Raw genomic sequence first — 115,343 nt, forward strand, 5'->3', positions numbered from 1 at the left:
GTGCACTATTGATGTTGCCTGCGGTAAATTCAGGCTCGTTCTTGTTTATCCTGGGAGCTTTCTTTGTTATAGCGCTAGGATTTTCGTTACAGCAAACAGCTGCCAATCCTTTTGTAATTGCGTTGGGAAGTCCGGAAACCGGTTCTAACCGATTGAACTTAGCCGGTGGCGTTAACAATTTCGGTACACTGTTAGGCCCTGCAGCCATAAGTATCATCCTTTTTGGTAGCGCGAGCAAACAATTACCTGCCGACCAGGTAAAAATAACTTCAATAAATGATGCTTATTTAATACTGGCGGCTTTGTTTATAGCTGTTGCGGTATTCTTTTGGTTCTCAAAACTTCCAAAGGTTACTTCTGATGAAAAGTTTGAATCGAGTAAGAAGACAATTCTGCCGTTATTTGTAATATTTATCGGTTTTTGCCTGGTGTTTATAGCCAAACCATCGGCCGCTGCCACCGGCATCCCGGAGGCGTATTTTGTTTATGCATCGTTAGTGATCATTTTAGTGACGCTGTTTGTTGCCCTTGCGGCAGCAGGCCGCAGCAATGAGGGCTGGGGCGCTATGCACTACCCGCAATTAATTTTTGGTATGATTGCCATATTTACCTATGTAGGTGTTGAAGTAACCATACAAAGCAACCTTGGTTCGCTATTAAAAACTCCGGAATTTGGCGGATACAGTACAGCGCAAATTGCACCTTACATATCATTATACTGGGGAAGCCTGATGATAGGCCGCTGGACCGGTGCTATTGGCGCATTCAACCTTTCGAGACTCATGAAAAATGTACTGACTATCGTCGTGCCATTTATTGCTTTCGGCGTAGTGCTGTTGGTTAATAACAAACTTAGCGGTCAGGACGTATCGGGGCTGTATATTTACGGTATATGTGTTGCTGTTGTAATTGTAGGCTTTTTAGTAGGCCAGCAAAAACCAGTGCGCACTTTAACCATATTTGGTTTGTTAGGCGTTGGTACAATGATATTTGGCCTGCTAACCACCGGCAAAATAGGTTTATTTGCTTTAATAAGCGGCGGACTTTGCTGCTCCATTATGTGGCCGTCAATCTTCGCTTTAGCAATTGCTGGTCTGGGTAAATATACAAGCCAGGGTTCTTCGTTATTAATTATGATGATTTTGGGTGGTTCAATTATCCCGCCAATACAAGGGGTGCTTGCCGACAGTTCGCAAAATGCCGTTGCAGGCATGAGTGGTATCCATTTCTCATACATTGTTCCTGTAATCGGGTTTGCGTACCTGGCGTTTTTCGCCTGGAAAGCGGGATCTGTACTTAAAAAACAAGGTATCGACATTGACCACATGGAAGCAGCAGCTTCTCATTAATATTTTTCATTAGTCATTATGTCATTGGTCATTAGTGTAAAAGCTGGTGACCAATGACATTTTAGGCTAATCCATTTACAAATGATCAATCACTATTGACCAATGACTAAATTATCCTTCGATCGTATATATATGAACCTGGCAACAGATTTGGCTAGTCGCTCGCACTGCGTAAAAGCCCAGGTAGGTGCTGTTTTAGTGAAGGATACACGCATCATCTCAATTGGTTACAACGGACCTCCGGCGGGCACACACAATTGCGATGAAGAATGGCCTGATACCGGCTGCGCCCGCGACTCGAAAGGCAGCTGTTCACTTGCATTACACGCAGAGCAAAACGCCATACTTTATGCAGTTAAAAACGGGGCCAATCTTGAAGGTGCTACGCTGTATACAACGCTATCCCCTTGCCTACCCTGTGCAAGACTGATCTTTTCGGCTGGTGTAAAAAGGGTTTTCTTTGATAAATCGTATGCGGCTTATAAGGGTATAGGCAGCGATGAAGGAGTTGATTTTTTAAACAGATTTGGGGTGAAGGCCAGCAGATTTGAACACGATTCAGCGATTTAAAAGATTTACAGGATTCGTTTGCAGCCAACGATTAACAGATACTGTAAGTACCAATAAAGCTTACCTTACAGGAAGCTAAATCATGTAAATCCTACTAATCCTTAAATCGTGTCAAGCAACGGCTCCACTTTACTTAACGCAAACAGTAACTGTTCATCAGGCGTCAAATCGGTATTGTCCAATATAATTGCATCCTCGGCCCGCACCAAAGGGCTTTCGGCGCGGGTGGTGTCCTGGTAGTCACGGTGGGCCAGGTTTTCAAAAACGTCTTCCAGGGTTATATCGGGGTTGTTCGGGTGCAGTTCTTTATAACGCCGCTCGGCCCGTATTTTGGGGTCGGCGGTCATGAAAATTTTAACAGGGGCATCAGGGAAAACGGCGGTACCTATATCGCGGCCATCCATCACAATGTTTTTTGATTTGCCCATGCGTTGCTGCTGCTTCACCATCTCGTGCCTAACCTCTCGTATAGCTGATACAGAGCTTACCAATTCGGAAACCGGCATCTGCCTTATCTCATCTGATACCTCTTCGTCGTTCAGGGTAATATGTGTGTGGTAATCGCGCGAATGGAAATTAAGGTGGATGTTTTTAAGCGCTTCGGCGATTTGTTGATGGTTTGTTAAATCGATATTATTCCTTAAAAAATATAAGGCAACCGCCCGGTACATTGCCCCGCTGTCAACATAAATAAAATGGAGTTTTTTGGCCAAAGCTTTTGCCAAAGTGCTTTTTCCGCATGATGAATAGCCATCAATTGCAACTACTATATTGTTACCCATGTGAGGCGAAGGTAGTGAAAAAGTTGATTAGGTTGATTAAGTGAGTGGTTGATTAAGTTATCATTTGATGACAATAACCGCTCAACTTAATCAACTCAGTCAACTTAATTAACAATTCCCTAAATTCGCCCCATGAATTTTAATAAGGCCGAACTGCAAAAAGAAACCAGCAATAAGGCATCGCGCAGCGGCGGTAAGGGCGGGCAAAACGTTAATAAAGTATCCAGCAAGGTTGAATTGCTGTTCTCTGTAGATAACTCCGCACTATTTACCGATGACGAAAAAGCCGTACTAAACGATAAACTGCAAAACCGCCTAAATAAAGATGGCCTGGTGCAAATAATTTGCGATGAAGAGCGCAGCCAATATTTAAACAAAGAAAAAGCAATTGAAAGGCTGATAGTTTTATTGACCAAGGCGCTGCACAAACCCAAAGCACGCAAGCCAACCAAAGTAAGCAAAGCCGCCAAAGCTGCCCGGCTGGAGTCGAAAAAAATAAATTCAGCTAAAAAAGAAAGCCGCAGCAAACGGTTTGAAGAATAGAGTTATTTTTTGGTCGGGATAGCGCTTAAAATTGTAATGCTGCAATATGAACTGTTGGCTACGTAATATCCGAGGTCTTCACCTTTTTGGTTCCGCACCATCCACACATGCGAAATATGAGTAGGTTGTGGAATACGGTTGTAAGGCTGCAACTCGCCGTAAAGCGATGGTTTTCGCTCAAAATCAATCCAAAACAGTTCTAATTTTTCACCTGTAGTATTGATAAACGTTAGCTGGGAATCTTCGGTCCCGTAACCTGATTTGCTATTTTTATCAACTTGCTTCGCGGGTAAACTGTGGATAGTTACCGGGCGCAGTTTGCCTGTATAAATCGAATCCATCAGCATATAGCCTTCATTGTCATAATTGCGCAGGCTCTCTGCTCCCGGTACAGGCAACTTTGTTTTCTTCAAAAACTCACCGTGTTTACCAAAATACCACATCGAAAGTTCAGCCCAATATTCATGCTGATTTTGGGTTGCGTAAGCATCCTTCCATAAACCCTTTACCAGCGCGTGTTTGTAAGCGTTTATTATTTTCCGTTGCAGCATAGTATCAAGGCCGTAGTCCATAATATTATGGGCAAACTCATGGATGCAGATGTCAGAACCTCCGGCATACCTGTCGCCGGGGAGGTTCAGCAGGTTTTCTTCACCGCATGATGTCCATATGCCACCGAGACCTCTTGTGCGTCTGTCAATATCAGTGGTGTCGCCATTGTCTACATATTTTACCCCTTTCATATTCCGGAATTCGGGCAGGTCGGATGTTTGCTGGTTTTTACCAATGATGTGCAGCTCGGCGCCGTTTGCTACGAGGTTCGTACGAGCTTCGGGTATATGCTTCAGCATATTTTTCATTTTGGCGGCTGCAATCAGCAGCGCCCTATCGTCAACCACATCAGAAGAGCGGATGTTAATACCATCGCAATCAACAAGTTTGGTATAGAAACCAAGGTAAGGCTTACTGTGTTTTACAGAATCGTGCAACACCAAATATGTCGCTTTTACGTTCTGGGCAATTATAAACGGAAATATAAAAAACGCTACCGCACAATATTTAGACATACCTTTTTCATCCCGATCTCTAATAAAACAATCTTATCGACTAACCCTACTTAAACCTATACAGGGCAGTTATGCTTCCCCATTGTTCTGATCGCACCATTTCTTTGGTTTCCTGCGTATGGAAAATAGCAGCTGCGTCAATAACAAATCGACCGGTTGTAAACGCTACACCAAACTGGTTGCTAAAAATAAACGGTTCTTTAGTCCCTCTTATTTCCTGGCTGCCAGGTGCGTTGTGATTATTAAATAAACCACCCTGTATGGTGGCATCATAAAGTACATAATTTAATAGCGGCTTGTAATAAAAAAATATCTCGTGCGCGTGCAGTGGTGTTACTGTTTGTGTTTTGATGGCGCTGCTTTGTGTAGCCACCGAGTTAAATAACTGGTTAAATGAGCCTACGCGCAACATACCGCCGGCACCTGCGCCGCTAAAGCCATTGCCCAGGTTTATATAAGTTGCGTATGAAACATCAATCCAACTGCCCCGTGTTATCAGCCCGTTAAATGCGGCCGATAGATTAAGCTGCGCCTCGTTGTGTATCTGGAACTCCCAGCCATCGGGGTGGTAAAAACCAAAGTGATCATGCACATAATCCTGCACCTCTTTGCCGTAAGCGCCCGGCCCAATAATACCTACCTGGGCGCCAAGTTTTAAGTTACTTTCATTTTTATACAGGAAGTTGAGCGTAGCACCGGCGTAAAGGTAGCCAGCAAAGGGTCTGTCGACCAGGTAAGGCTGGTCAGCACCTTTAAACAGCACGCTGCCACTTTGGGGGTTATATATTTTTTGGCCAAACTCAATACCAAGCACTTTGTTAGCCAGTTTACTGTCTTTATCCACGGTTAATGCGTGTCGGTAATGCAGGTAAATACCATCGGTATAATATCTGTCTGAACCTTGCAACAGGTAGGAATCATTGTCGGTTTGTAAGCCTATTTCGGTACTGTGTGATTGGGCTAAAACGTTTGCAGCACAAAAAAGGCTGAAAAGGAAGGGTAAAAATTTTATTCTCATCCGGTTTTTTTGGATTAACTGCCTAAAATAGCAAAAGCACCGATAATTCAGGGCTTTTGTAAATATTTTTACCTTTTAATACTAGAACGTATAGCCAATGCTGAAACCGCCTTCGGCAATTACGCCATCGTCGTATAAAACGGGTACAAACGCTATCCTGAAATTAATACCACCATTATCCTGCTGAAAGCGATAGCCCAATGTAGCAGTACCGATAAAGCCGGTTATGTTATCAAATTGAAAAAACGTTCCATTAGTGGTGCCATGCGAGCGTACAAAGGTCGTTCCTGCGCCAAATTCAATAAAACTATTGGGCGCTGTGCGGGTTAAGCCTGCCAGGTAATTTATTTGCAGGGGAATCGATGCCACCCAATTTGCGCCGGTATTATAATAACCCGCACCTATACGGTAACCCCATTTATCTCTCCGCTCACCAAAGCGGGTATCATAGTTTAGGGTGAGCGCAAGACCAGGACCGCCTGCTTCTAAAAATACGGTACGGGGTTTTTTAACGTCCTCAACCGTCGTATCCCTTTTAATAGGGTTAGCTTCAAGGTTTTGGGCCTTCAAATAAAATGACGATGTGACAAAGAGCAACAAAAAAACGGCTTTTAGGGTAAAAGTTTTCTTCACTTTTTTAAATTGTTTGGGGTTTATTAACTGTTAGCATAATTACTTTATAATTACGATAACATGTAATACGCTGATGCTGCTAAAAAAGTTTCAGCTTATACCAGCTACGTATTACAACGGCTTCCTGATTTGCCAAGTTACAGGCAATTTCAGGAAGCCGTTAGCTAAAGATATTAACAAACGTGGATTAAGCTGCAGGATTGCTAACAGCTTCTTTTACAGTAAGGTCAATCGGGTCAATTACCTTTTCATTTAACAGTGCCAGGTCAATAACCTCACGCATTTCGGTAACGTAATTAAATTTAAGGTCTTTTATATAATCTTCCTTAATTTCTAATATATCTTTCCGGTTTGATGCGCATAAAATTATCTCTTTTATGTTGGCACGTTTGGCGGCAAGTATTTTTTCTTTGATACCCCCTACCGGCAACACACGGCCGCGCAGGGTTATTTCACCGGTCATGGCCAGGTGTGGTTTTATTTTACGCTGGGTAAAGGCCGATGTTAAAGCAGTAAGCATTGTGATACCTGCCGACGGCCCGTCCTTCGGCGTAGCGCCTGCCGGAACATGCACATGTATATCCCACAAATCAAAAAGCCTCGGGTCGATATCAAAATATGATGCGTGGGCACGCAGGTAAGCAAGTGCTATAGTAACCGATTCTTTCATTACATCGCCAAGACTGCCGGTTAAGGTTAGTTTACCTTTACCAGGGCTTAAGCTGGCTTCAATGAACAGTATGTCGCCACCAACTGATGTCCAGGCCAGGCCGGTTACAACGCCGGCGACATCGTTACCTTCATAAAGGTCTTTGTCGTATATGGGTGCACCCAATATCTTCTCAACTTCCTTTTTGTTTACGGTGGGGTTATAGGGTTCTTCCATGGCAATATTTTTTGCCACGCCGCGCACCAGCGAGCCTATTTTTTTCTCCAACGCACGTACCCCCGACTCACGTGTGTAGTCGACGATCAATTTCTCAATAATCTCTGGCTTAACCACCACGTCCTTCGCTTTCAGCCCATGCGCCTCACGTTGTTTCGGCACAAGGTGTTGTTTGGCTATTTCAATCTTTTCTTCAATAGTATAGCCATTTACTTCTATAATCTCCATACGGTCCAGCAGTGCCGGCTGTATGGTGCTTAAAGAGTTTGCTGTCGCGATGAACATCACATTCGAGAGGTCGAAATCCATCTCCACATAATGATCGTAAAAAGTGCTGTTCTGCTCAGGGTCGAGCACTTCGAGCAACGCAGAAGACGGGTCTCCCCTGAAATCATTACCTACCTTATCAATCTCATCCAAAATAAAAACGGGATTGGCTGCGCCCGCCTTTTTAACAGATTGGATAATACGGCCCGGCATTGCGCCGATGTATGTTTTGCGATGCCCCCTTATCTCGGCTTCATCACGGATGCCACCTAAAGCCATCCGTACATATTTACGACCTAACGCTTTGGCGATAGATTTGCCAAGTGATGTTTTACCAACTCCCGGAGGGCCAACCAAACAGAGGATAGGCGCCTTCATGTTGTGCTTTAACTTTAGGACAGCCAGGTACTCAATAATACGTTGCTTTACTTTATCAAGGCCAAAATGGTCTTTGTCCAAAACCTTCTGGGCCCGTTTCAGGTCGAAGTTATCTTTGGTAAATTCGTTCCACGGTAAATCGAGCAAAAGCTCAAGATAATTTATCTGCACCGAATAATCAGCGGCAGCTGGGTTGGTACGTACCAGTTTTTCAAGTTCTTTATTAAAATGGTCTTTAACATCCTTGCCCCACTTCTTTTTTGAAGCGCGCAGTTTCAGGCTGTCAATCTCGAGGTCAGGCGACGAGCCGCCTAATTCTTCCTGTATAGTTTTTAGCTGCTGGTTTAAAAAGTAATCGCGTTGCTGCTTATCCAAATCAACCCTAACCTTGCTCTGTATCTGGTTTTTAAGTTCCAACATCTGCAGGTCTAAAGTTAAATGCTCAAGTACCAGGTTTGCCCTGTTGCGCAGGTTGGGCTCTTCCAGCAATTGTTGTTTTGCCAGCATGTCGGCATTCATGTTTGATGATATAAAATTTATCAAAAATGAAGTACTTTCAATATTGCGAATGGCGATACCTGCTTCGCTGGGAATATTTGGCGACAGCTGGATAATGCTCATGGCCATATCCTTTATCGACGAAACCATCGCCTTAAACTCTTTATCCTCTTTGTGTTTCGACTCTTTAAAAGGTTCGATCGTAGCCTTTATATAGGGAACGCTCTGTACTTCGTCCTTTAAAACAAAGCGTTTTTTGCCCTGTAGTATAACGGTGGTGTTACCGTCAGGCATTTGCAGCATTTTTACGATGAGTGCAATGGTGCCTGTTTTGTTTAACTGGGAAAAAGAGGGGTCCTCAATCGCCACATCTTGTTGAGCTACTACCCCAATCATCCGGCTGCCTTTATTTGCATCGCGGATAAGTTTGATTGATTTATCGCGACCAACGGTTATCGGGATAACGACACCGGGGAACAATACGGTATTGCGTAGCGGTAGTATGGATAATATGTCCGGCAAAGCCTCATTGTTCATTTCCTCTTCGTCTTCAGTCGACATCAGTGGAAAAAACTCTGAATCTTCATTTATTACCGGTAAAGCACTTTTAAAATCAAATGGATCAAAATTCATCAACTACCTTTTATGTTTTGTATAAAAACGTCATATTGTCAGCCCGCAAAGATACGGGCAATTTTACACAGGTTAAATAACAATTATTCCCGTGGTATTACTATGGTTCAAGAGGTGTGCCAATAAACAGCAATAATCACCAACAATTGTTTTTAGACTATAAAACACTGATAACATGTGCATTACAAACACTGTGGCTTATAACCTAAAAAAATAAAATTATTGATAAAGATGAAAAAAAGTCATATCATCGTGGCCTGTTTGATAAATTATTAGTACTACCAACACAAAAAAAGCTGTAATGGCATAATATTTTCTTGCTATAACAGTTTACATATATACTGTTTTGATAATCACAAATAGTCCTGGATGAAGATTTCGGTAATTATTTCTTTTTTAATTATTTCTTCTGTTGAAAACCTGGTCGCTCAAAATTCCTATATCAAATTGGGCCAGCAGGCTTTAATGGACGGGGATTTTAAAGTTGCTGTGGCACAGCTTGAACGGGCATGCTTAATTGATTCAACCAACTCGACGGCTTTGCTGATGCTGGGCTATTCTTATTACCATAGCGAGAATTATAAAAAATCGATTGCTGCTTATACAAAAGAAATTGCAATAAACCCGACTGATGCAACCGCCTACTACTACAGGGCCAGGGCAAAAGGCTATTTGGGCAAGGACAACCAAACCAGTCCCGCCGACAAAGAAAAATATTTATTAGGGGCGATATTCGATCTTACCAAAGCAATCGCAATCGACCCGGATGACACCCGGAACAAATATTACCAGGTTAGGGGCATTGCTTATCGCGAATATGGTGTGTTTAAAATGCAGTCTACCGGCCACTCCTACGACAAAGCCAGGGCGGTTAATTCGTTAAAAGCGTCGATTGCCGATTTGGAAAAAGTATTGAGCGATAACTCCGGCCGGATGGATATATCTGCTTTGATCGACCTTTCGAAACAAAAACTCGCCGAAGCACAAGCGCATAAATAAGTCCGTAGTCGTTAGTCTGAAGTCTTCAATATATAATTTCGGTTAAATATAAAACACAGGCAATCAGCGTGTTTCACAGCGTTCCGGGTGTTCCGCGTGTAAAAATGGAACGTTTTACGTGACAAATATGCTTTTTTTGAACCCCTTTCCCTCGATACGCCCCCTCTCCTTTGGCGAGGGTAGGATTAGGTGAAGACCAATCGTCCGGGTATCGCCCTCAATCCATTGGAATGTTTTCTTAGTCGAACGCACATTAACTTAAGATTTTCGACTCAAGACTAAGAGCTTTATTTCTGAATCACCCCTTGTATCCTATAGTGATTATTACCCATCAATTTTACATGCTGGTCCTTTTCAATCAAATATAGCGAGTCGGGGTAGTAGCTTAACTTTTCAACGTCTTTGTAAAGCATGTTTTCTGTTTTAATATAAATAACCATCCACTTTACTTTGTCGTTTTCTTTTTTGATAATAATCTCGCGAACCTTAAGTTCAGGCGTTTTGGCTTTGTACAGCAGTAAGCTGTCGCCTGTGGCTATGCTGTAACTATTCTTCCAGGCGGGGCGATTAATGTCGGCGCCTATAAATGTATCCAGTTCCTGGCCCCAGTTTTCAATCTTTACCTTTTTTGTTTCGGTTACACCGTTATGTCTTACAGTTTTTAAAACATAGGGGTTCAGCTTTTTAAGGCGGGAGGTATCGGCAGTAAAATAGCCTTTAATATCAAAGTATTTCGCGGAGCCGCCGGTTTCGGCAGGCTTGCAGGCCAGGCTGCCTGTTAACAGGCAACCGGCCAAAGCAGTAATAGTAAGTAATTTTAACCTACACCAATACATTGCCGCCCATTTGTTCAGGAATTGCTATTCCTAAAATTTTCAATATGGTAGGTGCAATATCGCCCAGTTTACCATCCTTAACCTGTTTTACGTCATCGTCAATGACAATGCAGGGCACCAGGTTAGTGGTATGGGCTGTGTTTGGCGTACCATCGTCGTTTATCATATAATCAGCATTGCCGTGGTCGGCTATTATTATAAATGAGTAACCGTTTGAAATCCCGGTTTCAACGACGTCGCGGGTGCAGGCATCGGCAGTTTCGGCAGCCTTAACCACTGCGCTGAAAACCCCTGTATGGCCCACCATATCGGTATTGGCAAAGTTTAAAACAATAAAGTCAGCCCAGCCGCTTTTTAATTCGGGGATAATGGCATCGCGTATCCCTTCGGCGCTCATTTCTGGTTGTAAGTCATACGTCGCCACTTTTGGCGAAGGCACTAACAGGCGCTTTTCATTTATAAATTCCTTTTCACGTCCCCCTGAAAAAAAGAAGGTAACATGCGGGTATTTCTCAGTTTCGGCAATACGTATCTGGTTCTTTCCGGCGTCTTCCAATACTTCACCAAGGGTTTTTGACAAGTCATCCTTGGTAAATACCACCTTTACATTTTTAAACGTTTCATCATACGTCGTCATTGTGATATACTCGAGGTTCAGCGGATGCATATTATACTCCGGGAACGCCTTTTGTGTTAACGCAAGTGTAATTTCGCGGCCCCTGTCGGTGCGGAAGTTGAAGCAAAGTACCACATCGCCCTCTTTTATCACCGCCAGCGGCTTTCCGTCTGCGCCGGTTTTTACAATCGGCTTAATAAATTCGTCAGTAACACCTTGCAGGTACGATTCTTTGATAGCCTGGATAACATCATTGGTATGCTGGCCTTCGCCGTTCACCATCAGGTCGTACGCCAGTTTTACGCGTTCCCAACGGTTGTCGCGGTCCATGGCGTAATACCTGCCAATTGCCGAGGCAAGCTTTACATTAGTATTTTCAATATAATCCTCAAGCTCTGTAATAAAGCCTTGGCCCGATTTTGGGTCAGTGTCCCTGCCATCTAAAAATGCATGGATAAATACTTTATCCAAATCATAGGCACCAGCGGCGTCGCACAGTCCCTTTACATGTTTTATATGCGAGTGTACACCCCCATCAGATAACAGGCCGATGAAATGTACATCTTTATTATTTTGCTTTGCGTATTCAAAAGCTTCTTTTATTACCGGGTTGGTCGGAAATTCATTATCGTCAACAGCCTTGTGTATGCGGCCAAGCTCCTGGTAAACAACACGGCCGGCGCCGAGGTTCATGTGCCCAACTTCGGAGTTGCCCATTTGCCCGGCAGGTAAACCAACAGCCACACCTGATGCTTCCAGTTTGGAGTTTGGATATTTTTTTAACATTGAATCGAAAAAAGGCGTGTTAGCCGCCACGATAGCATTCGATGCGTCATTACGACCGTAACCCCAGCCGTCGAGAATTATTAGCGCGATTTTTTTTTGTTTTTCCACAATGCAAATATAAAGGCAACGTTGTTAGTTGTATAAATATTTGTTGATTAAGTTGATTAAAGTGGCTGGTTGACCGTGTTAGCAATCAACCCAACCAAACCCCATCAACTCATAAACTTACAAAGCCATGAAACTACTTTATCTGCCGTTTCTTGTTATTTTTTATGTGATACCAACTGCAGCCGGGCCAATTGAAAAGGTCGCGGAATTAATACGCCAGGGAAACGTGAGCGAACTATCGAAAATGTTTGCCGCTAACGTTGAAATAAGTATGCAAAGTGACGACAATGTTTATTCAAAAGTTCAGGCAGGGCTTATACTCGATAAATTTTTCAGCCAAAATAAACCCATATCGGTAAAAATATTTCATAAAGTAAACTCCAACCCTAAATACCAGTTTGCCGTTATTATTCTGAACACTCAAAAAGGACCTTTCCGCATTACCTATACATTGAAAGACACAGACGGCACCCTTGTGCTGATTGAACTGCGCATAGAGCCGGAGAAGGGACGATAGTCCATAGACCATGGACCATGGTTGGGTGGGAAAATTCATTTTTAATTAGCTGTAATTCTATTCTTAAAAATTATGGTCTATCGTCTATGGACTATGGACTCCCCAAAACTATTATTACTTTTGCCCCATAAACAAAGCACACAGGTTTGGACAAACTACTTATTGATAAATTTATTTCCGACTCATTAAATGAGGACGTTGGTGATGGGGACCACACCTCGTTAGCTACTATACCGGCGGGCAAGCAAGGCAAAGCAAAACTTTTAGTAAAAGATGAAGGCATTTTGGCGGGTGTTGAACTTGCGCTTGAGATATTCCACATTGTTGATGCCGGCCTTAAAGTAACCCTATTTTTAAACGACGGGACAAAGATAAAACCAAAAGATGTAGCCTTTGAAGTTGAAGGCGACGCCCGTAATATTTTAACTGCCGAACGCCTGGTGCTTAACTGTATGCAGCGCATGAGCGGCATAGCCACCAAAACCCGCGAAATTGTGGATCTTTTGGAGGGCACCAATACTAAAGTATTAGATACCCGGAAGACAACCCCTGGCATGCGTTATCTCGAAAAATGGGCTGTCAGGATAGGTGGCGGTGTAAACCACCGGTTTGGGTTGTACGACATGATATTGATAAAGGATAATCATGTTGATTATTCGGGCGGGATAAGGCAGGCTATCGAAAATACGCAACAATACCTCATCAATCAAAACAAAAAGCTGGCAATTGAGATTGAAGTAAGAAACATGGAAGAATTACAGCAGGTTTTAGAAACTGGCGGTGTTAACCGCATACTGCTGGATAACTTTAATTTTGATACACTGCGCGAAGCGGTTAAGATTATCAACGGGAGATTTATCACGGAGGCATCGGGCGGCATAACAATCGACAACATACGGGAATATGCCGCTTGCGGGGTTGATTATATTTCCGTAGGCGCTTTAACCCATTCAGTAAAAAGCTTAGATTTGAGCCTGAAGGCAGTTGATTAGTGGTTAGGAATTGGAGATAACGATTTTGTTGAAAAATCCTGCCGGATAGTAACTGACGTACCGAAAAAATGAATGAAGAACCGTGCTACTTTATTTTTGTTTCGGACTTCCGGACTTTCCCGACTTTCGGACTTAATTTATTAATATTGCCGTAAAATGATAACTGGCTACTCTGTTTCAGCACTTATTCTGGCTTATTTTTGCGGCTCCATCCCCACAGCTGTTTGGATTGGTCAGGCTTTTTACGGAGTTGACGTGCGCGAATACGGCAGCGGTAATGCCGGCGCAACCAACACATTCAGGGTGTTAGGCAAAAAAGCAGGTATCCCGGTAATGCTAATCGATATTTTAAAGGGATGGACAGCTACAAGCCTGGCCTATTTTATAGGCGTTTCTACAACGGGTGGGCCGCATTCAAATTATATCAGTTACCAATTGGCTTTAGGTATTGCAGCTGTAATGGGCCATTTGTTCCCGGTATTTGCAGGTTTTAGAGGCGGCAAAGGCATAGCAACATTATTCGGCATGGTATTAGCTGTAAACCTTGATGCTGCCTTATTTTGCGTATCGGTATTTATTGTAATTTTATTAGCTACCAGGTACGTATCGCTCAGTTCAATAACGGCGGGTTTTGCTTACCTTGTAGGTGTTACGTTTATTTTCAATAAATATACAAGCAACCTGGTAGTAATTTTCGGCATGCTAATTTGCCTGTTGATACTGGTTACCCACCAAAAAAATATTGAGCGGCTGTTAAAAGGGAAAGAATCAAGAGTAAATCTATTTAAGAAGAAAACCGCCGTATGAAAAAGAAACTTGTACTTGGAGCCATTTTATTGGCTATTTATTCGTGCGCTACAGTCCCGCTAACCGGGCGTAAGCAACTATCACTGGTTGATGATACCCAAATAAACCAGTCGGCAGCCCAAAGCTATAGCCAACTACTTTCTGACCCAAAAACGGTAGTGGTAAGCAGCGGTACCGATGTCCAACGGATAAAACGTGTGGGCGGGCAGCTTTCTGCAGCTATTGAGGGATATTTAAAAACAAACGGATTTGGTGATCAATACAGTTTTAAGTGGGAATTTAACCTCATAAAAAGTTCTGAAGTAAATGCATGGTGTATGCCAGGCGGAAAAGTTGCGGTTTATAGCGGGCTTATGCCGCTGGCGAAAACCGATGCCGAACTTGCGACCGTTATGGGCCACGAAATTGGCCACGCCATAGCCCGGCACTCCGCCGAGCGCGTTTCACAGCAAATGGCTGTACAGGGTATTGGCGGCGCTGTTAGTGTTGCATCGTCGACAAAAAGCGAGGGCACCCAAAATATCATCAATTCTTTATATGGTGTGGGAGGACAATTGGCATTACTAAAATATTCGCGTGACCAGGAATCGGAAGCCGATCGCTTAGGACTGACATTTATGGCACTTGCCGGGTACGACCCGCATGCTGCCCTTACCTTTTGGCAAAATATGGCCGCACAAAACAAAGGTGGTGCTCCACCTGAGTTGCTAAGCACCCACCCTGCCGATGCAACCAGGATTGCCGATATCCAGAAAAGGATACCAGAAGCCATGAAGTATTACAAACACTAAAATTCATCCCGCTTTTATGCGGGATTTTTTATTTATGGGAAAACGTAAATTTTTAGAAGCCCGCTGGAACAACCTGTTAATGCTGAACTACGAGGTTGCCCCCGAGGTGTTAACACCTTTTTTGCCGCCATACACAGTGCTCGACCTGTGGGAAGGCAAAGTGCTGGTGAGCATGGTTGGCTTTCTGTTTTACGATACCCGCGTTCTTGGCATTAAATGGCCATTCCACGTTAATTTTGAAGAAGTTAACCTGCGCTTTTACGTGAAGCATTTTGATGGTAAGCAATGGAAAAGAGGAGCCGTTTTTATCAGCGAAATTGTTCCAAAAAGCATCATTGTATTAATGGCCAACAATTTATATAAAGAGCACTACCGCGTGTTGCCTATGAGGCATTCCGAACTACCCGCCGGCGATAACGCCACCACATTTTTATATGAATGGAAGTTAAAAGGCAAGTGGAATAAGCTTGGTGCAACCGTAAGTAACCATTTTGAGGATATACAGCCCGGCAGTCCCGAAGAGTTTATTTTTGAGCACTACTGGGGCTACAACAAACTAACAGATGCTAAAACCATGCAATACCAGGTTGAGCATATATCATGGCAAATTGCTGAAGTTACCAACCCTGTTTTTGATGCTGATATTGCTGAATTATATGGCGAACAGTTTGTGCCTTTTTTAAGCGAAAAGCCATTTTCGGCGTTTTTTGCAAATGGTTCGGAGGTTAATGTGCGGATTGGGGAGAAGATTGTGAGTGACCTAACACTTGCAGTATCGCCTGCGCTTTAAGTAAACACTCCTCATACTCTTTTTTCGCATCAGCATGGTAAGTTATGGCGCTGCCTGCGTGAAAAGAAAGGTATTTGTTAGTTTCATTATACAGCAGCGTCCGTATAACCACGTTAAAATCAAAATCGCCGTCAGGATTAAAGTAGCCTATTGCACCGGAGTAAACCCCGCGCCGGCTTTGTTCGTATTGCTCCATCAGCCGCATGGCATTTATCTTGGGTGCGCCAGTCATGCTACCCATCGGGAAAGAGTTTTTGATAGCTTGTACGGCACTAATATCTTCTGCAAGCTCGCACACTACGGTCGATATCATTTGATGCACGTGGGCAAAGCTATAAATACCATACAGTTCTTCAGTTTTAACAGTTCCGGGTTTAGCTGACAGGGTGAGATCATTACGTACAAGATCTACTATCATAACGTTTTCCTGCAGCTCTTTTGTGTGGTTCCTGAGCTCATTGATCAGTGCCTCGTCTTCCTCCACTGTGGCGCCGCGTTTTGCTGTGCCTTTAATAGGTTGCGATATTAATTTGTCGCCCCTTTTGGCAAGAAATCGTTCTGGCGTGGCACATAGTACATATTGATCTCTCAGCTTAAAGAAAGCGGAAAATGGATTTGGCGACACCTCGTTCAACTTAACAAAAACCGACAGTGGATCGATAACAGCGTTGTTCGCAAAAAATTCCTGGCAAAAATTAGTTACGTAAATATCACCCCGGTTTATGTGCCCTTGTATTTTTTCAACGGCTTCTATATAACCCGCTTTGCTTAAACGCGACCGGATATCCACCATTGCTTCGCCCGACTCGCGGGAAAGCACCTGCCCTGCAATACTTTTGAAAATACCGGCGGGGTCATCTGCAATTATCTCAACTTTATTTTTTTGAAAGATCAGCAGGTATTGCGGTACAAAAAAGTACAAACCAGGGAATTCAAGACTATCCTGGTTTTCAGAGTTTAAATCTTCAATTTCGTTTTTAAGGTCGTAGGTAAAAAATCCTGTCATCCAACCCGGGTGTTGATCTCTGAAACTCTGCAATTGCTCAAAAGCCGAACCTGTTTCTGCGGCAACTTCGGCTTTAACGCCAATAGCAACCAAGGTGTCAAACTTACCATAACTGTCATCAAAGTCATTCGAATCCAGGTAGCAGCACACATCAAAACCCGAAGCCCATTGTAAAGCTTTTCTTTTAAATTCCGCCGGACTTGAAAGGTATTGAATCACACCGCAAAAATAGAATCAAAAAATGAAAAGGCCCCATTTAGGGGCCTGTATCTTAATTTTTAAATTATCGTTTATGGATGCAAAACCAACGTTTGCTTCCTGTCTGGCCCTACCGACAAATATTTAATCGGCACTTCCAGTTCCTTTTCCAGGTAGTCGATATATGATTGTAGCTTGGCCGGTATTTCAGATAGTTCGGTTATGCTGGTCAAATCTTCATTCCAGCCGTCAATTTCCTTTAAAACAGGTACGGCTTCAACGCAGCAAATATCGTAAGGCATGTAATCTATCTTCTCGCCTAAATAATTGTAATGCGTACAGGCGTATATTTTATCGAAGCCGCTTAATACGTCAGCTTTCGTCATTACCATTTGGGTAACACCATTAAGCATGATGGCATATTTTAAAGCCGGCAGGTCAATCCAGCCGGTACGGCGTGGCCTGCCGGTAGTGGCACCAAATTCGTGACCAATGCGGCGCAATTCTTCACCAGTTTCGTCATTCAGTTCAGTAGGGAAAGGGCCGCCGCCCACGCGTGTGCAGTAAGCTTTAAAAATGCCTATCACCTCGCCTATTTTATTTGGTGCAATGCCAAGACCGGTACAAGCGCCGGCAGTTGTGGTGTTTGATGAAGTTACAAATGGGTATGAGCCGAAGTCAATATCAAGCATAGTGCCTTGTGCGCCTTCTGCCAAAACTTTTTTTCCTTCTTTCAGGTAGCTGTTCACCAAATGCTCCGAATCAACCAGCTGGAATTTATTGATCAGTTCAACTGCTTCAAAGAAAGCAGCTTCGCGTTCCGAAAAATCGGCTACTTCGCCATAAAGCGAGGTAAGCATAGATACGTGCTTGTCAACCAGTTTTTGGTAACGTTCTTTAAAATCGGGCAGAGTGGTATCGCCAACCCGCAATCCGTTGCGACCGGTTTTGTCCATATAAGTCGGCCCAATACCTTTTAATGTCGAACCTATTTTACCTTCGCCCATTCTTTTTTCAGAAGCAGCGTCGAGCAATTGGTGGGTTGGCAATATCAGGTGTGCCTTTTTGGCTATCATCAGGTTGCCTTTGGCTAATAAATCGTGCCCGGCATCTTTCAATTTGTCAATTTCCCTTTTAAGGGTTATCGGGTCGATCACCACACCATTACCAATCAGGTTCATGGTATTTTCAAAAAATATGCCCGAAGGTATCGTGTTCAATACAAATTTTTTGCCATCAAACTCCAACGTGTGGCCGGCATTCGGCCCACCCTGGAAACGCGCAATAAGGTCGTAACCCGCGCTCAATACATCAACAATTTTTCCTTTTCCTTCATCGCCCCACTGGAGGCCTAATAATACGTCAACAGCCATTAATTTCTTTTTATCGTTTCTATAATAATCGTCAAAATGCTAAGCCAAATAAACAAACCCCGCAAAGGTATCATCATAAGCATGTTATAATGATAAAGCTAAAAAGTTTTTTTACTGGGCTTTTCGGTCGCAAAAACCTGCACGCAGTTTTTCGCAGTTACCATATAGGTTAAGTGAGTGGTGTTTTATCTCAAATTTAAGCAGGGTACCCATCATGCTTTGTATTTGTTGTATGCGCGGGTCGCAAAATTCAACAACCTTGCCGCAATCAATGCAAATAATATGGTCGTGCTGTTTATAGCCGTACGATTTTTCGAACTGGGCCATATTCTTGCCAAACTGGTGTTTGGTCACCAAATCGCATGATACCAACAGTTCAAGGGTATTGTAAACCGTTGCCCGGCTAACACGGTATTTTTTATTTTTCATGTGGATGTATAATGATTCCACATCAAAATGATCCGAGCGTGAGTATATTTCTTCAAGTATTGCAAAACGCTCGGGGGTTTTCCTGAGGTTTTTATTTTCAAGGTAGGCCTCGAAAATCTTTTTAACCATGGCTATGGTTTCCTGTTGAGACATTTTTATCTATTAAAGGACAAAGTTATGAAAAAGAACCAAGATACAAGAGTCAAGAATCAAGAGAAAAGATAAAAACAGATACAGGAAGTCAAGAATCAAGAGCCAAGATAAAAAACAAAAAACAAACTTATGATTAACGGTTAAGATTGTTTCCTACTGGACCCTATGCTGATCTTGATTTCTTGGTTCTTGATTTCTTGATTCTCCCATCACGATGCCTTCTCAATCACCGAATCGAAGCGGTTTACCCCGGTTATCCCCTTAACAGTTTTTAGTTTCCTTATCAGGTTTTCAAGGTGATCTGTATCGTTTACATAAACCATAATCTGGCCTTCAAAAATACCGTTATCACTATCCACGGTAATAGAACGGATATTTACCTTGAAATCGGTAGATATCACAGTAGTTAATTGGTTTATTAATCCTACTTCGTCAATACCGGTAATTCTTAACCCAGTTAAAAATGCCAATTCCTGCTGGTTTGTCCATTTGGCTTTTACAATGCGGTAGCCATAGTTGGCCATTAGTTTGGCAGCATTAGGGCAATTGGTTCGGTGTATTTTTATGCCATCGCTAACGGTAACAAAGCCAAACACATCATCGCCGGGTATGGGGTTACAGCAATTGGCCAGCTTGTAATCAATCTTCTGCATATCCTCACCAATCAGCAACATATCGCTGTCTTTGGCCTTTATGCTGCGCAACAGGCTTGCTACCTGTTCGGTTTCTATCTTATCCTGCGGTTTATTTTCAATTACTTTTTCCGATGCCTGGTACTCTTTCAGGTCCTTCATATCAATAGTGCCTTTGGCAATATTGTAAAACAGGTCCTGCGTTGAGGGCAGTTTAAAAAAGTAGCTTAGCTTATGGATATTTTCGGAGTTGTAAGTAATTTTTAGCGATTTCATCTTACGCTCCAAAATCTCTTTTCCGTCTTCGGCTACCTTGCGTTTTTCCTCTTTTAGAGCCGATTTTATTTTGGCTTTGGCCTTGGCGGTAACAACAATATTAAGCCAATCTTCTTTTGGCGTTTGCTTGCTCGATGTAATTATTTCTACCTGGTCGCCGTTTTGTAACTTATGGCTTAAAGGCACCAACTTATGGTTCACCTTGGCACCGATACAACTGGCGCCGACATCGGTATGTATTTCAAAAGCAAAATCGAGCGCTGTAGCACTTAGCGGTAGTTGTATCAATGCACCCTTGGGTGTAAAAATGAAAATCTCATCGCTAAACAGGTTCATTTTAAAATCATCCAGAAAGTCGAGCGCATTTGAGTCAGGGTTTTTCAGCATATCCCTAACCTTTTGCACCCACAAATCAAGGCCGCTATCTGTTGATGATTCTTTGTATTTCCAATGCGCGGCGAAGCCCTTCTCGGCAATTTCGTTCATCCGTTTGGTGCGTATCTGCACTTCAACCCATTGCCCGCGCGGACCCATTACGGTTGTGTGTAATGATTCATAGCCATTTGCCTTTGGCGATGATATCCAGTCGCGCAGCCTGTCGGGATTAGGCCTATACAGGTCAGTAACTATTGAGTATGCTTTCCAGCAATCAGCTTTTTCACTTTCAGGTGTGCTGTCTAAAATTATCCTGATGGCAAAAAGGTCATACACTTCCTCGAAAGGAATTGCCTTCTTTTTCATTTTATTCCAGATGGAATGAATTGATTTTGGCCTGCCAAACAAATCGGCAGGCAAGTCCTGCCCTTCCAATACTTTTTTTACCGGCTCGATAAAATCCCTGATAAATTTCTCCCGTTCGGCTTTCTTTTCATTCAGCTTGTTTTTAATAAACTGGTAGGTTTCCCGCTCCATATATTTCATGGAAAGGTCTTCCAACTCCGATTTTATGGCATAAAGCCCCAAACGGTGCGCAAGCGGCGCATATAAATAAACAGTTTCTGACGATAGCTTCAGTTGCTTGTCGCGCGGCATAAACTCCATGGTGCGCATGTTGTGCAGGCGGTCGGCAAGCTTTATCAAAATCACCCTCACATCATCGGCAAGGGTTAGCAGCATTTTACGGAAGTTCTCCGCCTGCAACGAGCTGTTGGTATCAAACACGCCCGATATCTTGGTAAGGCCGTCAATTATCATGGCCACCTTTTTGCCAAATTCCCTTTCGATATCATCCAGGGTCATATCGGTATCTTCAACAACATCATGCAGCAAAGCGCAAACAATGGAGGTGGTCCCGAGGCCAATTTCTTCTGCGGCTATTTGGGCTACAGCTATCGGGTGATAGATATAAGGCTCGCCCGATTTGCGGCGCATGTCCTTGTGGCTCTCCAGCGCCATTTCAAACGCTTTGCGTATCATGCGCTTATCGCCCTTTTGCAGGGTCGATTTTGAGGCACGCAGCAAAGCACGGTATCTTTTTAGTATCTCGGTCTTCTCGGTTTCCAGGTCTATCACTAAGTCTTTCATTATCGTGCTTTGTTCTTTATCGCTCTAAATATCATAAACTTGCAATAAAAATTATAATTGCATGTTATAATAATTACCCAAAAAAATTGCGTTATTTTTGTACTACGTAAAATTATGAAATTTATTGGCTTCTTGTTGCTGTTTTGTTGCGTAATGGGTATATCCAATGCCCAAACGAAAACTCCTGCGCCATTAATTTTAGGCAAAAATGATACCATCCGCACTTACCTGACTGTCGATAGTGGCAAAATGATGCCATGGATTGTATTGAACGAAATTAAAATTAGCGATACCCGCATTTTTAAAAGCCAGGCCGACCTTGACAACTACAGGCGCTTACGTTATAACGTGCTTAAAGTACTGCCTTATGTGAAGTTTGCAGGTGCGAGATATCGCCAGCTGCAGCGCGACCTGGCCTTAACCGGCGACAGGCACAAGCAGAAGGAATTAATAGGCAACTGCGAAACGGAAATAAAAACCTTGTTTAATAAAGAAATCAAAGACCTGACAATTAGTCAGGGCGAGGTACTTATCAAGCTAATTAACCGCGAAACAGGCAATACCAGCTACGCGATGGTGAAAGAATTAAAGGGTGGCTTCAAGGCCTTCCTGTTTCAATCAGCTGCGCGCATTTTTGGGCACGACCTGAAAGAAACTTACGACCCAGAAGAACAAAAAGATATTGAAGCTATCCTGAATCAAGCGGGATACGTTTCATCTAACAATTAATAATGGTTGATAAAAGTATTTACCAGTTTAATGTACAACAGTTAAACGGTGAGGAATTAAGCTTATCTGAATATAAGGATAAAGTTCTGCTAATAGTAAATACCGCCTCGCAATGCGGTTTCACTCCCCAGCTTAAAGAGCTGGCGCAATTACGAAAAGACTTCCCGGGTGATGATTTCCAGATATTGGCTTTCCCGTCAAATGATTTTGGCGGGCAGGAACCACTGGAAGGAAAAGGAATTGCCGATTTTTGCGAAATACAGGAAGTAAATTACCCGGTATTTGAAAAGATAAGGGTGCGGGGCCCGTATGCACATCCGTTGTACAACTTCTTTGCCGATAAAAAACAAAACGGTAAAATCAGCTCAGTTCCACGCTGGAATTTTCATAAATTTTTAATTGATAAATCGGGCCTGGTTACCGATTTCTTCTACCCCTTCACTAAACCAACTTCTTCAAAAATCAGGAAACAGATAGGGCGGTTGCTTGGAAAGGGAAAGTAGCGCGGGTTGAGAGTCAAGAAGTCAAGAACAAAGAATCAAGAGAGAAGAAAATGTGACTGTAGAAGAACCGTCATAAAAGTTTTTTTTAGGCTTTGCGATGATTAATTTTTTGACTTTTGCACTTCGGCTTGATTCTTGACCTCTTGATTCTTGATTCTATATTTTTTACACGATGCTTAAATTAGATATTTTAGTTTTATCCGTTCACCCGGACGATGCCGAACTCGGCTGCGCCGGCACCATACTTAAACATATTGCCTCAGGCAAAAAAGCAGGCATTGTTGACCTTACCCGCGGCGAACTTGGCACCCGTGGCTCGGCGGAAATTAGGGATAAAGAAGCGGCAGAATCAGGCCGTATCCTTGGCTTGGCAGCAAGGGAAAACCTGGGCATCCCCGATGGTTTTTTTGAAAACACCAGGGAATACCAACTAAAGATTATCGCCGCAATACGCAAGTATCAACCCGAAATATTAATTACCAACGCCTATCACGACAGGCATCCCGACCATGGCCGGGCAAATAAATTAGTGGAGGATGCTGCATTTTTAGCCGGACTGAGAAAAGTTGAAACACAGGACTTGGAAGGCAATTTACAAGCTGCATGGCGACCCAAACAGGTGCTGCATTTTATACAGGACAATTATATACAACCAGATATTTTAATTGATGTAACCGATTTTTGGGATAAAAAGGTGGAGAGTATCCGTGCTTTTGGCTCACAGTTTTATAACCCCGAATGGGCTGATGAGCCTCAAACCTACATTTCGTCGCCAGAATTTATACAAGTTGTTGAGGCCCGCGCACGCGAATTCGGCAAAAGCATCCAGGTAAAATACGCGGAAGGCTTCACATCTAGAAAAATTTTAGGAGTTGACAGTTTGTTTGACCTGAGATAGGGTTCAGAGACAAGAGATTAGAGGTTAGGGGAAAAGTTCAACTAATCTCTAACTTCTAATCTCTAGTTGCTGACTTAAACTTTCACGTACTCAAACCTGTTGTTCTCGTTGCTTCTTTCTCTTTTTAACTTGTTTTCATTAGCAAGCTTCAAAAGTATGCCCGATAGCTCCGAAGTCTTGAAGTCTGAATCGAAATTCTCCTTACAATAATCGGCAATCGACGCAATGGAATGGCGCGTGTTAAAGAAATCAGTAGACAGCAACTGGTTTAAAACCTTAGTTGCGCCCGGCTTTTTTGCGCCTCGCATCGGGGTGTAATGTTCGCCGTTCTCTCGGGGCTTGTAGTTCCTTTTGGTAAATATCTCGGTTGGGTCACCCTCTCCTTTTTCCATCTCAATCATCACATCCAACAACCTGTCAACTACCCTTACCTGAACCGCTTCAGACTGGAACGAATTAACAACTTCGGAAATCTCTACCAGTTGCTTTTTTAACTTTTCAATTTGCTTACTCATGTTACTGTTACCCTGTTAAATATTAACTGTGCAATCTAAAATTTCACTACTGCGCAATACCCCGATAATATGCCAGTATTAGTGAAAAAATAGTAAATGTTGACCGATTAATAGCTTATTAACGTCGGTTAATCATTTTATTGCTGAAATCAGTGGAAATATGCTCAATTTCCATCAAAAACAGGTTTCTGTATCAATTGTTTTACATAAATGTTACAATGAGGCACATATTTTTTCAAGTATTTCGAGTCCGTTATCGATATGTTTTTGTTCAATAATAAGCGCTGGCCTAAAGCGGATGCTTTGATCGCCGCAGCCCAAAAACATAACATCTTTTTCCATCCCCCTGGAAATGAACTTATTCCTGATAGTTGTATCAGGAAAATCGAAGGCTGTTAACAACCCCTTGCCGCGTACATTACTTATGATGGGTAATCTTTCAGAAATTTCGGCCAGCCTGCCTTGCAGATAGTCACCCATTTGCGCGGCGTTATCGCAAAGATTGTCTTCGTCAATAATTTCCATAATTTTTGACGACCGTACCATATCAACCAAACTGCCGCCCCATGTTGAGTTTATGCGGCTCGGCACCTGGAACACGTTATTATCTATCTCGTCTACCTTTCGTCCGGCTAATATGCCGCACACCTGCATCTTTTTGCCAAACGCAAGTATATCCGGACGCGCATTTTCACCAAAGTGCTCGTGGCACCAGAACTTGCCGGTAAGGCCAACGCCGGTTTGCACCTCATCGTATACCAGCATAGCTTCGTTTTCATCGGCTAATTCACGTAGCTTTTCTAAAAACTCCTTGCGAACATGGTTGTCGCCGCCCTCCGATTGTATAGGCTCGATAATGATGGCACAAACGTCATCTTTATTCTCCTCAAACGCTTTCTTTATCTGGGCGATTGACAGTTCTTCGCGCCTTAACAAATCCTCATGATTGGCATCTGTGTAAGGGAATTTAATTTTTGGCAGCGATACCCTTGGCCAGTCGAACTTAGCGTACCATTTTGTTTTATTGGGCTGGGTATTGGTAAGGCTTAGCGTATAACCCGAGCGGCCATGAAAAGCGTGCTCAAAATGGATAACTTTAAAACCAAGCTCTTTTGTGTAGCCTTTGGCAAAATTTTTCTGCACCTTCCAGTCCATTGCAACTTTAAGCGCGTTCTCGATAGCCAGCGAGCCGCCTGCGATAAAAAAGGCATGCGGGAGGTATTCCGGGATACCTATACGGGCGAAAGTCTCTACAAACTCCGCATATTGCGTGGTGTATATGTCTGAGTTGGAAGGGTTGGTTAAAGCCGCCAGCATCAGGTTTTTCTTAAACGCTTCGTCGTTCACCATCTTAGGGTGATTGTAGCCTAAAGGCACCGATGCAAAACATGTAAAAAAGTCAAGCAGGGTGCGGTTATACTTAGCATCGTAAATATAAACACCTTTGCTTTTTTCCATATCAAACGTTAAATCGAAGCCATCGGCTAATACATGCTTCTGTAACGAAGCCTGTACATCTTGGGGTGAAACTAGCAGGTTGTACATATAATTGGGTTTGTACAAATTTACTAAAAACCCCTCAGAATGCAAATTTAAGCGGTTTTTGAACCAATGAGCCAAAAAGTAACTTTAAACAATCTAAAGTTACTTTTTGTACCGAAGTGGATTTTGGTTTATAGAATTTTATTGCCGGGCGGCAATAAATATTCGTAATAAAATGCTTATTTCGTCGTGGAAGTTACAAGTTCTTACAATCGTTCCCCATGCTGGCTAATATCCAGCCCTATCTCTTCTTCTTCTGCCGATACCCTTAAAGGCGATATCATATCAGTAATTTTCAACAACAACAGTGAACCGAAAAAGGCAAAAATAGATACCCCTACCAAGGCAATCAATTGCACAAAAAACAGGTGCGTATGGCCAAAAAACAAACCATCGCCGGTGGTATTGCCTGCGTTAACTTTTTGATTGGCAAACACGCCTGTAAGCAGCATGCCTACCATACCGCCAACACCGTGGCAAGGGAACACGTCAAGCGTATCATCAATTTTGGTACGGGTGCGCCACTCAACCACCAGGTTACTCACCACAGCCGATATGATACCTATAGCCAGCGAGTGCGGTACCGACACATAGCCTGCCGCAGGCGTAATAGCAACAAGCCCTACAACCGCGCCAATACAGGTACCCATAGCCGAGGGTTTTTTGCCACGCAGCATATCGAAAAATATCCAGGTTAAGCCTGCAGCTGCCGATGCCGTGGTACTGGTTGCCAAAGCGGTTACCGCCAAATGATTGGCACCAAATGCCGAACCAGCGTTAAAACCAAACCAGCCGAACCATAACAAACCCGTGCCTATCATTACATAAGTAATACGAGCCGGTGCGTGGTTTGCCTCATTTCGCCTTTTCAAATAAAGTGCTGACGCTAATGCCGCCCATCCGGCCGACATGTGCACTACCGTGCCACCGGCAAAATCAAGCACGCCCAATTTAGCCAGTATGCCATCCGGATGCCAGGTTACGTGTGCCAAAGGCGAGAATATGAAAATGGTGAACAGCACCAGGAAAATAATATAGGAGTTAAAACGGATACGCTCTGCAAAAGCCCCGGTAATAAGCGCAGGGGTAATAATGGCAAACTTTAGCTGGTACATAGCAAAAAGCAGCAGCGGTATAGTCGGTGCAAGTTTCCAGGTTGCATTACCAAGCATGCCCTTCATCATAAAAAATGTTGAGGGGTTACCGATAAAGCCACCAATGCTGTCGCCAAAAGCAAGGCTGAAGCCAAATATGCCCCACATTACGGTAATAATAACCATGCACACAATGCTCTGCAGCATGGTTGATATCACATTCTTTTTATTAACCATACCGCCATAAAAAAAGGCAAGACCGGGTGTCATGATCAAAACCAGGGCGGTCGACATCAACATCCAGGCAATATCGCCGGTATTGAAGTGCGGATCGGCGCCATTTTTAAAATCTACCGAAGGAAAAACGAAGGTTAAAACCAAAATAACCAGGATAACCGCGAATGGAAAATATCTTTTCATGCAATTGTTACTATTCAATAAAATAATTAGTCAAAAGGTGGTTTATATGGCAGTAAAAATGATGAAAAAGTTAAATATTTAATAAATTGATGTAAAATTTAACACAGTTTCATATTTATCAATAAAAAATTGCAAATATCATACTTCCCTATTGCAAAATACCCTTACAAATAACAGAATGATAATTTAAAACATATAATTTATGTGTTTCGAGTTTTTCAAAGGCTATGCTTTTATGGTAATGAGCCGCGCAACCGCCAGATATCGTACTTTTAGGAACAAGAAAGCCCGGTTATTGGGAACCGGGCTCGTCATAATATAGGTTTATAAATGGTCTAGTTTCGTTAGTTAAACTACCCTTAGCTTTTCACACCTGCACAATGGCTCAGATGAAAAAGTTGCTGAAATTATGATTTTAATTAATACAAACCAAATAAAAAATACAACTTATGTTAAAAAAGTATTAAAAACAGGGTTTTTAGAACAGTTTGAACAGTAAATCGGGCCAAACACCCAGCAAAACAATCAAAACAGATATAATTATGCTTAAAACGATAATATTTTGAGATTTTATAAGTGTATTTTTAACAAATTCAGTCCGTTTCAGGAACAAATTGAGGGGGATTTTAATGTAGTAAAAAAGCGATACTACGGTGGTTAACGCCCCTGTTATCATCAGTAACAGTAGCCATAAGCTATGGTTTTGCTGGTAAATGCCGTATACCGATGAAAACACCAGTACCTTACCCGTAAAGCCTGCGCTTATCGGTAAGCCGGTTAACGATACCAGTACAATTACAAAGCAAACTGAAGCAGCCGGGTACTTAAGGCCAAGGCCTTTATAGCTGTTCATATCATCGGCATCAAGAGCATTGGCAAAATAGGTGGCCAGCGCCAATGCGCCAATATTCGCCAGGCCGTACACTGCCAGGTAAAATGTTAAGGCAGCTATACCTGTCGAGTTGTAAGTTACTATCGCCATCAAAGCAAAACCAGTATGTCCGATGCTGGAGTAAGCCAGCATACGTTTAACATTGCGCTGCATTATTGCCGCAAAATTCCCGGCAATCATTGTAACAATGCCGACGATGCTTAATGCCAGTTTAAAATCAAAGCCGGCCCACTTTTCGAAGTAAACGAAAGGGCGTAAAAAATTTATCAGCAAGGCAAAGCCGGCTATTTTTGGCAGGGTGGATAGCCATGCCGTTACCGGGGTTGATGCCCCTTCATAAACATCGGGCACCCAAAAGTGAATGGGAACAAATGATAACTTAAACCCGATGCCCACCAATACCAGCACCAGTGCAAACGAAACTGCAACCGGATTCGCCTGTATAAGACCCGGCAGCAAATTACCGCTGAATAAATTAAGCGAGCCCGTAAAGCCGTATAACAGCGATATGCCATACAACATCATGGCCGAGGATGCCGCGCCAAACAGTACATATTTTAAACCAGCCTCGGTACCAAAAGCATTTTCAGAGCGGTAGGCCACCATCAGGTATGACGCAATGGAAACCATTTCGATAGCCAGGTAGATGGATAGCAGGTTAACCGCCATGGCCATTAAATGGAGGCCAAGCACAGAGCCGATGACGATGGTATATAAATCCGACAGTCCTTTAGGGTGGAATTTCAGGCGGTTATCCCATCCAAAATAAAGCAGTAGTACAAATGCTAATGCATCAATAATAAATTTAAAGTTGATGGCCGTGCGGTTAAGCAGCAGCATTTCGTTAAACAAAAACTGCCCGTTAAGCCTGCCGCTCATAAACAGCAACTGAATTTGCTGGTAATCCCGTTGAATTACCAGCAAAATTCCGGCACAGGCAACTATCCTGCATAATTTTTCGGAGTTGCGGCCGAACAGTAAATCGGTTATCAATACCAATATAAACAGTGCGGTTAAATAAATTTCGGGCAAAAAGAAGGGTAAGCTGCCTAAAACATCGTTTACTGAACCCGGTATAAATGGTATTAAATCGTGCATTTACTGTTACTGAACTATTACCTGCTGGCTTTTTGGATATTTAACCATGTATGTTAACTGTACCTTTTTATCTTCCTGCGAATTTAGCAGGAAATTCCATGAAACCTTGCCTGTTAGTGCATCAGGTTTTGCGCCCGATGTTTCCTGCGTCTCCACCTCGATAGATGAATTTTGCGATACAGGCACCTGGTCGTCAACCAGCAGGTTTATTTTTTGGTTCTTGCGATTCTTAACCTCTATTATCCAGCTTTTGGTTTCCTTTTTATTAGAACCGAAAGTTTGATTTTGGGTGAGGTTCCTTTCAAGGGTGCGTTTTACCAAAATACCCTTATCATTCCCAAGCGACAGGTTCAAAGTATCGCTCATGGCCCGCATATCTATGCGCGATTTACCGATATAGGTACCCTCAAAAAACACATTGGCATCGCCCGATAACAGGTTATATTTGTTCAAATCCGTTACTCTGGCGGTTAAAAACACATCTGTACTAATTTTAGGCGCGGTGTAATATTGATAAGTCGCGTTTACATTTACCTGGTTTATTTCAACCTGGCAGGGTTTGCCATCGTTTGTTACCGAATATGGATTATCGATGTTAAATTCAACACTGGTTTGGGCTTCAACCATGTCCACTTTTGGAGCTTCAGCCACAGCCACCTCTTTTAGTGAATAATCTGAAACTGCGGCTGCGTTTTGACTTCTTACTTGTATCCCTGATACACGCCCCTGAAGTGCTTTATTAAGATCATAAATATTAAGATAATATGGGTTCAACTCCGGTTTAACTGCGTTATTGGATGGCAGGCCTGTTGACAAAGTTAGCTTTACACTTTTCCAATCTTCGCCGCTGCGTTGCAGCACATTGGCTTTGTAAACAATGGTCAAAGGGCTGTTTACATTTTTTGCCCTGATATCATAACTTGGGTACCAACTGGCATCGCCGGTTAAGTAACTCACAGCAAATATTGATTGCAATGCAGTTTTTGATGACACTGTTACTATAATATTGCTTGTAGTAGTAGTTTGCCCGTTGTTTATTTCGGCGATTTGATTATCGTATTGTTGCTGCTCAATATAAAGCTCGGATATTTGGTTACCTGCATCCTGTTCCTTTTGCTTTAACGCAGTAAGCCTCTCGGTTTGAAAATCAAGCGCCTGTTTCAATTTTACAACATCAAGCGTAGTGTTTTCGGCCCTCACAAATTGATTTTTGGCAATAACGGTTTCTTCTGCCTGGTAAATAGCAATCATGTTGTTAAGCGTGGTAATTTTATCCTTTACACTTTTTTGTTTTGCATGCAGCTCCAGCAATTGCTGTGTTTTATTACTTACGCTGCTCAAATAGTTCATCTCGTGCTTAACTGATAATATGGTAAACTCGCCGTTAGCATGCACCTGTATACTTTGCGGGTCGATATTTGGCGAAATATTGTTGAAAACCAAATCGGTAGTACCCGGGTTAATATTCACCATTGCTGTGCGTGTTACCTGCGCTCCTTTTAAAAATACAATCACTTTTTCAACTTTCGATGCCACCTTTTGGCCCTCATCAGCTTTTGCTGCTATCGCGATAAATAATACAAATGCAGCCATTATTAATTTCTTACACATCATTTTTTAGGTTAAATAAATAGTTCCTGTTATTTCGAAGCATCCATCCGGAAGCTTTCATTTACAGGATGCGCCTGCCCTTGTTTTTCCACAAGGCAAACGCAATTATTTATTTCGAGCCTAAAAATTGAATAAATGCAACCACCGAGTCGTTTATCTTGCCGAACACCAGCGAAGGCATTAAACCCAAAACCAGCGTAAGTAAAGCTAACGGTAGCAAGGTCAATTTTTCACGGATGTTCAAATCGGCAAGGGCAGTTTTCCATACCGAGCCACCTTTTAAGTTTAACGTACCAAAAAACATTCGCTGCAGCGTCCATAAAAAATAGGCTGCACCCAGCAATATGCCTACCGACCCACATACCGGCATCCAGTACGGCAGCAAACCATTTACTGATGGCGATTTAAAGGCCCCGGTAAGTGAAAATGCCTCACCAATAAATGCCGAGAAGCCGGGCAAACCTAACGAAGCGAAAAACGCGATCACCACAAAGGATGTGTATTTAGGCATGATGGCTGCAAGTCCGCGGAAGTGGTTGATGCCCCTGTCATGTACCCGGTTGTAGATTACACCGGCCAAAAAGAACAGCATGGTTGATAAAAAGCCATGACTAACCATCTGCATAACTGCGCCACTTAGTCCCTCGGTAGTCATTGAGGCTATCCCCAGTAAAACAAAGCCCATGTGCGATACGGACGAGTAGGCTATCATGCGTTTTAAATCCTGCTGGGCAAGGGCGTTCAGTGCGCCATAAATGATAGATATTACCCCAATCATCCCCAGCCAATAAGCATCGGCATGTGCAATTTCCGGGAAAATACCTACGCAAATGCGGATAATGCCATAACCGCCAACTTTCAATAGTACTCCGGCTAAAATAATTGAAACCGGGGTAGGCGCTTCCACGTGCGCATCAGGCAGCCAGGTGTGCAACGGCACCACCGGCACTTTAATAGCGAAGGCAATAAACAGCACCACAAACCCAACCGAACGGGCCGGCATGCCTAAAATAGTGGCGTGGTTTAACACGGAAAATACTGAGCCTGCCTCATAATTAACCGGGTTCATCATTTGTATCATGCTGAAAGTGTGGTTGCCTGTAACAGGGTCTTTAACCGACAGGTAAAGCCCAATCATCACCAGCAGCATAAATACCGAACCGAATAAGGTGTACAGGAAGAATTTTATGGCCGCATATTCGCGCCGTGCGCCGCCCCACATACCTATCAGGAAGTATAATGGCAGCAGCATCAACTCGTAAAAGATATAGAACAGGAAGAAATCCAGCGAGCAGAATACGCCTATCACAGCCATATCCAATATCAAAAACAGCACGAAAAAACCTTTCAGGTTGCTTTTTATTTCCCAGGATGCCAGGGCGGCAATCACCAATACCAGCGAGGTCATCACCAATAAAGCTATCGAAAGGCCATCTATCCCCACGAAATAGTCTATCTGCATTTTTCCCATGGCACCCAAATCGAGGTTTATCCAGGGCAGCTTTTGTATAAACTGGAACTGGCCTTCGTGATTAACGCCGGCAAAGCCAGCACCATTTTTAAAATGAGTGTAAATCCAGATGCTCATGCCCAGTTGCACCAAGGTTGTTGCCAGCGTTATGTATTTAAAGCCCGCACGCCACGATGACGGCAGCACCGCAATAACGAATGCGACCAGGATGGGAGTAAATATGAGTAGGGTTAGGATGTTCATCGGGCGCGAAAATTAAGAGTCAAGAAACAGTAGCTGAGAATCAAGAACCAAAAGTCAAGAATCAAGATAGAAAAATCAGAACTACAATGAGACTTTGACCTTTCACCTTTCGCCTTTAACCTTTCACCTCTCCTCATATCAATGTTGTTAAAATAAATATTACCAAAATAACCACCAGCATACTGTAAATATAATACTGCACCTTACCACCCTGGAAACGGCGTGCAAAGTTACCAATGGATTGTACTACAGCTACTATCAAATTTAAAAAGCCGTCTATGATGTACCTGTCAGTCCACATCGCAGCTTTTGCCAGTGACATGCCCGCATAAGCCACGGAATGAATAAAACCGTCGATCACCCGCCTGTCTAATCTGAAGGTGGCCCGGCCCATAGCCAGCACCGGTATTACGATGTACTTTTTGTATATATCGTCAAAATACCATTCGTTTGCTGATAGCCTGTAAAGCATGCTGGTTTGCGAAAAAGGGTTTAGCTTTTGTTTTGCATAAATACGGTACGCGGCATATATAACCAGCACACTGAAAATATTTACACCAACCGGTACAATAACATGAAACAGGCCCTCAGCAGTGGCAGAGCCTGGTTGCCACATGCCATGATAAAGCCATGACTGCTCATAGCTGAATGGATTAAACGAAAATACGGGGAACAGGCTGCCAGCCGCTAAAAACAACAACGGGACGGCGTAGCGCCAACCGCCATCGCCGATATGCAGTTTAATGCCAGGGAAACGTTCCTGCAGCCTTAAATCGCCGAAAAATACTTTTGTGATAAGCCTTATCACGTAAAACGCCGTTAACCACGTGGTAAGTATTGCAAATGCCGGGATGAGCACAAATATCCAGCCTTTGCCTTGCGACCATTGGAAGGCCTGAATTAAAACTCCATCTTTTGATAAATAGCCTGATGTAAACGGCAGTCCGATGAGCGCCAGTCCGCCAATAAGGGCGGCAATAAATGTGATCGGCATTTTTTTGCGCAGGCCGCCCATGTTCTGGATATTTTGCGGATCAATGTCGAGTTTGTTGTCATCCCGTATATGCGCCATCTCATGGATAACTATACCCGCCACCAAAAATAACAGGCACTTAAAAAATGCATGCGTTACCAGGTGAAACAACGACGACGAATAAGCGCCTATGCCCATAGCCATTACCATATAGCCCAACTGCGATATGGTGGAGTACGCCAATATCCTTTTTAAATCGTTTTGGGTGAGCGCAACGGTTGCCGCCATAAAAGCTGTAAAGCAGCCGACAACCGCCAATATATTTAGCTCGATACCATTAAACATAGGGTAAACCCGGCCCAATAAAAACACGCCGGCGGCAACCATGGTTGCCGCGTGGATTAATGCCGAAACCGATGTTGGCCCTTCCATGGCGTCAGGCAGCCATGTATGCAATGGAAATTGTGCCGACTTTGCCGCAACAGCTAAAAATATCCCTATAAAGGCTACGAACTGCCAAATGTCATCCAAATGGTATGATACACCCGGAATGGTAAATGAGCCCGTCAACGGCGAATACCACTCGCCTTTATTATAAACTGTTATTGCTTTGATAATGGAATGGTCGCCAAAAAGTATGTTGATGTCAAATGTGTGGAACGTGGCGTAGATGATCAAGATGGCGGTTAGCAGGCCAATGTCCCCTATCCGGTTCATGATAAATGCTTTTTTATTTGCCTGGACTGCTTTATGGCGACTGAACCAAAAGCCAATCAGCAGGTATGATGAAAAACCCACAAGTTCCCAGGCGATATAGAATAGCACCAGGTTATCAACCACTACCAGCGCCAGCATGCTGAAACAAAAAAAGCTAAGGAAAGCAAAATAACGGTTATAGCCGGCATCGTCCTTCATGTAGGCCATGGAGTAAATATGCACCGGCAGCGCGATCAGGTTAACCAGCAACAACATCAATACCGAAAGGTTATTCAGCAAAACTCCGGCGTAAACCTGTGTATCGCCAACCGTAAACCACGCGAATTGCTGGTGCACTAAATGCCCGGTGTTCCAAACTTTTGAAAATATGGTTACGGATAATACACAGCTCAACAAAATAGCCAATGTAGATACCCAGCCGGTTATTTTATTGTGTTTACCGGGAATAACCAGGTTAATTAAAAAGGCAAGCAAAGGCAGCAACACTGCTCCGAGTGTAAATTTTATGGTAAGGGTATCTATGGCTTGTAAAAAGTTGTTCAATTCAAATATTTTCCTTTGTAGAGACACAATACTTTTGTCTCTTATTTTACATTCAATACCAATTATCCGGAGACGCAAAATATTGCGTCTCTACTTTTCATTTTTTGTCCTGATAGCTAAAACAGAATTAGGAAGATTTGCAAACTTAATATCATTAAGAAAAGACACCTTCTTTATTTTCTTAACCGGCACTTCATATAATATCTTTATTATTTCCGCCGGTTCTCCAGCTAGCTGCTTACTATCCAGCATGTACAAGATGCCAGTGTCATTATTGCCATGTGCCTGTAAGTAATCTTTATAAGCTTTTGAAAAACCGGCTAATTTAGTTTGATATTTTTTTATGGCATATTTCTTTGTCGTAACCAATACCGTTTCGTACCTGTTGTTACTCTCAAAATACCGGGCAATTTTATCGGGTTTGAGAACCGTAATATCCAAAATTTCATCTGGATTAACTCCGTTTAATTTACTGTTAGAAAGCTCGCCGTCTATCACGAACTGGGCTTTGTCGTCAAATTTTGAAGTGTCTTTATAAATTGTATCCCTGGTTTGCACAACCGGTGGTGGTAGCGGCGCATCAGGGTCCGGCCCGGGCAAACCTGCATTCGTTGATATCAATACCGCACCGTTCTTTCCTTTTTCACCGTATATTTTTATCGCATCTACGGGTTTCAAAACATCTATGCTTAAAACATCTTCGGACCTCAGCCCCTTAAAGCCTTCATTTGATAAGCTATCTTTCAACTCATCTCCATTGATAAAGAATAGTGGATTGCCCTTACTTAAATCCTTTTTTAATTGCTCAAAACTAACTCCTTTGAGTTTTTTTGCTATATCATTTTTTGTCGTGGCGTCACCTTGCGCTAAAGCGCCAAAATACACAAACAATAAAACAATCAAGCAATACAATCTTTTCATCGCTCACTCCCCCAATTTATCAATACTTCCCGGATCAATGGTTTTGTATTGCTTATACACATTTAAAATTATGGCCAGTGCTACGGCTGTTGTTGCTGCTGCAAGGACGATGGCAAACAGCGCAAACATTTGGCCGCCGTTATTAATACGGTCGTATTTGCTGAAGGCTACCAGGTTCAATATAGCGCCGTTCAGCATCAGCTCAATGCCTATCAATACCTGTATGGCGTTTTGTTTGGATACGATCATATACAAACCAACGCAAAACAGCACGGCGCTTACCACCAGGAAATCGGTTAATGATATCATGCGCTACGCCCCTTTCGTGATAAATGTGCCGCGCCAACCAGCGCTACCATCAGTAAAACCGAGATCGCCTCAAAAGGAAGCAGGTATTTGGTCATTAAATTTATGCCGATGTTCTCTGTCATGGATGAATTGGGCAATATCATATTATGCGTTGCCTGCGCTTTTTTAACCCAACCTAAGTTATCAGCATCCAGCTTAAAGATCATGTTCAACAGCACAATTAAAAACAGACCGGCCAGCAACAATGCAGGCAATTTATTTATGCTGATAAATTTGCTGCGCAGCTCGCCTATTGCATTCAGCGTTTCTTTGCCCGATAGCATAAAGGCAAACAATATCAAAACCAGGATTCCGCCGACGTATATTACAATTTGAGTTATCGCCACAAAATCAGCCAGTGCAAGCACATATAATCCTGCCAAAGCAAACAGTGTTATAAAAAACATAAAGATACTGCGCACCAGGTTTTTCGTAGCCGCCACAAACACCGCAGAGGCTGTGGCAATAAACGCCATCACATAAAATAGTACCTTTACTAAACTCATGCGCCGCCCTCCTCTTTCTTTTGCATCGCAGCTAATTTAGCCGCCTGCCGCTCTGCCTGCTGTTTATCAAACTCAGCCCGTTTTTCAGCAGCCATTTCGGGCGACATATCCGAAAACTGGTAAGTAAGGTCGCTTAGCTGAAAAACCGTTTTATCGTACTGGTTAGTCATTACAATACACTCCGTTGGGCAAACAATGGTACACAGGCCGCAATACATACACTTGGCCATATCGATATCAAACTTGGCGGCATACAGCCTCTTGGTTGTACCGTCGGATGTTTGTCCGATTGCCTCCGTTGCTTTTATCGATTCGATATCGATACAGTTAACCGGGCAAACCTTGGCACAAAGGTCGCACACAATGCAGTCATCCATCTCCACATCCAGCTGGTAACGCCCCACCTCGGGGATTGGCAGTTTTTGATGCGGATATTGAATGGTATTGGTGCCTTCCAGCTGCTTAAAGTAATTAGCGTCACTTGCAGGCAGCGGCTCACGCTTTTTGTGCGAAGCAAACAGGTGCCTTAAGGTAATGGATAATCCCTTTAATGCCGAAGTAAAACCTTTTATTGTGTTGGTCATTGAGTCATTAGGTCATTGAGTCATTATCTTTTCGGCCGCATTTAAAAATGACTTAATGACCGAATGATATAATGACTATAATAATTACATTAAAAATAATCGCCACACTCCCGATATTAGCATACAAGCAAAAGCCAGGGGTGTCAATACCTTCCAGCACAGGGTCATCAATTGATCAACCCGGAAGCGCGGGAGTGTCCACCGTATCCACATTTGTATACCTACCAAGGCAAGTGTTTTAATCGCTATCCATATAATACCCCAGCCCGCGCCCGTTGTCCATGTGGCTAAATGCACCGGGCCAATATTGGGCAACGGTGTGTTCCAGGCTCCTAAAAACAATATCACCCCAACCATTGACACCAAAAACATCATAGAATATTCCGCCAAAAAGACCAGCGCAAACCGTAACCCAGTGTATTCAGTGTGGAAACCGGCCACCAGTTCAGATTCTGCTTCGGGTATATCAAAGGGCGCCCGGTTGCTTTCGGCGAGCGAGGCTATAAAGTAAATTACAAAAGCTATCAATAAATGCGGGGCCCGGAAAACATTCCACGCAAAAAAGCCGCCGATGGATGATACATCCCAAAAGCCCGCAAATTTCGTTGTTTCGTTTGCGAGGATACCCTGTTGCGCGGCTATATCCTGCAGGTTCAAGGTCTGGGCTATCATCACCACTGAAATAATGGCAAACCCGGCTGGTATCTCGTATGATATGATCTGCGCCGCCGACCGCATAGCACCCAATATGGCGAATTTATTGTTCGATCCCCAGCCTGCCATTAAGATCCCCAGCGTTTCTATCGATATGACGGCAAACACGTAATACAAGCCCAGGTTAAGTTTTGCAGGAACCAATCCCGGCCCCCACGGTAAGGCTGCAAAGCCAAGGTAAACAGCTATAAAAATAATGGCCGGAGCTAAAATAAACAGCAGTTTATCGGCGGCGGCGGGGGTTATCAGTTCCTTTTGCAGCATTTTTAAAATGTCGGCAAAGGTTTGCAGCGAACCATATTTGCCTGTTTCGGTCGGACCAAGCCTGTCCTGTATAAATGCTGAAACCTTTCGTTCAGCGTAAACACCAAAAAGTGCAAACAAAGCCGAAAAACCAAACAGTCCTATCGCAATAATAAAATATGTGATATAAAAATTCAATCCCTTTGCTTTAGCTGCAAACTTAGTGATTTTGGTTGATTAAGTTGAACGGTGTTGAATAGTTGATAAGATTGGTAGGGTTAGTTGGGTATTGTTGCAATAATTACCGGCGGCCCAAATGAATTTCACCTGGTGGTGCATTTGTTGGGTTCACATGGTTTACACTTTTTAACTGTAAATCCAAATTAAGTATTTGATAATCAATTATTTAATTTAAATTTCAGTGAAAAAGTGGGTTTACAGTGTAAACCCACTTTTTGCCGTCAAATACCAAACTCACCAGTACAGCATTTTTTCGGCTTGATGGCTACCTAGCATTTTATTTCCGCAAAGCCAGATTGTACTTTGGCCCCAAAAAACAATTCACCATAAAAATCAAAATCGGCGGTATCATCTGTAGTGGTAAAAAATCGCTGGGTTTTACCTGTGCTAATACTACTCTCCATTTCGGGATGGCGTTGAAGGTAGTCCACCAGGCTGTGAGCTACAATATCCCCCTGCGATACCACTTGTATATTGGCGGGCAGGTATGCTGTTATTTTTTGTTGTATCAGCGGGTAATGGGTACAGGCCAGCAAAAGCGTATCGATGTTTGCAGATTGCGCCAAAACCTGGTCCAGGTATTTTTGTACAAAATAGTCGGCGCCGGGCTTGTCGTATTCACCATTTTCAATCAGCGGAACCCAAAGCGGACAGGCTTGCTGATGTACTTTTACGTCCGGAAAAAACTTACCAATTTCCATTTTGTACGATTCGGACTGTATTGTGCCTTTCGTACCTAACACCCCTATTTCTTTTGTTTTGGTATAGTTGCCAATTACTTCGGCCGTTGGCCTTATAACACCCAACACCCGTTTGGCCGGATCCTGGCCTTTCAAATCAAGTTGCTGTATATTACGCAGCGCCTTGGCCGATGCTGTATTACATGCCAGTATAACCAGCGGGCACCCTTGTTTAAACAACCATTGTACACACTCCCAGGTGTACTGGTGAATGGTCTGGAACGAACGGTTGCCATAGGGCGTCCTGGCGGTATCGCCCAAATAAATATAGTCGTACTGTGGCAATTGGTTAAATATGGAACGAAAGACCGTCAGGCCGCCATACCCCGAATCAAAAATGCCAATAGGCTTATTGTTTACCATCTGCACAAAAATAAAAAAAGCGCCCCGTATATGGAGGCGCTTTATAAATGTTTACCTTCTGTTTATTATTTAATGCCCAATTTAGCTTTTGCAGCCGCCATCAGGTCATCGCCCGCAGGCGCAACTACAAACTGGGTTTGTGTTGAATTAAGCACATAAGAATAGCCTTTTTCTTTAGCCACGGCTTCAACGGCAATGCGTGCCTTGTCAGACAATGGCTTAATCAATTCCTGCGATTTTTCGTCGAATTTTTGTTGTGCGCTGGTATTGTAATCCTGCATGCGTTTTTGGATATCCTGCAATTCAGCTTGTTTGGCAGAACGGGCAGCATCAGTCATGCTGGTTTGTGTTTTCTGAAACTCAGTACCTTTTGTTTGCAGTTCGGTTTGCATTGCAGCAAGCTCGTCAGTAAATTGTTTTGAGTAAGTATCAAGTGTAGTTTTTACTGTTTTAGCTTCAGGCATAGCGCCAATTAATGCGTCAAAATTAATGTAGCCGATTTTAGTTTGGGCTTTGGCAAAGTTGCCTATCGTTAAAAAGCACACTGCAACCAAAGCAACTTTAAGAAAATTTTTCATTTTTTTTTGTTCTGTGTTTAAATTTAATGGGATAATTATAAAAATTTATTTTGTAGTTTTTGTTGATTTTAAACCAAGCTTTGCTAAAACGTCCGCACTTTTATCATACCGGGGGTTCGCATATAACATTATCACTTCGCTGTTTTTGTCAAATACCATATCCAGGTTTTCATTCTCGGCAACTGCCTGTATGGCTTTTGCCATTTTATCCTGTATTGGTTTTATTATTGCGTTACTTTTTGATGCAAGCTCTCCATCCGGACCAAATTTTTGACGCTGAAAATCTTTTGCTGTTTTTTCTTTATCTGCAATCTCGGCCTCACGTCTCTTCTTCATGTCCGCAGTCATCAACACCTGGTCGGCCTGGTAGGCCTTATATAAGCGGTCAATTTCCTGGAAACGCTGATCTACCTCTTTTTGCCACGATACCGACAGCGCTTCAATCTGTTTTTGTGCCGATGAATATTCGGGCATTTGTTTTAAAATGTACTCCGAGTCAACATAAGCAAACCGTTGTGCAAACGCGCCGGTGACTGTTACTAACGTAAAAAACAGGATGAAAATTGTCTTCTTCATTACAATTAATTAAATCCGCCGTTTAAGCTCTGTGATATCGAGAAGTGGAACTGGCCCCTGTTTGCATCCGGTATTCCCGGTATTTTATCAAATCCATAGCCATAATCCAATCCAAGCAAGCCGAATATAGGTAAAAATATTCTTGCTCCAACACCTACTGAACGTTTTACATTGAACGGATCAAATTTATTAAAAGAATTCCAAACATTTCCACCTTCGGCAAACGCTAATAAAAATATTGTTGCCGATTGCCCCTGTATTACAGGATGGCGCAATTCCATGGTATATTTATTATAAATAGCGCTGCCCGGATTGTTATCAGCTGTATAATGCGTGCCTTCCGGAATTATCGAGAAGTTCTGATAACCTCTTAAACCAATAATTTCACTACCCTGTAAAAACTGGTAGCTCTGCATACCATCGCCACCCAGTTTAAACCTTTCGAAAGGTGACGGGCCAACTTCTGATTTGTATTGCCCCAAAAAGCCAAACCTCACTTGCGACATTAATACCAGTTTACCTGTTATTTTAGTAAACCACTGCGCATCGTATTTAAACTTGTAGTATTCAACAAAATGGTAGCGCTGTTCCGGCGTTGCTATTTTATAGTTAATGTTGTTAAATAACGAGTATGGTGGCGTGGCCTGCACGGTAAATTTAATGTTCGAACCGGATGTTGGATATATCGGCACATCTATAGAGTTACGGCTAAGTTCCTGCGTTAGTTTTATATTATACGATGTTCCGTTCGAAAACAAATAACCGGTATAGTTATCCAAATTATAGTGGTCAAAGTTTAACGAGTAATTCAGCTGAAAATAGTTATCAGGCCAGTTTAAGCGCTTACCTAAAGTAACACCAATACCATTAATGCGTAGTTTATTATACAACGGGTTAGTTTTGGCATAGTAGTCGCCGGTTGAGCTTAACTGGGTATAGGCCGATAAGGCAAAATAAATTGGCTTTTTACCGCCTAACCACGGCTCCGAAAACGTAAACGAGAAGTTTTGATAAGTGTGCCCGCTCGACTGACCGCGCAAGCTCAACTTCTGCCCGTCGCCTTTTGGCAATGGTTTATATGCTTTTAAGTTGAAAAGGTTACGCAACGAAAAGTTATTAAAGGTAAGACCTAAAGTACCCACCAGCTGACCGCCACCAAAACCACCCGATAACTCAATCTGGTCCGAAGGTTTTTCAACCACGTTGTATACAATATCAACAGTACCATCCTGTGGGTTAATGTTGGTTGGTTTCGGCTCAGTTTTTTGTTCATCGAAGTTACCCAACTGCCCAATTTCGCGGGTACTGCGTATCAATAACTCTTTGTTAAATTTCTGGCCTGGCTTGGTTCTTATCTCGCGCATAACCACTTTATCATTGGTTACATCGTTACCTTTTAGTATAACCCTGTTTATGGTATACTGGGGGCCTTCATAAACCCTAAGGTCCATGTCCACGGTATCGTTATAAATCTTTGTTTGTACCGGGTCGGCGTTGTAAGTAAGGTAACCATCATTCAAATAGAACGATGAAATATCATCGTTATCAGGCGTTGGGCCTATCAGCCTTTTGTTCAGCTCTTCTTCGCTGAATACATCGCCTTTTTTAATTTTCAGGATTTTGTTCAACACCTCGGCTGGGTATTTTGCATTACCCGACCATTTAATGTTACCAAAATAATATTTGTGCCCTTCAAAAACTTTTATCTTAATACCAACTGTATTTGGCCCGGTTTTAAATACCGAATCTTTTATTATTTCGGCATCCCTGTAACCGCGTGCCTGCATTTTCGAAACCAGGTTTTCCTTATCCTCGTCGTACTTGTCCTGCTTAAATTTACGCGAACCAAAAATGTTATAGAATTTACGGGTACGGGTTTTGCTTAAATACTTCCTAAGCTTTTTATCTTTAAAATCCTTGTTGCCTTCAAAGTCAACTTCAGATATCATTACCTTTTTATGCTTATCAATCTTTACGTCGAGTATGATACTATTGGCATCACCCGGATCTTTCCGCTGTTTGATAGATACAGTAGTATTTAAAAAACCTTTTTCGTTAAAATGCTTTTTAATAATAGCTGTAGTTGTGCTTATGAGGTTGGCATTAACAATTTTGTAAGCCTTATCCGATAGTTTCTTCTGAACGTCATCAATTTCACCTTTGCGGATGCCGGTTAAGTGCAGGCGCGATAAACGCGGCAATTCGGTAACAGCAATCTCCAGGTAAATGGTATCCAGGTTAATTTTTGTAACGTTTAGCTGTACATCCTCAAACAAGCCCTGCGAATACATATTTTTTATCACGTTTGCGTTAGCCTCGCCCGGCAAAGTAATGTGGTCGCCTTTATTTAATTTCGAAATAGTGAGCAACACATCTTTGTCCAGCGATTTTGTCCCGGATATGGTAACACCCCCAATTATATAATCTTTTGGTTCCAGGTAGCTCAAGCTATCTGCCGGTAACGTGGACTTTGGCAACGAATATTTGGGCTGACTACCCTGGATTTGGGCCATGGCAGCAGTGCTTATTACAGTGAAAAGTATAGCAAAAAGAAATTTATTCATTCGAATATTTTAGTGGGCTAAAAATAATTTATACAGTTGTTAAAAAGTGTTAAAGTTAAAAATTTAGTTGACCTGCTCACTTGTCATACCAAAACGGCGCTCGCGTTTCTGATAATCAAGTATAGCTTCATACAAATCTTCCTTGCGGAAATCAGGCCATAACTTTGTGGTGAAGTACAATTCGGCATAGGCAATTTGCCACAGCAGGTAGTTACTTATCCGGTGTTCGCCGCTGGTTCTAATCAGCAGTTCGGGGTTGGGCATACCTTTGGTATATAAGTTGTTTTCAAAAGTCTCCTCATCAATATCATCAATATTTAATTCGCCGCTTTGCACTTTGGCTGCAATGTTTTTGGCAGCGCTCACAATTTCGCGGCGCGAGCTGTAGCTTAAAGCCAGCGTTAGCACCAAACCTGTGTTGCCACTGGTTTGTTCCATTGCGTTTACCAGCTCGCGGTGCGCCTTGTCAGGCAGCATGTTTAAGTCGCCTATGGTTGAAAGGCGCACGTTTTTTTCCATAAAGTTTCTGATCTCTTTATGAATGGTGCTTACCATCAGCTCCATTATCGCCATTACTTCAAGCTTCGGGCGGTTCCAGTTTTCAGATGAGAAAGTATAAAGCGTAAGGTACTTTAAATTTAACAGCGTAGCCCCTTCAACCACATCCCTAACCGAAAGCACCCCGTTATGATGGCCGAATATTCTCAATTTGCCTTTTTCTTTTGCCCAACGGCCATTGCCATCCATAATAATAGCTATGTGCTGCGGCAATTTTAACAAATCAATCTGTTCCCTATATCCCATTATAACATTTATAACAGCCGTAAAAAACGGCTTCAAAAGCATTTTTTTGGTTGAAAAATGCATAATTAATAACCAGCTGGCTCAGCTATTATTGCAAATCGCCCCGGTTTTAGTCCCATTTTCAACAACTTGCGCTGTTTTTTTCAGGGGACAAAGGTAAAAACTTAATTGTAGTTTTTTTATTATGAGGAAGGAAAAGAATTATTGGGTGCCGAAGGCGTAGTCTTGAAAGTCCGGAAAGTCGGAAAAGTCAGTAAAGTCCGAAGAAAAAGCTGTCCGAAAAGTTCCAAAGACGCTACGCTCCGGGGGGCAACTTAATCAACTCAAATTCACCTAAACCCGGCTGATTTCTTTCGTCTTTCCGGACTTTACTGACTTTTCGGACTTCAATAAATCCCTTTATCCTTCAATAACTCGATATCTTTTGGCGATATCGCAGCTATCGCATATGACGGCACCCTGGTAATGTTTAGTTCGTCAAGCGTATTAACAAGATTTTCGTAAATCGAGTGTTCTGCGGGTTTAATTATTACCATCATAGTTTTACCTGTCGATGCATAAACCTGTTTGGTCATATCAACAATCACTTTACGTATTTGCACGCCATAGCCAGTAAGTTTAGGGGTAGTTAAAGGTTTATCTGCCATCCCTAAATAATACATTGCCTGGTTCTTTTTGCCCAGACAGATGGTCATCGTGGTTTTTTCGGAAACAAAACCGTCGGGGCCGGGAACCGGCATCACCAGTTTCATTGCTCTCGGTTTTACAAGCGATGTGGTCAGCATAAAGAAGGTAATCAGCAAAAATGCAAGGTCGACCATTGCGGTCAAATCTACACGGACAGGCATTTTTTTGGTGTGCCTGCCACTTGTTTTTCCGGAGGATTGATTCAGCTCAGCCATGACAGTAAAGTTTAAGGTTAAATAATTGGTTACCAGCGCAAACAGATGCAACTGATTTTACAATATAACGCAGGTGAATATTATTTATTGCAACAATGATGCAAATAAAAACAAAGATTTATTGGATTTAAGGATTGTAGGATTCCGGGGGCGATGGAATTATTGTTTATAGCACAGGCATGCGACCTGTGCTGACGAATGCCGCCCCGTTGGGGCTGGGTGTGTATGCTTATGATATGATTTGTTCCTATTTACTTTTAAAAAACTGGCATCTTTAATCGAAGAAAAACAGTCAAAGCCCCAAAGGAGCGCAATTCATCAGGGCAGGTCGCTGGCCTGCACTAAACAGACAGTCAACAACATTTTAAAACGATCTCCATGCCAATGATGATTGATGACGAATTCACGCTATGAAATTGACAAACTTCAGGCTTTAACACATTTCGTCTTTCGGACTTTACTGACTTTCCGACTTTCAGACTTACTGAAAATAACACTTCTGCGTAACAAAGGTGTACGAGAAGGTAACCTGTGCAAAAAAGTAGGTGTCGCGCGGGCGCGAATCGCCGCGTTGGGTACCGGGGATTCCCAGGTAAATGCCTGTTTTCTCACCCGAGCGGTCGGCAAGGGCCTTTGAAACACTTTGACCTGCACCTTTATTTACATAAACGCCGCTAACATCGTCCAGGTAATCGCTGAATGCGTTGCGGTAACCCAACTCGGCGCCAAGGGTAAACTTACCAGCAACATTATAATTAATGCCGGCGCCATACAAGGCAGCAAGCGTACTTGTAGGGTAAGGCTTTGGCTCTCCTTCGGTTTGGGCTGCTCTCAGGTCGTATTTTGCCCCGTTATAAATGGCAGTGGGGGAATAATTGACCGAAGCAACGCCTAAAAAAAGATACGGCGAGTATTTATTTTTTCCCGCATCGGGTATATAATGCATAAAGTTAAACTCACCTATCAGGCTTATCTCACTTAGTGTTGTGGTGAAGCTTAAATTCCTGTCGCGGAATTGCTGGTTGTTTGAGTTGCTGTCGGCAGCGGCAATTTTGCCGTAGGTGTAATTTAACCTGGCGGATAAATACCCGTTAAAATTCCGCTTTGCAAACGCGCCGAAAGAATAGCCACTAACCTTTACCGGGTTCTTAGGGTTCAGATCGCCCATGTAGCCCGAACCTCCGGCACCTGCGCCGAACTCCCAGGTTTGCGCTTTAAGGCTAAAGGATAAAAACACTAAAAATATGATTGGTACAAGTTTAGCCATCAGCTGAATTTAGTAATTGCGGACATCAAGGCCCCACAACAATTTGTTCCTTAACGTTGATAAGTAACTTTCATTATTCAAACGGATAAGATTTAGCCTGAATTCGGCTTTGCTAACCTGGAAACGCATGGTTTTATCAATAATTGCAGTACGCGAATCGCACGACACCAGGTAATTATTACTGCGGCATTCTACGTCAAAAGCCAGTATGCTGGTATCTGGCAGCACTATCGGCCTCACGTTAAGGTTATGGGGTGCTACCGGTGTAAGTACAATACTGTTCGACTCGGGGAAGATAATCGGGCCACCACAGCTTAACGAATACGCTGTTGAGCCTGTTGAGCTTGATATGATGATACCATCGCCCCAATAAGAGTTCAGGAACTCCTTATTTAAAAAAACGTGGGTGGTAATCATCGCCGCATCGTCCCGTTTGTGAATGGTGATATCGTTAAGGGCAAAATTGTCCTTGCCAAATATTTCCATTTCAGAATCTATGCTCAGCAGTTCGCGGCTATCCAGTGTGAATTGTTTGTTTACTACAGCATAAATGGCAGCGTCGATATCATTTTTATTGATGCTTGCCAAAAAGCCAAGGCGGCCAAAATTGATCCCTATTACGGGGATGCCGGAGTCGCGTATAACCGCAACCATATCGAGCAAGGTCCCGTCGCCGCCAAGCGTTAAAAATAAATCAATGAACCCTTTTAGTTTAACGGTATCATCCAGCACTTTATAATGTACCGATTTAACATTCTCCTTTAAAAATTCACAAAGTTGCGGGTGAACGTAAATCTCGACGCCATGCATCGCCAGATTGTCAAACACCTGCTGAATATAGGGAACAACTATTCCGTCATTAAATTGCCTGCCGTAAACTGCTATTCTCATTAGTTCATTGGTTCATTTGTTCATTAGTTCATTGGTGGGTAGTTTGATACCTGCCTGTGGGATTTCGTAAAGGGAATAATTATCTAAATCTTTCTGCTATTTTAATACCTGGTACAAATGAACTATGAACCATCAACTATGAACTCAGAGGTTTAAATAGTTCATCAACGAATTATACCTGTCTCTCGAATTGTCGTTTTCGTCGCTGTGATTAAAGGTTGCTTTGATGTCGTATTCGTATCGTAAAAAAGTGGCAATTATGGCCGATATATCCTGTTTATTTACCTTCAGGGTAACTTCCATCCTGGTTGAATCGGGGAAGGTACGTACGTATGAGCTCAGTATTTGCGCATTGTCCGACTCCACTATCTGCGCCATGTGGGCAAGTGAGTTATTTTTGTTGCTTATCTCGAGCACAATTATACCGCCCGGCTGGCTTACCGAAGTAAGACCGGCAAAATATTCCGTTAAAGCATTAATGGTAATAAGGCCCAAATAATTTTTGGCAGCATCAAGCACCGGAACAACGGTTACCTGCCGCTCGTGAAACAGGCGGATAACATCATAAATATGCTGCCCTTCCAGCACGTATGGATTAACCAGCGAAAGGGTGAGCGCGCCCACAGCCGTTTCCAGGTCGCTCTCCCCTATTAAATCGTTTTCAGACAATAAACCCAAAAACTGTTCCTCGTTTACAATTGGCAAATGGCGTATACGAAACTCCACCATACGGTCAATAGCCTTCTGAATCGGGTCAGAAGTATGTACCGGTGGTATTGCATCAGCTATCAGTTCAATTGCAAGCATCTTTTATTTATTTAGATTTATTTTTTCTAAAAACGGTTTTAAGTACTTGTTAAACTCTTCGGGTTGCTCCATCATAGGTGCATGCCCACATTTATCTATCCAGTGCAGTTCCGAATCGGGCAGCAGTTGGTTAAATTCAACCGCAACCTCCGGCGGGGTAATTTTGTCATCGCGCCCCCATATTAATGATACCGGAACTTTTATCTTATGCAGATCGGCGTTCATATTATGGCGTATGGCCGATTTTGCCATTGCCAGTATCCTGATAACGCTGTGCCTGTCATTTATTATACGATATACGTCATCAACTAGTTCTTTGGTTGCCGTATTTGGGTCATAAAAAGTATATTCTACCTTCTCTTTCACAAAATCATAACTCTCGCGCCGTGGGAAGGAGCCGCCAAAAGCATTTTCATACAGGCCCGAGCTACCGGTTAATACCATTGCCTTCACATAAGTTGGATGCGACAACACATATATTAAGGCCACATGCCCACCCAATGAGTTGCCCAGCAGCGTTACGTTGTTAAGCTTTTTATACTTTACAAACTTGTGCACATACTTAGCAAGGGTTTTAACCCCTGTAGTTAATAACGGTAAATCATATATCGGCAGTATTGGTATAATTACCCTGTACTGCCCCCTGAATTCCTCTATCACCTTATCCCAGTTGCTCAATGCACCCATTAAGCCGTGTAATAACAACAGAACTTCTCCTTCGCCCTCATCGATATAACTAAAACCGTGTTCCTCTTTAAGCACGAAATCCATATAAATTTGTAAAGTTTAAATTTTAAACACCCGACTGTCAATTCTGCCGGTTTGCATCTTCAAATATTTTCGCTATAAAAATAGCTTATTGCTTGTTAGATGCAAGTAATTCTTAGTTTTTTAGTTGATTAAGTTGCATTAGGTTGATTGGGTTATATTAAGTTATTAATTCTTTAACTTAATCAACCACTCACTTAATCCACCCTATCAACCTAACAATTGCTTCACCACTTCCGATATCGTCCGGCCATCAGCCTCGCCTGCCAGTTCTTTGTTGGCAATGCCCATTACTTTACCCATATCGCTAACCGATGTTGCACCAATACGACTAATCACTTCCTGCAAGTAACCCTCAATTTCAAAACGGGTCATTTGCTGTGGCAGGTAAGGCTCAATAACCTTCATTTCGTCCATTTCAATTTGGTACAAATCCTCGCGGTTTTGTGTTTTATAGATCTCTGCCGATTCCTTGCGTTGTTTTACCAGTTTTTGCAACACTTTAATTTCAGCTTCGCCGGTCAGTTCTTCAGCAGCACCCTTTTCGGTACGAGCCAAAAGTAAAGCCGACTTAATTGCCCGCAGCCCCCGCAAACGGTCGGCCTGTTTTGCCAGCATAGCTTGCTTTATATCCTGGTCTATTTGTGTTATGAGTGACATTTTAATTTGTGATTTAGCGAATTGGTGAATTTTTTATTTGGATTTCGGATGTTCAATTTCGGATTTATTATGCAGTGAGTTTTTTCCTAATCTCTAACCTCTGGTATCTAATCTCTTTGTTGCTAATCTCTAAATATAGTGGTCGCATTTGCCTGCGCTGTTGGCATTACTACCATATCGTTAATATTTACATGTGCCGGGCGCGATACAGCAAACCAAATGGTTTCAGCTATATCATCGGCTACCAACGGATCGAAGCCGTCATAAACCTTTTTGGCCCTTTCTTTATCGCCTTTGAACCTAACTTCCGAAAACTCAGTTTCCACTGCTCCCGGATGTATAGCCGTTACTTTTATGCCATGTGGCAACAGGTCAATCCGCATGCCTTTATTTAGGGCATCAACCGCATGTTTACTGGCACAGTATACATTGCCATTGGCATAAACTTCTTTACCGGCAATCGAACCTATATTTACAATATGCCCGCTGCCGTTTTTTATCATCCAGTTGGCTACTATTTTACTTACGTAAAGCAAGCCCTTTACATTGGTATCAATCATGGTATCCCAATCGTCAAGGCTGCCTTTGTCAACCGGGTCTAGCCCTTGGCTTAGGCCGGCGTTGTTAATCAGCACGTTTACCTTTTTCCATTTGGCGGGTAAATTTTCAAGATTATCAGCTACCTCTTCCCTGTTCCTTACGTCGAACTGCGATACAGCAATTTCAACGTTGTATTTGGTATTTAGCTTTTTTGCAAGCTTCTCCAGCCTGTCAATCCGCCGGCCGGTTAATATCAAATTATACTTTTCGCGCGCAAATAAATGAGCGCAAGCCTCACCAATTCCTGATGTGGCGCCTGTTATTAATGCAATTTTAGCCATACATAGGTAACTATCGCAGCGAAATTATGTTTTTTGATTGGATAAAGTTGTCATTTATTAGCAAAGATTTGTCAAGTTCCGAGTCTAAAGCCAGAAGTCTTAAGTCAGAATTTAGACTTAAAACCAAGATTTTTGACTCAAGACTTTCCACTTAGGACTCTTCCACCCTACTCAAAAATCAAACTAAAAGTAAAAGTGTGCAGCCCAAGACTGCTAATGGGACTGGAATAAGGGTGGTTTTCGGGCACCAAAACATTGCCAAACGAGTTTGACATCTTAATCTCGGGCGACAGCTTAAAAAATTCGAAATAAATATCGCAGCCAATTCCCGCCTCATACGAGCCGAAACCGCCGGCGTTTTTAACCAATTTGTTCAATGGGTCGAGGCCGGTATCGGCGTTCTTTTTTGAGCCAATGGCAAGCGAGTATTTTACGCCGCCTAAAATGTACGCCCGGAAATCCTGTATTCTATCCGATTTTATTTTCACCTCCAGCGGAAAATCTACCGTGGTGGATTGTATTTGCTTGGTAACGTTGTCGGTACTTTTGGGATAAATGTAGGTAATCGACCGGTCAGCAAAAACGAGTGAAGGATTTCCCCGCACCTCAATATGGTCGGTAAGCCGGTAGCGGGTTATAAAGCCCACACCAAAACCGGTAGCATTTTTTGAGCTGATACTCCGCAAGGAGTCGGTGATAAACCGGTTTACCCCCGGGTCGAAAAACGGATCGCGCCAGTTGGGCTTTTTATCAATTTTAAAGTAATTGCTAACATAACTGAAGCTAAAACCAAAGCTAAGATCGGTTTGGTCGGCGCCGCCACCCCATGCAGGCGCCTGGGCAAGTAGGGCATTACCGCAAAATAATAATATAATAATGGTCAGGTAACCGTTTTTAATCATTTAATACCCGTATAAATTGAACAAATACCAAACGCCAAAGGCCTGTGTTTGGTATGTTTAAAGCCTACTTTATCCATAAGCGCCGTAAACGTTGTCCCATCAGGAAAAGCAGCTACCGACTCAGGCAAATAAGTGTAGGCCCTTGCATCTTTCGAAAATAATTTACCAATTCCGGGTGTAATATAGTTAAAATACACGTTATACAGCTGTTTTACAGGGAATACCTTCGGTTTTGAAAACTCCAGTACCACCGCCTTTCCACCCGGCTTTAGCACGCGGAATATGTCGGCAAGCCCTGTTTCAAGGTTTTCAAAATTGCGCACGCCATAGGCCACGGTAACCGCATCAAAGCCATCGGAATCAAAAGGCAGCTTTTCCGAATCGCCAAGCTTTACTTCAAATTTATCGCCCAAATTACGTTTGGTTATTTTTTGCTGCGCGATATCGAGCATCCCCTGCGAGATATCAACCCCAATGATTTTTTCGGGTTTAAGTATAGTTAAGGCCTCAAAAGCAAAATCACCTGTACCGGTGGCTACATCCAAAATCAATTTAGGTTGATTTGATTTCAATTCATTAATCGCCTTTTTGCGCCAGATGATATCAATACCAAGCGACAAGAAGTGATTTAAAAAATCATAAGTTTTTGATATGTTGTTAAACATGTCAGCTACCTGTTCCTTCTTGGTGCCCTGCTGGTCGGTATACGGAATTATTGTTTTGCTCATGGAGCGGCAAAGATAATGATTATTTGATTTCGGATTTCGGATGTTCGATTTCGGATTTGCCTGACGTCGAAAAAATGGATAAAAATTGACAAATCATATATTTTGATACTATATTTATCAACCCATTAAATAAATCCGAAATCGAACATCCGAAATCCGAAATTCTCTATCATGAAAGAAAACGACGAACCATCCCGAAGAAATTTTCTCAGAAAACTTGGTACAGCCACCGCCGCAGTTGCTGTTGGCTCAAACGTATTTGCGGCCGATAAAAAAAACGATGTTTTTTCCTACTTAAAAAGAACAGGCGGCTTCAGCGCTAACGACCAGGTAAATATTGCCCTGATAGGCGCCGGGGGGCAGGGTAGCGAAGACACAAACGTGGCGTTACAAATCCCTGGTGTAAAGCTGGTCGCCGTTTGCGATTTGTATGATGGCCGCCTTGCCGATGCTAAAAAGCGCTGGGGGGCTGATATTTTCACTACCAAAATTTACAAAGAGATACTCAACCGCAAAGATATTGACGCCGTAATTATAGGCACCCCTGACCACTGGCACCAGCAAATATCTGTTGATGCCATGCATGCCGGCAAACACGTGTATTGTGAGAAGCCAATGGTACACGCCATAACCGAGGGCCCGGCAGTGATACAAGCTCAAAAAGAGACCGGCAAAATTTTCCAGGTGGGCAGCCAGGGCGTATCGTCATTAGGCAACGAAAAGGCAAAAGAACTTTTGGCAGCAGGCGCTATAGGCCAGCTTAACTATGCCGAAGGCTTTTGGGCAAGGCGCGGACCTGTTGAGGTTTGGCAATACCCCATCCCGGCCGATGCATCGCCACAAACTGTGGATTGGGACACCTATGTGAGCAACGTGCACAAACGCCCATTTGATGAGAAACGTTTTTTTCGCTGGAGAAACTATACCGACTACGGCACAGGCATGGCCGGCGATTTATTTGTACACCTGTTCAGCAGTCTGCACCTTGTTACCGGTTCTCACGGGCCTGAAAAAATTTACGCTTCGGGCGGGTTAAGATTCTGGAACGATGGCCGCGAAGTACCTGACGTTTTATTGGGCACATTCGACTATGCAAAAAACGATATGCACCCGGCTTTCAACCTGTCGTTGCGCTGCAACTTCGTCGACGGTACCAGCGGTACAACCTACCTGCGCCTGGTAGGCAGCGAAGGCGCTATGGACATCACCTGGGATGAGGTGGTATTAAAACGAAACAAAGTATTTGCCTCAGCCGACCCTTTTTACCTCGAAAAACTTCGCCAGGCCGGCGACCGGAATCCGGAACGTAAAAAGATGCTACCGCCGGAAGAAATAACCTATAAAGCCGACAAAGGTTACCTGGGCGGCCCGTACGACCATATGAATAATTTCATCACTGCTATTCGTAACAACGGCAAGGTAACGGAAGATGCTACCTTCGGGTACCGCGCAGCAGCACCGGCTTTATTATGTAACGATAGCTATTTTAACAACAAACCCATGTTCTGGGACCCGGAGAAGATGGTGAAAAAAGGTTAGCCCGGAAAGTCGAAAAGTAAAAAGGTTGGAAATTATACCGTAGGGGCAAATTGCATTCGCCCCCGCCATGCGGTTTACAAATATCAGCCACAATTTAATACGAAAAACACAAAATGAAAAAACTAAGCATACTCTCAATTGCCCTAATACTATTGGGTTTACAAGCATTTAAAATTCCCCCCAATAAACCAGTCACTTCATCCAGCAAAATAAAAACATGGAAAAGCTTGTTTGATGGCAAAACCCTCGCAGGCTGGCACAACTATAATAGAAAAGGAGAAGTAAAAAACTGGATTGTTGAAGACGGTTCGCTGGTTTGCCCCGGCGGCATTGAGGGTGGCGATATTGTAACAGATAAGCAATACGCCAACTTTGAACTATCGTGGGACTGGAAGATTGAAAAAGGCGCCAACAGCGGCGTTTTATACCATGTGGTTGAAGATCCTAAATTTCCGTATACCTCTGAAACCGGCCCCGAATACCAGATCATCGACGACCTTGGCTGGCCCGAAAAGCTGGAAGATTGGCAAAAAACCGGTTGCGACTATGCCATGCACCTGCCAAACAACAATAAAAAACTAATGCCCGTAGGCGAATGGAACACCAGCAAAATCATTTTCAATAAGGGGCATGTGGAACACTGGCTGAATGGTAAAAAGATTTTATCCTTCACCGCATGGGATGCAGACTGGAACAAGAAGAAAGCCGAAGGCAAATGGAAAGATCACCCCGACTATGGCACGGCCAAAACCGGCGTAATTGCTTTACAGGAGCATGGGAAGAAAACGTTTTATAAGAATATCTGGATTAAAGAACTGTAATGTAACAAGCGAATGACGCTTTGGTATGCAAAAAGCGGACAAGACCCGGTGTAAACCTATATCAGTATTACGGTATATTTTTATGTTGCTGTTCACAGTGAAACATAAGGAACAGGGTGGAACAGTAACGGCTCGGCCCAGGGCATGAAAAAGCCTGTTTCTGTATTAATAATGCACTTTTTGCCTTATTTGCTACCCAAAAAACGCGAAAAGTACTGACAAATTAGTGTCAGCACTTTCGTAAAAACAACGGCGGCAAGCGTTAGGCTTGCTATCCCTTAATCCCTTCACTAAGGAGAATCATGGTTCAGACGGCTGCCAGCAACCCTTCCATATCCAATCTCCTTGTAAACATAGTCAGTTCGCCATTTTCATCAAGCGGCCATTGCTCTTTCGGCCTGTCCCAATATAATTCCACACCATTGCCATCCGGATCATCTAAATAAATAGCCTCGGATACGCCGTGGTCTGATGCTCCGGTTATCGGGTATTTTTTGTCAATCAGGCGTTGCAGTATTTCAGCCAGATCTTTACGCTCAGCATATAATATAGCGGTGTGATATAAGCCGGGAGCATATTCGGGTGCAGGTGGTGCTCCTGCACTGTGCCAGGTATTTAAGCCGATATGGTGGTGGTACCCTCCTGCCGATATAAATGCAGCCTGCCCGCCGTACATCATCATTTTGTCGAAACCCAGCAAACCGCAGTAAAAATCGAGCGATTTTTGCAGGTCGCTTACTTTTAAATGCACATGGCCAATGCGGGTTTTTGCCGGTATTTTATACGCTTCCATATAATTACATGTTTAAACATCAAATTTACGAAACATTATGATACTCTTTTGTTTAATGATTGTAAAATAGCTAATTATACCAATAATTTATGCTGTTTCACATCTCATATTTACCATCTCAAAACTAAAAACCCTACCTTTGCAGCATGATTATTAAAACAGCCGAGTTTATTTGCAGCAATACCCAGATATCAAAGCTACCGCCGCCGGTGAAGGCTGAGTACGCTTTTATCGGGCGCTCAAACGTAGGTAAATCGTCGCTGATAAATATGCTTACGGCTAAAAAAGGGCTGGCAAAAACATCACAAACTCCCGGCAAAACACAGCTTATCAATCATTTTCTAATAAATGATAACTGGTACATTGTTGATTTACCCGGTTATGGCTACGCCCGGGCGTCAAAAAGCAAAAAAGCCGACTGGGATAAGTTCATCCATAGCTACCTCGATAAGCGCGAAAGCCTCCAGTGCGTAATGGTACTTATTGACAGCCGCCTTGAGCCGCAAAAAATAGACGTTGAGTTTTGCAACTGGCTTGGCGAAAAAGGCCTTTCGTTTGTATTGGTGTTTACCAAAGCAGATAAGCAATCAACCGTAAAAACAGATCAGAATATCGCTAAGTTCCGCAAGGCGTTGTTAGCTACTTTCGAGGAAGTTCCGCAGCACTTTGTAACATCGGCCGAAACACATGCCGGGCACGACGAAATCCTGGCTTTCATCAGCAAGATAAACCAGCAATTTACAATACCTGAAATAAATTACTAAACAAACATTAAAAACTATGAAACGTACAGCACATGCCCATTGGAACGGTACTTTAACCGAAGGTAAAGGCGAAATTACTACACAAAGCACCACCCTGAACAACACCCAATACTCATTTAAGACCCGTTTCCAGGACGGGATTGGTACCAACCCGGAAGAATTGATTGCCGCAGCACATGCAGGCTGCTTTACCATGGCAGTAGGCGCGCAGCTTAGCCAGGCAGGCTTTACGCCGAACGATTTAACCACCGACGCAATTTTAGACCTGGATATGCAAAAGCTGGAGATAACCGGCATTCATCTTGAACTTAAAGGCTCGTTGATTGACGGTGTTTCTGAAGAAAAATTCAAAGAAATTGCTGAAGGCGCGAAAGCAGGTTGCATTATATCAAAAGCGCTGAACGTGCCTATCACATTGACTGTTACTTATGCTTAATTATTTTTTGGTTAATTAAGTTAAGGACCTGTTATTAACAGCAATTTACAATAACCGGTATAAAAAATACAACAACTATTAATTAATAAATAGCGGGGCGTAATCCTCGCTATTTTTGTTTGTATCTGCCTGAAAATCACATTAAAATCACATTAAAAATATATTAACAAATAGTATTGTTTTTTATTAAATTAATATATTTGATATATTATAAACCAATTAAAACCTAAATTACATGAAAAAAATTCTATTAGCGCTTTTCGTGCTGGGAGTAACAGCATGCAGCAGTTTTGCACAAACTTCCAAATCATCAGATGCGGCCAAATTTAGCATCGGTGTTGACGCAGGCCTGCCAATTGGCACAACCAGCGATGTTTACAGCTTTGCTATCGGCGGTTCGCTTAAATACGACATGCCAATCGGAAGCGGTGCTTTTGTAAATTTGTCAGCAGGTTACCAATCATTTATGGTAAAAAGTGCCCTTAAAAATGCTGGCTTTCCATCATCTTCAGGTTTTGTGCCAATTAAAGTAGGTTTGAAATAATATTTTGATGGACAAGGCTTTTATGGCGAAGGCCAACTGGGTGTTGCATTCTCAACAGAAAGCGGTGGCGGTAAAGCATTTGCATATGCTCCGGGCATAGGCTATACTCTTGACGGCGGCTTTGACATTGGCGTTCGTTATGAGGCATGGTCAAATAATGGTACCGTTAGCCAGATAGCGTTACGCTTAGCTTATGGTTTTTAAGTGAATAGTTAACATAAATAGGCAAAAGAGCAGGGTAATGTCCTGCTCTTTTTATTTACAGGCTTTTTTTAAGCAAATATTTTTGCTAACCCGGTAATTTCCAAGTTATTTAAACACAGTCGCTTACACCTAAAAAATTAGTTTCAACGTTCGAAAGAGGCCTGTTTCTCCCAAAAAGCCTGTAACAACCCGTCTGTTTCCGGCGTCTATAGGTGAAATAAAGGTAAAATAACACGGTGTTGTTTTATCAAAACTTAAACACAAATCAATTTCACACATGAAAAAAATTCTATTAGCATTATTCGTGCTGGGAGTAACCGCGTGCACCAGTTTTGCGCAAACAAAAGATTCAGATGCCGGTAAATTCAGCATTGGTGTTGACGCAGGCCTGCCAATTGGCGACGCCAGCAACGTTTACAGCTTTGCTATTGGCGGTTCACTTAAGTACGATATGCCTATCGGCAGCGGTGCTTTTGTAAACTTAACAGCCGGCTACCAATCATTTATGGTAAAAAGCTCACTTAAAAACGCTGGCCTTGGGTTCCCATCCTCATCAGGCTTCGTTCCGGTAAAAGTTGGTTTAAAATATTATTTTGAAGGACAAGGCTTTTATGGCGAAGGCCAGTTAGGCGTTGCATTTTCAACCGAAAGCGGCGGTGGCAAAGCGTTTGCTTACGCTCCGGGCGTAGGTTATACCCTGGACGGCGGCCTTGATTTGGGCGTGCGTTACGAAGCTTGGTCAAACAACGGAACTGTTAGCCAGGTTGCATTACGTGTGGCATATAGCTTCTAATTTAACGTGGGTTCGATATAAGAACACAATCCTATTAGCTGCGTGCGACGCAACAATAGCTGGTCGTCGCCTCACCCTGCCCTCTCCAAAGGAGAGGGTTCTGAAAAGGAATTTCCGAAGAGCGAAGCTCAAGTCCTCTCCTTTGGAGAGGATTTAGGTGAGGCGAAACGCAAGCTGTTAAGTAAAACGATGTGGATTTATTAATACCAATGCGTATATCTAACTCACATTAATTTAAATATCAGTACTATTAAAAACAGCCGGGGAAAACTCCCCGGCTGTTTTTGTTACTAATCAATGCTTTTTCTGGCTAGTCTTTAATAAAGCTTAGCTCCGCATCGTGGTATAAAGGCTTTTTTATTTGCGATTTTAGGCCCTGGAAACTTTTCATTGGTCCTTCCGCAGCAAAAAGATTTACCAGCCAGGCCGGGAGGTTGCCACCGGGATCCAACTGTAAGGTATACACAACTTTTAGGAAATTCTTCTTCAGCGGCGTTATTACCCACAGTCCTTTTGACGAGCGCACCCGTACAATACCATCTTTTACCGGTACCATTCCATTCACAGCAGGGCCATCAATTGTAATAACCTTAGTCTCGGGGTTTTGGCTTACTGTTAGGTGCGCAACAAAATCACGGTTCTGTACCGGCCATGGGATATTTATCTCTGAATAATAATATAGTTCGCCGGGCGAAACCTGCTTAACAAGTGTGCATAGCTTTGTATGATAAAGCCATTCGGGACAGTTTTTCACGTCAAGCAAAACCTTTACCAGCTGCGATGAGGTGGCATTAAGTTCACATTCAACTTTTATCGCCTTAAATTTCGACCCGGTAACATTGCTGGTGTATACCTTTATGCCATCATTTTCACTCTTAAGTTTCCAGTCTGTTTGCGCAGAAACACCGGAAAGCTTTAAAACAAGAAATGTAGCAATAATGACCCTGTACATTAAAAAATTGTTATATAAATATCAAATTTAAACTTCCTTACGGTTCCTGTAGCAACTTGTGTGCTTTTTGACATTATACAGGCAATTGGGCATCGTTGCCATTTTTTTCAGCCTGTTTGCAACTAATCTTTGAATTTTCTTTATGTTTATGGCTTTAGGTATGAAGAGAACTTTACTGTTGCTAATTGTTGTTTTGATGTGCTCGCTGGGTGCCCTCGCGCAGGTTACCATGAAAACGCACCTAAGCCTGGGCGTCGAATATGGGCTAACAACGGGAAGTCTTTCTGATTTCTACGGTTCGGTTATAGGTACATCATTAAAAATAGAAGTTCCCGTTGGTTCTCCCGACTTTAATTTAACTGGCACTATTGGTTATACCGCTTACCTGGTACGTCTTGATTATAATGGCCCCCTTGTTTTAAACGCCGAAAAATTTATTCCTGTTGAGATTGGCGCCAAATACTATTTCACCAAAATAGCCTATTTTGAAGGTGATGCCGGTATATCGCAAAATGTGCAAAGCAATTTTACGGGATCAAAAACAGCATTTATTTATTCGCCTATGATAGGTATTTCTGCCCCCAGCAACAACCATAAATCAACCATTGATTTAGGTTTGCGGTTCGAAAGCCGGGGTGATAACCACCAGGTTGCCGTTCGGGTAGCCTACCGTTTCGGGCCAACATTTCCGAAGCCCGAAAAACCGAAAGGGGCTAAGTAAATCCCTTCATCCTCCTTTTTATTTTTTTCGTATAAATGTGCCCAACAATCGTTTTGCTTTAGCGCATTATTGTGTAATTTCGGCGTTTATCACTCAATACAAAAGTGCTTAGCATCCTTAAAAAAGAAATCACGTCATATCTCAGCTCACTGGTGGCCTATGTTACCATTGGGGTGTTTTTATTAGTACTGGGCCTGTTTTTATGGGTATTCCCCGAGTCGAGCATACTTGATTATGGCTATGCCGGTTTAGATAGCCTTTTTAACACTGCCCCCTACCTTTTTATGTTCCTGATACCGGGCATCACCATGCGGTCGCTGGCCGAAGAACGTAAGGAAGGCACCTTCGAAATTCTGCTTACCCGCCCCCTTGCCGACTGGCAAATTGTGCTGGGCAAGTATTTTGCATCGTTGCTGCTGGTGTTGTTTGCGTTGCTGCCTACCCTGGTTTATTATTATTCGGTTTATCAATTAGGTGCGCCAAAGGGCAATATTGATACCGGCGGCGTAATTGGCTCGTATATTGGTTTATTTTTACTCGGCGCAGCATTTGCCGCGATTGGTTTATTCGCGTCCTCAATAAGTAAAAACCAGATCATAGCGTTTACGATAGCTGTATTCCTGTGTTTCTTTTTTTACAGCGGGTTTGATTCATTAAGTCAGTTATTGTCGCTACAGAGCCTTAGCCTGCAGGACCTGGGCATTACCCAGCATTACCAATCAGTAAGCCGCGGCGTGCTGGATACGCGTGATTTGGCCTATTTTATAATTTTGACGGGATTATTTATTTGCCTTACGCTATTTGTATTGATAAGACAGCGCCAAAAAAGCCTGCGTGGAGCAGATGCAATATTTTGCGGTACCACCCTGGGCGTTTTGATACTCCTTGGCGTATTGTCAAATGTCACTTTTACCCGGTTTGATTTTACCAAAGAAAAACGGTTTACCATATCGCCAATAACACGTGGCATAATGAGCAACCTTAAAGACCCGGTAAGGATTGTTGTTTATTTAAAGGGCGATAACTTTTCGGCTGAACTGAAACGGCTGCAACATGCCACCCGCGATATGCTGCTTGATTTACAGGCCTACAGTCATGATAAAATTCAGTTTGAATTGGTGGATCCACTGGCGTATATTAAAAAATTACCCGATGCCCAGCAAAAGGCCGTTTATGATACCCTGGAAAGCAAAGGTATAGTTGGCGAACAACATACCGTAAAAACCGATAACGGTGTTTCCGAAATGCTGATTTTCCCCGAGGCTTTGGTGCAGTTTGAGGGCCGCACAATTGCAGTTAAGCTACTTCAAACACGCATTGGTTCGTCCGGGGAAGAAATCACCAACAACTCTATCCAAAACCTGGAATATGCCTTTTCATCGGCCATAAAGAAAGTAACCAGCGGAGGCAAGCCGCTTATTGGCTTCACAGAGGGGCACAGGGAACTAACCGATTTACAATTGTATTGGGCCATGAACTCGCTAGCCGACGGGTACCAGGTTGGGCGCGTTAATTTGGCCACCATCCCGCTAAAGGTATTGCTGCGCCTGAGTATGCTGGTAATCCCCAAGCCTGATACCAAATTCAGTGAGGTTGAGAAGTTTAAGATAGATCAATACATTATGCGCGGTGGCCGTGTGTTATGGGCCATTGACCAGGTAAATGCCGAATTAGATAGCCTGAAGGGCCATGGCGGTGAACAAATGTCGTTCCCGAAGCAACTTGACCTGGATGACCAGCTTTTTACCTACGGTGTGCGCATTAATTACGATTTGATTGCCGATATGCGCTGCGCTCAAATTCCATTAACTACCGGCTCGGCGGGTGGCCAGGCCCAAATACAGCTGTTGCCCTGGTTATATTATCCAATTTTTATCCCTGCATCAAAAAACCCGGTGGTAAAAAACCTTGATGGCATCCGCAGCGAGTTTGCCAGCACTATTGACACCCTCGCCATAAAAAACGTAAAGAAAACGGTACTACTTACCTCATCTCCCTATAATAAAAAAATAAGCGCGCCGCATATTATTTCGTTGCAGGCTGTTCAGCAAGAGCCAAACCCTAAGGAATTCCGGGGCGAGCCCCAAACAGTAGCCGTATTGCTGGAAGGCCAGTTTAAGTCCGACTTTCAAAACCGCCCGTCACCCGAAGGCCTGAACGAAAATGTACCTGTACTGCCGCTAAGCAAACACACCAAAATGATTGTTGTGAGCGATGGCGACATACTAAAGAACCAAATAGGTGCCGATGGCTCACCATACCCCCTTGGGTACGACCATTATACCCAGCAAAATTTTGGCAACAAAAATCTTTTACTGAATATTGCCGACTACATGACCGACGACTCCGGCCTGATAGACCTGCGGACGAAGGAAATAAAAATACGGCTGCTTGACAGGCCGCGCATCCGGGTTGAAAAACTATACTGGCAGGTTTTTAATAATGCCCTGCCCTTGGGTTTGTTGGTAATATTTGCTATTTTTCAACATTATATGCGCAAAAGAAAGTATGCTCATTAAATTATTTACTTTTGATAGATTAATTCCAATTATATGAGATTTATTGTTTCTACATCAACATTACTAAAGCAACTACAGGCTGTTAGCGGGGCCTTGAGCAATAGTACGGTGTTGCCCATACTTGAAAACTTTTTGTTCGAGATAAAAGATGGAAACTTAACGATATCGGCCACCGATCTGCAAACCAGCATGACCACTTCTTTGCCTGTTGAGGCTAAGGAAAATGGCCGTATAGCTATACCCTCGCGTATTTTGTTAGAGACTTTAAAGTCGTTGCCCGAGCAGCCTGTAAATTTTTCGGTTGATGACACTACGTTTGCCATTGAAATAAACGCCGGCGACGGTAAATACAAGCTAAACGGTGAAAACGGCGAGGACTTCCCTAAAATACCTGTTGTTGAGAATGCTTCGTCAGTAAATCTGCCGGCTTCTGTTTTAGGCGAAGCGATAAACAAAACCATTTTTGCGGTTAGTAACGATGAGTTGCGCCCGGCAATGACGGGGGTTTACTGCCAGCTGTCTACATCGTCGCTTACGTTTGTAGCTACCGATGCCCACAAACTGGTACGCTACCGCCGTAAAGATGCCAAAGCTGCAAGCACAACATCGTTTATATTGCCTAAAAAAGCGCTTACACTTTTAAAATCATCGCTGCCAAGCGACGATGTTAATGTTGCAGTTGAATACAACAGCACCAGCGCATTCTTCAAATTTGGCAACATTAACCTGGTTTGCCGTTTGATAGACGAACGTTACCCTGATTACGAAGCGGTTATCCCGTTAAATAATCCGAATAAATTAAGTATCGACCGCCAGGCATTTTTAGGCTCGCTTAGCCGCGTTGCTATTTATGCCAACAAGACCACCCACCAGGTAAGGCTTAAAATAAACGGCAGCGAGCTTAATATATCATCAGAAGATATTGATTTTGCCAACGAGGCGCACGAACGTTTAAGCTGCCAGTATGAGGGCGAGGATATGGAAATTGGTTTTAACGCCCGTTTCCTTATCGAGATGCTTAAAAACTTAAGCTGCGAAGAAGTGTCACTTGAAATGTCGACCCCTAACCGCGCAGGTATCCTGTTGCCACAGGGTGGTGACGAAAATGAAGATGTACTGATGCTGGTTATGCCGGTAATGTTAAATAGCTACGCATAAACAGTGAGTAGTGAATGGAGAGTGGTTTTAGTCTTAACTAAACCTGCCAACTGCCAATTCGCTACTGCAACTAATAAAAAGAGTCCGGCGTAAAAACCGGACTTTTTTGTTCAACACTATAACAAAACTTATTATAAGCAGTTATAATAGCATTTACTGTATGAAAACCAGGTTAGCCGCTTTATTCTTTATTATTGCTATTACCGTTTTGGCATCATGTAAAAGCAATGATAATGTATTTACAAAAAAGGTTTCAACAGCCATAAATGTTGTAAATGCATCGGCCGGTAACATAAATTTTTATGTAAACGGCACCCGCCAAAATAACACTTCGGCGTTGACGCCGGGCGGCCAAACTTTTTACCTTACAGTGCCGGCGGGCTTACAAAACTTTCAAATTAAAAAAGATGGCAGCCCCGATTATTTAATAAGCATACCGCTAAATTTAAAAGACAGTTTGTACCACTCGCTTTACATAGCCGGCGAAAGTCTTGATAAAACATTAGTAACTATCGATACTTTGATAGTAGACACCAACAAGGTTCAATTACGATTTGTGCATACAACACCCGGCGCCGGTATTTTCGATGTTAAAATTGGCGATACACTTAAATTTCATTCCGCATTTAAAACATCGTCATCGTTTTTATCTGTTGGAAGCGGATTAAAAGAAATAAAGGTTTTCGAGACGGGTTCGTCAACACCTAAAATAGATACCATCGTATCGATGTCGCCAAACAAAGGATACACAATATTTACGAAAGGTACGCTAACTGGAACAGGCAGTTCAAAATTCAGCCTGGGCATGGCGCTTAATTTTTAATAGGATATGAGTTCAAAAATAAAATGGAAAATATCGGCCTTCCTGCTTACTTTTTTAGCAGTATTTTGGTTTATGTCGATATTATCTTCGTGTGGTAAAGGCGCTAACGTAAGTACTGCAAGTCTCAACATTAAATACGAGGTATTAAACTTAAGCCCGGATGTTTTACCTATCGACCTTTATATAAGGTTCCTCAAAACAAATAACACGCCGTTTAGATATTCGGTAAACCAGGGATATTTTGTGGTGCCATATACCGACACCCCTTACCTCATACGATCTAATAGGATTAACGGCGGACCTGCTATACTCTCCCGGTCGGATATTTTGACCAGGAACGCGCAATACAGTCTTTTTATAACAGGCACCGTTGCTGATAATTCGCTCAAGACAATTTTTACCGTCGACACCGCCATCCTGCCCAAAGTTGGCCGTGGAAAAGTACGTTTTGTTGACGCCTCCCCATCGGGTATTAACGGACTTGATGTTTATGCCAACGGCACGAAAGCGTTCAGCAAGATAAAGTATCCCACTTTTTCGGACTTTGTTGAATTACCAATTGGCAACTACGATTTCCAGGTTTATGCGACCGGTTCATCCTCTGTACTAACAACCTTAACAAACTTTCAAATTGATGATGGTAAGTTGTACACCCTATACGCTTACGGCTACACCACCAGGCCGGATTCAGCTGCGTTTAATGCTGCGATAATTACTAATAAGTAGAGGCACATGTCGTAAAGTTGAAATGTTTGAAGTTTGAAAAGTTACCCTTTTTAAGCCTGCAAAGTTTCGATCATCATCAACATTACAACTTTCAACGTTGCAACTTTCCAACGAATTGGAATCTAATCAACAAAAAAACATATTTTTGCCCAAATCTTAAAACAGTGGAAGTAATTAAAGGCATTATTGATTTTATTTTACACATCGACAAGCATCTGTCTGACATAATCAGCCAATATCATGGCCTTACTTATCTAATACTGTTCGCCATAATTTTTGCCGAAACCGGCTTTGTGGTTACACCATTTTTACCCGGCGACTCACTGTTATTTGCTGCAGGTGCGCTTATCGCCGGCGGGGCTACCGGCTTAAATATATTTTTGTTGGGGATTATACTGATAGTTGCCGCATTTGCCGGTAACACGGTTAACTATCTGTTAGGCAACTACCTGGGGCCGAAGGTATTTAAAGAAAAAAATAAGATACTTAAGCTTGATTATTACCTGCAAACCAAGGCTTTTTTTGATAAACATGGCGGCAAGGCGGTTATTTTCAGCCGGTTTATGCCAATAATACGCACCATTGCACCCTTTGTAGCAGGTGTTGGCAAAATGCCGATAGGCCGTTACAGTTTATATAATATTATTGGCGGCGCTGCCTGGATAATCCTTTTCCTGTTCGCCGGTTTTGAATTGGGTACTGTCCCCTTTTTTAAGGCACATTTTGCGCTGATCGGGGTTGCAATTATCCTGATTTCAATTATCCCGCCAATTTATGCAGCTATAATGAGCAGGGGAACTAAGAAACCTGCTCGGTAATACCGCCGAATCTTTTTCGCGCCTTTTTTCCGCGTATGGCAAACAGAAAACTGTAAAGGAAAGGTATCGCCATATAAATAAACCCTGAAGTACCTTTATCCTTTAGGGGCGCCAGCAATACAAACAAAATTCCGATAATACCCAGGCAGGCGTTTAAAATATTTAGCAATATAAAAGTGTCTGTCTCAAATATTTCGCTTGGCGAAAGTTTTATTTCTGCGGCTTGTTTTTTGGCGTGAACGTGCATCAGGTAAAACAGCAGGTAAATAGCTGCGTAGCCCGAGTGGTAAACATACATTAGCGTTGGCTGCTGCTGTTCAGTTATCATAATGCCGATATGGCCATGGTCGTTATAATGGCCTCCGGAAAATAAAGCAGTAAAAAGGAATTTCAATGGATATACGTACATCAGCACCACGAAAAGCAGCATGGCATTCAATGAGGTAACGCGTGCATCATTTAGGCCGTACCTGCGGAAGTAAATATTCTGGCTGTTCCATATCGTAAACAAAATACCAAAGCAGCAGGCAAATGCAAAAAAGCCTTTAAAAACTTCAAAAAGCTCATCGAAAGTCTTTGGCACCTCCAGCGATACCATAATCAGCGTAATTGCAAAAGCAAAAACAGCATCGCTAAATGTTTCCAACCTCGAGGGTTCGTGGCTGCGCCATACAAATACGGATTCCTTCTTTTTGGTTAGTGATGCTATTTTTTTTCTCATGCGTTATTCAGTTAAAACTACCACTTTTCCGGCTCTATACAAAGCTTCCTCGTTTTGTATTTTCGTTTTTTCGGCATCGCCCATCGGCTTTGCAATTAATTTATTCAAATCGGGCTGGCCGGCATCAACCTAGGCCGAATACCAATAACTGCCCACAGATAATATTGACTCCCGCATTCGGCGCTGAACCATACCCTTCAACATCTTTTGATAGGCTTCAGCGTATCCTGCAGAATAATCCTTAACCTCCTTTTGCCCACGCCGTACCATTGCATACTTTTTATCAGCCGGGAAGCTTCTATCAAGCAGGCGTTCAAAACGGAGCACGGTATCGACCCTTGCAAACGAACTGCGGCATATTTTAAAAGCCTCGGTTAAGGGGTTTTGAATATAACGCGCTTTCCCCGCATAATAATGATAATGGTCGCCAAACAACTCGGGGAGCCGGCTTTCCCATAAGGCATGTATACCGGTTTGGTTGGTTAGCTGTCCGTTATAATTTTGTGTTAAATGCAAAGGCACATGCGCATCCGCAATATAATGCCCAAGGTTGGCTGATGTATTTAATATGGCAGTTGTGTCGTGCTCTTTAAACGCCCGCACCAACCTGTAATAGTTGTATTGAATGGTCCAGGGTACCGTTCCGTACTTATCGAGTGTGTCTGCTGTATATTTCGCAGCGGCATCGTACCAGTTATGCGGAATGCGTTTAAACGGGTCTTTCCCATATTGGTCGGCGTTCAGAAAGTGCCGCCTGGCCTCAGTTGAATCCACGTAACGCCGTTTGTCGGCGCTGATGGCATGCTGGGTCAGATAGTCGATATTAGCGCGGTAAAAACCAGCCATGGGCTTAGGCAAGGTGTAAATAGCGAAGCGCCCAATCCTGTAGTGAGCATAAAATCCCCAGGAGCAGCACGTTGTTACAATTAAAATAGCCGCGCTAAACTTTAGGAAAAATTTCATAACCAAATATAATGCGAATGTTTAATTCAACCCGGTGCAAATGACAATTACCTGGATTTAGGATAGTTTAAGCAAACATTTCAACCTTAAAACATTACAACTTTTCAACATCACTAAAAAAATAAAAAAGGTGTTTGATATTAAAAATAATCACCCTATATTTGCAGTCCTTAAAAATATAAGAAAGAATAACAAAGCTATACAATGGCAAATCATAAATCATCATTAAAAAGGATCCGTTCGAACGCTGCTAAACGCTTACGTAACAGGTACCAGGCTAAAACCACCAGGAACGCCATAAAAAAATTAAGAGGCACAACCACCAAAGCTGATGCAGGTGCGCTTTTAGTTAAAGTTATATCAATGCTTGACCGTTTGGCTAAAAAGAATGTTATTCATAAAAACAAAGCTTCGAACAATAAGTCGAAACTTACAAAGTTTGTTAACGGCTTAAAATAATATAAAGAATTTTTCAATAAAAACCCGCTTCGGTAAAACGAAGCGGGTTTTTCTGTTTTATCGCCTCCCGTTTTAAAGTGTTCAGAAAAAAATAAAAAAAATACCAAACAAAGTCGCCCCCGCATCACGTATAAAAGGCTGTAAAACAGACATTGTGCTAAACGCTATTAAAACTAAAAACAATTGACTTTGAGGATTTATATTACCTTATCACTATTATTTGTTTCAATTTCAGGGTTTGCCGGTATCGACAGGGGTCGGGTAGATAGTCTGAAAACACTGATAGCATCAAAGCTTGCAGGGGCCGATACTACAAGTATTAACAGGCTGAATAACCTGGCAGCAAGCTACTTTGATTCAAACCCCGACAGTACCCTTTATTACGGGCACAAAAGCGTCGACCTATCGCGTAAAATTAACTATAGGGCCGGCCTCGCAAACGGACTGTTGCAAACCGGGCACGCCAATTTTTTTAAAGGTAGGTTTGCCCAGGGTCAGCAGGATTTTGACGAGGCAATTGCTATTTACAAAAGCATAAACGATTTACAAGGGCTTGCCAACGGCTACAAATTATACGGCCGCATGGACAATTTGCTGGCCAAATACGAAGTAGCCCTGCATTACCTGAACCTTGCGCTTGATATTAACAAAAAGCTCAAAAACGACGATGAAATTGCCGACTGTTATAAAAACATAGGTATAGTATATTTTAGCGAGGGCCAAAACTCAACCGCACTTGATTATTATTACAAAGCGCTTGAAATTACCCTTAAAAAAAATGACGATAAGGCTTCTGCTGCTATTTACAATGATATTGGCGTAGTGTTGCAGGGCATGGAAGTTTACCCTAAGGCACTTGAGTATTACAAAAAAGCATTAAACCTGTTTAAAGGCACAAACGACCTTAACGGCGTTGGTACCGTTAATGAAAATATAGGTGAAGTATTGATTGCCCATAAAGAATACGACCGCGCAATTGTGTACTTGACTAAAGCGATTAACATTGCCAAAAAACAGGACGACAAAGATGGTATAAGCTCGGTTTATACCGACTTAGGTTTGTGTTTCGCACATAAAAATCAGTTTATCCTCGCGAAAAGCTATCTTGACAGTTCGTTACAAGTTGCAAGCAAATACAAAATAGTTTACAACCAGGCTTACGCCCTCATAGGCATGGCGACTATGTACAACCTGCAGAAGGATTTTAAAAAGGCCTTTGTATACGCCACACAGGGCCAAAGTTTAGCAGCTACATTGCGTAATTTAACGGTCCGTTCAAGTGCGGCTTTGCAGCTGAACAAAACGCTGGCAGGCTTAGGCAAATACGGCGATGCCTACCAGATGCTGCGCAGGTATAATGAATTAAAAGACAGCCTGAATAATAACGAAAGCCTTCAAAAATTAACATCATATAACCTGGCGCTTGATTTTGCGTCAAAAGAGCATCAGATTGCGGAACAACATCGCGAAAAAGACGAATCGTACAAACAAAGAATAAAGCAGCAGCGCCTGATAAATACCATCTTTTTAACCATTATAGCAGCCATGGTTGCTGTTTCAATTGTGTATTACAGGCAAAAACGCAAGCAGCAAAAAATAAATGCCATGCTTGAGGAGAAAAACAGCGAGGTGCTGCAACAGAAAGCCGACCTTGATGACCAGGCACAAAAACTAAATAACCTGAATACTTTAAAAGACCGATTGATATCGGTACTGGCGCATGACCTGCGGGCACCATTAAGCACCTTACGGGGGCTATTCAGCCTGCTGCAGGACGAAACAATATCGCACGAACAATTATTGGATATGATACCGAGTGTGCTTAAAAAGCTTGAGTACACATCTGACTTTTTGGACACGCTATTGTTTTGGATTAACAGCCAGATGGACAACTTCGAAAGTTCGGCAAAGAGCTTTTATTTAAAAGATATTGTTGCATATGAAGCCGAGAGCTACCATGAGCAAGCCAAATTAAAAGGCATTACCCTTATTGATAATGTGCCACATGACGCTGTGGCTTCGGCCGACCCGAATTCAATACGTATTGTTATCCGTAATTTGATAACCAACGCAATAAAGTTTTCAAAACAGAACGATACTATCGAAATCCAGGCCATTCAGCAGGATGATCACAACTATGTTATATCTGTCAAAGATACTGGTGTAGGGATGAGCGATGACCAACTTGGCAAATTATTTAAGAGCAAGGTTAACAGTAACGCCGGCACCGACAATGAGTCGGGCACAGGCATGGGCATGTTGTTTTGCAAAGATCTGGTTGAAAAATGCAGTGGAAAGATTTGGGTGACCAGCAAAAAAGACCAGGGCACTAAGTTTTCGTTCACCGTACCGATGGGAACGTTGACTGAAAAGCGACTGGAAGTGGCCTAAAAGCCTCTCTCGCATATCGCAGGCTGATGCCGTATATCACCAAACCGGCAAATCATTAAGGTTAATCAGCGCGCCCAACAATAAGACTGTTGCCGCTACCGATCCCAGGACAACCAATACGGTTGCAGCAGGGTTAGCCTTTCTTTTAGCAAAACTTACACCCCCCGAATCATATTTCAGAACATTGCCCCGTTCGTCAAATGTAAACCTGGCGTACTTAGTGTAGTCGGTAAATTCAGTTACATTTGCTATTCTTAAACTATCCGGAATACCATTATAACTGCCGTTCACCCCGATTTTTGTTTTCGAATTAAATAAAGTCGACGCACTGTCGCAATTGTAAACCCATTCAGTTGTACCTCTTACTTCTCTTTTTTGATCGGGGTACCCAAATTGTTTTATCACATCATTTTTTGTGTGGTAACTCAGCATAACCTGCTCGTGAGTGTAAACAATTTTGCTGCATCCGCTTATGGATAGCGATGCCATAAGCACCGCTATCCCTTGTATAAATTTCTTCACGTTATTAAGTTTTAAATATCTGTTACCCGTAAAGGGCCATTTTTAATTAGTTGAGCGCATTTATTACCTGCCTTGTTAAAATCTGAACGCCAAACGAAGCGCAGCTTGCCCGAACGTGCCATCCTTTACCCATCCCTCGTAACGTGCCCCAACTTCGAGGCCTCCGTTAAAGGAATACCCAATACCTGGTGAATAAGCAAATGAGGTAAAACTACCGGTACCCGTGTATATAGAGATGCCTGCCTGGGCCTCAAGGAAAAAACCGCCGTCGGTGTAATATTTGATACCTGCTTTTAACGGCACAAAACTGTCGGACGAACTATTGCCCGGGATTTTATAGATACTCTTATACAAGAACGATTCATACCCGCCGGATATGGTGAAAAATGTATTTTGGGCAGTTGGAACTTCGTACTTGATTGAACCGCCAATTCCGGCGCTGTAAAAGTCGCCTGCAGAGCCGGTTGGCAACGCGCCGTCAATGCCGATACTAAGCTTTGCGCCTCCGTTTGCTTTTGATGAGCTCGCTGTTTGCGCAAAACTGCTAAATGTGGCTGCTCCAAATACTGATAATACTAATAGTAACTTCTTCATGATAATAATTTTAGTGTTAATAAATGAGTGGTTTAATATCACCGTGATATTATAGGGTAAAGCTATATCGGGGCAGGGGCTATAAAAAACGGGGAAATACGTGCCACCAGCCTGGTTTAGTAAATAATAATATTTCAGATAGCTAACAAAAACTTAATATTATTTTTTACTACATTTAATACTTATTAATAATCGCTGTTTGCATTATTGCTAATAATATTTGAGCGATTAATGAATTGTGCCTGATTAATTAAATAATACTGCACGTGATGGATGCTAACCAAGCTCAAACGCTGTTTTTTAATCATATCAAGTCAAAAATCCCATCGCATGTTGCCTTGGTTGAAGAGGTTGCCGATTTATTAAACATTAGTAACGACAGTGCCTACAGACGCATACGGGGAGAAAAGCCAATAGGGCTTGATGAAATGCAGGTTCTCTGTAACAAATACAATGTTTCGCTTGATAAATTATTGCAGCTACAAACCAATACGGTAATTTTTTCGGGCAATAAGGTTGATACCGCTTCATTTGTATTTACCGATTACCTGGCAGATATAGTAAATAACCTGGTTTCATTTAATGCGTTGTCAAATCCGCGAATGTACTATGTTACCAAGGACATACCGATTTTCCATTTTATGCAATTTCCGGAATTAAGGGAATTTAAATTCTTTTTTTGGAAGCGCACATTAATTGGCCATCCTGAACTTGCCAGGCGGCAGTTTAACGGCGAAAAAGACAGCGATGAGGCTCTGGAATACGCCAGGAAAATTATTGAGCAGTATGTGCGCCTACCCTCGGTTGAATTGTGGGGCGAAGAAACCGTAAACGTTACCATCAGGCAAATTGAGTTTTACAGGCAGTCGAACCTATTTGCTGACAACGCAATACTGATGAAGGTATATTCGCAACTGGAAGACCTGTTAAATCATTTGGAACAACAGGCCGAGATTGGCAAAAAATTCGTTTATGGCCAACCCGATGCTGCTATTGGTGCGCCGTACGAGATGTATGTTAACGAATGCTTGATTGGCGACAATGCAATTTTTGTTCAGGGAGATAACAGGCAGATAGCAGTTCTTAATCACAACGGTTTAAATTTCATATCAACCCAGGACAAAAGCTTTTGCGATTACACTTTCAAACATATGCAAAATGTTATCCGGAAATCGACCGCGATAAGCCTGGTTGGCGAAAAGGACAGGAGCGTTTTCTTTAACACTCTGAGAGCAAAAATTTACAACCGGATAAAAAATATACGGTAACGGGTTAACTGTCGTGGTTTGTAAGCCCGATAAAAATATTCTCCAGCGTTTTTCCTTTATTTTTGCTCCGCAAACCTTCCAGCGTATCGTCAGCAACTATTTTGCCTTTGTTTATAATTATTACCTGGCTGCATACGGCTTCAACTTCCTGCATAATATGGGTGGATAAGATTACAGTTTTTGTTTTTCCCAAATCAAGTATCAGCTGGCGTATGCCTATCAATTGATTAGGGTCAAGACCCGAAGTTGGCTCATCCAGTATCAACACGTCAGGATTATGCAGAATGGCTTGTGCGAGCCCTACACGCTGGCGGTAGCCCTTCGAAAGTTGCCCGACTTTTTTGTGTTGCTCGGGCCCCAGGCCGGTTTGCTCAATAACTTCTGCTATCCGCTTCTGCGGTGATTTCATCTGGTGGATACCCGCTATAAACGCCATCGACTCCTTAACATACATATCAAGGTACAAAGGGTTGCTTTCGGGCAGGTAGCCCACATTGCGTTTAACATCTATTGCCTGGGTTTCAACATCAAACCCGCATACTGTTGCCCTACCAGAGGTTTGTGGAATAAAGCCCGTAAGTATTTTCATGGTAGTTGATTTACCCGCGCCATTCGGGCCTAAAAATCCCAATACCCCGGGCCCGGCGCTAAAACTGATACTATCGAGCGCCCTTTGCGCCCCATAAACTTTTGATAATGCGTCAACAACAATGCTCATAGTTCAAAAGTATGTTTTAGATATGAGATGTGAGATGTGAGATGTGAGAAAAATTGAACAGTGCTAAACACCCGCGCTTTTTTGCTGCCTACTTTTTACCGCTATTATTATATAATTAACAATTCCAATCAAAGGAACGGACACAATAGTGAAAAATACCCCCACAATACAAAAACTCATTTCGCTGGTAAGGCATTTGGTACCCGGTGGCAATCTGTTTATTATTATCATTGTAGCCACTACCGGTAAAATACAGCCAACCACGAACGCAATAAATGTAATCGCGTAAAACGGAAGATTTACCTTACCTTTTGCTTTTAAAATAAAAAGCACGATTTGCATTACCGGCGCCGCAATAATCGATATTAGCGGGAACAGTATGAAGAAAAAACGGGCTATCATTGGTACTTATTTCAAATTAATACTGGTAACCGCAAAAGGTAACCTATTAATCAACCCGCCAAAAAAGCAGTTGATTCTCATGGCATTGTAATCAAAATCTCCTCTGTTTGTCACCACAAAATAAAACCATACATTTAGGCATATTTGCGATAATTTAATTGTCATATTGTCACTTATACAATTGCGGCAAGCTATTTGAATACCATATATTTGTAACACAAAAAATTAAAATTTAAAAATCATGGCTTTAGAAATAACTGATGCAAACTTTGACGAACTCGTCCTTAAATCTGACAAACCAGTATTAATTGATTTTTGGGCTGAATGGTGCGGACCTTGTAGAATGGTTGGCCCTGTAGTTGAAGAAATTGCAAAAGAATATGAAGGCAAGGCGGTTGTAGGTAAAGTTAATGTAGACCACAATCCAGGTATCTCTGTAAAATTTGGTATCAGAAATATACCAGCGTTGTTATTCTTCAAAAATGGCGAAATTGTTGACAAACAAATAGGCGCTGTTCCAAAATCTGTTCTGACTGATAAATTAGCTAAGCAATTGGTGTAAATTGATTTCACCGATTTTATAAAATATTACACCGATTGGTTTTGCCGGTCGGTGTAATTTTTTTTATAATTGACGTTATCATTTACAGCAATAGTAATCGGTGAAATCAGTTCTAAAATCGGTGTAATCCCTCAATAATGTTAAATGACGACCAGCATATACGACACTTAGCCAACCTCGAGCTTTTAGCCCGCCAGGTGGTTGAGGGTTTTATTACTGGTTTGCACCAAAGCCCTTTCCACGGGTTCTCGGTAGAGTTTGCGGAACACCGGCTATACAATAACGGCGAGTCAGTCAAAAATATCGACTGGAAGCTGCTTGCCCGTACCGATAAGTTGTTTGTAAAGCAATTTGAGGAAGAGACCAATCTGCGCTGCTATCTGCTGTTGGATACGTCCTCGTCTATGAACTTTCCTGATAAGGGGATAAACAAACTTCAATTTTCTATTTATGCTATCGCGTCGCTTATGCACCTGTTTAAAAAACAGCGTGATGCATTCGGGTTGTGCCTTTTTAGCGATAAGGCGGATTTATTAACCCAGGTAAAATCAACAACCTCACATCTATTTTACCTGTATGCAGAGTTGGAAAAAGCATACAATCATCCTAAAATCAATACAGCTACCAATATTACGCAGGTGCTGCACCAGGTTGCCGGCCAAATTCACCAGCGCTCAATGATTATATTATTTAGCGATATGTTGGAAAATAGCCTGAACCCCGAAAAAATGCAGGCGCTGTTTGCCGCCATACAGCATTTAAAATATAACAAGCACGAGGTAATTATTTTCAATGTAAGCGACAAACACAAAGAGGTTGACTTTAATTTCGATAACCGTCCCCACCAGTTTGTAGATATTGAGAGCGGCGAACAGGTACGTGTGCACCCGGGCAAAATTCGTGATGCGTATGTATCATCATTAACATACTATCGCCACCAATTGGAGCTAAAATGCGCCCAATATCACATTGATATTATTGATGCATATATTGAAGACGGGTACAACAATGTGCTAAAATCGTACCTCATCAAACGTAATAAGATGGTATAAAAAAAGCTGTCCTTTTCTTCAAAAGACAGCTTTATAGGGGTAACAAGGAACTAAAACTCTATATGCCTCAAATTAACGGAGCTATTATGAAGATTTAGTGAAGTTGCTGATTAAATATAAGTTTAATTGCCGTGCCCTTATCACTTGCTGAACTTACCTGGATTTTGATATCGTGAAATGTGGTTATACTTTTAACTATTGCAAGCCCCAATCCGTAGCTTTCCTTTTCGTCGGTATCCAGTTTTTCAAAACGGTTAAAAGCTTTTTCAATTTGCTGCTCGCTCATGCCAGTACCTGTATCGGCAATTTCAAGTATATATTCGTCGGGGGTTAAATAATCGGTTACGGTAATACTGCCCTGCTCCTTATTGTATTTAATTGAATTGTTAATGATATTGAAAAGCACCGTATGCATCAGGCTATGGTTGCCTCTAATACTGCGGGCATATTTTATTTTATTTTCAAAAGTTACCTTCCTGTCCTCCAGCCTGTCTTCAAGTTCAAGATAAACTTCGTTTATGATACCTGCAATTGGTATCTCATCGTTTTTGTTAAACTGGTTGTTCTCCACTTTTGAAATCAGCAACAAGCTATTTATAATCGATTTCAGACGGTTTAGCGTTTTAAGCGAAGCAAAAATTTTATTCTCGCTGTCCTCTTTTAATTCTTCATTCAATAAAACGTTCTCCAACCTCGAACTGATGATTGATATTGGTGTCAGCAACTCGTGCGATACATTGGCAATAAACTGTTTTTCGAGAATGAACAAATCAGTTATTTTTTTCATCAGTGTGCTGATGCTGTCGTCAAGCAGTTTAAAATCCTGGGTGGTGGTTTCGATCTTGCCATAGTCAAAATTCATGGGGTCGTTTACCTTAATCAGCTTCCTGTCAATAATCTGGTAAAACGGGGCAAGCAGGTATTTGGTGAAAATAAGGTCGATAACGAGCGTAAGCAACAAAGCAACAACCAACATCAGCAAGGTAAATTCCCTGATAGTCTGCTTCAGCTGTATTACCGCATCCATGGTATCCCCTATCTCCAGCAGGTAACTATGCCCATCAAAATTAAATTTGTAAGTAAGTATCAGGTAATTGTCGGTGTTTTTTTCAATGGTGCGCGGCTGCGTGCTAAAGCTTTCCTTTGAAGTCCTGTTAGCCTGATAAGGTATCGGCTTTAAAAAGATATACTCTTCTTTTAAAATATTATAGTTGGTAAAACTCTGCTGCTGGTTAAGTATCTGGTTAATCTCTTTTGATGACAGATTTTTAATAAACAAATCCTTTTTGTTCCGTAATCTCAGCGATATGTGCGCGTAGGTAATTTTCTCGAGCGAAAACAAGATGAGCAACCCGGTAAACACAATAATAGCCAGCTTTGTTAGCGTGTTATATAAAGCCAGTTTTATTTGCAGTTTCATTTTGGTTGTTGAAAGGTTGTAAAGTTTAAAAGTTGGAAAGTTATGTATAAGCAGCCGGCAACATTTCAACCTTACAACATTCCAACTTTACAACAATGTTCTTCTAAATGTTTACCCTATACCCAATACTCCTCACCGTTTCAAACCAATCGATCGTCTCAAATTGCGATAGCTTTTTACGTAGATTTTTCACGTGCACATCAACAAAGTTCGAATCAGAGTTAATCTCCAGCACATCGCCCCAAACATGCTCCGTTAAATTGGTGCGCGATATTACCCTGTTTTTATTCAATACAAGATAGTTGAATATTTCGTACTCCTTTTTAGTCAGGTTAATCCGTTCGGTATTGTAATGAACGGTGCGGTTTTGAATATTAATTCTAAACTCTTTTACTGCAATGTCATTACTCTCCAGCTTATGTTTACGCCGGGTAATGGCATGCATGCGTGCCAACAACTCGTTTAATGAAAATGGCTTGGCCAGGTAATCGTCTGCACCTTGTTCAAGTCCAAGTACTCTATCGTCGACCGCGCCGCGGGCAGTTAATATAATCACAGCATCATCACGGTCCTTTAATCCTTTAAGCATTTGCAGCAAATCAAAACCATCCCCGTCAGGCAGGTTAAGGTCAAGCAGGATAAAATCGTAGTTATTGACAAAAATCTTCTCGCCGGCAATCCCCTTTGAGCGCGCGTGCTCAATAGTAAAACCTTCGTGGCTCAAAAACTCATCTATCTCGAGCGCAAGGCCTTTTTCGTCCTCAACTATTAGTACATTCATGTGCAGGCAAGATACTAATTTGGTTTTAAAGGTTATAAGGGTTGTAAGAGTTACAAATGTTTAACACTTTTACAACCACTGCAACGTTTACAACTGCTACAACCCAATTTAATAAAATTACCGCAATCAATTTAGCTATATTGCTGTTACTGTATAAACGCTTTTTTTAATATGAGACTTTCCATTGAACGCAAGCCCATAAGAATAAACCCCGATCCGAAACGTGTAATTGCCAGGTTTTTTTTCAATGGAAACGACAGGGCCAAAGAAGTGATTCAACGGGTTATGGCCCTTGACGAGGATATCGCATTTGGCATAGTTTCGCCCTTATTGCAGGAATATTCCAAAAGGCATCGAAATATAACACGGGCCCTAAATCGCCATTGCAGCAAATTAAAGCCGCTTTTTACCGAGCTTGAAATAGATTACGATACGTTAACGGTTTATCGCAAGCTGCTCATTGGTTCATACTTTACGCATGAATATTCTATTGAATCGGCAGCTTTTTTTAACCCTTCGATAGTAGAAGACCCCGACCAAACGGAGCTGCAGGAAGGTCAGCGGCGGGTAATTATTAGTTTCCGGGCCGTTGGTGAGGGGCATATATCCTCAATTACTTTCAGGCGCGCACTAATCGACCAGGCCAACAACATAACCGTAACCCCCGCAGGCAGCTATATCGACGAGGCCGAAATTGTGCGGAACGCGGTTTATAATAAAAAATTGTTTTTTGAAAAAGCTGCAGTAACTCAAATCGATATCAATGTTTTAAATGAGCTTGAATCAAAACTCGACCATCATTTTGAGTATGCAAATCTGCATCGCATAATCAGCGATTCTCAAAAGCTGCAGGAATCCGACATGAAAAGGCTGGAATACGACAAAGTGCTGTGGCTCGCCGACTCCTACTACGAAATTGTTTTTTCGCTGGATACCGACATATCCGACAGGGTGATCTTCCCCATATCGGAATATGAGCGTAAAGGAATCGAAGATGCAAGGTTTGTTCATTTCAAAAATGACGACGACAGCATGGTTTATTACGCCACTTATACTGCGTACGATGGGTCACTAATTATGCCCAAGCTGCTGCAAACAAACGATTTTTATAACTTTAAGATAATGCCGTTGTATGGCGCGGGCGCCCAAAACAAAAATCTTGCGCTATTCCCCCGCAAGATTAATGGCAAATTTGTAATGATATCCAGGATTGACGGTTGTAACAACTACATCATGTATTCTGACAAGATAAATATTTGGGAAAAGCCGATAAAACTACAGGAACCTAAATTTAGCTGGGAATTTATACAAATAGGTAATTGCGGCTCGCCAATTGAAACAAAAAAGGGATGGATAGTAATTACCCACGGCGTAGGCCCTATGCGCCGGTACGTACTTGGCGCCAGCCTGCTTAAGCTCGACGACCCTGAAGTTGAAATTGGCCGCCTTAAAGAACCCCTGCTGATACCCAACAGCGACGAACGGGAAGGATATGTACCGAATGTATTATATTCATGCGGTGCGCTGGTACATAACGGGAAATTGATAATACCCTACGGCGTATCCGATTCATCAACCGCTTTTGCCGAAGTTGACCTTAACGAACTGGTTAACAAGCTAATTGAAGATAAAAAGGAAAGTAATAAAGCCGAAAAGTAAAACTCTTGTACTTTTATCAACTTTCACACACAAAATTCCGATTTAGTATACACATTTCACCGCATCTCCGTTTTTCATTGCCGGTTTATAGCATTAGCTGTATTAATAATGCGTTTTATAAAAAATAAGTGATTTGGCATACCACTTGTTATACAATAAACGGCTGTGTATTAAATTAATACAACACCATTTACAAACATTACCATGAAAAACAATTACTAAAGCAATGGATCATTACAGAGAGATAAAAAACACCCTTAACTGGCACAATGAGGGTAAATTTGAGGTTGAACTTATTAATGGGGTTATAACGAAGCTTAACTTTTGCGAACCGGGTAAAGGGCCGGAAGATATAGGGAAGAGCCTTACATCAACCAACTATAAGTACCTCCAGGCGGTGTACTCCTGTCTCGGCGATTTGTTTACTTTTATTGAAGAAGAAAACAAAAGGTTGGGATACAAGTATGCCCGCGAAATTGAAGTACCGGGTTATAGCCAGGACGAAACGGCAAAAAATAATTACCCAGGCTCCTCTGAAACTATATTAAGGCCTTTGATAAATTACGACCACCAACAGGATTTAACAAAGGCAGCTACCGAAAAAATTGAAGGAATACTGGCAGACAAAACAGCCGATGCCAACGCAAAAAGCGCATAATCAGGCCGGACACATTGCTTTCGGGAGAATTGACAACTTCTTAAAGTTGTCAATTCTAAATCGTCAACCCAATATTTTCTCGTAAAGTGCCAGGTAATCGGCCACCATTTTTTCGCGCGAAAATTGTGATTCGGACCATTGCCGGCAGGCCTTCCGGTTTATATTTTTAACTTTATCAATTGCTTCAACAGCTTCGTTGATGTTATTAACCAGGAAACCCGTCTTCTTATCTTGTATCAACTCCGGCATCGAGCCCCTGTTAAATGCTATAACAGGCGTTCCGCAAAGCATCGACTCGGCTACACTCATGCCAAATGGCTCATTGAAATTTATCGGGTGCAGCAGGGCATAGGCATTACGCAATAAATCATTCCGCTGTGCAGGTTCGGCGTTTCCCAGGTAAGTTATGTTGTCGTTTAAATGTGGCTCTACCTTCTCTTTGAAATAATTTGCGTCTTGCACCAACCCGGCTATCAATAGTTTCCTGTTGCTTTTCTTAGCGATTTCAATTGCCTCGACTGTTCCTTTATCGTGATGTATGCGGCCGAAATATAACAGGTAATCTTCCGGCTTGTCATTAAATTCAAACTGCGCAGTATTTAACCCGTTATAAACGGTTGCTATGTAATCTAACTCTGGGCTACGGTCTGAATTGCTGATAGATACATAGTGGCCGCGATTATTATATTTTTTATAAACCGGGACTATTTTAGGCGACGAAAAGCCGTGAATAGTCGTAATCACAGGCGTCGATATTAACCCGGAATAAGTTAGCGGCAAAAAATCGAAGTTATTATGGATGATGTCAAATTCGCCAGCCCGTTCCATCAAATTGCTGATGTGCAGGCATTCCAAAACTTTTGCATCCTGGGAACGGTCTTCTTCGTAGCCGGTTGCACAAACTGATTGTAATCGCCCGGCAGTAATTGAATCGCCCGTAGCGAACAGGGAGACGTCAACACCAAGTTTAACCAGGCCTTCGGCAATGTTTGATGCCACTTGTTCCCAGGGCCCATAGTGCCTTGGTGGTGTGCGCCAGGCAACCGGCGATAAAACAGCTACTTTCATTTAAAGCGATAGGGTTGCATGTTGTCCAACCCGGTTGTATTCATATTCAAGTTCAAACGCCTCCAGCACGGTAAGGTGTGAAATCAGATACGCTAACGTACTTTCGGCACCCTGGTTGCGGTTTATTCCCGTTGGCAGCAAGCCATCGCAGCAACCCTTTGTTTCGTGGTCATAAAGTGGTGCCCGCAGCGTGTTTTCGCCCAGGAACCATTTGTAGCATAAAAACATCTTTTCGATATACTGCGGCTTGCGGAAGTTAGTGTAAGCCTGGAAATGCATCAGCACCATAGCCATAGTCTCAATGGCCTGCTGGTCGAACGTAGGGAATTTCCCGCCTTTGTAATACCAGCCATCATTACCAACCGGACTTAAATAACCTTTTGATAGTGTAAGTTTATCTAAAAACGCCATGGTTTTCAAAGCAACTTCTTTCACCTTTTCATTGCCGGTTATTTCGCACGAGTGCAGCAGCGCCAAAGGTAAAATGGCATTATCGTAAGTCATCTTTTCCTCAAACCATTGCCAGTCTTCCCCCTGGTGTTTTTCAAACGCGTCCATTAGCGGCGTTGTCAGGTTAACCATCTCGTCAACCATACCCTCGTCGCCCGGGAAGACCTTAAGGTAAAGACTAATGCCTATGATGGTATTAGCCATCCCCCTCAAATGTTTTAATGCTTTAAAGTGTGGAAACGATTTATGAAATATTTCGGTGGCAAACTCGCGGTACGAATTACTTCCGGAGCATCCAATTAAATAGCCTAACGACCAAATGGTGCGGCCAAACGAATCCTCCGAGCCCACTTCATCCAGGTATCGCCGATCGAAACTCAGAAAATTGCGGAAGTTGCCATCCTCCGTTTGCATGTAGTGGATATAGCTTAAGTAAATGGGCAACAACTCAAACGCTTCTTTACTTTTACTGCGCTGGTAAGCCATTAAGGCCATTATCAAAGCGCGCGCATTGTCATCAAGGCAATAGCCCTCTTTTAAATTGGGGATACCATACTTGGCGTGCTGCACAATCCCGGTGTCATCTGTGAGCCTCACCACATGCGTCAGGCTGAATTTGGGCATTATCTCGGGGTCAACAATACTATTCTTTAATATTTTGTCGCTAAAATCATGTGTCGCGCACGATTCCTGCGCCACCCTAATATATTCGGCCCCGATTACCGGCCAGCGTAAATGCAGGCCGTATTCGTAGGCATTTTCCTTTAATTCACCAAGCACCCGTTCCTGGTCGAGCAACTCAACTACAATATCCGAAAGTTCATCGGCATTTTTAAAATCAAACAACCTGCCACGGCCATTTGCCAGCAGTTCTGTAGCATGCCAGTATGGTGTTGATACAACAGCTGCACCGGCCCCTACAGCATATGAAAGCGTACCGCTGGTTATTTGCGCCTCGTTTAAATACGGGGTAACATAAACATCAGCCGCAGCCAGGTAATCAACCAGTTCTTCTTCAGATACAAACTTATTAATGAAACTCAAATGCTTCGATACATTTAGCTGTGCAGCCAACGTTTTTAAGTGGTCCCGATATTCCTCACCCGAATTTTTTATAACGCCAGGGTGGGTGTTCCCCAATACAACGTACATCACCTCGGGGTGGGTTTCTACAATTTTCGGCAGCGCCCTTACAACAGATTCAAGGCCTTTGTTGCGGCTTATCAACCCGAAAGTTAACAGTACTTTATGATTTTTAAACTGGCTTAAACTTTTAACAGGATTGGGGTTTGACGCTTCAACATTAGGCACGCCATGCTCTATTATTTGAATCTTATCGGCAGGTACATCATAAATGGTGGTTAAAAATTCGACCGCCCTTTTGCTCATCACAATTATTTTTGATGATTGCTCGGCTATTTCGCGAATAATAATGCGCTGCACATAGCTGGGATCCTTTAAAATGGTATGCAATATTGATATCAAGGGCTTTTCGAGCCTGTTTAACAGCGGCAAGATATAAATCCCGCTTTCGCCGCCATAAATACCGAACTCATGTTCCATAATACACACATCAGCATTACTGGTGTTTATATAGTTTGCTGCGCGGATATAATCCTTCTGATGATTTTGACGGATAACATATTTAACCTCGTCCGGGTATTCGTATTCCTGCATACTTTCCGAATCGTTCAGGGCAACAACAAAGCCACCATTAAGCGGAGATTTCCGCTCAGGGAAATTGGCGTTTATTGCACGCATCAAATTTTGATTGAATGTTGCTATGCCGCATTCGCGTGGAGGATAAGTTGATATATATGCTATTTTCATTTATAGTGTGAGATGTATTAAAGAATAACCCTGACTTTAATTAATTGTTCAGGGAAGTGACCCAAAAAACATGCGCTTTTTCTAAATAATCCGGCTTTTTGACCAGAAAATGGCAATCAGGCACGTATTTTATATAGTAGTCACAAACTATACCAGTTTAATTCAAACTATAATTTTATGATTGTAATATTGTAGTGAGGCAAGCGCCGTGAGAACCGGCAACAATCCAGATAGTACCTGACTAGCAAATTACCGAAATAACAAATTCAAAAACTTCAGGAATAGAAAGTAACCGCTTCTATAATAACCCGACAAGCCTCTTCAATCTCATCTGCAGTAATTATTAACGGGGGCGCTATGCGCATGGAGTTGCTGCAATGTAAAAACCAGTCGGTTATTACACCATTTTCAATACAGCGGTCAATTATTTTTTTGTTGAGTTCGAAGCTTTCAAATTCGGCAGCCAGCATCAGCCCTTTTCCGCGTACCTGTTTAATGGCAGGGTGCACCAGCAACTTTTTAAGTAACGCTTCCTTTTCGGCAACACTGTCGATTAACTTTTCATCAAGCAAAACTTCAAGCGCAGCAAGCCCTGCGGCACAGCAAACCGGGTGACCGCCAAAAGTGGTTATGTGCCCAAGAATAGGATTTTCTTTCAGCGCACCCATTATTTCATTCGATGAGATGAAAGCACCCACCGGCATCCCCCCTCCCAGCGCCTTGGCCAATAATAAAATATCAGGCTCGATACCGAAATGCTGAAAAGCAAATAGTTTGCCTGTGCGACCAAATGCGGCCTGTATTTCGTCTAAAATCAACAACGTGCCGGTTTCGTTGCAGCGGTTGCGTAAGGCCTGCATATATGCTGTATCAGGTACGCGGATGCCCGCCTCGCCCTGCACAGTTTCAATAATTACGCAGGCTGTTTTGTTGGTGATGAAATCAAGATCGTCGACGTTGTTAAAGTTTATAAAACTTACACCGGGCAGCAGCGGGCGGTAGGCCTGCTTAAATTCTTCATTGCCCATCACGCTTAATGCTCCGTGTGTGCTGCCGTGATATGAGTTTTTACAGGCAATAATTTGATGCCTGTCCGTGTACCGCTTAGCCAGCTTCAACGCACCCTCAACTGCTTCAGCGCCCGAGTTTGTAAAATAAACCGACTGCAAATGCGCCGGCAACAGCGATACCAGTTTTTCGGCAAACTTAACCTGCGGTGTTTGCACGTATTCGCCATAAACCATCAGGTGCATGTATTTATCCAGTTGGATTTTTATGGCATTTACAACATAAGGATTGCTGTGCCCCAGGTTACTTACGCCAATGCCTGATATCAGGTCGATAAAGGCTTTGCCTTCTTTGTCATACATATAAATACCTTCGGCACGCTCAAATTCCAGCAGGAGCGGAAAATCAGTAGTCTGGGCATTATTGGCAAGAAAGAGTTGGCGAAGGGTGGGCATAGCGCAAAAATAAGTCTTTAGTCTTAAGTTCTAAGTCAAAAGTCTTATAATTTTCAGTTCCGAGACAAGGCTCACGAATCAGGACTATAGACTCAAGACTATAGAACTCCGACTAATCCCCTGCCCTAACGCTGCGCTCGGTGAGTATCCTCAGTGCTTCGTCGTTAAATTCCTTTTCACTTTTGTAAAGCACGCTCACCTTTTCGGGGGGTAGTATTTTATAGAACTGGTCGCGGTAGCGTTTTTTAATGTCCACCAGTTTAGTTTCATATTCAAGATCAAGATCAACCTGCTTTGCACCATCGGTTGAGGCGCTTGAATTGTTTATTCTTTTAAGGATTTTTACGGCGGTAAGCTCCTGGCTGTACTGGCGGTATAATGGCCAAAACGCCTTGGCTTCGGCTTGGGTCAAATCCAGGCGCTGGGCTAAAAAATTCTCTTTAACCACCTGGATCCTTTTACCTCCGGCCGGTTTCACCTGCGTCCGTGTAGATCGCTGGTTAAACCGCTGAACAGGGCTTTGCACCTGGTTAAATGGCTGTACAGGCACAAGTACACGGCGTTGCCCAAAGCCTTCGCGGCTAAGCACCATAACAACCAATACTAAAATATACCTTAACAGCTTACTCATCCTCCAATATTACTTAATTTTATTAACGTCCTGTTGCAGGGCATCCTCAAGGCTTTGATCATCTGCAGCAGCATCTGCAACTACAGCCTGCTGTGTGTCTGACGGGTCACTGTTTAACTCCAAATAGCTTTTTAAATCATCAACAGACACGCCTGAAAGCTGTTTGTGCAAAAAAGTACCGTTATGCTCAACAACCGAACCGGTAAGCTCGCTTAATAATATGCCGCCGCCAAGGGCAATTGTAACACAAGCTGCGGTAGCATATTTAAAAAAGTTCGATGCATATAACCTTCTAACAATTCCGCCACTGGGTTTAGCAGTGCCCTCGTTGACAGTTTTATTTAAAATGCTTTCGCTAAGCTTATCAAAATATCCCTCGGGCACCGCAAAATGTTCTGCCGGTTCGCCTAAGGCTTCTTCCACAAAAATGCGGCTTTGTATCTGCTGCTGCAGGTTATCAAAATAACCTTCGGGCACGGCAAAGCCATCTTCATCGCTGTTCAGCGCACTTTCTATTGCTATCCTGCTTTGTATATTACCGGTAAGTTCCTCAAAATATTTGTCGGGAACCGTAAAACCGTCTGAAAATCCCTTGCTTTTTAATTCATCTAAATTCCTGAATGCTACAATCCGATCTCCGAGGTCGTCAAAATAACCGGCCGGCACTGTAAACGGATTAGCAGGATTAATCTGTTTAAGTGACACGTATTCGTTTAGCCAATCTTTATTTTCCATTTCACTCTTCATATCTTACCTATAGATGGAACAAATTTCAAAAGGTTTAAAATTTATTTAAATTTAATCTCTACCCAGTAAATGTGCCTCAATTTTTTTTACCGCAAGGTGAAAAGAGGCCTTCAACGCACCCACACTCGTCCCCAGCACCTGCGATATTTCTTCGTACTTCATGTCTTCGTAATACTTCATGTTAAATACCAGCTTCTGCTTTTCGGGCAGGGTTAACAAAGCCTCCTGTAGTTTACGTTGTGCTGCATCGCCGTTAAAGTAGGTAGAGTCGGCAAGCGTATCCGCCAGGTCATAAGGCATATCATCAAGCGATATGTTATTTTTTTGCTTCTTCTTATTCAGGAAGGTAATGCATTCGTTGGTTGCAATACGGTACATCCAGGTGTACAACTGCGCATCGCTGCGAAAGCCCGCCAGGTTTTTCCAAACCTTTATAAATATATCCTGCACAAGGTCGTCGGCATCATCATGGTCAATTACCATGCGCCGTACGTGCCAGTATATTTTTTGCTGATATTTTTTTAGCAGCATGTTAAATGCCTCGTTCCGGGTTTTCTCGTCCTGGAACTTGCTTAAAATCTCTGCGTCGTCAACCTCTATTGGCATGTAACAATAATTAATCGTTAATTTTTATTAGCTGCTTATTATTTATCAAAACAATAATAATACTTTTCTTAAATAATTCGTGCTATTGCAGTAAATCAAGTACCTGCTGTGATGAGTTTTTCGTATCAACCTTTTCAATTATTTTGCTGATGTTGCCATCGGCACCAATAATAAAAGTTTTACGTGCAGTACCCATATACTTTTTTCCGTACATATTTTTCTCAACCCAAACACCGTAAGCCTCATTAATGTTTTTATCTACATCGGCAATCAGCGGGAAAGGCAGGCTATACTTGGTTTCAAATTTCTTATGCGATTTTTCGGTATCGGTACTAACGCCTATCACCTGGAACCCTTTCCCCAGCATTGACTGGTAATTGTCCCTGAAACTGCAGGCCTCGGCAGTGCAGCCCGGGGTATCGTCTTTAGGATAAAAATAAAGGATTACATTTTTGCCTATAAAATCCGATAATGACACGGCTTTGCCGTTTTGGTCGTTCGCGGTAAAGTCCGGTGCCTTATCGCCTTCTTGAAGTGTTGCCATGTTTAACGGGTAAATGTTGCTGTGAAATTTTTACTGTTGTTTTTATAATCGGTAACAGTTAATTCAAATATATGTTTACCGGGTGCAATATCGGCATTAAAGCTATAACGCAGAACTTTTGTTTTAAAATCCCATTCCATCAGCACCCACTTGCCATCAATTTTACCCATGTATGTTTTTATGCCCGAAAGGTTATCACCTATTCTGAAATATATCCCTTTAGCCGAAGCCAAATTAGCACCATCTTTGATGTTTGCCGGTACAATCGTTGGCGGAACGGTGTCTATCTTTATAAAAAAATCCCCGAAAGTATGAGGCTGGGCTTTAATGTAGCCATCCTGGAACGTTCCGACAGCCATAGCACCCTCGGTACTCACAATTACAGCTTTATCAGCAAATTTACCAATGCTGCTGTCGGGTTTTATCCAAAGGTCGTAGTTGTCGTGTATAGGAGTAAACCTGTTATGGATGGCATAGGTAGCCGAAAAAGCACCGGGGCGCCTTGGTAGTACCGCGTAAGTGAAATTCAAATCGTCGTAAAGGTTGCCCGGCTTAACCTGCACCTTCACTTTATCGCTGTTAAATTCGTTTACTTTATCGTAATGAAATAGATTGCCCGCCGCTTTAAATACTTGCGCATTGGCTTCGACACGGCCAGATTTTACCTTTAGCGTTAACGTCGACGTGTTTCCGGCAACGTCCTTAACAACATAATCCACATCGTGCACTTCGCCATCGTTGAAAGTAATTATCCCCCGGTTTACTGATTGCGGGTAGAGCGAGATTTTACTACCGGGCAAAATAAAACACTTTTGCACCCAGCGGCGGGTTTTCATCAGTTCAGGGTAATCAATATAAGCGTTTATGGCATGTGTTTGGTCGAACGCGAAGCGCTCAACGGCAAAAGTGTACACCGTTTTGCCGTCTATTTTCAACTCGCACGAGTAAATGCCATTGTGATTTGGCGATACACTGGTCATATCGGTAGTGCTTAAGCCAAAGCCTATTTGCCCGGTTAAGTTTAATATTTGTGGTTTTGCTAAACGGTAACTTCCGTTGCTGCCGGTAACTGCCAAAAACTGGCGCGGAGTTTTTTCGCTGAACGGATTGCCGTCCAAATGATAAATACCAACAGATGTAATTGCCGGCGGTATTTTGTCAGGAATGGTTAAACCGAACAATTGAGGGTTAACGGTTTCTTCCGTTTGCGTGTCCCTTATTTCAAAGTGCAGGTGGGGACCAGCAGATGCCCCCTCGTTGCCCGACATGGCGATAACATCGCCCTGGCAAACCAGCATTTGCAATGGATCGAGCTTAAAATCAACCTCGAAGCTTTGCTGTTTGTATTGTTCGTCGCGTATCAGCTTTTCCATAGCCGGGGTAAACGTTTTCACGTGCCCGTAAACCGTAGTATAGCCATTTGGATGAGTGATGTAGATGGCGTGTCCGAAGCCGCCAAACTGTATCCGCAGACGCGATACATAGCCATCGTAAGCAGCATACACCGGGTAGCCGGTAGTTTGATTAGTTTTAAAATCGAGCCCTGAATGAAAATGAGCTCCCCGTAATTCGCCGAACGAACCGGCTGTAGATGGCGGTAAATCAAGCGGGTAACGAAAAAAACGTTGAGGGTATTGGTGGAGTTGTATTGGACTTTGAGCCAGCACATTAAAACAACAGCAGGAAATTATTAAGAGGGTAACGATATACTTTTTGCTCATTAACGTTTTTTTCTTTCGGACTTTACTGACTTTTCGGACTTTACTGACTTCTAAATCTACTTCACTAAAAAGTCAAGCATCTTTTCATCTTCGAGGTAGCCTTCCAGCCTGTCGCCAACATTTACTTTACCAACGCCCTGTGGTGTGCCGGTATAAATCAGGTCGCCTTTTTTTAGGGTGATGTATTTTGACACAAAGGCAATGATGTACTCAAACGAAAAAAGCATATGCGAAGTATTGCCCTTTTGCCTGGTTTCTCCATTAACATCAAGCTTAAAGTTTATGTTTTTCAAATCGGCAAATTGTGATTTTGAAACAAAGCTGCTTACCGGTGCCGAGCCATCAAATGCTTTGGCCAGTTCCCATGGCAGCCCCTTTTCCTTGTGTTTTGATTGTATATCGCGTGCAGTAAAATCAACGCCAAGGCCAACTTCTTCAAAGTAATTTTGTGCAAATTGCTCGCTGATGTGCTTACCTTCTTTGCTAATTTTTATCACTATCTCAATTTCGTGATGAATGTCTTCCGAGAAATCAGGATGATAAAAAGGTTTGTTCTCCTTCAGTAAAGCAGTTTCCGGCTTCATAAATATTACCGGCACACCCGGAACAGGATTGTTCAGTTCCTTGGCATGCTCGGCATAGTTGCGGCCTATGGCAATTATTTTCATAACGCCTAAATTAAACTAAGATTTATAGGATTTTTCACAATTTTTTATTTTTTTCAAAGGCGTTCAAGAAGACTTCGCCGTTGAAAGATTTTAGGATTTTTTTATTGTAGAGCCATTCAATTTGTCTGTTACAAAAGCAATCTTTCGGGATTTTGCCGGTTATCCCAAAACACTAAAAGTTCGATATGGTCTGTCCTAATCCTATAAAATAAACTCACCTGTTTTACAATGACACATTTGTGTATATCTGCAGCTTTTGAATATGGATAAAGAAGTGGATTATTACTGATATGCTGTAACACGATTTCGGTTCGTTCGATAAATGTTGTTATTTCCTTTATCGTCCATTCCTCATTAAGGTACTCAAGCGTATTTGCAAAAGTAATTTTGGCCCGTGGCGACCAAATGATAGAAGAAGATTGTATCATTTACCTAAAAAGCGACTCTTCATTTCAGCCATCACCTCGTTGTGGGGAATACCTTCGCCCCTATCAAGTTCAGCTTTGGCGATATTGATAGCTTGTTTCGCTTCAGACGGAAGTTCGTCCCAAAAGTCATCATCCGATAACCCAACTAACGATTTTATTTCGTTAAGCAAAAAATCGTCGTCACTTTGAATAATTTTTTCAGCTATCTGTTGTTTTATTACGATGTCCATACTGAATAGTTTATGTAAAGATAGATAACTATTTCATCAAAAAATAATTGGAGAATTTGTTTGAGACAAGAACCTTAGTTAAGAACAAGTATCCTCTTAATCACCGACTCAGTACCGGCAACAATTTTCAAGAAATAGAAACCACGGCTCAATTTGCTATTTAGCTGGTAGTTGAAATTTCTTTCACCGGGTTCGGTGCGCTGGTTGTATAAAGTTACAATTTCGTTTCCCAGTACATCCATTACCTTGATGGTAACGGTTGAAGAACGCGAAATTTCATACTTTAAATTTATCTGGTCGGTAACCGGGTTGGGGTAAACCTGTACGTTAGTTAAAAGCTTATCGTCGTTTTTTGTAACAGAAACTTTTGTGGTTGATATAACGGCCGGTTTTATCGGGGGCATTACCAAATGCAAACTATTTCTGAATGTTGGAGTTTTTGAAGCGTGCGGTCTTAAAAGATGAATGATACTTGTATCGGTTTTTTGAAAGCTCATCGCGTTCGAAAAGGCAAAACTCATAAAGATTGCTATCGCAATTATTATGACCCGTGAATATTTATAGGTAGATTTTTGCCTCATACAGTATATTAATTACAAAAGTATAAATAAAGCTGTCATCAATTTAAATACTTATCATTTTCTAATACATTTTAACAAAATTTAACAGTAGAAGGTTTAATTACTGCTCTAAATTTAACCTTTCTTTTGCTAATATTTATTATTTAATCAGTTAATTGTAATTTTTAATACTTTTGGGGCTTTGAAAGTATAACGTGTCGAATCATAAAGATCTGCAAAAACTAACGGCCGCGGGGCTGTTGATAAGTTTAGGAATAATTTACGGTGACATCGGTACCTCCCCACTGTACGTATTCAAAGCCATAGTTGGCGATAGAACAATTTCTGAAACTTTAATATTAGGCGGCGTTTCGCTCATATTCTGGACGCTGACGCTTCAAACAACTTTAAAATACGTAGTAATTACACTACGTGCCGATAATAAAGGCGAGGGTGGCATTTTTTCGCTTTTCTCGTTAGTTAGGCGCCGCGCAAAGTGGCTTATAGTACCTGCTGTTATTGGTGGTTGCGCATTGCTGGCCGATGGCATTATCACTCCTCCAATTACCATTTCATCGGCAATTGAAGGTTTGCAAACGTCGTTTCCGCATTTGCATACTATGCCGATTGTTATAGCCATTATCATCTTCCTGTTTATTATACAGCAATTTGGCACGTCCCTGGTTGGTAAAGCTTTCGGACCTATGATGTTTATTTGGTTTACCATGATGGGCGTTTTGGGGGTTGCTTTTATCATCCAGTCGCCAACAATATTTAAAGCGTTAAACCCTTACTATGCTTTTCAACTGCTTACAAGCCACGCACCCAGATCACACCCGCTAATAATTATTGGTGCAGTATTTTTATGTACCACCGGGGCCGAAGCTTTATATTCTGACCTTGGCCATTGCGGTCGTAAAAACATCCAGATAAGCTGGATATATGTGAAAACCTGCCTGGTTTTAAATTATCTTGGCCAGTCTGTTTGGCTATTGCAGCACAATGGTAACGTGATGGATTTGAACCTGCATAATCCATTTTATGAAATTATGCCACCGTGGTTTTTGTATTATGGTATCGGTATCGCTACCGTTGCTGCCGTTATAGCCAGCCAGGCGTTGATATCGGGCTCGTTTACGTTAATTGCTGAGGCAGTACGCTTAAACTTATGGCCCAAAGTGCGTATTAACTATCCGTCGGAGCAGAAAGGGCAATTATATGTACCAAGCGTTAACTGGCTGCTTTGCGCCGGTTGCGTCGGAGTAGTATTGCTTTTTGAAGAATCGGCGAAGATGGAAGCTGCCTACGGTTTAAGTATCACTGTTGCAATGCTGATGACTACCATACTGGTAGCTAACTTTTTACGACGAAAAAAACTGCCAACCTATATCGTGGGTATATTCCTGGTGGTTTACCTGCTTATCGAGGGTACGTTCCTTACCGGTAACCTGGTTAAATTTGTAAATGGCGGCTGGTTTACCTTATCGGTTGGTTTCTTCCTGTTCACCATTATGTGGACGTGGCACACCGCCCGTAAAATTCGTAACCGTTATGTTAAGTTTATCGAGATTGAAGACTACTTCAGCATACTTAAAGAGTTAAGCGATGACGAAACCGTACCTAAATACGCATCGCAACTGGTTTATTTAACCAGCGCCAATTTTAATTCAGAAATCGAATCGAAAATAGTTTACTCCATTCTGCAGAAGCAACCCAAACGCGCCGATGTTTACTGGCTGGTGCACGTTGATGTGGTTGACGAGCCTTACAAAAAAGAATATGAGGTTGATTTCCTGGTGCCAAACAAGGTAATAAGGGTTGACTTTAAACTGGGTTTCAGAGTTGAGCAGCAGATAAACCTGCTGTTCAGGAAAGTGGTTGAGGACCTTGTTAAAAAAGGTGAAGTGGATATTACCAGCACCTACAAATCATTAAACAAGCATAAAATTGTAGGCGATTTCAGGTTCGTTGTTATCGAGAAGGTTTTATCGCGCTCGCACAACTTATCGTTTTACGAAAGCTTTATCATGGCGTTTTATAAAGAGCTGAAAAAAATCAGCTTATCAGAAGAACGTGGCTTTGGGCTCGATTTAAGTTTTGTGACAGTTGAGAAAGTTCCGCTAATGCTTGCTGCCCCGGAGACTGTTGTAATACATAGGGTGCTTTAATATTGAGTTTTCCCGGCTTCAATTTGCATATCAACAATCTCAACTTTTAATAATTGCATATTTTCGCAAGGTTAAAACCACGGCAGTTGCACTAGTAACACGCTGCATTATTCAGGATTACTACAGATTTGAATAATATTTTTACTTTATTTGGAGTTTTAATGTAGGCTTTATTAAGTTTTTATTAATTTATGATAAACTTAATAAGCTGAATATTGTTAAGTTTTGAAAATATTAGCCCATTGAGAAATATATTATTTGCTTTATTGTGTGTTATTTCGTTTGAAGCCGGTGCGCAGGTTAAAGATACCACGAAAAAGAACATTGCCGACACTATAAAGAAAGACCTTTTAACAGCGCCCGATACAGTAAAACATCTGCACAGTAAAACTGCTGCCCTTGTATTTCCTGCGGTCCTTGCCGGATATGGTTTTGTATCAATGATAGTTCACCCGGTACGCCGGTTTGATTACTATGTAAACAATAATTTCAATAAATATTACCCTAAATACCCCGGCAGCATTGAAAACTATATGCAGTTTGCGCCTGTGGCAATGGTGTATGGTTTAAATCTTGTTGGCGTTTCGGGCAAAAACAGGTTTATCGACCGTACAGCATTACTGGGCCTTTCGGCGGCATTTGCCGGTGCATCGGTATACGGATTAAAAAACATAACGCATCGTTTACGGCCAAACAAAGCCAATTATCTGTCATTCCCTTCCGGACACACTGCGAATGCCTTTATGGGCGCTGAGTTTTTAGCACAGGAATATTCGGACAAATCACCGGTTTATAGTATTGTTGGCTACTCATTTGCTATAACAACAGGGATAATGCGCATGTATCACCGCGACCACTGGTTTAGCGATGTTGTTGCGGGCGCGGGTTTTGGTATACTTTCAACAAAAGCAGCATATCTCGTATACCCTTATGTACGTAATGCTTTAACCCATACTGATAAAAATGGCAAGCATACTACCATGATTATGCCTATGTACCAGGATGGCGTGAAGGGGCTTTCATTTGCCATGCAACTATAGATAAATTTCGATACAGGCTTGTCGTGTTTCTTTAATCTATCGCTAACACTTTATCCTTTGCTATCGCAAATATCCTATCGGTTTTATTGCTGCGGATTGCTACCCTGCCCGTAAATTTGCCAAACGAAGGCAGTACAACCTGCCGGATTCCAAAAGCGAAACATGGTAATGTTATAGCCTGCCGTGCCCTGCCTACCAGTTGCACACCGGGGTGAATATGTCCGCAAAATACGTAGCCTTCAGCTTGCTTTAACGCTGCGCTGGTAAGTGGATGGTGCAGCATCAGAAATGGCCCCACAAGTAATTCTTCGTAAAGCCGGATGTTTAATTCAAGGTAGTGCCTGTCATCAATGATGTCGTGATTGCCGCGCACCAGGATAATTTCCAGTTTAGGGAACTGGCTGCGCCAGAGAATAAACCAGTCCCAATCGGCATTAATATCGCTGTGAAAAAAATCGCCCAGAAATATCAATTTTTCGGGCTTATGTTCAAAGATTAAATCCGACAGGACGCCCAAATCATTCTGTTCCATATCACGCGGCACGGCAATCCCGGCTTTGCGAAAATGCCCCACCTTGCCCAAATGCACGTCCGCGACAATCAAAGCCTTTTCCTGTTGCCAGTAAATAGCCCTTTGCGGTAACAATAATAAATCCTGGTTTAATAAATTGAAAGAGACTCCCCCACCCGTTATCATCAGGCAAAAGTAGCAAATGTGGATATATTTTTTTTGAGCCATTCCGGATATTTAATATTAATTTAGTTGTTCACTCCCCGGAAATTAATTTATGCCCCAACCTGATTTTAAGCCGATTGAAGCAAGCAAGCGACTCCCCCTGATAGACATCTTGCGCGGTTGGGCGCTATTGGGTGTAGTTGTAATGAATTACGGCGAGTTTTATTTCATCGGGCTAAGCCCGCACCATCAAAGTAGCAAAGCCACCGACTTACTGATAACTATTGCAAACGCCATGTTTTCATCAAAATCATGGACATTACTTAGCTTTTTATTTGGCTATGGGTTCGCGGTTATCATGCAAAATACCAGGCTGAAAAATGTAAACAGTAATTCATTTTTTATAAAGCGAATGATTTGGCTGCTCGTACTCGCCTTTATTGACAGCGCTTTCTTTTTTGGTGATATACTTAAAGATTACGCATTTTTAGGATTGATACTGTTACTTTTCAGCCGGTGCAGCGCCAAAACATCACTCTATATCGGCGCTGCATTATTTTTAGTCACACCTGTGATAAATGGTATTGTTGTCAGCCTGGCCGGAAATTTAGATATTGGCATATTAGCCCCTTATTTGCCGCTATATAAAAGTCATTCGCTGTTAAATGCATTGTGGTTTGGCTTAATTGGCACCTGGAAAGGCCAGGTTACCGATTTAAATCTCGGCGTTACTATCCACACCGTAATGTTTTGCTGTTTTTTAATTGGCCAGGCCGCCCAAAAATCAGAATTCTTCAATAAAATTGAAATTAATAAATCCTTCATCAAAAAAACGTGGCTGGTTTGCTTAATATTGATACTTACTGATTCTACGCTCGTGCTTACCGTTAAAAAAGTTGCCGACATGCAGGACTATTTAAACCTTGGCTATTGGTGGGTAATGGTTGCCATGACATTTACCGCTACATCAATTTGTCTGTTGTACATGTCAGGTAAGCTTAAAATGATATTCAGCGGCTTGCAGGCAATGGGTAAAATGACGCTAACTAATTATATGGTACAAAACTTCGTCAGCATTATTTTATTTTCCGGTTTCGGTTTTGGTTTCGGCCTTACACACAGGCTGCCTGCACCATATTATTACCTGCTGGGCTTGATGGTTTTTATTTTACAAATCTTTATAAGCAAATGGTGGCTGCGTAAGTTTTATTACGGCCCGGTCGAGTGGGTTTGGAGGCAACTTAGCTATGGGAGGCGGTTGCCCGGTAGGATAAAATAATTAATTCACCACTCCCTTTTTATATTGATTAGGACTGACCCCAACCTCTTTTTTAAACAACCGCGAAAAATACGGTAGATTGTCAAAGCCCAAAGCGTACGCTGTTTCTGCAATGTTATTATCCGAGCCTTTCAAGAGATTTTTGGCTTCGGATACCAGGAAGATATGAATAAGCTCTATTGCGGTTTTGCCGGTTTCTTGTTTTAACATATCACTCAAATAGCGGGTGGAAAGGTTAAGCTGATCGGCCATCATTTTTACGGTCGGCAGTCCTTTTTGTGCGAGCAGCCCGTTGCCGAAATAAAGGTTCAGCGCATCATTAAACTTCGAAATCACCTTACCCGACATATCGGTACGGTTAATAAACTGCCTTTTATAAAACCGCTGTGAATATTTTAAGATCGAATCGATATGCGCAAGGATAATGTCGCGGCTGTACTCATCCTGGTTATTGTTGTATTCGGTCTCAATTTTGCGATACAACTCCCAAATTATCTGCTCTTCTTTTGGCGATAGGTGCAGCGCCTCGTTGGCTTCATATTCAAAGTATCCATACTTTTTAATATCATTATGCAGCACATGCCCGTTCAAAAAATCCTCGTGGATATAAATCAAAAACCCATCTTCCTCAAACTCCAGGTTTTTTAACTGGATAACTTGCCTTGGCTTAACAAACGACATGGAACCCGAATCATGGTCGTACTTAGTGCGCCCGTATAAAAACACGCCCGATTTTAGCTTTTTAAAACCAATCATGTAAAAATCGCCGGTAAACTCCGTTTCCCCTATCGAACAGGTTGTATTACACTGTAATAAACTAAGCAATGGGTTTTCTGGTGGCGGGAAACCGTTTGCGCGGTGCAGCTCGGCAAGGCTTTTAAAATGCTTCATGATATCAAAATTACGTTGTTGAAATTTGCGATGGGTAATTGGTTTGTAATAGTTAAACAAAAATATCGGACACCGAATAATAAAAGGTTGAATGATGAAGTAACAAACTTCGGCGTTGGATATTCAATGCCATTTACTTAAGCCCCACATGGCCTATCTCCGCTGGTTAAGGGGAGAACGTTACACAATCACTTTTATAGTTGTCAAAAAACGTTGCTGTTCACAGTGGAACATATAGAACAGGGTGGAACAGCAAAAATCTACAAATTTTAATAAAAAGTGCATTTACGGGTCATTATGATGGTTTTTTATCTAAAATATTCGCGAAAAATGATAAAAATACTGACAAAACAGTGTCAGCATTTTTATCATCGTTTATGTTATATTAACCGTGTCGCAAACCATTGCCATTTATCTCCTTGAGTAAACGACATTGCTTGCACATTAATTACTCCATATTCAATTCTTTCATTCACTTCCCGTGCGCAGCCGAAGCAACCTCGTCCCACGCTTCCCATTCAGCTATGCGACCGGCATATACCTGTTTTACCCATGGCAACGCAACTTTACCTAAAAACAAACGAAGCGGCGGATTATCCGCATCGACCAATTTAAGTACAGCATCAGCCGTTGCTTCCGGAACACCGAATATATCATCAGTTAATCCTGCCTGGAAAGCAGCTTTAACCGGCTCATAAACATCCATTGGTGTTGTGCTCGCTGCAGAGGCGCCTGCCCAGTCGGTAGCAAAGCCATTTGGCTCAATAAGGCTAACATTTATCCCAAAGCCCTTCACTTCGGTGGCTAGCGTTTCTGTCAAACCTTCAACTGCAAATTTGCTGGCATTGTACAGCCCCAGTACAGGAAGGGTAACAATACCCAACACGCTCGATACCTGGATAATATGGCCATGTCCCTGCGCACGCATCACCGGCAACACAGCCTGTGTTACCCACAACAAACCAAATACATTAGTTTCAATCTGGTCGCGGGCCTCTTGCTCACTTGTTTCCTCAATAGTACCAAAAAGACCATAACCAGCGTTGTTTATCAGCACATCAATAGTACCGAAATGTTGTTTCGCTTGCCCAATCGCTGCGAAAACCTGGTCACGATTATTAACGTCTAATTGGATAGGAAGTATTGCATCGCCATAAGCTGCAACCAAATCATCAAGTGATTCAGTATTGCGTGCTGTTGCAATTACCTTGTCGCCGCGTTTTAAAAATGCTTCGGCCCAGATTTTCCCAAATCCGCGTGAAGCTCCTGTTATAAAAATTGTTTTTGCCATTGTTTTACTTGTTAATTTATAAAGCAAATCTATGGCGGCCCGGTCAGACGGATTTATACAAAAGTGGGGAATACTGATACATTTTGGCGGGGAAAACTACTCTCGAAAAACAAAAAACCCGGCGCACGGCCGGGTCTTTCCATTCAATCAATATAAAATCATTATTCTACCTGCAACGCAACTCTCAATTTGGTACCATCAGGCGATAAGCCTGATATTACCAATATGCCATTGCGCGGGTTGGTTAACGCACGATCAAGGTCATCAACAGTAGCAATAGGCTGCCTGTTAATCTGGGTAATTACCGAGCCTTCGGGTATTTCGGTGTTATCAAACAAGCCACCTTCCCTAACCTGGGTAACCAGCACGCCATTGCTTACATGGAACTTAGCTTTTTGCGCAGCATTCAGCGGCGTAAAGCTTGCGCCTATTTTATTAAATAACTCTTCGCCCGATTTGCTAGCCGCCATTTTTGGCGTACCGGCATCGGCCTTAAGCGTTACAGCCAGGTTTTTCTCTGCACCATCACGCAATACGGTAATATGTACTTTATCGCCAGGGGCTAAACGACCAACGCGCTCCTGCAAATCTGATGATTCGTAAATAGTATTGCCTTCAATTTTGGTGATAATATCACCGCCTTTTACGCCGGCAGCTTCGGCCCCACTGGCAGGCATTACATCTTTAACATACAAACCGAAGTTGCGGCTTACATTATAGTCCTTTGCATTGTCCTGGTTAAGTTCAGCAAAAGTTAAGCCCAGGTAGCCACGTTTTACAGTGCCAAATTTTTGGATGTCATCCAATACCTTTTTGGCAAGGTTGATGGGGATGGCAAAACCATAGCCTTCGTACGAACCTGTGTGCGATGCAATCGCGGAGTTAATACCGATCAGTTCGCCGTTGGTATTTACCAACGCACCACCGCTGTTGCCGGGGTTAATGGCAGCATCGGTTTGAATAAACGACTCAATAGCTTTATTGGTGCGTGGTTGGCGGCTTTGATATTGGGTACGACCGAAAGGGTTTTCCTGCTCGTCTTCGTTACCTATCAAATTTAAACCACGGCCTTTTGCACTAACAATACCGGCTGTAACGGTCGATGTCAATTTAAAAGGATTACCTACTGCCAGCACCCATTCGCCAACTTTAACATTGTCTGAGTTGCCTAATTTTACAATTGGCATGTTGTGGGCATCAATTTTAATCAACGCCAGATCGGTGTTCGGGTCGGTACCAATTATTTTGGCCTGGTAGGTTTGATGGTCGTTGGTAACGATGTCAATTTTCTCGGCCTTATCAACAACGTGGTTATTGGTCACGATGTATCCGTCCGGAGAAATAATTACACCCGAGCCAGAAGCCATTTGCGGACCGGATGGCCGCACGCGCTGACCGAACATTTCGCCAAACATTTTTTGCATCTGGCTTTCCTGCTGATCGCTTTGACTCGCGTAGGTAGTGCGGATATAAACAACCGCAGGGGTAACAGCTGCTGCAGCTTCGGTAAAGTCAACCTGCCCTGCCGATGACAGGTTAGTTGCCGAAGTTGATGGAGTTAAATGATTACTTGTTGCGTAATAAACCTTTTGTTTATCCTCAAAGCTCATGTTGCTGGCATACTTGTTTTCAATAACCTTGTACGCACCTAAAGCCATGGCCCCGCCAACAAAGGCAGTCAATAATGTTAAACCAAACTTTTTCATCTTTCTAATTGTTTTTTAATGGTGATGAAGCTATCATGAGTTGTTTTGATTTGTTTTTATCGGCAACTCATGATGGTTTCATATTATCACTTTTCTTTTGATGTTATTTTTCTGTGAAACAAATTTAATACCATATAGACGTTATAACCAATGTTAAGTTATATGTATTTTTGTTAAATTTTGTTAAAATTAACAAAACAATAAGCCGATACATTCATATACGTAAATGTATTGACGTGCAGATGATTAATTAAGTTACAAAACATCCGCACATTTGCATATTAATTATTCATTGTAGCAATTAAATACCGTGTTAATACATTTTTATAAATACCAGGGGGCGGGCAACGATTTTATCTTGGTTGATAATCGCGACAATGCTGTAAACCATCAAAATCCGGGGCTTATTGCCCGTTTATGCGACCGCCGTTTCGGCATCGGTGGCGACGGTATGATGTTTTTGCAAAACCTGGAAGGCTATGATTTCGAGATGGTTTACTACAATGCCGATGGCCAGCCAAGCAGCATGTGTGGCAATGGCGGCCGCTGTATTGTGGCCTTTGCCAAACACCTGGGTATAATTGACACGGAAACAAACTTTTTGGCAGTTGACGGCCCCCATTATGCCAAAATTTCAGCAAGTGGCGACTGGGTGAGCCTGCAAATGATTGATGTAGACACTATAAAGCGCGATAACGGGGCCTATGTACTTAACACCGGCTCGCCGCATTACATTACGCTTGCCGATAATCTGAAAGATAAAAACGTTTACCAGGAGGGCCGCGCCATCCGCAATAATGATACTTACCGCAAAGAAGGCATCAACATAAACTTTGTTGAACCATCCGGCGATGGCTATTTTGTGCGTACCTACGAGCGCGGCGTTGAAGACGAAACCTTTGCCTGCGGAACCGGCGTAACAGCCGTTGCACTTGCCATGGCCAAACACAATAACCAAACCGGCCACATCAACACCCCCATAAAGGCTTTAGGCGGCGATTTGAATATCCACTTTGATTACGACGGGCAAAAATTTGAAAGCATATTTTTGGAAGGGCCTGCGGTGAGGGTGTTTGAAGGGGAAGTTGAGATTGACTAACAGGTATGTTATTCGGTTTTATTATTTTCCAACTCATTTTCAATTTCTTCAATAGTTGGCAGGCTTCCCCTAAAATTCTCGGGTATCGATTGGGTTAGTTCGTACTCAGCAATTCCTATAGGTTTGTTAATATCCCGTAATGAATATTCAGCCACAACTTTATTCCGTTCCTTGCATATCAAAATTCCGAGCGTGGGATTATCGCTTTTATGCTTCATCAAATCATCAACCGCACTCAGGTAAAAATTAAGCTTGCTGGCATATTCCGGTATAAACTTGCCAGTTTTAAGTTCAATAACCACGTAGCTTCTTAATTTCAGATGGTAAAACAGCAAATCGATGTAAAAGTCGTCTCCGCCAATTTCTAAATGGTATTGCCTGCCAACATAGCTAAAACCGGCGCCTAATTCCAACAGGAATTTGGTGATATGATTTACCAGCGCATCTTCAAGGTCTTTCTCGAAATACTCTTCAGATAAGTTTAAAAAATCAAATTTGTAAGGTCTTTCAACATCTCCTTAGCCAAATCGCTGTGGAATGACGGTAAGGTTTGGGTGAAATTTGTCACCGCCTTTCCTTGTCGGTGGTATAATTTATTTTCTATTTGGTGAACGAGGACATTTCTGCTCCAACCATTTTCTGCGCTTTTTTTAATGTAAAAAATACGTTCATCACTATCTTTTACCTTGTCCATAAGAGTTATGTGATGGTACCATGTCAATTTTGCAAGCGGCACTTGCAAAATTGAGGTGCTTTCTAATTGTGCAAGCGGCCCTTGCACAATTGCGGAACTTTCTAATTGTGCAAGCGGCACTTGCACAATTGAATTTTCGTCAATCTTCAATTGTGCAACCATTGGTTGCATAAATTCAGGATAAGCGTCGGCAAAAGCCCTCATATATTTAAGGTTCCGCGCCGAGGTACCCTTCATATCAGGAAACTCCCGTCGTAAATCATTTGATAATCGCTCGATAACTTTAGTCCCCCAACCTTCAGTATTTTGCTGCTCCAAAATTATATTGCCGATTTTCCAATACAACATTAACAGGTGTTGGTTAACAGAAATAGCGGCCCTTAACCTGATTGTTTCAATTTCGGTTTTAATTTGGGCTATTGCTGCGGCGTATGTATTTTCCAGGGACATGTATTTCAATGATAAATAATAGTAAAATTAACAAAAACGAAAGGCCAGGCAATATAACCTTCGAATTTCATTTCACCTCCATCCGCAGCTACCATGAACTATCAACAATGAACCATGAACCCCCACTGTTAACAACTATTTCCCAAAAAACATTTCCACTTCAAACAAATTCTGTTTACGTTTGAATTTTTTGTTGATGTAGCTTCTATTAATTTTTTATTAAATAGAACTATGTTACGTGTTGATAGTACCAAGCCTTGCCAGATAATTTATGCCATAGCAAAGCATGAGTATTTATCGTATGTAATTGAACCACACATAGTTCAACTAAATCCAAACGGCGAATTTTCCCTTACCCACCAGCGTTTATTCAGCAATACAGCCAAAGAATTTGCACACTGTATCGATGATATCGATATAAAGCTGATTAAGATACTGGAGGAGATGGAACAGGGTAACCTGATAAAAAAGTTCTATAAAAAGCCGATCCGCCCCTTTGAGTTTTTTACCAAGATATTTAACGAACAGCTTTTTGATACCCTTCGCTCTAAAATAGAAAAGCGCATGGCCGAAGCCCTGGCATTACTAAAGGACAAGCCATTGTACCAAATGAGCAAAGAGGGTTACCCCGCCGAGCGCAAAGTACAGATAGCCACTGAAGTTGCTACAGTGTTGTTTCATTTCAGGCGCGGCGACGACGAGATACGGTATTTCCCTACCATTAAATACCAGGGTTTGCGTATCGAGTTTATGTTTAAAAACGCCGAGGTTATTTGTAACCACCCTGCATGGATGCTGTTGGACGATACCCTTTACCATTTTGAAAAGGAAATTGAAGGTAAAAAGCTGGTGCCGTTTTTAAACAAGCGGTACATTGCTATCCCAAAATCGTCGGAGCAGTCATACTTCGAAAAATTTGTGGCGCCGCTGATCGAGAAACATCATGTGTATGCCGAGGGCTTTACCATCAACACCGAAAAATATGATGCCCGGCCGGTTTTAAAGCCCATTTACATGGAGGGTGGCACATCGCAGCTGCAGCTTTATTTTAAGTATGCCGGGTATGTTTTCCCTTACGGGGATGAGCGGCTTATCTCGGTGCGCATGGAGCGCAATGGTGATGATTATACCTTCCACCGTATTAAACGGTCGGTTACCTGGGAGAAAAATAAATTCAACCATTTGGAATCGTTGGGTCTAAAAACAGCTTCTTCGCTGTTTAAAAACCTGGAAGTTGATAATAACGATGAAGATGCCGACCATTCCTTTTCCGTTTTTGAATGGATAAACCAGCACTATGATGAATTAATTAAAGAAGGATTTGAAATTGAGCAGCCGGACTCCGGCAGCCAAAAGCGCTATGTTTTCGGCACCAGCAAAATCGACCTTACTGTTAAAGAGAATAACGACTGGTTTGATATCGAGGCCATGGTCTATTTCGGTTCGTATGCCATTCCGTTTATCCAGCTAAAAAATCATATCCTTAACCGCAAGAAGGAGTTTCTATTGCCATCTGGCGAAATTGCTATTATCCCAGAAAAATGGTTTTCGCAGTATGGCAACCTGTTGCATTTTAGCGATGGCAGCACCGATATTAAGTTGCGCCGCCATCACATCGGCCTGGTTAATGAATTGGCCGAAGGCGAAATGGCCAGCGTTACCATGACGCGCAAGTTGCAAAAGCTTCTTGATTTTGAAGAGCTGGAAGATATCTGCCTGCCACAAAATTTCGAGGGCAACCTGCGCCCATACCAAAAAGCCGGTTACAACTGGTTCCATTTTTTAAAGAGCTACCACTTTGGCGGTTGCCTGGCAGATGACATGGGTTTGGGTAAAACCATACAAACGCTGGCCCTGCTACAAAAGCATAAAGAAGATACGGAAGCGGCAGGCGGCAAAGCAACATCGCTGGTAATAATGCCGACTTCGCTGATATACAATTGGCTGGCCGAGGCTAAAAAGTTTACGCCACAATTAAGGCTGATGGTACATACCGGCACGTTCCGCTATAAATCGCCGGAGGTGTTTGCCAATTACGATGTGGTGATCACTACTTACGGTATCAGCCGTATCGATATCGAGCTGATGAAGGCCTACTTTTTCGACTATGTGATACTTGATGAAAGCCAGAACATCAAAAACCCCTCGTCAAAATCGTTCCAGGCGGTAAAGCAGCTAAAATCGCGGTTTAAATTGATATTGAGCGGCACGCCGGTCGAAAATTCGGTCAACGATCTATGGACGCAGATGTCGTTCATCAATCCCGGTTTGCTTGGCGCACAGCAGTTTTTCCAAAACGAGTTTGTAACACCCATTGAAAAGAAGAAGGACGAAGACAAAGCCCGCAAACTACAGGCACTAATAAAGCCATTTGTCTTACGCCGAACCAAGGAACAGGTAGCCACCGAGCTTCCGCCGAAAATTGAGAACTTGTTTTATTGCCAGATGAGCGAAGAACAGGCTGAAGTTTATGAAAAGGTAAAATCGGAATACCGCAACGAGTTGCTGAAAAGCCTGGAGGATGGCACCTTTGCCAAAACCCAGATACAGGTTCTACAGGGCCTGATAAAGCTGCGCCAGATTGCCAATCACCCCATAATGATTGACCAGGAATATGAAGGCGACTCGGGCAAGTTTGAAAACGTGGTGCATACCCTGGCAACGGTGCTTGAGGGCAATCATAAAGTACTCATCTTCTCGCAATTTGTAAAACAATTAAATATTTACCGCGAGTATTTTGATACCGAAAAAATACCTTACGCCTATCTTGACGGCAGCACCCAAAACCGCGGTGACGTAGTAAAACAGTTCCAGGAAGATGAAAAAACGCGGGTATTTTTAATATCGATAAAGGCTGGCGGCGTAGGCCTCAACCTAACCGAAGCCGACTATGTTTTCATCCTCGACCCATGGTGGAACCCTGCAGTTGAGCAACAAGCCATCGACCGTACACACCGTATTGGTCAAACCAAAAACGTATTCATTTATAAATTCATCACCAAAGATACCGTTGAGGAAAAAATACTGGCGCTGCAACAGCGGAAGTTAAGCCTTAGCCGCGCATTGATAACTACCGAGGACAGTTTTATTAAGTCTCTATCGTTTGATGATATTAAGGAGATATTGAAATAGGACGAAAGCCGGGAAAGAGAGTAAAGAGGGAAGAAAAACAACCCAGTATCCGTGATTTATAAACCGTTGCCAAGCGGTCGCCTGGAAGACACTGGCGACAAGAGATAAAGACTATGATTTTGTATATTGCGTAATGAATTTTTTTGCCGGTTCATTAGTGGTGCTTATGTTTATTTTAATAATAGCACTGAACATTGGCATCCTTTATTTATTGATAAAAAGAGCCATAAGAAAGTATGTTAAACCAACTCTAAATCAAAAAGGGCTAGTTTACGTCAACTATAGAGCTATAAACCTTTTTGGATCCGGAGATTTCAAAGGGGAAGATAAACGGACTTTTACTCCAATTGTTTCAACTGGCGGTTCGCCTTCGATCGATATATTTTTCTATGTTTTTTATAAATCCGGCGATTTAACAAAAAGAGTTACTGTTAAGGTTGAGACAACATTACTATTTATCAGAAAGGTTAAATATAGTCGCGAATTATAGCCGCTACGCTGCCGTACAGCGGTCTGCGGAGACACCTGCGGCGGGATAAGTCAATTATCGCCCGTAAACAAAGGCAATAATTTATAAACAAATGCAACGGCTAAACCAACAAACGACAAATAAAAAATGATTTTGCCTTGCCGCTTGTTGCTTTCTGAATATGCATAAATCATCTCGCCGTTTGGCAGTGTCTTCTTGTAGGTCCAAAGGTGCCAACCGATAAAGAAACCTAAAATACCACCTACTACTGCAAAAACATATCCCACCACAATCCAGCCCGCCTGCGATGGTTCATTTACCTTTAATTCCTCAATCCGCTTCTCCTCTATTACCTCAATTTCATCGTCACTTATTGCATTTCCCCTTTCAGCAAGCAACTTACGGGCAAGTTGCACGTCAAAAGCGTTCCATTCATCGGCTTTTGTGATCACGTCCATCAACTCCTGATTAGTAAAACTTAGCAGGTAATAGTCACTTTCTACCTCGCGGATGTTTTCTTCTGCGTTTTCCTTTACCAACTCGTTTACTTGCTCAAAATCACCGGGCATTACTTTCACGGTATACTCTTTTGTATGTGCGTATGAAAACGATGGATCAAAGGAAGGCGCTTCTTCTTCTAAAAAATACTTTACGTCATTAGCATCCAACAGCTCAGCAAGTTCATTGGCCAAGACAACGTCATTAAATTTTTTGTAAGTTATAAATTCGGGTTCTATAAATTTCAATACGTTATTGTTTATCCGGGTGGCGTGATTTTTTGTCGGCATTAATTTTATTCCAGGCTTCCATTGTCAAAATAACGAGTTCATTTTTATCACAATCCCAGATGGAAATGTCGTTTTTCGAAATAACATAGTGCTGTTTCCAGGTAGTCAGTTTTTCGTAAAGCATCAAAGTACATATATCGGTAGCGCTCATAAAATCACCCGATTCTTTAAGATGCGTGTGATAAGCCGTAGTAATGGCGCTTCCGGTATCGGCTTTGGCCTGTGTATAAATAATATTTTTATGCAGGCTTTTTATCCTGGTTATTTCGTTAACATTATTAAAGTTTATTAAATAATCGTTGCCAAAAATAACAATGCCATTTGCTTTTGGGCTTGTCAAAATATACGCTTTCTTAACGTCTTTTTGAATTAATGGCACCACGTTCAAGCCGGTATTTTTATAGTGCTTAAAGGAAGTGTCGCTAATCGCGCGTTTAAATGCCACTGTTCTTATATTATAATAATCCCGCTCAATATTTGTTAAATTTCTTTCGGCCGTGTCAAGTTTATAATTATCCTGGTTAAAATCCTTACCGAAGGAAATTGTTGCTATAACTTTCGGGCTATCACCATTTGAAAAAAATATATTTACAAGTTGGTCACTTGTTTCATAGGAAAAGTACCCTCCGGATAGCGCCTTTTTAGCCGGGCATTTCTCCAAAAAAACATCCGTCCCATACCACGATGCCCATTCAGAACGGTACAAAGCTTTGCCCTCTGTTTGTATACTGTCGGTTGCCCTGTCGATGGCCTCGCGCACCGCATCGTGCTGTGCAAATAGTTTTGCTGCACATATTAAATGCAGTATAATTAAGGTAAGTTTTTTCTTCATATTGATAAGATGCAGGCAACCGCATGATTCCACAATTTAGGCAGAAAAAAATTACCGTAGCATGTATATTTCAAAACAAATTTAACCTGATATTGGTTGCTTTAACATTCATTTCGATAAACAATAAAATCACTATAAATAAAACATGAAAAAGCTTTTACTTTTAACCACCCTCCTTTTTTGCGGAGCATTAACTTTCGCCCAATCCAAAAAAGCGGTTGTTTGCCACGGGCCATTACCTGCCACTCAACAATTCGCCATGCTGGCTGCCAGTAACAAATTTGTGATGGCACACAAAAAGCCGTTGCCTTTACATTTTCAAAGCAACATTGGTAAAGCCATTACCTACAAAACATCAGATGGCAAAACCGCCAATGCATTTGAATTTAAGGCGAAAAATCCAACCAATAACTACCTGCTGGTGGTACATGAATGGTGGGGCCTTAACGACTGGGTGAAGAAGGAATCAGAAAAAATTTACACCGACCTGGGCAATGTTAACGTAATAGACATGGACCTTTACGATGGCAAAGTAGCTACTACCCCTCAGGATGCCGGCAAATACATGCAAGGTGTAACTGAAGATCGCGCAAAAGCCATCATTAATGGTGCCATTGCTTACGTTGGGGCAAAGGCGCATATTACTACCATCGGCTGGTGCTTCGGCGGGGGCTGGAGCTTACAAACCACGTTGCTTGCCGGCAAACAAGCAGCCGGTTGCGTAATGTATTATGGTATGCCCGAACAGAATCTTGCAGCACTTAAAGCATTAAATTGCGACGTACTGGGGAACTTTGCCAACAAGGATCAATGGATAAACACCAAAGTAGTGGCCAAATTTGAGACCGATATGAAAACCGCAGGCAAAAAACTCTACCTCAACCAATACGATGCCGACCACGGTTTTGCCAACCCCAGCAGCCCGGCCTATAACAGCCCGGCAACAACCGCAGCCTATGGAAAAAGTATTGCGTTTTTAAAAGCGAGGATGAAATAGCGGAATTTCGGATTTCGGATGTTCGATTTCGGATTTAGAAAACAGGGGATTGATGGTTGGATTTAGATAGAATTTCCCATTCTGAAATTGACGCTCCGAATTCCGAAATATGACAATTCTGAAATCGAACATCCGAAATCCGAAATCATTCCCTAACATTGCACAAAATTTCTGCCTTTGACTGCCCGCGCTAAAAAATTACTGTCCTACCTTCTGAAGTTTGGCATACTTGTATTTGCCGCGTGGTACATATATCAGCGCATTTTAAAAAATCACGACAACATAGTCAATTTTGAGCGGCTGGTTGCACATGTAACTTACAACAAGGTGCTTTTTACCTTGATTGCCGTGGTATTGCTGATGGTAGTTAACTGGGTACTGGAGTCGTTAAAGTGGTGGCATCTAACGCGTAGGCTGTCGCCTATGTCGGTGTGGAAGGCTATCGAGGCAGTATTTTGCGGGCTAACCTGGGCGGTATTTACCCCGAACCGTATTGGCGAATACGGCGGTCGTGTAATGTTTTTGCCAAACCGTAAACGCATTCACGGTGTATTTGCAATGGCGGTTGGTTCGTTCGGACAAAATGTAATCACTAACGTTTTGGGTGCGGCAGCATCGGTTTGGTTCCTCTACACTTTTATTCAGCCAAAAGACTGGATCATGGTAGGGGCAACAGTGGTTGCTGCGGTGGTTATGGCCACAATGCTTACGTTTTATTTCAATATCCAATGGATGGTATCGTTGCTTAACCGGGTAAAATTCCTTCATAAATACCATCGTTTTTTTGATATAATGGGCACTTACAAAACTACGCAGTTGCTAAACATTATGTGGTTTTGCCTGGCCCGATTTATTACTTTTACTTTTCAGTATTATCTTATCATCCACCTGCTTATCCCGCAGATCCCGCTTTATCAAATGTCGTTGCTGATGTTTGTTTTTTTCTTTGTCCAGTCGGCCATCCCATCGTTAGACTTAATTGATATTGGTGTGCGCGGGGTTATTTCGGTAAGGATATTTAGCTATGTTACAAACCAGCATATTGCCATATTAGTTGCCTTTTCCCTTATCTATATTACCAACATGATTATTCCTGCTGTTTTAGGATCTATATTTGTTTTTAAATTAAAGTTTTTTGATCGTAATTCTTAGTACCATATCCTTCCTGCTCACCGGTTTGTTCCTGTGCGTTGTGATCTTCCTGGTAATCGGGTGGAACCTAATTAAACGCCCCCGTATTAAACTTGCAGGGTTTACCACCAGGGTAACTGTGATGATAGCCGCGCGTAACGAGGAGGAAAGTATTCACCTTACCATCCAGGATATTTTAGCGCAGGACTATCCCAAACATCTTACAGAAATTATAATAGTTGACGACCACTCAACCGATCGTACATCAGCAATTATAAGCAGTTATGCAACCGATGGTGTGCAGCTTTTACAGCTAAATGAAGACAAACCCTTAAATTCCTACAAAAAAAAGGCGATTGCCGAAGCCATCAAACTGTCAAACGGTGAATTGATGGTGGCCACAGACGCTGATTGCCGGATGGGTAGCAAATGGCTGTCCTCGATAGTTGGGTATTACGAAGAGGAGCAACCGCTGATGATATCATCGCCCGTTAGCTATTTCGAGGAAAAATCATTGTTCGAGCGGATGCAGGCATTGGAGTTTTACTCGCTTATAGCAACCGGTGGAGCATTTATAGGCAATGGCCATGCTTCAACCTGTAATGGTGCCAACCTGGCTTATCGTAAAGATGTTTTTTACGAAGTTGGTGGCTTTAAAGGCATTGATGATCTGGCATCAGGCGACGACGAACTACTACTGCAAAAAGTGGCCGCGCGCTACCCCGGCAAAATCGGCTTTTTAAAACATTATGATGCGATAGTATTTACCCATGCAAAGCACAACCTGAAAAGCTTTATGGAACAAAGGCGCCGCTGGGCGTCAAAGTCGGTTAAGTATAAAGACAAAAAGGTAGTGGCGCTGGTGGTTGGTCTTTGGTTATTCAATGTGTCGGTATTGGCAAACCTGGCTTTAGGGCTTTATGATATCTATTATTTAAAAGTATCCGGCTTGCAGTTTCTCGCCGTGTTTTTAGCCGAAATTGCCCTGCTTTGGCCGGTAACTAAATTTTTCAGGCGCCGCCGTTTAATGGTAGTCCTTCCAATTTCCATACCGTTGTATATTGTCTATTTTGTTTACATCGGCCTGCTGGGTAACAAAGGGAAGTATGTGTGGAAGGGAAGGCTGGTGAAATAAGTGAATGGTTGATTAAGTTGATTAGGTTGAATAGTCCCAATGCATCCGGAATTATGGCTTCTTTAAATCAGTCATTTTTGATTCAGACAACAATCAGCCAAATATCATAATCAACTTAATCAACCACTCACCTAATCAACTTAATCAACTACTCACTATCTTTAGCAATAACAACATCCGTATACAAATTGACTGATCTTAGCCCTTCGCAACGCACCTGGAAAGTGTTTAAACGCAATAAAATTGCCGTTGGCGGGCTCGTATTAATTATTTTTATGCTGATTGTTGCCATATTGGGTTACCTCATAATGCCCGACCAAACGCCGTTGGCCAATAACATGACCATTCAGCTCAGCATAAAAAAGCCAGGCTCGCAATTCACCATACTTCGCCTGCGTAAAACTGAGCCCGTTGATACGGTAAATATTTTCAGCAAAATGCTGTTTGGTCAGCCTTCTTTTTATAAAGAAATTCCAATAACCGGTTATCATGTTAAGGGCGATTCAATTTATGTTAGCGAATACATAGGCACCGAAGATAAGCCTGAAAAAAAAGCGTACAAAACTCCCCCGCCAGCTGGCGGGGGCTGGGGGGCTATTCATCGCACCTACTGGCTCGGTACAGATATTTATGGCCGCGATTTATTAAGCAGGCTAATTTTAGGGACCAGGGTGTCTTTATCCGTTGGCTTGATGTCAGTTATCATCAGCATGCTTTTGGGGGTAACCATTGGCGCCGTTGCCGGCTACTTTGGCGGATGGATTGATGGCGCGTTAAGCTGGCTAATGAATATTTTATGGGCGCTTCCTGCCTTGCTGCTGGTTATTGCCATATCGTTTGCTTTGGGCAAAGGCTTGTGGCAAATATTTATTGCCGTTGGCCTGTCAATGTGGGTTGAGGTCGCGCGGCTTGTCCGCGGGCAGGTTTTAAGCCTTAAACAGGTTGAGTATATTGAGGCGGCGCGTTCGTTAGGTTTTAATAACGCACGGATTATCAGCAAACATATTTTACCAAATATAATAGGCCCAATATTAGTACTGGCATCATCAAACTTCGCATCGGCAATATTGCTCGAAGCCGGGCTAAGCTTCCTCGGGTTTGGTGCACAGCCGCCCATGCCTACCTGGGGCAGTATGATAAAAGAACATTATGGTTATATTGTAATGGACTCGGCCTACCTGGCCATTATACCCGGCCTTGCTATTATGCTGCTGGTTTATGCATTTAACCTGGTAACGGTTGGTTTGAGAGATGCTTTCGATATAAAATCACAAAGTACCCGGTTTTAAAAAAAATATCTTTATTTTAGGCTGCCTTTCTAATTAACTAATGCAGAATATTGACGATATCTCGGCCGAGGACGAATTAATACGATTATTGCTTAAAAGGCAAACCGAATTAAATGCCTTACTTGAAGTAACACAGGCTATTAATAAAGATACGGCTACCTCAACACTGCTGCAAATGTTGCAGGTGATATTAAAGAGTTACCTGCAGGTTGGCAAGCTGAGGTTTTTGATTGAAAAGGACGGCAGTTATATCCTGATGTCTAAATACGGTGGTGATATAGAACCCGTTAGCGAATTGCATAGTTCATGCCTCAAGCTAAAGAAGTTTAAATGGCCAACTCCGCTGGCTAACCACGAGGATCAATTGCTTGGCAAATACGATTATTTTATCCCTATCTACCATAAAAAAAAGGCGTTAGCTTTTGCATTAATAGGCGATTTCAACCCGTCGAGCGAGTTGTTGAATAACGACCTTAATTTTATCCAAACAGTTATAAACGTTATTGTTGTTGCGCTGGAGAATAAAAAACTTTTTCGCGAAAGACTGCAATCCGAGCGTTTTCAACGCGAAATGGAACTTGCTGTTGAGGTGCAAAACATGCTTATCCCGCTAAAAGCTTACAAAGATGATAGTGTTGAGGTAAGTGCACGTTATATTCCTCACCAAAATATCGGCGGCGATTATTTTGATTTTATCCGCCTGAACGACCATGAGTTTTTATGGTGCATCGCCGACGTATCGGGCAAGGGAATATCTGCAGCGTTACTGATGGCCAACTTCCAGGCAAGCTTACATGCATGGGCCGCTGTAGAAGAAGACCTGACGAACATTGTTGACAAGCTGAATAAGATTGTAATCAACAACACCAAAGGCGAGCGTTTTATCACCCTGTTTATTGCCAAATACAACGAAAAAACGCGCAAGCTTAGCTACATAAATGCGGGCCATAATGCCACCGTTATGCACCTGGACGGTGAAAATATTCTGTTAAAATTGGGCACAACCATGATAGGCGTTTTTGACGATCTCCCCTTTATAAACCAGGGCGAAGTTGACATTGAGCCCGGAACCATGATTGTAAACTATACCGACGGGCTGATGGACCATGAGCACCCTAATAAACACTGGACGGAAGAAAGTTTGCAGTCGTTCATAAAAACTAACGGGAACCTGCCGCCCAACGATTTTAATCAGTTGCTGATGAACCACATTAACCTGGTTATAAAAGGTAAACCGATTGATGATGTGACGTTGTTAACGTTAAGGATATTTTAAGTACAGTAAAACTTACTCCACACGATGGAGACTTTTCAACAGTTACAACAACTACAACCCTTACAACGTTTCCAACAATAACTATGCTTCTTTCAAGATATCAACTCGAATTTTTAGAAGCTGGCTGTGATGAGGCCGGACGCGGATGCCTGGCTGGGCCGGTATTCGCTGCCGCTGTAATTTTGCCGGATGATTTTGAGCACGATTTACTAAATGATTCCAAGCAGCTAACCGAAGAAATACGATATCAGCTACGAATTGAAATTGAGCAAAAAGCCATTGCACACGCCGTTGGTGTTGTTGATAATATTGAAATTGATGCCATCAACATTTTGAACGCTTCGTTTTTGGCCATGCACAGGGCCATTGAGAAACTACACTTGAACCCCCAGTTTTTAATTATTGATGGTAACCGCTTTAATAAATACAAAAACCTGCCGCATCAATGCATAGTTGAGGGTGATGCCAAATACTTCAGCATCGCGGCAGCATCAATATTAGCCAAAACCTACCGCGACGACTATATGAAGCAAATTGCTGCAGAGCACCCCGAGTACGACTGGCACAAAAACAAAGGCTACCCAACCATAAAGCACCGGGAAACGGTTATGAAAATTGGGTACACCCCCTATCACAGGCGAACCTTTAGGGTAACAGACCCGCAGTTGGAACTCTTTTGAGACCATGATTGAAGGATTAAAAGATTTACCGGATTTGAATTTTATAAATGAACGCATCCAATTAAATCCCGATAATCCGCTTAATCCCGGTCCAGTTTTACATTTTTTGTAATATTTCCGCCAAAAAAGCACTTAAGGGTTAATTTTACCGATTCCGGTTGCTCATTTTTTATATTTTTGTTAAAAACAGCGTTCAGGCATTGAGGATACTTATTTTAACCCATCGTGTTCCGTTTCCGCAAAATGGCGGTTACCCCATAGTAGTCTGCAATACTGTGCGCGGTTTGGTGAGCCTTGGCCACGAAGTTTCGCTGGTGGCCCTTAATGCCCGAAAAAACCACCATGAAAACTCAGAGGATGATAATGCCCTTCTCTCCAAAATAAATTACCGCGCTTACGATATCGATATCAACGTATCAGTGTTTGACGTGGCCACCAACCTGTTCAGCAAAACATCGTTTAATATTGATAAATATTACGACCCCGAGTTTGAAAAGTTGCTCATCCGCGAATTGCGGAACCGGGATTATGACATTATCCAGTTTGAGGGTTTGCTGGTTTCGCTTTACCTGGCATCTGTACGCAAACATTCAAAGGCAAAGCTTATTTACCGTTCGCACAACATCGAAAACCAGATATGGCACCGCCTTTCGGAACAAAAAAGCGACCCTTTTAAAAAGTCGTACCTTAAGATGCATGCCAAGCGTATAAAAAACTACGAGTTGCAGCAGCTTAACAACTTTAACGGAATAGCTGTATTTACCGAGCAGGACAAAAGCACCCTGCTTGAATATGGCACCAAAGTGCCAATTGAAGTATTGCCCGTTGGTATTAACCTGGATAACTACAGGCCCGATTTTAACAAGACGGAATTTCCCAGCCTTTTCTTCCTCGGCTCGCTGGACTGGTTGCCAAACCGCGAAGGTATTGAGTGGTTCCTGGACAATTTTGCCAAAGACTTGACCGATGGCGACCTGCGCGTGCGTTTTTACGTGGCCGGCAATGATATCCCCGAACGTTTTGATGATTACGAGGTAATGGGTAAAATATTTATACAGGGCGAGGTAGATGATGCACTGGAGTTTGTAAACAGCAAATCGATTATGATTGTGCCGCTGCTGTCGAGCGGGGGTATGCGCGTAAAAATTGTAGAAGGAATGGCGATGCAAAAATGTATAATATCTACATCGCTGGGTGCAGAAGGAATCAACTACGAAAACGGCGTAAACATACTGATAGCTAATGATTACGAAGAGTTTTACGATGCGATAAAAATCTGCATTGCCGACGAAGACTATTGCAAAAATATAGGTTTAAATGCGCGCAGGCTGATGGAAGAGCAGCACGACGCAAACGAGGTAACCAAAAAACTGGTGCACTTTTACGAATCGATCAGCATGGTTAGGGATCATGCAAGTGCTGCAGCATACGCAACAAAACCGGTGTAAGCATTTTGCAGTAGATGTTGCCTCACAATAAAAAATCTTATAAATCCTTTAAATCCGTAAATCGTGTTATTTTTGCCCCCATATTAATTTATTCATGAAGAACACCGCTTTAACCGAAGTCCATATAAAAGAAGGCGCCAAAATGGTGCCGTTTGCTGGTTATAACATGCCCGTACAATATGTTGGCATTAATGCAGAACACGAAACCGTACGCAACGGCGTTGGCGTGTTCGACGTAAGCCACATGGGCGAATTTATCATCAAAGGCGACCACGCTTTAGAACTTATACAGCAGGTTACCAGTAATGATGCCAGCAAGTTATATGACGGTAAAGTGCAATACAGCTGCCTGCCCAATTTGGACGGCGGCATAGTTGACGATTTATTGGTTTACCGTATTGACGAAAAAACCTATATGCTGGTAGTTAATGCGTCGAACATTGATAAAGATT

General features: G+C 42.4%; 109 protein-coding genes and 1 pseudogene (2 of these 110 cut by a window edge). 45 read left to right on the plus strand and 65 right to left on the minus strand.

Annotated elements, in window-relative coordinates; genetic code table 11:
* Window positions 1–1,349, plus strand: partial view of an MFS transporter gene (locus Q0R52_RS03930; RefSeq protein ID WP_295792372.1) — the 3' portion only. Its footprint begins 289 nt before the window's first position; 1,349 of the gene's 1,638 nt are visible here — the last part of the coding sequence; its start codon lies beyond the left edge, outside the window; its stop codon occupies window positions 1,347–1,349.
* A gap of 102 nt (window positions 1,350–1,451) precedes the next feature.
* Window positions 1,452–1,919, plus strand: coding sequence for a dCMP deaminase family protein (locus Q0R52_RS03935; RefSeq protein ID WP_295792373.1), 468 nt, complete (start codon window positions 1,452–1,454; stop codon window positions 1,917–1,919).
* Window positions 1,920–2,020: 101 nt separating this feature from the next.
* Here Q0R52_RS03935 and cmk read toward each other — a convergent pair whose 3' ends face one another.
* Window positions 2,021–2,701 carry a (d)CMP kinase gene (gene cmk, locus Q0R52_RS03940; RefSeq protein WP_295792374.1) on the minus strand — a complete coding sequence of 227 codons (681 nt, stop codon included), beginning with the start codon at window positions 2,699–2,701 and terminating at the stop codon, window positions 2,021–2,023.
* A 132-nt stretch (window positions 2,702–2,833) separates the two neighbouring features.
* Between cmk and arfB the strand changes: the two genes are divergently transcribed.
* Complete coding sequence (arfB, locus tag Q0R52_RS03945) at window positions 2,834–3,244, plus strand: alternative ribosome rescue aminoacyl-tRNA hydrolase ArfB (RefSeq protein WP_295792375.1); 411 nt, start codon at window positions 2,834–2,836, stop codon at window positions 3,242–3,244.
* A gap of 2 nt (window positions 3,245–3,246) precedes the next feature.
* On the opposite strand, the gene Q0R52_RS03950 is transcribed toward arfB, so the two are convergent.
* The 4 genes from Q0R52_RS03950 to lon all read right to left on the minus strand — a co-directional run bounded on the left by Q0R52_RS03950 (window position 3,247) and on the right by lon (window position 8,624).
* Window positions 3,247–4,311, minus strand: a complete 1,065-nt coding sequence (locus Q0R52_RS03950) for a hypothetical protein (RefSeq protein ID WP_295792376.1) — start codon at window positions 4,309–4,311, stop codon at window positions 3,247–3,249.
* A gap of 46 nt (window positions 4,312–4,357) precedes the next feature.
* Window positions 4,358–5,329: a lipid A deacylase LpxR family protein gene (locus tag Q0R52_RS03955; RefSeq protein ID WP_295792377.1), complete on the minus strand. Its 972-nt coding sequence runs from the start codon at window positions 5,327–5,329 to the stop codon at window positions 4,358–4,360.
* An 81-nt stretch (window positions 5,330–5,410) separates the two neighbouring features.
* Window positions 5,411–5,962 (minus strand): hypothetical protein, encoded by a 552-nt coding sequence (locus tag Q0R52_RS03960; RefSeq protein WP_295792378.1) that lies wholly within the window; start codon window positions 5,960–5,962, stop codon window positions 5,411–5,413.
* Between the two features lie 187 nt (window positions 5,963–6,149).
* On the minus strand, window positions 6,150–8,624 hold the full coding sequence (gene lon, locus Q0R52_RS03965; protein ID WP_295792379.1) for an endopeptidase La: 2,475 nt from the start codon (window positions 8,622–8,624) through the stop codon (window positions 6,150–6,152).
* A 369-nt stretch (window positions 8,625–8,993) separates the two neighbouring features.
* Between lon and Q0R52_RS03970 the strand changes: the two genes are divergently transcribed.
* Window positions 8,994–9,623: a tetratricopeptide repeat protein gene (locus Q0R52_RS03970; RefSeq protein WP_295792381.1), complete on the plus strand. Its 630-nt coding sequence runs from the start codon at window positions 8,994–8,996 to the stop codon at window positions 9,621–9,623.
* Window positions 9,624–9,910: 287 nt separating this feature from the next.
* Here Q0R52_RS03970 and Q0R52_RS03975 read toward each other — a convergent pair whose 3' ends face one another.
* A complete protein-coding gene (locus tag Q0R52_RS03975; RefSeq protein WP_295792382.1) occupies window positions 9,911–10,459 on the minus strand; it encodes a hypothetical protein in 549 nt (182 codons plus the stop codon).
* Entirely contained in the window at window positions 10,446–11,969 is a 1,524-nt protein-coding gene (gene gpmI / locus Q0R52_RS03980) for a 2,3-bisphosphoglycerate-independent phosphoglycerate mutase (RefSeq protein ID WP_295792384.1), read from the minus strand. Before gpmI ends, Q0R52_RS03975 begins: the two co-directional genes overlap by 14 nt.
* A 127-nt stretch (window positions 11,970–12,096) precedes the next feature.
* Here gpmI and Q0R52_RS03985 point away from each other — a divergent pair, with 127 nt between their 5' ends.
* From Q0R52_RS03985 to Q0R52_RS04005, 5 genes are all read left to right on the plus strand, one after another.
* On the plus strand, window positions 12,097–12,486 hold the full coding sequence (locus Q0R52_RS03985) for a DUF4783 domain-containing protein (RefSeq protein ID WP_295792385.1): 390 nt from the start codon (window positions 12,097–12,099) through the stop codon (window positions 12,484–12,486).
* Between the two features lie 146 nt (window positions 12,487–12,632).
* Window positions 12,633–13,478 (plus strand): carboxylating nicotinate-nucleotide diphosphorylase, encoded by an 846-nt coding sequence (gene nadC / locus Q0R52_RS03990; protein ID WP_295792387.1) that lies wholly within the window; start codon window positions 12,633–12,635, stop codon window positions 13,476–13,478.
* Window positions 13,479–13,634: 156 nt separating this feature from the next.
* A complete protein-coding gene (gene plsY, locus Q0R52_RS03995; protein WP_295792389.1) occupies window positions 13,635–14,285 on the plus strand; it encodes a glycerol-3-phosphate 1-O-acyltransferase PlsY in 651 nt (216 codons plus the stop codon).
* On the plus strand, window positions 14,282–15,076 hold the full coding sequence (locus Q0R52_RS04000; RefSeq protein ID WP_295792390.1) for a M48 family metallopeptidase: 795 nt from the start codon (window positions 14,282–14,284) through the stop codon (window positions 15,074–15,076). The genes plsY and Q0R52_RS04000 overlap by 4 nt, the downstream gene beginning before the upstream one ends.
* Before the next feature lie 34 nt (window positions 15,077–15,110).
* Window positions 15,111–15,866: a DUF2071 domain-containing protein gene (locus tag Q0R52_RS04005; RefSeq protein WP_295792392.1), complete on the plus strand. Its 756-nt coding sequence runs from the start codon at window positions 15,111–15,113 to the stop codon at window positions 15,864–15,866.
* On the opposite strand, the gene Q0R52_RS04010 is transcribed toward Q0R52_RS04005, so the two are convergent.
* From Q0R52_RS04010 to Q0R52_RS04025, 4 genes are all read right to left on the minus strand, one after another.
* A complete protein-coding gene (locus tag Q0R52_RS04010; RefSeq protein ID WP_295792394.1) occupies window positions 15,802–17,091 on the minus strand; it encodes an anthranilate synthase component I family protein in 1,290 nt (429 codons plus the stop codon). The two genes, Q0R52_RS04005 and Q0R52_RS04010, sit on opposite strands and share 65 nt — an antisense overlap.
* Before the next feature lie 71 nt (window positions 17,092–17,162).
* A complete protein-coding gene (locus tag Q0R52_RS04015; protein WP_295792395.1) occupies window positions 17,163–18,443 on the minus strand; it encodes an adenylosuccinate synthase in 1,281 nt (426 codons plus the stop codon).
* A 111-nt stretch (window positions 18,444–18,554) separates the two neighbouring features.
* The gene (locus tag Q0R52_RS04020) at window positions 18,555–19,025 is read right to left on the minus strand and encodes a transcriptional repressor (RefSeq protein ID WP_094569780.1); all 471 of its coding nucleotides are present in this window, start codon (window positions 19,023–19,025) and stop codon (window positions 18,555–18,557) included.
* Window positions 19,026–19,234: 209 nt separating this feature from the next.
* A complete protein-coding gene (locus tag Q0R52_RS04025; RefSeq protein WP_295792399.1) occupies window positions 19,235–21,457 on the minus strand; it encodes a bifunctional (p)ppGpp synthetase/guanosine-3',5'-bis(diphosphate) 3'-pyrophosphohydrolase in 2,223 nt (740 codons plus the stop codon).
* A gap of 114 nt (window positions 21,458–21,571) precedes the next feature.
* On the opposite strand from Q0R52_RS04025, the gene Q0R52_RS04030 reads away from it, so the two are divergent.
* The 3 genes from Q0R52_RS04030 (at window position 21,572) to bshB1 (ending at window position 23,587) form a co-directional block, all read left to right on the plus strand.
* Window positions 21,572–22,186, plus strand: a complete 615-nt coding sequence (locus Q0R52_RS04030) for a DUF4294 domain-containing protein (protein ID WP_295792400.1) — start codon at window positions 21,572–21,574, stop codon at window positions 22,184–22,186.
* A gap of 2 nt (window positions 22,187–22,188) precedes the next feature.
* A complete protein-coding gene (locus Q0R52_RS04035) occupies window positions 22,189–22,689 on the plus strand; it encodes a glutathione peroxidase (protein WP_295792402.1) in 501 nt (166 codons plus the stop codon).
* 172 nt (window positions 22,690–22,861) lie between these two features.
* Complete coding sequence (gene bshB1, locus Q0R52_RS04040; protein WP_295792403.1) at window positions 22,862–23,587, plus strand: bacillithiol biosynthesis deacetylase BshB1; 726 nt, start codon at window positions 22,862–22,864, stop codon at window positions 23,585–23,587.
* Window positions 23,588–23,661: 74 nt separating this feature from the next.
* Here bshB1 and Q0R52_RS04045 read toward each other — a convergent pair whose 3' ends face one another.
* From Q0R52_RS04045 to ubiE, 26 genes are all read right to left on the minus strand, one after another.
* Entirely contained in the window at window positions 23,662–24,102 is a 441-nt protein-coding gene (locus tag Q0R52_RS04045) for a hypothetical protein (protein WP_295792405.1), read from the minus strand.
* Window positions 24,103–24,315: 213 nt separating this feature from the next.
* On the minus strand, window positions 24,316–25,647 hold the full coding sequence (gene lat / locus Q0R52_RS04050) for an L-lysine 6-transaminase (RefSeq protein WP_295792406.1): 1,332 nt from the start codon (window positions 25,645–25,647) through the stop codon (window positions 24,316–24,318).
* A gap of 203 nt (window positions 25,648–25,850) precedes the next feature.
* Window positions 25,851–27,158 carry an ammonium transporter gene (locus Q0R52_RS04055; protein ID WP_295792408.1) on the minus strand — a complete coding sequence of 436 codons (1,308 nt, stop codon included), beginning with the start codon at window positions 27,156–27,158 and terminating at the stop codon, window positions 25,851–25,853.
* Between the two features lie 478 nt (window positions 27,159–27,636).
* Window positions 27,637–29,148, minus strand: a complete 1,512-nt coding sequence (locus Q0R52_RS04060; protein WP_295792410.1) for an NADH-quinone oxidoreductase subunit N — start codon at window positions 29,146–29,148, stop codon at window positions 27,637–27,639.
* Between the two features lie 6 nt (window positions 29,149–29,154).
* Window positions 29,155–30,741, minus strand: a complete 1,587-nt coding sequence (locus tag Q0R52_RS04065) for a DUF4139 domain-containing protein (RefSeq protein WP_295792412.1) — start codon at window positions 30,739–30,741, stop codon at window positions 29,155–29,157.
* 127 nt (window positions 30,742–30,868) lie between these two features.
* A complete protein-coding gene (locus Q0R52_RS04070) occupies window positions 30,869–32,473 on the minus strand; it encodes an NADH-quinone oxidoreductase subunit M (protein WP_295792414.1) in 1,605 nt (534 codons plus the stop codon).
* 133 nt (window positions 32,474–32,606) lie between these two features.
* On the minus strand, window positions 32,607–34,706 hold the full coding sequence (nuoL, locus tag Q0R52_RS04075) for an NADH-quinone oxidoreductase subunit L (protein ID WP_295792416.1): 2,100 nt from the start codon (window positions 34,704–34,706) through the stop codon (window positions 32,607–32,609).
* Window positions 34,707–34,796: 90 nt separating this feature from the next.
* Complete coding sequence (locus tag Q0R52_RS04080; protein ID WP_295792417.1) at window positions 34,797–35,627, minus strand: hypothetical protein; 831 nt, start codon at window positions 35,625–35,627, stop codon at window positions 34,797–34,799.
* Between the two features lie 3 nt (window positions 35,628–35,630).
* A complete protein-coding gene (gene nuoK / locus Q0R52_RS04085) occupies window positions 35,631–35,936 on the minus strand; it encodes an NADH-quinone oxidoreductase subunit NuoK (RefSeq protein WP_295792420.1) in 306 nt (101 codons plus the stop codon).
* Window positions 35,933–36,481 carry an NADH-quinone oxidoreductase subunit J gene (locus Q0R52_RS04090; RefSeq protein WP_295792422.1) on the minus strand — a complete coding sequence of 183 codons (549 nt, stop codon included), beginning with the start codon at window positions 36,479–36,481 and terminating at the stop codon, window positions 35,933–35,935. The genes nuoK and Q0R52_RS04090 overlap by 4 nt, the downstream gene beginning before the upstream one ends.
* Window positions 36,478–37,065: an NADH-quinone oxidoreductase subunit I gene (locus Q0R52_RS04095; protein ID WP_295792423.1), complete on the minus strand. Its 588-nt coding sequence runs from the start codon at window positions 37,063–37,065 to the stop codon at window positions 36,478–36,480. Before Q0R52_RS04095 ends, Q0R52_RS04090 begins: the two co-directional genes overlap by 4 nt.
* A gap of 84 nt (window positions 37,066–37,149) precedes the next feature.
* Window positions 37,150–38,220, minus strand: coding sequence for an NADH-quinone oxidoreductase subunit NuoH (gene nuoH, locus Q0R52_RS04100; protein ID WP_295792425.1), 1,071 nt, complete (start codon window positions 38,218–38,220; stop codon window positions 37,150–37,152).
* A 311-nt stretch (window positions 38,221–38,531) separates the two neighbouring features.
* Window positions 38,532–39,365: a glutamate racemase gene (gene murI, locus Q0R52_RS04105; RefSeq protein ID WP_295792426.1), complete on the minus strand. Its 834-nt coding sequence runs from the start codon at window positions 39,363–39,365 to the stop codon at window positions 38,532–38,534.
* A gap of 65 nt (window positions 39,366–39,430) precedes the next feature.
* Window positions 39,431–39,943, minus strand: coding sequence for an OmpH family outer membrane protein (locus Q0R52_RS04110; RefSeq protein ID WP_295792428.1), 513 nt, complete (start codon window positions 39,941–39,943; stop codon window positions 39,431–39,433).
* 45 nt (window positions 39,944–39,988) lie between these two features.
* Window positions 39,989–40,519, minus strand: a complete 531-nt coding sequence (locus tag Q0R52_RS04115; protein WP_295792429.1) for an OmpH family outer membrane protein — start codon at window positions 40,517–40,519, stop codon at window positions 39,989–39,991.
* A 5-nt stretch (window positions 40,520–40,524) separates the two neighbouring features.
* Window positions 40,525–43,083, minus strand: coding sequence for an outer membrane protein assembly factor BamA (bamA, locus tag Q0R52_RS04120; RefSeq protein ID WP_295792430.1), 2,559 nt, complete (start codon window positions 43,081–43,083; stop codon window positions 40,525–40,527).
* A 63-nt stretch (window positions 43,084–43,146) separates the two neighbouring features.
* Window positions 43,147–43,887 carry an isoprenyl transferase gene (locus tag Q0R52_RS04125; RefSeq protein WP_252787914.1) on the minus strand — a complete coding sequence of 247 codons (741 nt, stop codon included), beginning with the start codon at window positions 43,885–43,887 and terminating at the stop codon, window positions 43,147–43,149.
* 386 nt (window positions 43,888–44,273) lie between these two features.
* Entirely contained in the window at window positions 44,274–44,789 is a 516-nt protein-coding gene (locus Q0R52_RS04130) for a biopolymer transporter ExbD (RefSeq protein WP_295792436.1), read from the minus strand.
* Between the two features lie 481 nt (window positions 44,790–45,270).
* Entirely contained in the window at window positions 45,271–46,056 is a 786-nt protein-coding gene (locus tag Q0R52_RS04135) for a DUF6089 family protein (protein ID WP_295792438.1), read from the minus strand.
* A gap of 9 nt (window positions 46,057–46,065) precedes the next feature.
* Entirely contained in the window at window positions 46,066–46,947 is an 882-nt protein-coding gene (locus Q0R52_RS04140) for an NAD kinase (RefSeq protein WP_295792439.1), read from the minus strand.
* A gap of 144 nt (window positions 46,948–47,091) precedes the next feature.
* Window positions 47,092–47,754 carry a CBS domain-containing protein gene (locus Q0R52_RS04145; RefSeq protein WP_295792441.1) on the minus strand — a complete coding sequence of 221 codons (663 nt, stop codon included), beginning with the start codon at window positions 47,752–47,754 and terminating at the stop codon, window positions 47,092–47,094.
* A 3-nt stretch (window positions 47,755–47,757) separates the two neighbouring features.
* A complete protein-coding gene (locus Q0R52_RS04150) occupies window positions 47,758–48,525 on the minus strand; it encodes an alpha/beta hydrolase (protein WP_295792443.1) in 768 nt (255 codons plus the stop codon).
* A gap of 207 nt (window positions 48,526–48,732) precedes the next feature.
* Window positions 48,733–49,182 carry a GatB/YqeY domain-containing protein gene (locus Q0R52_RS04155; RefSeq protein WP_295792444.1) on the minus strand — a complete coding sequence of 150 codons (450 nt, stop codon included), beginning with the start codon at window positions 49,180–49,182 and terminating at the stop codon, window positions 48,733–48,735.
* A 122-nt stretch (window positions 49,183–49,304) separates the two neighbouring features.
* Entirely contained in the window at window positions 49,305–50,063 is a 759-nt protein-coding gene (locus tag Q0R52_RS04160) for an SDR family oxidoreductase (protein ID WP_295792446.1), read from the minus strand.
* A 167-nt stretch (window positions 50,064–50,230) separates the two neighbouring features.
* The gene (locus Q0R52_RS04165) at window positions 50,231–50,965 is read right to left on the minus strand and encodes an outer membrane beta-barrel protein (protein WP_295792447.1); all 735 of its coding nucleotides are present in this window, start codon (window positions 50,963–50,965) and stop codon (window positions 50,231–50,233) included.
* Complete coding sequence (gene ubiE / locus Q0R52_RS04170; RefSeq protein ID WP_295792448.1) at window positions 50,962–51,693, minus strand: bifunctional demethylmenaquinone methyltransferase/2-methoxy-6-polyprenyl-1,4-benzoquinol methylase UbiE; 732 nt, start codon at window positions 51,691–51,693, stop codon at window positions 50,962–50,964. Before ubiE ends, Q0R52_RS04165 begins: the two co-directional genes overlap by 4 nt.
* A gap of 171 nt (window positions 51,694–51,864) precedes the next feature.
* On the opposite strand from ubiE, the gene Q0R52_RS04175 reads away from it, so the two are divergent.
* Window positions 51,865–53,232 (plus strand): Gfo/Idh/MocA family oxidoreductase, encoded by a 1,368-nt coding sequence (locus tag Q0R52_RS04175; RefSeq protein WP_295792450.1) that lies wholly within the window; start codon window positions 51,865–51,867, stop codon window positions 53,230–53,232.
* A 113-nt stretch (window positions 53,233–53,345) separates the two neighbouring features.
* Entirely contained in the window at window positions 53,346–54,053 is a 708-nt protein-coding gene (locus Q0R52_RS04180) for a DUF1080 domain-containing protein (RefSeq protein WP_295792452.1), read from the plus strand.
* A 307-nt stretch (window positions 54,054–54,360) separates the two neighbouring features.
* On the opposite strand, the gene Q0R52_RS04185 is transcribed toward Q0R52_RS04180, so the two are convergent.
* Entirely contained in the window at window positions 54,361–54,846 is a 486-nt protein-coding gene (locus Q0R52_RS04185) for a VOC family protein (RefSeq protein WP_295792454.1), read from the minus strand.
* A 146-nt stretch (window positions 54,847–54,992) separates the two neighbouring features.
* Here Q0R52_RS04185 and yihA point away from each other — a divergent pair, with 146 nt between their 5' ends.
* The 4 genes from yihA to Q0R52_RS04205 all read left to right on the plus strand — a co-directional run bounded on the left by yihA (window position 54,993) and on the right by Q0R52_RS04205 (window position 57,587).
* A complete protein-coding gene (gene yihA / locus Q0R52_RS04190; protein ID WP_295792456.1) occupies window positions 54,993–55,610 on the plus strand; it encodes a ribosome biogenesis GTP-binding protein YihA/YsxC in 618 nt (205 codons plus the stop codon).
* A gap of 16 nt (window positions 55,611–55,626) precedes the next feature.
* Window positions 55,627–56,046 carry an OsmC family protein gene (locus tag Q0R52_RS04195; RefSeq protein WP_295792458.1) on the plus strand — a complete coding sequence of 140 codons (420 nt, stop codon included), beginning with the start codon at window positions 55,627–55,629 and terminating at the stop codon, window positions 56,044–56,046.
* 235 nt (window positions 56,047–56,281) lie between these two features.
* Window positions 56,282–56,590 carry a hypothetical protein gene (locus tag Q0R52_RS04200; RefSeq protein WP_295792460.1) on the plus strand — a complete coding sequence of 103 codons (309 nt, stop codon included), beginning with the start codon at window positions 56,282–56,284 and terminating at the stop codon, window positions 56,588–56,590.
* Window positions 56,591–57,071: 481 nt separating this feature from the next.
* Complete coding sequence (locus tag Q0R52_RS04205; protein ID WP_295792462.1) at window positions 57,072–57,587, plus strand: hypothetical protein; 516 nt, start codon at window positions 57,072–57,074, stop codon at window positions 57,585–57,587.
* 310 nt (window positions 57,588–57,897) lie between these two features.
* Here Q0R52_RS04205 and Q0R52_RS04210 read toward each other — a convergent pair whose 3' ends face one another.
* Window positions 57,898–58,539: an START domain-containing protein gene (locus tag Q0R52_RS04210; protein ID WP_295792464.1), complete on the minus strand. Its 642-nt coding sequence runs from the start codon at window positions 58,537–58,539 to the stop codon at window positions 57,898–57,900.
* Window positions 58,540–58,699: 160 nt separating this feature from the next.
* Here Q0R52_RS04210 and Q0R52_RS04215 point away from each other — a divergent pair, with 160 nt between their 5' ends.
* The 6 genes from Q0R52_RS04215 (at window position 58,700) to Q0R52_RS04240 (ending at window position 65,304) form a co-directional block, all read left to right on the plus strand.
* Window positions 58,700–59,260, plus strand: coding sequence for a hypothetical protein (locus tag Q0R52_RS04215; protein WP_295792466.1), 561 nt, complete (start codon window positions 58,700–58,702; stop codon window positions 59,258–59,260).
* A gap of 104 nt (window positions 59,261–59,364) precedes the next feature.
* Window positions 59,365–61,779, plus strand: a complete 2,415-nt coding sequence (gldG, locus tag Q0R52_RS04220; RefSeq protein ID WP_366520848.1) for a gliding motility-associated ABC transporter substrate-binding protein GldG — start codon at window positions 59,365–59,367, stop codon at window positions 61,777–61,779.
* A 33-nt stretch (window positions 61,780–61,812) separates the two neighbouring features.
* Window positions 61,813–62,937: a DNA polymerase III subunit beta gene (gene dnaN / locus Q0R52_RS04225; protein WP_252787933.1), complete on the plus strand. Its 1,125-nt coding sequence runs from the start codon at window positions 61,813–61,815 to the stop codon at window positions 62,935–62,937.
* Between the two features lie 160 nt (window positions 62,938–63,097).
* Entirely contained in the window at window positions 63,098–63,760 is a 663-nt protein-coding gene (locus Q0R52_RS04230) for a DUF4397 domain-containing protein (RefSeq protein ID WP_295792468.1), read from the plus strand.
* Window positions 63,761–63,766: 6 nt separating this feature from the next.
* The gene (locus tag Q0R52_RS04235) at window positions 63,767–64,486 is read left to right on the plus strand and encodes a DUF4397 domain-containing protein (protein WP_295792470.1); all 720 of its coding nucleotides are present in this window, start codon (window positions 63,767–63,769) and stop codon (window positions 64,484–64,486) included.
* A gap of 164 nt (window positions 64,487–64,650) precedes the next feature.
* Window positions 64,651–65,304 carry a VTT domain-containing protein gene (locus Q0R52_RS04240; protein ID WP_295792471.1) on the plus strand — a complete coding sequence of 218 codons (654 nt, stop codon included), beginning with the start codon at window positions 64,651–64,653 and terminating at the stop codon, window positions 65,302–65,304.
* Here the strand turns inward: Q0R52_RS04240 and Q0R52_RS04245 are convergent.
* Window positions 65,285–66,025, minus strand: coding sequence for a TMEM175 family protein (locus tag Q0R52_RS04245; RefSeq protein WP_295792473.1), 741 nt, complete (start codon window positions 66,023–66,025; stop codon window positions 65,285–65,287). The genes Q0R52_RS04240 and Q0R52_RS04245 overlap by 20 nt on opposite strands.
* Window positions 66,026–66,154: 129 nt before the next feature.
* Window positions 66,155–66,988: a zinc dependent phospholipase C family protein gene (locus tag Q0R52_RS04250; protein WP_295792475.1), complete on the minus strand. Its 834-nt coding sequence runs from the start codon at window positions 66,986–66,988 to the stop codon at window positions 66,155–66,157.
* Between the two features lie 204 nt (window positions 66,989–67,192).
* Between Q0R52_RS04250 and rpsT the strand changes: the two genes are divergently transcribed.
* Both rpsT and Q0R52_RS04260 read left to right on the plus strand, forming a co-directional pair.
* On the plus strand, window positions 67,193–67,447 hold the full coding sequence (gene rpsT / locus Q0R52_RS04255; RefSeq protein WP_295792476.1) for a 30S ribosomal protein S20: 255 nt from the start codon (window positions 67,193–67,195) through the stop codon (window positions 67,445–67,447).
* Window positions 67,448–67,636: 189 nt separating this feature from the next.
* The gene (locus Q0R52_RS04260) at window positions 67,637–69,838 is read left to right on the plus strand and encodes a tetratricopeptide repeat protein (RefSeq protein WP_295792477.1); all 2,202 of its coding nucleotides are present in this window, start codon (window positions 67,637–67,639) and stop codon (window positions 69,836–69,838) included.
* 36 nt (window positions 69,839–69,874) lie between these two features.
* Here the strand turns inward: Q0R52_RS04260 and Q0R52_RS04265 are convergent, their stop codons facing one another.
* Window positions 69,875–70,360, minus strand: a complete 486-nt coding sequence (locus Q0R52_RS04265) for a hypothetical protein (protein WP_295792479.1) — start codon at window positions 70,358–70,360, stop codon at window positions 69,875–69,877.
* A 75-nt stretch (window positions 70,361–70,435) separates the two neighbouring features.
* Entirely contained in the window at window positions 70,436–70,954 is a 519-nt protein-coding gene (locus Q0R52_RS04270; RefSeq protein ID WP_295792480.1) for an outer membrane beta-barrel protein, read from the minus strand.
* Between the two features lie 269 nt (window positions 70,955–71,223).
* Here Q0R52_RS04270 and Q0R52_RS04275 point away from each other — a divergent pair, with 269 nt between their 5' ends.
* Entirely contained in the window at window positions 71,224–72,222 is a 999-nt protein-coding gene (locus tag Q0R52_RS04275; RefSeq protein ID WP_295792481.1) for a helix-turn-helix transcriptional regulator, read from the plus strand.
* Window positions 72,223–72,226: 4 nt separating this feature from the next.
* Here Q0R52_RS04275 and Q0R52_RS04280 read toward each other — a convergent pair whose 3' ends face one another.
* Window positions 72,227–72,940 carry an ATP-binding cassette domain-containing protein gene (locus Q0R52_RS04280; RefSeq protein WP_295792483.1) on the minus strand — a complete coding sequence of 238 codons (714 nt, stop codon included), beginning with the start codon at window positions 72,938–72,940 and terminating at the stop codon, window positions 72,227–72,229.
* A gap of 643 nt (window positions 72,941–73,583) precedes the next feature.
* On the opposite strand from Q0R52_RS04280, the gene trxA reads away from it, so the two are divergent.
* Both trxA and Q0R52_RS04290 read left to right on the plus strand, forming a co-directional pair.
* Window positions 73,584–73,904 (plus strand): thioredoxin, encoded by a 321-nt coding sequence (trxA, locus tag Q0R52_RS04285; RefSeq protein ID WP_252787942.1) that lies wholly within the window; start codon window positions 73,584–73,586, stop codon window positions 73,902–73,904.
* 137 nt (window positions 73,905–74,041) lie between these two features.
* Entirely contained in the window at window positions 74,042–74,956 is a 915-nt protein-coding gene (locus Q0R52_RS04290; protein WP_295792486.1) for a DUF58 domain-containing protein, read from the plus strand.
* 94 nt (window positions 74,957–75,050) lie between these two features.
* Here the strand turns inward: Q0R52_RS04290 and Q0R52_RS04295 are convergent, their stop codons facing one another.
* Window positions 75,051–76,376 (minus strand): HAMP domain-containing sensor histidine kinase, encoded by a 1,326-nt coding sequence (locus Q0R52_RS04295; protein WP_295792487.1) that lies wholly within the window; start codon window positions 76,374–76,376, stop codon window positions 75,051–75,053.
* A 103-nt stretch (window positions 76,377–76,479) separates the two neighbouring features.
* On the minus strand, window positions 76,480–77,157 hold the full coding sequence (locus Q0R52_RS04300) for a response regulator transcription factor (RefSeq protein WP_295792489.1): 678 nt from the start codon (window positions 77,155–77,157) through the stop codon (window positions 76,480–76,482).
* Between the two features lie 171 nt (window positions 77,158–77,328).
* On the opposite strand from Q0R52_RS04300, the gene Q0R52_RS04305 reads away from it, so the two are divergent.
* Together Q0R52_RS04305 and Q0R52_RS04310 are read left to right on the plus strand one after the other, a co-directional pair.
* The gene (locus Q0R52_RS04305; RefSeq protein ID WP_295792491.1) at window positions 77,329–78,816 is read left to right on the plus strand and encodes a glycoside hydrolase family 130 protein; all 1,488 of its coding nucleotides are present in this window, start codon (window positions 77,329–77,331) and stop codon (window positions 78,814–78,816) included.
* A 226-nt stretch (window positions 78,817–79,042) separates the two neighbouring features.
* A complete protein-coding gene (locus tag Q0R52_RS04310; RefSeq protein ID WP_295792493.1) occupies window positions 79,043–79,474 on the plus strand; it encodes a hypothetical protein in 432 nt (143 codons plus the stop codon).
* Between the two features lie 63 nt (window positions 79,475–79,537).
* Here Q0R52_RS04310 and Q0R52_RS04315 read toward each other — a convergent pair whose 3' ends face one another.
* The 11 genes from Q0R52_RS04315 to Q0R52_RS04365 all read right to left on the minus strand — a co-directional run bounded on the left by Q0R52_RS04315 (window position 79,538) and on the right by Q0R52_RS04365 (window position 90,381).
* A complete protein-coding gene (locus Q0R52_RS04315) occupies window positions 79,538–80,542 on the minus strand; it encodes a glycosyltransferase family 4 protein (protein WP_295792495.1) in 1,005 nt (334 codons plus the stop codon).
* Complete coding sequence (locus Q0R52_RS04320; RefSeq protein WP_295792497.1) at window positions 80,543–82,822, minus strand: glycosyltransferase; 2,280 nt, start codon at window positions 82,820–82,822, stop codon at window positions 80,543–80,545.
* Window positions 82,823–83,097: 275 nt separating this feature from the next.
* Complete coding sequence (locus Q0R52_RS04325) at window positions 83,098–84,285, minus strand: aspartate aminotransferase family protein (protein WP_295792498.1); 1,188 nt, start codon at window positions 84,283–84,285, stop codon at window positions 83,098–83,100.
* A gap of 112 nt (window positions 84,286–84,397) precedes the next feature.
* Entirely contained in the window at window positions 84,398–84,916 is a 519-nt protein-coding gene (locus Q0R52_RS04330; RefSeq protein WP_295792500.1) for a hypothetical protein, read from the minus strand.
* Window positions 84,917–84,925: 9 nt separating this feature from the next.
* On the minus strand, window positions 84,926–85,663 hold the full coding sequence (locus tag Q0R52_RS04335) for a hypothetical protein (RefSeq protein WP_295792502.1): 738 nt from the start codon (window positions 85,661–85,663) through the stop codon (window positions 84,926–84,928).
* Window positions 85,664–85,714: 51 nt separating this feature from the next.
* Window positions 85,715–86,269: a sigma-70 family RNA polymerase sigma factor gene (locus Q0R52_RS04340; RefSeq protein WP_252787955.1), complete on the minus strand. Its 555-nt coding sequence runs from the start codon at window positions 86,267–86,269 to the stop codon at window positions 85,715–85,717.
* Window positions 86,270–86,351: 82 nt separating this feature from the next.
* Entirely contained in the window at window positions 86,352–86,813 is a 462-nt protein-coding gene (bcp, locus tag Q0R52_RS04345) for a thioredoxin-dependent thiol peroxidase (RefSeq protein ID WP_295792505.1), read from the minus strand.
* Between the two features lie 2 nt (window positions 86,814–86,815).
* The gene (locus Q0R52_RS04350) at window positions 86,816–88,534 is read right to left on the minus strand and encodes a M23 family metallopeptidase (RefSeq protein ID WP_295792507.1); all 1,719 of its coding nucleotides are present in this window, start codon (window positions 88,532–88,534) and stop codon (window positions 86,816–86,818) included.
* Between the two features lie 56 nt (window positions 88,535–88,590).
* A complete protein-coding gene (locus Q0R52_RS04355; protein WP_295792508.1) occupies window positions 88,591–89,202 on the minus strand; it encodes a fumarylacetoacetate hydrolase family protein in 612 nt (203 codons plus the stop codon).
* Window positions 89,203–89,626: 424 nt separating this feature from the next.
* Complete coding sequence (locus tag Q0R52_RS04360) at window positions 89,627–89,860, minus strand: hypothetical protein (RefSeq protein WP_295792510.1); 234 nt, start codon at window positions 89,858–89,860, stop codon at window positions 89,627–89,629.
* 74 nt (window positions 89,861–89,934) lie between these two features.
* Window positions 89,935–90,381 (minus strand): T9SS type A sorting domain-containing protein, encoded by a 447-nt coding sequence (locus tag Q0R52_RS04365; RefSeq protein ID WP_252787960.1) that lies wholly within the window; start codon window positions 90,379–90,381, stop codon window positions 89,935–89,937.
* A gap of 254 nt (window positions 90,382–90,635) precedes the next feature.
* Between Q0R52_RS04365 and Q0R52_RS04370 the strand changes: the two genes are divergently transcribed.
* Both Q0R52_RS04370 and Q0R52_RS04375 read left to right on the plus strand, forming a co-directional pair.
* Entirely contained in the window at window positions 90,636–92,588 is a 1,953-nt protein-coding gene (locus Q0R52_RS04370) for a KUP/HAK/KT family potassium transporter (RefSeq protein ID WP_295792511.1), read from the plus strand.
* 242 nt (window positions 92,589–92,830) lie between these two features.
* The gene (locus Q0R52_RS04375; protein WP_295792512.1) at window positions 92,831–93,628 is read left to right on the plus strand and encodes a phosphatase PAP2 family protein; all 798 of its coding nucleotides are present in this window, start codon (window positions 92,831–92,833) and stop codon (window positions 93,626–93,628) included.
* Window positions 93,629–93,659: 31 nt separating this feature from the next.
* On the opposite strand, the gene pdeM is transcribed toward Q0R52_RS04375, so the two are convergent.
* On the minus strand, window positions 93,660–94,367 hold the full coding sequence (gene pdeM, locus Q0R52_RS04380) for a ligase-associated DNA damage response endonuclease PdeM (RefSeq protein WP_295792514.1): 708 nt from the start codon (window positions 94,365–94,367) through the stop codon (window positions 93,660–93,662).
* Between the two features lie 49 nt (window positions 94,368–94,416).
* On the opposite strand from pdeM, the gene Q0R52_RS04385 reads away from it, so the two are divergent.
* Window positions 94,417–95,583, plus strand: a complete 1,167-nt coding sequence (locus tag Q0R52_RS04385; RefSeq protein ID WP_295792516.1) for a DUF418 domain-containing protein — start codon at window positions 94,417–94,419, stop codon at window positions 95,581–95,583.
* Here the strand turns inward: Q0R52_RS04385 and Q0R52_RS04390 are convergent, their stop codons facing one another.
* The 3 genes from Q0R52_RS04390 to Q0R52_RS04400 all read right to left on the minus strand — a co-directional run bounded on the left by Q0R52_RS04390 (window position 95,584) and on the right by Q0R52_RS04400 (window position 99,471).
* Complete coding sequence (locus tag Q0R52_RS04390; protein WP_295792519.1) at window positions 95,584–96,474, minus strand: response regulator transcription factor; 891 nt, start codon at window positions 96,472–96,474, stop codon at window positions 95,584–95,586.
* Between the two features lie 472 nt (window positions 96,475–96,946).
* Window positions 96,947–97,765, minus strand: coding sequence for an SDR family NAD(P)-dependent oxidoreductase (locus Q0R52_RS04395; protein WP_295792521.1), 819 nt, complete (start codon window positions 97,763–97,765; stop codon window positions 96,947–96,949).
* Between the two features lie 161 nt (window positions 97,766–97,926).
* Window positions 97,927–99,471, minus strand: a complete 1,545-nt coding sequence (locus Q0R52_RS04400) for a Do family serine endopeptidase (protein ID WP_295792523.1) — start codon at window positions 99,469–99,471, stop codon at window positions 97,927–97,929.
* 310 nt (window positions 99,472–99,781) lie between these two features.
* On the opposite strand from Q0R52_RS04400, the gene dapF reads away from it, so the two are divergent.
* A complete protein-coding gene (gene dapF / locus Q0R52_RS04405) occupies window positions 99,782–100,570 on the plus strand; it encodes a diaminopimelate epimerase (protein ID WP_295792525.1) in 789 nt (262 codons plus the stop codon).
* Window positions 100,571–100,578: 8 nt separating this feature from the next.
* On the opposite strand, the pseudogene Q0R52_RS04410 reads toward dapF, so the two are convergent.
* Window positions 100,579–101,016: pseudogene (locus Q0R52_RS04410) on the minus strand (DUF1016 domain-containing protein); the annotation flags it as partial.
* Window positions 101,017–101,051: 35 nt separating this feature from the next.
* A complete protein-coding gene (locus Q0R52_RS04415) occupies window positions 101,052–101,714 on the minus strand; it encodes a DUF1016 N-terminal domain-containing protein (RefSeq protein WP_295792527.1) in 663 nt (220 codons plus the stop codon).
* 231 nt (window positions 101,715–101,945) lie between these two features.
* Here Q0R52_RS04415 and Q0R52_RS04420 point away from each other — a divergent pair, with 231 nt between their 5' ends.
* Window positions 101,946–104,846: a DEAD/DEAH box helicase gene (locus tag Q0R52_RS04420; protein ID WP_295792529.1), complete on the plus strand. Its 2,901-nt coding sequence runs from the start codon at window positions 101,946–101,948 to the stop codon at window positions 104,844–104,846.
* Window positions 104,847–104,979: 133 nt separating this feature from the next.
* Window positions 104,980–105,336 (plus strand): hypothetical protein, encoded by a 357-nt coding sequence (locus tag Q0R52_RS04425; RefSeq protein ID WP_295792531.1) that lies wholly within the window; start codon window positions 104,980–104,982, stop codon window positions 105,334–105,336.
* 50 nt (window positions 105,337–105,386) lie between these two features.
* Here the strand turns inward: Q0R52_RS04425 and Q0R52_RS04430 are convergent, their stop codons facing one another.
* Both Q0R52_RS04430 and Q0R52_RS04435 read right to left on the minus strand, forming a co-directional pair.
* Window positions 105,387–106,103, minus strand: coding sequence for a hypothetical protein (locus tag Q0R52_RS04430; protein WP_295792533.1), 717 nt, complete (start codon window positions 106,101–106,103; stop codon window positions 105,387–105,389).
* The gene (locus tag Q0R52_RS04435) at window positions 106,066–106,935 is read right to left on the minus strand and encodes a hypothetical protein (protein ID WP_295792535.1); all 870 of its coding nucleotides are present in this window, start codon (window positions 106,933–106,935) and stop codon (window positions 106,066–106,068) included. The genes Q0R52_RS04430 and Q0R52_RS04435 overlap by 38 nt, the downstream gene beginning before the upstream one ends.
* Before the next feature lie 145 nt (window positions 106,936–107,080).
* Between Q0R52_RS04435 and Q0R52_RS04440 the strand changes: the two genes are divergently transcribed.
* The 8 genes from Q0R52_RS04440 to gcvT all read left to right on the plus strand — a co-directional run.
* Window positions 107,081–107,932: a dienelactone hydrolase family protein gene (locus tag Q0R52_RS04440; protein WP_295792538.1), complete on the plus strand. Its 852-nt coding sequence runs from the start codon at window positions 107,081–107,083 to the stop codon at window positions 107,930–107,932.
* 177 nt (window positions 107,933–108,109) lie between these two features.
* A complete protein-coding gene (locus Q0R52_RS04445; RefSeq protein WP_295792540.1) occupies window positions 108,110–109,084 on the plus strand; it encodes a hypothetical protein in 975 nt (324 codons plus the stop codon).
* Window positions 109,068–110,198, plus strand: a complete 1,131-nt coding sequence (locus Q0R52_RS04450) for a glycosyltransferase (protein ID WP_295792542.1) — start codon at window positions 109,068–109,070, stop codon at window positions 110,196–110,198. The genes Q0R52_RS04445 and Q0R52_RS04450 overlap by 17 nt, the downstream gene beginning before the upstream one ends.
* Before the next feature lie 188 nt (window positions 110,199–110,386).
* The gene (locus Q0R52_RS04455; protein ID WP_295792543.1) at window positions 110,387–111,487 is read left to right on the plus strand and encodes an ABC transporter permease; all 1,101 of its coding nucleotides are present in this window, start codon (window positions 110,387–110,389) and stop codon (window positions 111,485–111,487) included.
* A 40-nt stretch (window positions 111,488–111,527) separates the two neighbouring features.
* Window positions 111,528–112,763, plus strand: coding sequence for a PP2C family protein-serine/threonine phosphatase (locus tag Q0R52_RS04460; protein WP_295792545.1), 1,236 nt, complete (start codon window positions 111,528–111,530; stop codon window positions 112,761–112,763).
* Between the two features lie 83 nt (window positions 112,764–112,846).
* A complete protein-coding gene (locus Q0R52_RS04465; RefSeq protein WP_295792547.1) occupies window positions 112,847–113,443 on the plus strand; it encodes a ribonuclease HII in 597 nt (198 codons plus the stop codon).
* Between the two features lie 200 nt (window positions 113,444–113,643).
* Complete coding sequence (locus Q0R52_RS04470; RefSeq protein ID WP_295792548.1) at window positions 113,644–114,891, plus strand: glycosyltransferase family 4 protein; 1,248 nt, start codon at window positions 113,644–113,646, stop codon at window positions 114,889–114,891.
* Window positions 114,892–114,985: 94 nt separating this feature from the next.
* Window positions 114,986–115,343 carry the beginning of a glycine cleavage system aminomethyltransferase GcvT gene (gcvT, locus tag Q0R52_RS04475; protein WP_295792549.1) on the plus strand. The gene runs 719 nt beyond the window's last position, so 358 of the gene's 1,077 nt are visible here — the first part of the coding sequence; its start codon is at window positions 114,986–114,988; the stop codon falls past the right edge of the window.

The sequence above is a fragment of the Mucilaginibacter sp. genome, assembly GCF_025359345.1.
Classification (GTDB): Bacteria; Bacteroidota; Bacteroidia; order Sphingobacteriales; family Sphingobacteriaceae; genus Mucilaginibacter.

Excerpts from the sequence above, each read along its gene's own strand:
- Q0R52_RS03935 (WP_295792373.1), top strand. The coding sequence starts at position 1,452 with ATGACTAAATTATCCTTCGATCGTATATATATGAACCTGGCAACAGAT.
- cmk (WP_295792374.1), bottom strand. The coding sequence starts at position 2,701 with ATGGGTAACAATATAGTAGTTGCAATTGATGGCTATTCATCATGCGGA.
- arfB (WP_295792375.1), top strand. The coding sequence starts at position 2,834 with ATGAATTTTAATAAGGCCGAACTGCAAAAAGAAACCAGCAATAAGGCA.
- Q0R52_RS03950 (WP_295792376.1), bottom strand. The coding sequence starts at position 4,311 with ATGTCTAAATATTGTGCGGTAGCGTTTTTTATATTTCCGTTTATAATT.
- Q0R52_RS03955 (WP_295792377.1), bottom strand. The coding sequence starts at position 5,329 with ATGAGAATAAAATTTTTACCCTTCCTTTTCAGCCTTTTTTGTGCTGCA.
- lon (WP_295792379.1), bottom strand. The coding sequence starts at position 8,624 with ATGAATTTTGATCCATTTGATTTTAAAAGTGCTTTACCGGTAATAAAT.
- Q0R52_RS03970 (WP_295792381.1), top strand. The coding sequence starts at position 8,994 with ATGAAGATTTCGGTAATTATTTCTTTTTTAATTATTTCTTCTGTTGAA.
- Q0R52_RS03975 (WP_295792382.1), bottom strand. The coding sequence starts at position 10,459 with ATGTATTGGTGTAGGTTAAAATTACTTACTATTACTGCTTTGGCCGGT.
- Q0R52_RS03985 (WP_295792385.1), top strand. The coding sequence starts at position 12,097 with ATGAAACTACTTTATCTGCCGTTTCTTGTTATTTTTTATGTGATACCA.
- plsY (WP_295792389.1), top strand. The coding sequence starts at position 13,635 with ATGATAACTGGCTACTCTGTTTCAGCACTTATTCTGGCTTATTTTTGC.
- Q0R52_RS04000 (WP_295792390.1), top strand. The coding sequence starts at position 14,282 with ATGAAAAAGAAACTTGTACTTGGAGCCATTTTATTGGCTATTTATTCG.
- Q0R52_RS04005 (WP_295792392.1), top strand. The coding sequence starts at position 15,111 with ATGGGAAAACGTAAATTTTTAGAAGCCCGCTGGAACAACCTGTTAATG.
- Q0R52_RS04015 (WP_295792395.1), bottom strand. The coding sequence starts at position 18,443 with ATGGCTGTTGACGTATTATTAGGCCTCCAGTGGGGCGATGAAGGAAAA.
- Q0R52_RS04020 (WP_094569780.1), bottom strand. The coding sequence starts at position 19,025 with ATGTCTCAACAGGAAACCATAGCCATGGTTAAAAAGATTTTCGAGGCC.
- Q0R52_RS04025 (WP_295792399.1), bottom strand. The coding sequence starts at position 21,457 with ATGAAAGACTTAGTGATAGACCTGGAAACCGAGAAGACCGAGATACTA.
- Q0R52_RS04030 (WP_295792400.1), top strand. The coding sequence starts at position 21,572 with ATGAAATTTATTGGCTTCTTGTTGCTGTTTTGTTGCGTAATGGGTATA.
- Q0R52_RS04035 (WP_295792402.1), top strand. The coding sequence starts at position 22,189 with ATGGTTGATAAAAGTATTTACCAGTTTAATGTACAACAGTTAAACGGT.
- bshB1 (WP_295792403.1), top strand. The coding sequence starts at position 22,862 with ATGCTTAAATTAGATATTTTAGTTTTATCCGTTCACCCGGACGATGCC.
- Q0R52_RS04045 (WP_295792405.1), bottom strand. The coding sequence starts at position 24,102 with ATGAGTAAGCAAATTGAAAAGTTAAAAAAGCAACTGGTAGAGATTTCC.
- lat (WP_295792406.1), bottom strand. The coding sequence starts at position 25,647 with ATGTACAACCTGCTAGTTTCACCCCAAGATGTACAGGCTTCGTTACAG.
- Q0R52_RS04055 (WP_295792408.1), bottom strand. The coding sequence starts at position 27,158 with ATGAAAAGATATTTTCCATTCGCGGTTATCCTGGTTATTTTGGTTTTA.
- Q0R52_RS04060 (WP_295792410.1), bottom strand. The coding sequence starts at position 29,148 with ATGCACGATTTAATACCATTTATACCGGGTTCAGTAAACGATGTTTTA.
- Q0R52_RS04065 (WP_295792412.1), bottom strand. The coding sequence starts at position 30,741 with ATGGCTGCATTTGTATTATTTATCGCGATAGCAGCAAAAGCTGATGAG.
- Q0R52_RS04070 (WP_295792414.1), bottom strand. The coding sequence starts at position 32,473 with ATGAACATCCTAACCCTACTCATATTTACTCCCATCCTGGTCGCATTC.
- Q0R52_RS04080 (WP_295792417.1), bottom strand. The coding sequence starts at position 35,627 with ATGAAAAGATTGTATTGCTTGATTGTTTTATTGTTTGTGTATTTTGGC.
- nuoK (WP_295792420.1), bottom strand. The coding sequence starts at position 35,936 with ATGATATCATTAACCGATTTCCTGGTGGTAAGCGCCGTGCTGTTTTGC.
- Q0R52_RS04090 (WP_295792422.1), bottom strand. The coding sequence starts at position 36,481 with ATGAGTTTAGTAAAGGTACTATTTTATGTGATGGCGTTTATTGCCACA.
- Q0R52_RS04095 (WP_295792423.1), bottom strand. The coding sequence starts at position 37,065 with ATGACCAACACAATAAAAGGTTTTACTTCGGCATTAAAGGGATTATCC.
- murI (WP_295792426.1), bottom strand. The coding sequence starts at position 39,365 with ATGGTAAACAATAAGCCTATTGGCATTTTTGATTCGGGGTATGGCGGC.
- Q0R52_RS04110 (WP_295792428.1), bottom strand. The coding sequence starts at position 39,943 with ATGAAAAATTTTCTTAAAGTTGCTTTGGTTGCAGTGTGCTTTTTAACG.
- Q0R52_RS04115 (WP_295792429.1), bottom strand. The coding sequence starts at position 40,519 with ATGAAGAAGACAATTTTCATCCTGTTTTTTACGTTAGTAACAGTCACC.
- bamA (WP_295792430.1), bottom strand. The coding sequence starts at position 43,083 with ATGAATAAATTTCTTTTTGCTATACTTTTCACTGTAATAAGCACTGCT.
- Q0R52_RS04125 (WP_252787914.1), bottom strand. The coding sequence starts at position 43,887 with ATGGGATATAGGGAACAGATTGATTTGTTAAAATTGCCGCAGCACATA.
- Q0R52_RS04130 (WP_295792436.1), bottom strand. The coding sequence starts at position 44,789 with ATGGCTGAGCTGAATCAATCCTCCGGAAAAACAAGTGGCAGGCACACC.
- Q0R52_RS04135 (WP_295792438.1), bottom strand. The coding sequence starts at position 46,056 with ATGGCTAAACTTGTACCAATCATATTTTTAGTGTTTTTATCCTTTAGC.
- Q0R52_RS04140 (WP_295792439.1), bottom strand. The coding sequence starts at position 46,947 with ATGAGAATAGCAGTTTACGGCAGGCAATTTAATGACGGAATAGTTGTT.
- Q0R52_RS04145 (WP_295792441.1), bottom strand. The coding sequence starts at position 47,754 with ATGCTTGCAATTGAACTGATAGCTGATGCAATACCACCGGTACATACT.
- Q0R52_RS04150 (WP_295792443.1), bottom strand. The coding sequence starts at position 48,525 with ATGGATTTCGTGCTTAAAGAGGAACACGGTTTTAGTTATATCGATGAG.
- Q0R52_RS04155 (WP_295792444.1), bottom strand. The coding sequence starts at position 49,182 with ATGTCACTCATAACACAAATAGACCAGGATATAAAGCAAGCTATGCTG.
- Q0R52_RS04160 (WP_295792446.1), bottom strand. The coding sequence starts at position 50,063 with ATGGCTAAAATTGCATTAATAACAGGCGCCACATCAGGAATTGGTGAG.
- Q0R52_RS04165 (WP_295792447.1), bottom strand. The coding sequence starts at position 50,965 with ATGATTAAAAACGGTTACCTGACCATTATTATATTATTATTTTGCGGT.
- ubiE (WP_295792448.1), bottom strand. The coding sequence starts at position 51,693 with ATGAGCAAAACAATAATTCCGTATACCGACCAGCAGGGCACCAAGAAG.
- Q0R52_RS04175 (WP_295792450.1), top strand. The coding sequence starts at position 51,865 with ATGAAAGAAAACGACGAACCATCCCGAAGAAATTTTCTCAGAAAACTT.
- Q0R52_RS04180 (WP_295792452.1), top strand. The coding sequence starts at position 53,346 with ATGAAAAAACTAAGCATACTCTCAATTGCCCTAATACTATTGGGTTTA.
- Q0R52_RS04185 (WP_295792454.1), bottom strand. The coding sequence starts at position 54,846 with ATGGAAGCGTATAAAATACCGGCAAAAACCCGCATTGGCCATGTGCAT.
- yihA (WP_295792456.1), top strand. The coding sequence starts at position 54,993 with ATGATTATTAAAACAGCCGAGTTTATTTGCAGCAATACCCAGATATCA.
- Q0R52_RS04195 (WP_295792458.1), top strand. The coding sequence starts at position 55,627 with ATGAAACGTACAGCACATGCCCATTGGAACGGTACTTTAACCGAAGGT.
- Q0R52_RS04200 (WP_295792460.1), top strand. The coding sequence starts at position 56,282 with ATGAAAAAAATTCTATTAGCGCTTTTCGTGCTGGGAGTAACAGCATGC.
- Q0R52_RS04205 (WP_295792462.1), top strand. The coding sequence starts at position 57,072 with ATGAAAAAAATTCTATTAGCATTATTCGTGCTGGGAGTAACCGCGTGC.
- Q0R52_RS04210 (WP_295792464.1), bottom strand. The coding sequence starts at position 58,539 with ATGTACAGGGTCATTATTGCTACATTTCTTGTTTTAAAGCTTTCCGGT.
- Q0R52_RS04215 (WP_295792466.1), top strand. The coding sequence starts at position 58,700 with ATGAAGAGAACTTTACTGTTGCTAATTGTTGTTTTGATGTGCTCGCTG.
- dnaN (WP_252787933.1), top strand. The coding sequence starts at position 61,813 with ATGAGATTTATTGTTTCTACATCAACATTACTAAAGCAACTACAGGCT.
- Q0R52_RS04230 (WP_295792468.1), top strand. The coding sequence starts at position 63,098 with ATGAAAACCAGGTTAGCCGCTTTATTCTTTATTATTGCTATTACCGTT.
- Q0R52_RS04235 (WP_295792470.1), top strand. The coding sequence starts at position 63,767 with ATGAGTTCAAAAATAAAATGGAAAATATCGGCCTTCCTGCTTACTTTT.
- Q0R52_RS04245 (WP_295792473.1), bottom strand. The coding sequence starts at position 66,025 with ATGAGAAAAAAAATAGCATCACTAACCAAAAAGAAGGAATCCGTATTT.
- Q0R52_RS04250 (WP_295792475.1), bottom strand. The coding sequence starts at position 66,988 with ATGAAATTTTTCCTAAAGTTTAGCGCGGCTATTTTAATTGTAACAACG.
- rpsT (WP_295792476.1), top strand. The coding sequence starts at position 67,193 with ATGGCAAATCATAAATCATCATTAAAAAGGATCCGTTCGAACGCTGCT.
- Q0R52_RS04270 (WP_295792480.1), bottom strand. The coding sequence starts at position 70,954 with ATGAAGAAGTTACTATTAGTATTATCAGTATTTGGAGCAGCCACATTT.
- Q0R52_RS04275 (WP_295792481.1), top strand. The coding sequence starts at position 71,224 with ATGGATGCTAACCAAGCTCAAACGCTGTTTTTTAATCATATCAAGTCA.
- Q0R52_RS04280 (WP_295792483.1), bottom strand. The coding sequence starts at position 72,940 with ATGAGCATTGTTGTTGACGCATTATCAAAAGTTTATGGGGCGCAAAGG.
- trxA (WP_252787942.1), top strand. The coding sequence starts at position 73,584 with ATGGCTTTAGAAATAACTGATGCAAACTTTGACGAACTCGTCCTTAAA.
- Q0R52_RS04290 (WP_295792486.1), top strand. The coding sequence starts at position 74,042 with ATGTTAAATGACGACCAGCATATACGACACTTAGCCAACCTCGAGCTT.
- Q0R52_RS04295 (WP_295792487.1), bottom strand. The coding sequence starts at position 76,376 with ATGAAACTGCAAATAAAACTGGCTTTATATAACACGCTAACAAAGCTG.
- Q0R52_RS04300 (WP_295792489.1), bottom strand. The coding sequence starts at position 77,157 with ATGAATGTACTAATAGTTGAGGACGAAAAAGGCCTTGCGCTCGAGATA.
- Q0R52_RS04305 (WP_295792491.1), top strand. The coding sequence starts at position 77,329 with ATGAGACTTTCCATTGAACGCAAGCCCATAAGAATAAACCCCGATCCG.
- Q0R52_RS04310 (WP_295792493.1), top strand. The coding sequence starts at position 79,043 with ATGGATCATTACAGAGAGATAAAAAACACCCTTAACTGGCACAATGAG.
- Q0R52_RS04315 (WP_295792495.1), bottom strand. The coding sequence starts at position 80,542 with ATGAAAGTAGCTGTTTTATCGCCGGTTGCCTGGCGCACACCACCAAGG.
- Q0R52_RS04320 (WP_295792497.1), bottom strand. The coding sequence starts at position 82,822 with ATGAAAATAGCATATATATCAACTTATCCTCCACGCGAATGCGGCATA.
- Q0R52_RS04325 (WP_295792498.1), bottom strand. The coding sequence starts at position 84,285 with ATGCCCACCCTTCGCCAACTCTTTCTTGCCAATAATGCCCAGACTACT.
- Q0R52_RS04330 (WP_295792500.1), bottom strand. The coding sequence starts at position 84,916 with ATGAGTAAGCTGTTAAGGTATATTTTAGTATTGGTTGTTATGGTGCTT.
- Q0R52_RS04335 (WP_295792502.1), bottom strand. The coding sequence starts at position 85,663 with ATGAAGAGTGAAATGGAAAATAAAGATTGGCTAAACGAATACGTGTCA.
- Q0R52_RS04340 (WP_252787955.1), bottom strand. The coding sequence starts at position 86,269 with ATGCCAATAGAGGTTGACGACGCAGAGATTTTAAGCAAGTTCCAGGAC.
- bcp (WP_295792505.1), bottom strand. The coding sequence starts at position 86,813 with ATGGCAACACTTCAAGAAGGCGATAAGGCACCGGACTTTACCGCGAAC.
- Q0R52_RS04350 (WP_295792507.1), bottom strand. The coding sequence starts at position 88,534 with ATGAGCAAAAAGTATATCGTTACCCTCTTAATAATTTCCTGCTGTTGT.
- Q0R52_RS04355 (WP_295792508.1), bottom strand. The coding sequence starts at position 89,202 with ATGAAAATAATTGCCATAGGCCGCAACTATGCCGAGCATGCCAAGGAA.
- Q0R52_RS04360 (WP_295792510.1), bottom strand. The coding sequence starts at position 89,860 with ATGGACATCGTAATAAAACAACAGATAGCTGAAAAAATTATTCAAAGT.
- Q0R52_RS04365 (WP_252787960.1), bottom strand. The coding sequence starts at position 90,381 with ATGAGTTTTGCCTTTTCGAACGCGATGAGCTTTCAAAAAACCGATACA.
- pdeM (WP_295792514.1), bottom strand. The coding sequence starts at position 94,367 with ATGGCTCAAAAAAAATATATCCACATTTGCTACTTTTGCCTGATGATA.
- Q0R52_RS04385 (WP_295792516.1), top strand. The coding sequence starts at position 94,417 with ATGCCCCAACCTGATTTTAAGCCGATTGAAGCAAGCAAGCGACTCCCC.
- Q0R52_RS04390 (WP_295792519.1), bottom strand. The coding sequence starts at position 96,474 with ATGAAGCATTTTAAAAGCCTTGCCGAGCTGCACCGCGCAAACGGTTTC.
- Q0R52_RS04395 (WP_295792521.1), bottom strand. The coding sequence starts at position 97,765 with ATGGCAAAAACAATTTTTATAACAGGAGCTTCACGCGGATTTGGGAAA.
- Q0R52_RS04400 (WP_295792523.1), bottom strand. The coding sequence starts at position 99,471 with ATGAAAAAGTTTGGTTTAACATTATTGACTGCCTTTGTTGGCGGGGCC.
- Q0R52_RS04415 (WP_295792527.1), bottom strand. The coding sequence starts at position 101,714 with ATGTCCCTGGAAAATACATACGCCGCAGCAATAGCCCAAATTAAAACC.
- Q0R52_RS04420 (WP_295792529.1), top strand. The coding sequence starts at position 101,946 with ATGTTACGTGTTGATAGTACCAAGCCTTGCCAGATAATTTATGCCATA.
- Q0R52_RS04425 (WP_295792531.1), top strand. The coding sequence starts at position 104,980 with ATGAATTTTTTTGCCGGTTCATTAGTGGTGCTTATGTTTATTTTAATA.
- Q0R52_RS04430 (WP_295792533.1), bottom strand. The coding sequence starts at position 106,103 with ATGCCGACAAAAAATCACGCCACCCGGATAAACAATAACGTATTGAAA.
- Q0R52_RS04435 (WP_295792535.1), bottom strand. The coding sequence starts at position 106,935 with ATGAAGAAAAAACTTACCTTAATTATACTGCATTTAATATGTGCAGCA.
- Q0R52_RS04440 (WP_295792538.1), top strand. The coding sequence starts at position 107,081 with ATGAAAAAGCTTTTACTTTTAACCACCCTCCTTTTTTGCGGAGCATTA.
- Q0R52_RS04460 (WP_295792545.1), top strand. The coding sequence starts at position 111,528 with ATGCAGAATATTGACGATATCTCGGCCGAGGACGAATTAATACGATTA.
- Q0R52_RS04465 (WP_295792547.1), top strand. The coding sequence starts at position 112,847 with ATGCTTCTTTCAAGATATCAACTCGAATTTTTAGAAGCTGGCTGTGAT.